Annotated in this window: 83 protein-coding genes, 2 tRNA genes and 1 pseudogene (1 of these 86 cut by a window edge); 37 read left to right on the top strand and 49 right to left on the bottom strand. The window is 72.1% G+C overall.

Annotation, left to right across the window (positions count from 1 at the left end; all coding sequences use genetic code 11):
• Window positions 1-325 precede the first annotated feature (325 nt).
• The 6 genes and pseudogenes from AC07DA_RS27305 to AC07DA_RS27280 all read right to left on the bottom strand — a co-directional run.
• Window positions 326-484 (bottom strand): annotated as a pseudogene (locus AC07DA_RS27305) (IS5/IS1182 family transposase); the annotation flags it as partial.
• On the bottom strand, window positions 427-678 hold the full coding sequence (locus tag AC07DA_RS27300; RefSeq protein ID WP_479130848.1) for a hypothetical protein: 252 nt from the start codon (window positions 676-678) through the stop codon (window positions 427-429). The pseudogene AC07DA_RS27305 and the gene AC07DA_RS27300, both read right to left, overlap by 58 nt.
• A 489-nt stretch (window positions 679-1,167) precedes the next feature.
• The gene (locus AC07DA_RS27295; protein ID WP_479130840.1) at window positions 1,168-2,109 is read right to left on the bottom strand and encodes a restriction endonuclease; all 942 of its coding nucleotides are present in this window, start codon (window positions 2,107-2,109) and stop codon (window positions 1,168-1,170) included.
• Between the two features lie 1,332 nt (window positions 2,110-3,441).
• A complete protein-coding gene (locus AC07DA_RS27290) occupies window positions 3,442-4,314 on the bottom strand; it encodes a hypothetical protein (RefSeq protein WP_479130839.1) in 873 nt (290 codons plus the stop codon).
• Window positions 4,315-4,806: 492 nt separating this feature from the next.
• Entirely contained in the window at window positions 4,807-5,103 is a 297-nt protein-coding gene (locus AC07DA_RS27285) for a hypothetical protein (protein ID WP_479130838.1), read from the bottom strand.
• A gap of 592 nt (window positions 5,104-5,695) precedes the next feature.
• On the bottom strand, window positions 5,696-5,974 hold the full coding sequence (locus AC07DA_RS27280; protein WP_359789972.1) for a hypothetical protein: 279 nt from the start codon (window positions 5,972-5,974) through the stop codon (window positions 5,696-5,698).
• A 78-nt stretch (window positions 5,975-6,052) separates the two neighbouring features.
• On the opposite strand from AC07DA_RS27280, the gene AC07DA_RS27275 reads away from it, so the two are divergent.
• The 4 genes from AC07DA_RS27275 (at window position 6,053) to AC07DA_RS27260 (ending at window position 9,885) form a co-directional block, all read left to right on the top strand.
• Window positions 6,053-6,808 carry a GntR family transcriptional regulator gene (locus AC07DA_RS27275; protein WP_479130837.1) on the top strand — a complete coding sequence of 252 codons (756 nt, stop codon included), beginning with the start codon at window positions 6,053-6,055 and terminating at the stop codon, window positions 6,806-6,808.
• 331 nt (window positions 6,809-7,139) lie between these two features.
• Window positions 7,140-8,804, top strand: coding sequence for an energy-dependent translational throttle protein EttA (gene ettA, locus AC07DA_RS27270; RefSeq protein ID WP_094055543.1), 1,665 nt, complete (start codon window positions 7,140-7,142; stop codon window positions 8,802-8,804).
• A 2-nt stretch (window positions 8,805-8,806) separates the two neighbouring features.
• Window positions 8,807-9,220 (top strand): acyl-CoA thioesterase, encoded by a 414-nt coding sequence (locus tag AC07DA_RS27265; protein WP_479130836.1) that lies wholly within the window; start codon window positions 8,807-8,809, stop codon window positions 9,218-9,220.
• Window positions 9,217-9,885 (top strand): DUF8185 domain-containing protein, encoded by a 669-nt coding sequence (locus AC07DA_RS27260; protein WP_479130835.1) that lies wholly within the window; start codon window positions 9,217-9,219, stop codon window positions 9,883-9,885. The genes AC07DA_RS27265 and AC07DA_RS27260 overlap by 4 nt, the downstream gene beginning before the upstream one ends.
• Before the next feature lie 24 nt (window positions 9,886-9,909).
• Here AC07DA_RS27260 and AC07DA_RS27255 read toward each other — a convergent pair whose 3' ends face one another.
• Window positions 9,910-10,323: a globin gene (locus AC07DA_RS27255; RefSeq protein ID WP_094055540.1), complete on the bottom strand. Its 414-nt coding sequence runs from the start codon at window positions 10,321-10,323 to the stop codon at window positions 9,910-9,912.
• A 71-nt stretch (window positions 10,324-10,394) separates the two neighbouring features.
• On the opposite strand from AC07DA_RS27255, the gene AC07DA_RS27250 reads away from it, so the two are divergent.
• Complete coding sequence (locus AC07DA_RS27250) at window positions 10,395-11,378, top strand: methyltransferase domain-containing protein (RefSeq protein WP_479130833.1); 984 nt, start codon at window positions 10,395-10,397, stop codon at window positions 11,376-11,378.
• A 30-nt stretch (window positions 11,379-11,408) separates the two neighbouring features.
• On the opposite strand, the gene AC07DA_RS27245 is transcribed toward AC07DA_RS27250, so the two are convergent.
• The 14 genes from AC07DA_RS27245 to AC07DA_RS27180 form a co-directional block, all read right to left on the bottom strand.
• A complete protein-coding gene (locus AC07DA_RS27245) occupies window positions 11,409-12,752 on the bottom strand; it encodes an FHA domain-containing protein (RefSeq protein ID WP_479130832.1) in 1,344 nt (447 codons plus the stop codon).
• 32 nt (window positions 12,753-12,784) lie between these two features.
• Entirely contained in the window at window positions 12,785-14,131 is a 1,347-nt protein-coding gene (locus AC07DA_RS27240; protein ID WP_479130831.1) for a vWA domain-containing protein, read from the bottom strand.
• Between the two features lie 99 nt (window positions 14,132-14,230).
• Window positions 14,231-15,637: a PP2C family protein-serine/threonine phosphatase gene (locus AC07DA_RS27235; protein ID WP_479130830.1), complete on the bottom strand. Its 1,407-nt coding sequence runs from the start codon at window positions 15,635-15,637 to the stop codon at window positions 14,231-14,233.
• A 3-nt stretch (window positions 15,638-15,640) separates the two neighbouring features.
• Window positions 15,641-18,295, bottom strand: coding sequence for a serine/threonine-protein kinase (locus AC07DA_RS27230; protein WP_479130829.1), 2,655 nt, complete (start codon window positions 18,293-18,295; stop codon window positions 15,641-15,643).
• Complete coding sequence (locus AC07DA_RS27225; protein WP_479130828.1) at window positions 18,292-19,626, bottom strand: coiled-coil domain-containing protein; 1,335 nt, start codon at window positions 19,624-19,626, stop codon at window positions 18,292-18,294. Before AC07DA_RS27225 ends, AC07DA_RS27230 begins: the two co-directional genes overlap by 4 nt.
• 70 nt (window positions 19,627-19,696) lie before the next feature.
• Window positions 19,697-20,734: a glutamate ABC transporter substrate-binding protein gene (locus tag AC07DA_RS27220; protein ID WP_479130827.1), complete on the bottom strand. Its 1,038-nt coding sequence runs from the start codon at window positions 20,732-20,734 to the stop codon at window positions 19,697-19,699.
• 29 nt (window positions 20,735-20,763) lie between these two features.
• Window positions 20,764-22,218, bottom strand: coding sequence for a hypothetical protein (locus AC07DA_RS27215; protein ID WP_479130826.1), 1,455 nt, complete (start codon window positions 22,216-22,218; stop codon window positions 20,764-20,766).
• A 177-nt stretch (window positions 22,219-22,395) separates the two neighbouring features.
• Window positions 22,396-23,367, bottom strand: coding sequence for an N-acetylglucosamine kinase (locus tag AC07DA_RS27210; protein WP_479130825.1), 972 nt, complete (start codon window positions 23,365-23,367; stop codon window positions 22,396-22,398).
• Window positions 23,358-24,629: a 6-phospho-beta-glucosidase gene (locus AC07DA_RS27205; RefSeq protein ID WP_479130824.1), complete on the bottom strand. Its 1,272-nt coding sequence runs from the start codon at window positions 24,627-24,629 to the stop codon at window positions 23,358-23,360. The genes AC07DA_RS27210 and AC07DA_RS27205 overlap by 10 nt, the downstream gene beginning before the upstream one ends.
• 6 nt (window positions 24,630-24,635) lie before the next feature.
• A complete protein-coding gene (locus AC07DA_RS27200; protein WP_479130823.1) occupies window positions 24,636-25,532 on the bottom strand; it encodes a carbohydrate ABC transporter permease in 897 nt (298 codons plus the stop codon).
• Window positions 25,529-26,473: a carbohydrate ABC transporter permease gene (locus tag AC07DA_RS27195; RefSeq protein ID WP_479130822.1), complete on the bottom strand. Its 945-nt coding sequence runs from the start codon at window positions 26,471-26,473 to the stop codon at window positions 25,529-25,531. Before AC07DA_RS27195 ends, AC07DA_RS27200 begins: the two co-directional genes overlap by 4 nt.
• Window positions 26,474-26,476: 3 nt before the next feature.
• Entirely contained in the window at window positions 26,477-27,814 is a 1,338-nt protein-coding gene (locus AC07DA_RS27190) for an ABC transporter substrate-binding protein (RefSeq protein ID WP_479130847.1), read from the bottom strand.
• 115 nt (window positions 27,815-27,929) lie between these two features.
• Window positions 27,930-29,141 carry an ROK family transcriptional regulator gene (locus AC07DA_RS27185; RefSeq protein ID WP_479130821.1) on the bottom strand — a complete coding sequence of 404 codons (1,212 nt, stop codon included), beginning with the start codon at window positions 29,139-29,141 and terminating at the stop codon, window positions 27,930-27,932.
• Window positions 29,142-29,372: 231 nt separating this feature from the next.
• On the bottom strand, window positions 29,373-30,470 hold the full coding sequence (locus tag AC07DA_RS27180) for a mechanosensitive ion channel family protein (protein ID WP_479130820.1): 1,098 nt from the start codon (window positions 30,468-30,470) through the stop codon (window positions 29,373-29,375).
• Window positions 30,471-30,783: 313 nt separating this feature from the next.
• On the opposite strand from AC07DA_RS27180, the gene AC07DA_RS27175 reads away from it, so the two are divergent.
• A complete protein-coding gene (locus tag AC07DA_RS27175; RefSeq protein ID WP_030237121.1) occupies window positions 30,784-31,320 on the top strand; it encodes an HNH endonuclease in 537 nt (178 codons plus the stop codon).
• 83 nt (window positions 31,321-31,403) lie between these two features.
• Here the strand turns inward: AC07DA_RS27175 and AC07DA_RS27170 are convergent, their stop codons facing one another.
• From AC07DA_RS27170 to AC07DA_RS27155, 4 genes are all read right to left on the bottom strand, one after another.
• The gene (locus AC07DA_RS27170) at window positions 31,404-32,744 is read right to left on the bottom strand and encodes an FtsX-like permease family protein (protein WP_479130819.1); all 1,341 of its coding nucleotides are present in this window, start codon (window positions 32,742-32,744) and stop codon (window positions 31,404-31,406) included.
• Window positions 32,741-33,427, bottom strand: a complete 687-nt coding sequence (locus AC07DA_RS27165) for an ABC transporter ATP-binding protein (protein WP_479130818.1) — start codon at window positions 33,425-33,427, stop codon at window positions 32,741-32,743. The genes AC07DA_RS27170 and AC07DA_RS27165 overlap by 4 nt, the downstream gene beginning before the upstream one ends.
• Entirely contained in the window at window positions 33,424-33,957 is a 534-nt protein-coding gene (locus AC07DA_RS27160; RefSeq protein WP_479130817.1) for a PadR family transcriptional regulator, read from the bottom strand. The genes AC07DA_RS27165 and AC07DA_RS27160 overlap by 4 nt, the downstream gene beginning before the upstream one ends.
• A 78-nt stretch (window positions 33,958-34,035) precedes the next feature.
• A complete protein-coding gene (locus AC07DA_RS27155) occupies window positions 34,036-36,900 on the bottom strand; it encodes a beta-N-acetylglucosaminidase domain-containing protein (RefSeq protein ID WP_479130816.1) in 2,865 nt (954 codons plus the stop codon).
• A gap of 222 nt (window positions 36,901-37,122) precedes the next feature.
• On the opposite strand from AC07DA_RS27155, the gene AC07DA_RS27150 reads away from it, so the two are divergent.
• From AC07DA_RS27150 to AC07DA_RS27140, 3 genes are all read left to right on the top strand, one after another.
• The gene (locus tag AC07DA_RS27150; protein ID WP_479130815.1) at window positions 37,123-37,383 is read left to right on the top strand and encodes a hypothetical protein; all 261 of its coding nucleotides are present in this window, start codon (window positions 37,123-37,125) and stop codon (window positions 37,381-37,383) included.
• Window positions 37,384-39,468 (top strand): 4-alpha-glucanotransferase, encoded by a 2,085-nt coding sequence (gene malQ, locus AC07DA_RS27145; protein ID WP_479130814.1) that lies wholly within the window; start codon window positions 37,384-37,386, stop codon window positions 39,466-39,468. It begins immediately after the preceding gene.
• A 62-nt stretch (window positions 39,469-39,530) separates the two neighbouring features.
• Complete coding sequence (locus AC07DA_RS27140) at window positions 39,531-39,818, top strand: hypothetical protein (RefSeq protein ID WP_479130812.1); 288 nt, start codon at window positions 39,531-39,533, stop codon at window positions 39,816-39,818.
• 58 nt (window positions 39,819-39,876) lie between these two features.
• Here the strand turns inward: AC07DA_RS27140 and AC07DA_RS27135 are convergent, their stop codons facing one another.
• The gene (locus AC07DA_RS27135) at window positions 39,877-40,389 is read right to left on the bottom strand and encodes a MarR family winged helix-turn-helix transcriptional regulator (protein WP_479130810.1); all 513 of its coding nucleotides are present in this window, start codon (window positions 40,387-40,389) and stop codon (window positions 39,877-39,879) included.
• A gap of 105 nt (window positions 40,390-40,494) precedes the next feature.
• Here AC07DA_RS27135 and AC07DA_RS27130 point away from each other — a divergent pair, with 105 nt between their 5' ends.
• Window positions 40,495-41,457, top strand: coding sequence for an EamA family transporter (locus tag AC07DA_RS27130; protein ID WP_479130809.1), 963 nt, complete (start codon window positions 40,495-40,497; stop codon window positions 41,455-41,457).
• Between the two features lie 94 nt (window positions 41,458-41,551).
• Here AC07DA_RS27130 and pepN (AC07DA_RS27125) read toward each other — a convergent pair whose 3' ends face one another.
• A complete protein-coding gene (gene pepN, locus AC07DA_RS27125) occupies window positions 41,552-44,131 on the bottom strand; it encodes an aminopeptidase N (protein ID WP_479130808.1) in 2,580 nt (859 codons plus the stop codon).
• Between the two features lie 181 nt (window positions 44,132-44,312).
• Here pepN (AC07DA_RS27125) and AC07DA_RS27120 point away from each other — a divergent pair, with 181 nt between their 5' ends.
• Window positions 44,313-44,798, top strand: coding sequence for a DUF1203 domain-containing protein (locus AC07DA_RS27120; RefSeq protein WP_479130807.1), 486 nt, complete (start codon window positions 44,313-44,315; stop codon window positions 44,796-44,798).
• On the opposite strand, the gene AC07DA_RS27115 is transcribed toward AC07DA_RS27120, so the two are convergent.
• Window positions 44,795-45,811, bottom strand: a complete 1,017-nt coding sequence (locus AC07DA_RS27115) for an aspartate-semialdehyde dehydrogenase (RefSeq protein WP_479130806.1) — start codon at window positions 45,809-45,811, stop codon at window positions 44,795-44,797. The two genes, AC07DA_RS27120 and AC07DA_RS27115, sit on opposite strands and share 4 nt — an antisense overlap.
• 348 nt (window positions 45,812-46,159) lie before the next feature.
• Between AC07DA_RS27115 and AC07DA_RS27110 the strand changes: the two genes are divergently transcribed.
• Both AC07DA_RS27110 and AC07DA_RS27105 read left to right on the top strand, forming a co-directional pair.
• A complete protein-coding gene (locus AC07DA_RS27110; protein ID WP_479130846.1) occupies window positions 46,160-46,690 on the top strand; it encodes an RNA polymerase sigma factor in 531 nt (176 codons plus the stop codon).
• A gap of 1 nt (window position 46,691) precedes the next feature.
• Entirely contained in the window at window positions 46,692-47,549 is an 858-nt protein-coding gene (locus tag AC07DA_RS27105; protein WP_479130805.1) for a hypothetical protein, read from the top strand.
• Window positions 47,550-47,613: 64 nt separating this feature from the next.
• Here AC07DA_RS27105 and AC07DA_RS27100 read toward each other — a convergent pair whose 3' ends face one another.
• On the bottom strand, window positions 47,614-50,904 hold the full coding sequence (locus AC07DA_RS27100) for a S8 family serine peptidase (protein WP_479130804.1): 3,291 nt from the start codon (window positions 50,902-50,904) through the stop codon (window positions 47,614-47,616).
• Between the two features lie 238 nt (window positions 50,905-51,142).
• Between AC07DA_RS27100 and AC07DA_RS27095 the strand changes: the two genes are divergently transcribed.
• Complete coding sequence (locus AC07DA_RS27095; protein ID WP_479130845.1) at window positions 51,143-51,583, top strand: NUDIX hydrolase; 441 nt, start codon at window positions 51,143-51,145, stop codon at window positions 51,581-51,583.
• Between the two features lie 231 nt (window positions 51,584-51,814).
• Window positions 51,815-53,572, top strand: a complete 1,758-nt coding sequence (locus AC07DA_RS27090; RefSeq protein ID WP_479130803.1) for a TIGR03767 family metallophosphoesterase — start codon at window positions 51,815-51,817, stop codon at window positions 53,570-53,572.
• A gap of 77 nt (window positions 53,573-53,649) precedes the next feature.
• On the opposite strand, the gene AC07DA_RS27085 is transcribed toward AC07DA_RS27090, so the two are convergent.
• Together AC07DA_RS27085 and pepN (AC07DA_RS27080) are read right to left on the bottom strand one after the other, a co-directional pair.
• Window positions 53,650-54,690 carry a hypothetical protein gene (locus AC07DA_RS27085; RefSeq protein ID WP_479130802.1) on the bottom strand — a complete coding sequence of 347 codons (1,041 nt, stop codon included), beginning with the start codon at window positions 54,688-54,690 and terminating at the stop codon, window positions 53,650-53,652.
• Between the two features lie 195 nt (window positions 54,691-54,885).
• Complete coding sequence (gene pepN / locus AC07DA_RS27080; RefSeq protein ID WP_479130801.1) at window positions 54,886-57,465, bottom strand: aminopeptidase N; 2,580 nt, start codon at window positions 57,463-57,465, stop codon at window positions 54,886-54,888.
• Between the two features lie 138 nt (window positions 57,466-57,603).
• Between pepN (AC07DA_RS27080) and AC07DA_RS27075 the strand changes: the two genes are divergently transcribed.
• A complete protein-coding gene (locus AC07DA_RS27075) occupies window positions 57,604-58,239 on the top strand; it encodes a mycothiol-dependent nitroreductase Rv2466c family protein (RefSeq protein WP_479130800.1) in 636 nt (211 codons plus the stop codon).
• Here the strand turns inward: AC07DA_RS27075 and AC07DA_RS27070 are convergent.
• Genes AC07DA_RS27070 through AC07DA_RS27025 form a run of 10 tightly spaced genes read right to left on the bottom strand, consistent with a single transcriptional unit; the run spans window position 58,236 to window position 68,098 of the window.
• Window positions 58,236-58,469: a hypothetical protein gene (locus AC07DA_RS27070; protein ID WP_479130799.1), complete on the bottom strand. Its 234-nt coding sequence runs from the start codon at window positions 58,467-58,469 to the stop codon at window positions 58,236-58,238. The two genes, AC07DA_RS27075 and AC07DA_RS27070, sit on opposite strands and share 4 nt — an antisense overlap.
• The gene (locus AC07DA_RS27065; RefSeq protein ID WP_479130797.1) at window positions 58,469-59,512 is read right to left on the bottom strand and encodes a glycerophosphodiester phosphodiesterase family protein; all 1,044 of its coding nucleotides are present in this window, start codon (window positions 59,510-59,512) and stop codon (window positions 58,469-58,471) included. Before AC07DA_RS27065 ends, AC07DA_RS27070 begins: the two co-directional genes overlap by 1 nt.
• A gap of 26 nt (window positions 59,513-59,538) precedes the next feature.
• The gene (locus AC07DA_RS27060) at window positions 59,539-60,963 is read right to left on the bottom strand and encodes an FGGY family carbohydrate kinase (protein WP_479130796.1); all 1,425 of its coding nucleotides are present in this window, start codon (window positions 60,961-60,963) and stop codon (window positions 59,539-59,541) included.
• Between the two features lie 20 nt (window positions 60,964-60,983).
• On the bottom strand, window positions 60,984-62,015 hold the full coding sequence (locus AC07DA_RS27055; protein WP_479130795.1) for a 2-hydroxyacid dehydrogenase: 1,032 nt from the start codon (window positions 62,013-62,015) through the stop codon (window positions 60,984-60,986).
• Window positions 62,012-63,091 (bottom strand): ABC transporter ATP-binding protein, encoded by a 1,080-nt coding sequence (locus AC07DA_RS27050; RefSeq protein ID WP_479130794.1) that lies wholly within the window; start codon window positions 63,089-63,091, stop codon window positions 62,012-62,014. The genes AC07DA_RS27055 and AC07DA_RS27050 overlap by 4 nt, the downstream gene beginning before the upstream one ends.
• Window positions 63,069-63,893: a DeoR/GlpR family DNA-binding transcription regulator gene (locus tag AC07DA_RS27045; protein WP_479130793.1), complete on the bottom strand. Its 825-nt coding sequence runs from the start codon at window positions 63,891-63,893 to the stop codon at window positions 63,069-63,071. Before AC07DA_RS27045 ends, AC07DA_RS27050 begins: the two co-directional genes overlap by 23 nt.
• Window positions 63,890-64,978, bottom strand: coding sequence for an ABC transporter ATP-binding protein (locus AC07DA_RS27040; protein ID WP_479130792.1), 1,089 nt, complete (start codon window positions 64,976-64,978; stop codon window positions 63,890-63,892). Before AC07DA_RS27040 ends, AC07DA_RS27045 begins: the two co-directional genes overlap by 4 nt.
• Window positions 64,975-65,799 carry a carbohydrate ABC transporter permease gene (locus AC07DA_RS27035; RefSeq protein WP_479130791.1) on the bottom strand — a complete coding sequence of 275 codons (825 nt, stop codon included), beginning with the start codon at window positions 65,797-65,799 and terminating at the stop codon, window positions 64,975-64,977. The genes AC07DA_RS27040 and AC07DA_RS27035 overlap by 4 nt, the downstream gene beginning before the upstream one ends.
• A complete protein-coding gene (locus AC07DA_RS27030; protein ID WP_479130790.1) occupies window positions 65,796-66,674 on the bottom strand; it encodes a carbohydrate ABC transporter permease in 879 nt (292 codons plus the stop codon). The genes AC07DA_RS27035 and AC07DA_RS27030 overlap by 4 nt, the downstream gene beginning before the upstream one ends.
• A gap of 2 nt (window positions 66,675-66,676) precedes the next feature.
• A complete protein-coding gene (locus AC07DA_RS27025) occupies window positions 66,677-68,098 on the bottom strand; it encodes an ABC transporter substrate-binding protein (RefSeq protein WP_479130789.1) in 1,422 nt (473 codons plus the stop codon).
• A gap of 156 nt (window positions 68,099-68,254) precedes the next feature.
• Here AC07DA_RS27025 and AC07DA_RS27020 point away from each other — a divergent pair, with 156 nt between their 5' ends.
• Window positions 68,255-69,724 carry an FGGY-family carbohydrate kinase gene (locus AC07DA_RS27020; protein WP_479130787.1) on the top strand — a complete coding sequence of 490 codons (1,470 nt, stop codon included), beginning with the start codon at window positions 68,255-68,257 and terminating at the stop codon, window positions 69,722-69,724.
• 91 nt (window positions 69,725-69,815) lie between these two features.
• A complete protein-coding gene (locus AC07DA_RS27015) occupies window positions 69,816-70,439 on the top strand; it encodes a histidine phosphatase family protein (RefSeq protein WP_479130786.1) in 624 nt (207 codons plus the stop codon).
• A 140-nt stretch (window positions 70,440-70,579) separates the two neighbouring features.
• Here AC07DA_RS27015 and AC07DA_RS27010 read toward each other — a convergent pair whose 3' ends face one another.
• Together AC07DA_RS27010 and AC07DA_RS27005 are read right to left on the bottom strand one after the other, a co-directional pair.
• Window positions 70,580-71,227, bottom strand: coding sequence for a superoxide dismutase (locus AC07DA_RS27010; protein WP_479130785.1), 648 nt, complete (start codon window positions 71,225-71,227; stop codon window positions 70,580-70,582).
• Window positions 71,228-71,365: 138 nt separating this feature from the next.
• The gene (locus tag AC07DA_RS27005; protein WP_479130784.1) at window positions 71,366-72,745 is read right to left on the bottom strand and encodes an amino acid permease; all 1,380 of its coding nucleotides are present in this window, start codon (window positions 72,743-72,745) and stop codon (window positions 71,366-71,368) included.
• Window positions 72,746-73,138: 393 nt separating this feature from the next.
• Here AC07DA_RS27005 and AC07DA_RS27000 point away from each other — a divergent pair, with 393 nt between their 5' ends.
• Window positions 73,139-73,720, top strand: coding sequence for a biotin transporter BioY (locus AC07DA_RS27000; RefSeq protein ID WP_479130783.1), 582 nt, complete (start codon window positions 73,139-73,141; stop codon window positions 73,718-73,720).
• An 81-nt stretch (window positions 73,721-73,801) separates the two neighbouring features.
• On the opposite strand, the gene AC07DA_RS26995 is transcribed toward AC07DA_RS27000, so the two are convergent.
• Complete coding sequence (locus AC07DA_RS26995; RefSeq protein ID WP_479130782.1) at window positions 73,802-74,527, bottom strand: hypothetical protein; 726 nt, start codon at window positions 74,525-74,527, stop codon at window positions 73,802-73,804.
• 215 nt (window positions 74,528-74,742) lie between these two features.
• Here AC07DA_RS26995 and AC07DA_RS26990 point away from each other — a divergent pair, with 215 nt between their 5' ends.
• On the top strand, window positions 74,743-77,388 hold the full coding sequence (locus AC07DA_RS26990) for a serine/threonine-protein kinase (RefSeq protein ID WP_479130781.1): 2,646 nt from the start codon (window positions 74,743-74,745) through the stop codon (window positions 77,386-77,388).
• A 106-nt stretch (window positions 77,389-77,494) separates the two neighbouring features.
• Here AC07DA_RS26990 and AC07DA_RS26985 read toward each other — a convergent pair whose 3' ends face one another.
• Window positions 77,495-78,988, bottom strand: coding sequence for an amino acid permease (locus AC07DA_RS26985; protein WP_479130780.1), 1,494 nt, complete (start codon window positions 78,986-78,988; stop codon window positions 77,495-77,497).
• A 279-nt stretch (window positions 78,989-79,267) separates the two neighbouring features.
• Between AC07DA_RS26985 and AC07DA_RS26980 the strand changes: the two genes are divergently transcribed.
• Window positions 79,268-79,753, top strand: coding sequence for a ribose-5-phosphate isomerase (locus AC07DA_RS26980; protein ID WP_479130779.1), 486 nt, complete (start codon window positions 79,268-79,270; stop codon window positions 79,751-79,753).
• A gap of 939 nt (window positions 79,754-80,692) precedes the next feature.
• The gene (locus AC07DA_RS26975; protein WP_479130778.1) at window positions 80,693-81,502 is read left to right on the top strand and encodes an Fpg/Nei family DNA glycosylase; all 810 of its coding nucleotides are present in this window, start codon (window positions 80,693-80,695) and stop codon (window positions 81,500-81,502) included.
• A 39-nt stretch (window positions 81,503-81,541) separates the two neighbouring features.
• Here the strand turns inward: AC07DA_RS26975 and AC07DA_RS26970 are convergent, their stop codons facing one another.
• A complete protein-coding gene (locus tag AC07DA_RS26970) occupies window positions 81,542-82,807 on the bottom strand; it encodes a GNAT family N-acetyltransferase (RefSeq protein ID WP_479130777.1) in 1,266 nt (421 codons plus the stop codon).
• Between the two features lie 162 nt (window positions 82,808-82,969).
• On the opposite strand from AC07DA_RS26970, the gene AC07DA_RS26965 reads away from it, so the two are divergent.
• The gene (locus AC07DA_RS26965) at window positions 82,970-84,148 is read left to right on the top strand and encodes a PP2C family protein-serine/threonine phosphatase (protein WP_479130776.1); all 1,179 of its coding nucleotides are present in this window, start codon (window positions 82,970-82,972) and stop codon (window positions 84,146-84,148) included.
• Window positions 84,149-84,180: 32 nt separating this feature from the next.
• Window positions 84,181-84,642, top strand: a complete 462-nt coding sequence (locus tag AC07DA_RS26960) for an HD domain-containing protein (RefSeq protein WP_479130775.1) — start codon at window positions 84,181-84,183, stop codon at window positions 84,640-84,642.
• Window positions 84,643-84,656: 14 nt separating this feature from the next.
• Here AC07DA_RS26960 and AC07DA_RS26955 read toward each other — a convergent pair whose 3' ends face one another.
• Window positions 84,657-85,841, bottom strand: coding sequence for an acyltransferase family protein (locus AC07DA_RS26955; RefSeq protein WP_479130774.1), 1,185 nt, complete (start codon window positions 85,839-85,841; stop codon window positions 84,657-84,659).
• A 620-nt stretch (window positions 85,842-86,461) separates the two neighbouring features.
• Here AC07DA_RS26955 and AC07DA_RS26950 point away from each other — a divergent pair.
• The 3 genes from AC07DA_RS26950 to AC07DA_RS26940 all read left to right on the top strand — a co-directional run bounded on the left by AC07DA_RS26950 (window position 86,462) and on the right by AC07DA_RS26940 (window position 89,394).
• Window positions 86,462-86,656 carry a hypothetical protein gene (locus AC07DA_RS26950; RefSeq protein ID WP_190048403.1) on the top strand — a complete coding sequence of 65 codons (195 nt, stop codon included), beginning with the start codon at window positions 86,462-86,464 and terminating at the stop codon, window positions 86,654-86,656.
• A 118-nt stretch (window positions 86,657-86,774) separates the two neighbouring features.
• Window positions 86,775-88,223 (top strand): serine/threonine-protein kinase, encoded by a 1,449-nt coding sequence (locus AC07DA_RS26945; protein ID WP_479130773.1) that lies wholly within the window; start codon window positions 86,775-86,777, stop codon window positions 88,221-88,223.
• On the top strand, window positions 88,186-89,394 hold the full coding sequence (locus AC07DA_RS26940; RefSeq protein WP_479130772.1) for an outer membrane protein assembly factor BamB family protein: 1,209 nt from the start codon (window positions 88,186-88,188) through the stop codon (window positions 89,392-89,394). Before AC07DA_RS26945 ends, AC07DA_RS26940 begins: the two co-directional genes overlap by 38 nt.
• Window positions 89,395-89,441: 47 nt before the next feature.
• Here the strand turns inward: AC07DA_RS26940 and AC07DA_RS26935 are convergent.
• Window positions 89,442-89,512: transfer RNA gene (locus tag AC07DA_RS26935), tRNA-Gly, on the bottom strand.
• A gap of 166 nt (window positions 89,513-89,678) precedes the next feature.
• Here AC07DA_RS26935 and AC07DA_RS26930 point away from each other — a divergent pair.
• The 5 genes from AC07DA_RS26930 to clpX all read left to right on the top strand — a co-directional run bounded on the left by AC07DA_RS26930 (window position 89,679) and on the right by clpX (window position 94,477).
• Window positions 89,679-89,755, top strand: a tRNA-Pro gene (locus tag AC07DA_RS26930).
• Between the two features lie 193 nt (window positions 89,756-89,948).
• Window positions 89,949-91,337, top strand: a complete 1,389-nt coding sequence (tig, locus tag AC07DA_RS26925) for a trigger factor (protein ID WP_479130771.1) — start codon at window positions 89,949-89,951, stop codon at window positions 91,335-91,337.
• Window positions 91,338-91,589: 252 nt separating this feature from the next.
• Window positions 91,590-92,195, top strand: a complete 606-nt coding sequence (locus AC07DA_RS26920) for an ATP-dependent Clp protease proteolytic subunit (protein ID WP_031114129.1) — start codon at window positions 91,590-91,592, stop codon at window positions 92,193-92,195.
• A 109-nt stretch (window positions 92,196-92,304) separates the two neighbouring features.
• The gene (locus AC07DA_RS26915) at window positions 92,305-93,009 is read left to right on the top strand and encodes an ATP-dependent Clp protease proteolytic subunit (protein ID WP_479130770.1); all 705 of its coding nucleotides are present in this window, start codon (window positions 92,305-92,307) and stop codon (window positions 93,007-93,009) included.
• Between the two features lie 181 nt (window positions 93,010-93,190).
• Window positions 93,191-94,477 carry an ATP-dependent Clp protease ATP-binding subunit ClpX gene (gene clpX / locus AC07DA_RS26910; protein WP_010041898.1) on the top strand — a complete coding sequence of 429 codons (1,287 nt, stop codon included), beginning with the start codon at window positions 93,191-93,193 and terminating at the stop codon, window positions 94,475-94,477.
• A 67-nt stretch (window positions 94,478-94,544) separates the two neighbouring features.
• On the opposite strand, the gene AC07DA_RS26905 is transcribed toward clpX, so the two are convergent.
• The gene (locus tag AC07DA_RS26905) at window positions 94,545-95,507 is read right to left on the bottom strand and encodes a hypothetical protein (protein WP_479130769.1); all 963 of its coding nucleotides are present in this window, start codon (window positions 95,505-95,507) and stop codon (window positions 94,545-94,547) included.
• A 138-nt stretch (window positions 95,508-95,645) separates the two neighbouring features.
• Between AC07DA_RS26905 and AC07DA_RS26900 the strand changes: the two genes are divergently transcribed.
• The 5 genes from AC07DA_RS26900 to AC07DA_RS26880 form a co-directional block, all read left to right on the top strand.
• Window positions 95,646-98,270 carry a valine--tRNA ligase gene (locus AC07DA_RS26900; protein WP_479130768.1) on the top strand — a complete coding sequence of 875 codons (2,625 nt, stop codon included), beginning with the start codon at window positions 95,646-95,648 and terminating at the stop codon, window positions 98,268-98,270.
• A 161-nt stretch (window positions 98,271-98,431) separates the two neighbouring features.
• Complete coding sequence (gene folC, locus AC07DA_RS26895) at window positions 98,432-99,955, top strand: bifunctional tetrahydrofolate synthase/dihydrofolate synthase (RefSeq protein WP_479130767.1); 1,524 nt, start codon at window positions 98,432-98,434, stop codon at window positions 99,953-99,955.
• 6 nt (window positions 99,956-99,961) lie between these two features.
• Entirely contained in the window at window positions 99,962-100,318 is a 357-nt protein-coding gene (locus AC07DA_RS26890; RefSeq protein ID WP_479130766.1) for a DUF4233 domain-containing protein, read from the top strand.
• Between the two features lie 100 nt (window positions 100,319-100,418).
• Window positions 100,419-100,832: a nucleoside-diphosphate kinase gene (ndk, locus tag AC07DA_RS26885; RefSeq protein WP_383322433.1), complete on the top strand. Its 414-nt coding sequence runs from the start codon at window positions 100,419-100,421 to the stop codon at window positions 100,830-100,832.
• Between the two features lie 275 nt (window positions 100,833-101,107).
• On the top strand, window positions 101,108-101,658 hold the 5' portion of the coding sequence (locus tag AC07DA_RS26880) for a rod shape-determining protein (RefSeq protein ID WP_006133575.1). The gene runs 469 nt beyond the window's last position; 551 of the gene's 1,020 nt are visible here — the first part of the coding sequence; its start codon is at window positions 101,108-101,110; the stop codon falls past the right edge of the window.

Genomic DNA, 101,658 nt, shown 5'->3' with positions numbered 1-101,658 from the left:
CCGCTACGAAAAGACCGCCGCCATCTACCTGGCCGGACTCCACATCGCGGGCATCTTCCTCTGGTCCGCCCGGTGATCCAAACGAAACTGCCTAGCCCCGGGACCGACCCTGCCGACGGGCCGCGCATGACTGTTCCCGCTGGATTGCTACGTGCTCGGGTCTCCTACGTCCCAGCCGGACCACCGTCGGCCGACACCAAGGGCGGTCCTGGTGACCACTTCCTGTATCAGGTGGATCTCTGGCCATCCGACCGGGCTCACGGACTCGTCATCGTCAAACAGGGGCCGGAAATCTGGGCAGGGTAGATACTCGTCTACTGCTCGTCTATCTGCCGATTGCGAGATTGTGTAGGCGGGCGATTCCGCTCATCGCTTGATGGACGCCGTCGCCCTTCAGGCGGCAGTCACGGAGGATCTTCCAAGCCTTCATGTGGGCGAAAGCGTGCGCGACACGGGCGCGGACCTGGCGGTGAGATGCGTTGTGTCTTGGGCGCTGGTTGCTCCCCAGAACCGGGCGGCTCCGCTCGGGTGGAACTCGTTGAGCTGCTTGCGCTGGTCGGGCGTGAGCAGGTCGGCCCGAGGATCTGTGGTGAAGTCGACCGGGATGTCGAGGGTGTCCTTCCAGTGGCGTCGAGCGGCAGGATTGCCGTACGCGGGCTGGATGACGACGAGTGGCATGAGGCCCCCTAGATGTGAACGCGAACCAAGCATGGCATCGAGAACTGGCAACTCGGTTCTCAGGTAGGGCAGGTGACCGACCGGCCCCCCTCCCCAAGCCACCTTCGGGTTGCAGGCCTCTGGCATCCAACGCGCCGCCGCCCGACAACTACCAAGATCCAAGCCGCAGTCACTGCACCACAACCGCACCAGATCGAGCGGAGAGCAGCGGGGAATCACGGCGAAAGCAAGCCCGTCCTGAAACGTCCGTGCTGGGAGTGTTCACCCAGGTCAGCGCCCGGCCAGGTTGCACATGCTCGCAGCTTCCCAGGCTGAGGGCTCAGGCACAGTCGTCGTGTGCCGGCCAGAGGGCCTCAGCCACGTTGCCAGTGTCGTCGACCGGGAGCACGCGCCACGAACCGCGCAATGAGGGCCTACATACAGCTCACAGGCTTCCTAGTGATGCAGGTCCAAGAGATCGAGGGCTTCAATGTGGTCTAAACCGGCCAGTCAGTCAGTACCCGAGAAGATGGCCGACACCGGCAGATAGCAGTGGCCGGTCTGGCTGGCGTGCTGGCGTTTGCGAGCGATCAGGTCGTCTAGGCGGATGCGCTGCTCCAGGACCGCCATGAAGTCACTGCCGTCCATCGTGATGAAGGGTGTGCTGTAGCTGTAGACGGCCAGTGCATCTGAGGTGAAGCCGCTCATGCTGACGTACAGGCCCAGCGTGTTCTTGCCCTTGCGCTCGATGTTGTTCTTGAACACGTCCAGCTCCCGGCGGCCAATGGCCTCCTTCCACCACTTGGCCTCAAGGACGTAGTGGTCAGTGGCATAGGTGAACGCGCCGTCGATCTGCTCATGGTCAAGGCTGTACGACGCCCGGGGCTCGAGGTCGTACAGCCCAAACAACTTGTTGATGAAGTCCTCAAAGTCGGTGCCGCGCCGGTGCGGGTCACTGGACGTGTGCAGCTCGAAGAAGCGTAGCTTCAGGGCCTCATGGTCGGCGTTGAACAGCCGGGCCTGCTCAGCTTGCCTGGCGCTGTCGGCAATGGTGGCTGCGTGGTCCTCGTGCTCCTGGATGACGGACCGCTGGTGCTCGGTCCACTCGCGCAGCTCGGCCACGGCGGCTTCGGCACGGGCCACCATCTCGTCCCGGTCTACTTGCTGCTCCAGGTTCGAAAACCGCTTCATCTCCGCGATGTCAAGCATGAGCTTGATGGTCAGGTCTCGGTACCGGGCTTCATTGGCCCGGAGGAGATCAACCAGGTGACCAGAGGTTTCGCGCTTGGTGGTGCTGAAGTCGAGCCGCGCCAAAAGCTCGCTGTGGTCTTGCAGCATCCCCCGGAGATACCGCTCAAAGGGTGGCTTGTTCCAGAAGATCACCGTGAGTGCGTCGGCCAGAGCGATGTAAGCACGCGGGTTGATCTTGTTGCTGCTGGCGCTCTGTGGCATAGCCCCCTCTTCCTCAAGCCCCATTCAGGCGTACCGCCATCTCAACACGGTAGCGTGGCAACGGCCGGTGATGCGCCCTTCACCTCGTCGGATGATGCGTCATGCGGCTTGCTCCTCGGTCGCGTAGAGCGACGTGGCTGCTACCGGTGGGGGTGCAGCGAGGCACACGCGCGCCTGGTCGGTCGGCGCGCCCGCTGTCGTAGCTGACTGTCGTCGGCTGAGGTTCGTGCCACAAGCGTGCCAGATGCAGGGGTCAGCCACGGTCAGCACCGGCGCCCCGCGGTCGGGCACCCGCTCGCTTCCTCGACTGGCCAAGCCGCAGCTCAGCCCCCAGATCACCCAGCCTCTCTCCTAAAGCGGGGCTTTCACAGTGGCGAGCTCGGATAGCAGTATCTGCCATCTCACGGCGACCCAGCAGTGGGGGGACGAGAGGAAAGACCTTCCGTATTACGCCGGTAACTTCCCCCGGCTATACCGAGATCGCGACGTATGGCTGCATGGAACTCGTCGCGCGATATCCGATACCTCTTGTATGCCTTTTCCCACTCCGTTGCGTCCACGTCAATCAATCCGCGGGCGTAGTCACTTAGTTCCCACAACGCAGAACGGAAGGCATGTGCAGCCCTACCTACTTGCTCATCTCCGAGCAGTTGTACCGTTTCGTATGCGAGCGCCAGACGCCTATCAGATTCGGCGATCTCTTTCATTCCGTCTTCAATGGAGGCAGGAGGGGGGCCTTCGAGAAGACCTCTTGTCGTAGCAAGCGAACGCGCAGCCCCAACCTGAACATGTGCTACATGGATTAGCTCTCGATACGCCTCGAATCTGCGCTGGCTCCACTCCCGTTGCACATCCCGCTTCCACCGGAATCGCTCAGAGAGTGCACTGCCAGCGAAGGAGACGACCCCGCCGATCACTACGCCTATCAGGGCTGGAAGTTGAACCGCCAAGCTCACGTGTCCCCCAAATCGACCGGTACCCTCGAACGAACTGCCCAATGGCTCCTCTGTCTGTGCCGCCAAGTAGTCTGCCCCGCAGCGTGCTTGCCTAGCCTTCCCCCGTGGTGCAGGGCCTACGGCACTCGCCAGGCCAGACGACGCGGGCAAGGTGCTCGCAGGGCAGCGCTCAGAAGCGTCTCACCGGTGATTCCTCCGCACGAGCACAGCATCGGGTGAGTGTCTGACTGCGTGATAAAGCCCACGAACAACGGCGAACAAACCGTGGACGTCAGCGAATTATCAGCCCAGGTGGCAGGCGCAGCGACTCAAGGACAGCGAGCATCCCAAGTTGCTTCGGGACGAAGAGATCATGGGTGCGATTCCGCCATAGCTATTACGGAGTCCGTATCACGGCGCCGGAGGTGAACCACTGCACGAGCGTCGCAGCGAGATGCACGGCACTTTGGGCCGCCTCGGGCGTCTCCGGCACCGTGCCAGTCTGCGCGCCATGCCTAGAGGTCTGGCCCTCCCACAGGGCGCGCATCATCGCCTCCACAGGCACGACGGGGTCTTTGCCAGCAGGGCTGAAGAGAGCAGTGGTGAACCGTGAGGGCGAGTTACGAATCACGCGGATCATCGTGCCCAACGTCGCCTTTGCGTTGTTCGGCTCAACGACGGCATGGGCAGCGGACTCAGCCGCTTTGATGGCCTCACTATAGGCCCGCACGGGATCGGGATGCAGCCCGTAGGCCGCCGCCCACGCTGCAGCCAGATGGTCGGCAGCAGAGCCGGCAGGAAGGGAGCTCGCAGCGTCAGAGACTGTCTGTTGCACGGCGCCCCGGACAGCCGTGGCTACGCGCATCTCTAGTCCACTCAAGTCATCAGCCACCCGATAGGCAGACCCTCCTTCGGTCAGCAGCACGCCAAGGACATGCGCGGCATTGCGTGAGTTCGCGCTCTGCCTCTGATCCGCCCGGTAGGCCAGCAACGCATCAATCACGTCTAGCAACTCCGCCCCCTCGGCCCCCAGCAGTCGGTCGAGAGAGCTGCTGTACGGAGAAGGGTCTATGCGGAGTCGAAGGCTAAGCACCATGGCCAGGCCGTGGTCCGGCTGCTCTCGGTACTCGCCACGACCGAGCTGAGCGTGCAACCAGGCCGTCAGTGGCTGACGAAGGTGCGACGGCACGCCCTCGTAAGGGGCACCATCGCTGAATGCGTCGGCGAGGCCAGCGCGGGTGGAGAAGCGCTGGCGTGGAGCAGTCGTCATGAGCGGGAGCGTAGCGCCAGCCGGTCAGACACATGGGCGGATTTTTCGGTTCCTGCGCCGTCACGGTACGGCCCTCAAGATGCGTTCAAGGACGCCGTTGATACCTGGCGAGCGTTAGTCGCCACGGTCCTTGCCTTGATGCGCTACAGATCAAGGACGGAACCAGCGTGCCAGCGAGCCCACGCGGTTACACCGTCCTGACATCCACGAGTGACATCAACGGCTCCGGAGGTCAGCACTCTCAAGCGGTCTGGCATGGCCAGCCTGGCCGGGTAGCGCCCCGGGGGTACCGAGGAGCGATCGAACTCCTAATGCGGTGCTCACGCGCGAGCGCCCTCCCGGGCCGTCCTCGGGCCGTGGAAGGGCACTCAATGGTGACCAACGTCGACAGGTGCCGACAGCTCGGCAGCAGGTCAGGAAGTCGACAGATAAGACGGCCGCAGGTCACGGCCGCCGATGATCAGTTGTGGCTGTGCAGCAACTAAGTGCCGCTCAGGGGCGCGCCCGCGCGACGGGTCCTCGTCCTCGGCTGGTCGCTACTCGCAGCACGTCCCGCAAAGCGCTGGTCAAATTGGCGGCGAGAAGATGGAGCTCCTCTAGGTCTTCGGTCTCGTCGTCGAGTACCTGGTTTGAGTGCTCCAGCAGTTGGGACGCCATCCCGAGTTGGAAGGCCTCGATGTGGTCCGCCAGGCGGGACACGTAGCCGCCTTGGTCATCGGTGCTCAGGTAGCACGGTTTGCCGTCCGGTCCCGCCCACGGGAGAAGTCTGAGTTCGTCCTGTGTTGTCATCCCTGCGTGCGCCTCTCGGTGATCTCGACGTTCGGAGCCGGCGTGCCAGTGGATGCGGAGTCGCTCACAGCCCTACTCCCGGGCCCGGACTGCCCCGGTGCCGAGTGGCACACGCATTCGCACGCCTCGTAGATCAAGGGCAGGTCGACCGGCGCTGATTCCGGAGACGACTCCGCGCAGGCGGAGTGCGTGCCGATCTGGCAAGCGGTCGAGCGGTACGAGGTGGCCGAGGCGTCCGGGCCAAGAGTCTGCCGCTGCGAGGGCATCAGTGGACCCCCAGGAGTGTCGTCCAGGCGTCGGTCGGCATCCGCGGAGCGATGACGACCGTCGGGTGCCGTCGTGCGCGTTCTTCGTGCGCCAGTACGTAGGGACGGACGAGTGCGGTGTCCTCGCCCCTGAGCGGCTGCCAGCAACTCGCCCTGTCGAGGTCCTGGCCCAGGACGGCCGTCGGCTCGTCAGCGAATGCAGAGGAAGCGGGGGCGGGTGTCGGCCGGGACGGCCGTAAGGGGCGGCGGTGCCTGCCCTTGGGGAAGTACCGCGCTCGGGTGAGCGAGGCGGCACGGCGGATACGGTTGAGCACGCTGGTCAGCTCCTATCGCTGATGGCTCGGTCCCCCGACATCGCCCGTCGTGGGGACCGCTTTGCGTACGACCGCCCAGAGGGTGCGGCCATTCAGGCTGGTGGCGAGAAGCCCGAATCGATCGGCCTCAGCCACCGCTTCAAGGACCTCCCGCCATAAGTCGGCAGTGAGTGATTCCGGTACCTCCGCCTCGACCGACGTGTGCCGGTCGTGCTCTTCCAAGCGCGCGGGAAGCCCGAGGTCGGACAGCCGGGCAGCGATGGCTGCCGCACGAACTCCCGAAGCGGGCACAGGGCAGCCTCCGTCACCGGCGATCACTTTGAGTGAAGCTAGTTAACTAGATTAGAGCTAGTGGACTAGATTTTCCATATGTCTGAGCAGCCGCCCTACCTCCGTATCGCCGACGAACTCCGGCGGCGGATCGCGGAGCACGTGTGGGAGCCGGGGGACCGGCTGCCCTCCCGTGCCCAGATCGGCCAGGAGTGCGGCGTGGGCGAGAACGTGGTTCGCCGGGCCCAGGAACTGCTGATCTCCCAGGGCGTGCTGGAAGGCCGCGCCGGATCAGGGACCTACGTCGCCGAGCCTCGACAACGGGTGCGGGTTGTCCGGTCGTCTGCGCGCGAGCAGCCCAGCGGATCTCCCTTCCGGGCGGACATGAAGGCCGTGGGCAGGCAAGGAGATTGGGAGAGCCGGACCGACGCCAAGGTCCCCGCCCCGGCCGACATCGCGGCGCGGTTGGGCATCAGCGAGGGCGACCTGTGCGTCAGGACGTCATACGAGTTCCTGGCTGACGGCAGGCCGGTGCAGCTGTCGACGAGTTGGGAGCCCTACGACCTCACCGCCGGCACCCTCGTCGTTCTCCCCGAGGGAGGCCCGCACGCTGGGGCCGGTGTCGTGAACCGCATGGCCGCGATCGGTGTCACCGTCAGCCACGCCGTGGAGCAGCCGGAACCGCGACAGGCGACCGCCGAGGAGGCCTCTCTTCTGGGCATCCAGAAGGCCGCACTCGTCACGCACATCCGGCGGACGTACTACAGCGACCAGGGGCGGCCCGTCGAGACAGCGGACATCGTCGTGCCTGCCGCTCACTGCGAGATCGTCTACGAGATCCCGATCAACCGGTAGGCACAGACTTTCGCGCGGGCGGACTGTGCCGGTGCTTCAGTGCGTCCACGTCTTGCAAGGGTGAGGGCGAGCCCTGCCGTTCACGCCGCGACGGTGACCCAACCCCGGACATTGCTGCCACCGAATGATCACCCCTGGGCCGTCTCTGGGCCGTGCGAGGGTGCCCGAGGCCGATCAACGGCGACCGACAGTGACAAACGAGTCTCGGCCGCCAACCACGAAGCCGCAGGTCACAGCCCCCCACTCATACGCGTTTCCACCCAGGGGTGGCGGTACGGCAAGATGGGGTGTATCTGCCCACTGCCAGTTTCAAGCTGCCGGACGGTTTCTCTTGGCTGAGTTCATTTACACCATGCGCAAGGCGCGCAAAGCGCACGGCGACAAGGTGATCCTCGACGACGTGACGACGAGCTTCCTGCCGGGGGCGAAGATCGGCGTCGTCGGCCCGAACGGCGCCGGCAAGTCGACGATCCTGAAGATCATGGCCGGGATCGAGCAGCCGTCCAACGGTGACGCCTTCCTCACGCCCGGCTACACGGTCGGCATCCTGCTCCAGGAGCCGCCGCTGAACGAGGAGAAGACCGTCCTGGAGAACGTCCAGGAGGGTGTCGCCGAGATCAAGGGCAAGCTCGACCGGTTCAACGAGATCGCCGAGCAGATGGCGACCGACTACTCCGACGAGCTCATGGACGAGATGGGCAAGCTCCAGGAGCAGCTCGACCACGCCAACGCCTGGGACCTCGACGCCCAGCTGGAGCAGGCCATGGACGCCCTGGGCTGCCCGCCCGGCGACTGGGCCGTCACCAACCTCTCCGGTGGTGAGCGCCGCCGCGTCGCGCTGTGCAAGCTGCTGCTGGAGCAGCCCGACCTGCTGCTGCTCGACGAGCCCACCAACCACCTCGACGCCGAGTCGGTGAACTGGCTGGAGCAGCACCTGGCCAAGTACCCGGGCACCGTCGTCGCGGTCACCCACGACCGGTACTTCCTCGACAACGTCGCCCAGTGGATCTGCGAGGTCGACCGCGGTCGCCTCTACCCCTACGAGGGCAACTACTCCAAGTACCTGGAGACCAAGGCCGCCCGCCTGAAGGTCGAGGGGCAGAAGGACGCCAAGCGGCAGAAGCGGCTGAAGGAGGAGCTCGAATGGGTTCGCTCCAACGCCAAGGGGCGGCAGGCCAAGTCCAAGGCGCGTCTGGCCCGCTACGAGGAGATGGCCGCCGAGGCCGACAAGATGCGGAAGCTGGACTTCGAGGAGATCCAGATCCCGCCGGGCCCCCGCCTGGGCAACGTCGTCGTCGAGGTCAACAACCTCACCAAGGGCTTCGGTGACAAGCTCCTCATCGACGACCTCTCCTTCACGCTGCCGCGCAACGGCATCGTGGGCATCATCGGCCCGAACGGCGCCGGCAAGACCACGCTGTTCAAGATGATCCAGGGCATCGAGGAGCCCGACTCCGGCTCCATCAAGGTCGGCGAGACCGTCAAGATCTCGTACGTGGACCAGAGCCGCGAGAACATCGACCCCAAGAAGACCCTGTGGGCCGTCGTCTCCGACGAGCTGGACTACATCAACGTGGGCCAGGTCGAGATGCCCAGCCGTGCCTACGTCTCCGCGTTCGGGTTCAAGGGGCCGGACCAGCAGAAGCCGGCCGGTGTGCTCTCCGGCGGTGAGCGCAACCGCCTGAACCTCGCGCTCACCCTCAAGCAGGGCGGCAACCTGCTGCTCCTCGACGAGCCGACCAACGACCTCGACGTCGAGACGCTCTCCAGCCTGGAGAACGCGCTGCTGGAGTTCCCCGGCTGCGCCGTGGTCGTCTCCCACGACCGGTGGTTCCTGGACCGCATCGCCACGCACATCCTCGCCTACGAGGGCGAGTCCAAGTGGTTCTGGTTCGAGGGCAACTTCGAGTCGTACGAGAAGAACAAGGTCGAGCGGCTCGGCCCGGACGCCTCCCGTCCGCACCGCGCCACCTACAAGAAGCTGACCCGGGGCTGATCTTGCGGCACATCTACCGCTGCCCGCTGCGCTGGGCGGACATGGACGCGTACGGCCACGTCAACAACGTGGTGTTCCTCCGCTACCTGGAGGAGGCCCGTATCGACTTCCTGTTCCGCCCGGAGAAGGACTTCCAGCAGGGGTCCGTGGTGGCTCGCCATGAGATCGACTACAAGCGGCAGCTCGTCCACCGGCACCACCCGGTGGACGTCGAGCTGTGGGTCACGGAGATCAGGGCCGCGTCCTTCACCCTCGCCTACGAGGTGAAGGACGGCGACCAGGTCTACGTGCGCGCCTCGACGGTCATCGTGCCGTTCGACTTCGAGGCGCAGCGCCCGCGCCGGATCACCGCGGAGGAGCGGGAGTTCCTCAGCGAGTACATGGACGACGACGAGGAGGAGGCCGTCGCCGCATGACGGTGCTCCACCTGGCCGACGGGGGGGAGGCGGCGGATCTCGCGGCCTTCCTCTCCCGGCTGCTCCACTACGACCGGGGGGCCGCGGTGCGCCTCCAGGGCGCGGGCACCGCGCTCGCCGTGTTCGGGCGGCCGCCGTCCTTCGAGGTGCTGGCGATCCGCGCGGTACGGCTGGCCAAGCCGTACGAGAACGGGCTCGACGTCACGCTCGACGTGACCGTGTCCGCCGGAGAGCTCCTGGAGTCGGTGGACGAGAAGGGCGCCACGGCCGTCGTGCCGGGCGCCGTGACCGGGCCGCCCTGGGCCGGTGTGCTGCCGCCGCGCGGCGGCTGGCGGCCCGAGCCGGGGCTGCCCGCGCCGGACGCGCTGCGGTCCGTGGTGGCCGCCGCGGTCGCCGAGTTCCGCGCGCGTACGCGGGAGTTGCCCGACGAGCGGCGCACCCGCGCCGAGCTGGACCGGATCGGGCGGGACATCTGGTCCCGGACCGTCGGCGAGACCCGGCTGCCCGTCCGGGCGGTGCACGCGGCGCAGTCGCTCGGCTTCCTGCGGCCCGGGGCGCCGCCCGCCCTGTTCTCGTCGGGGGCCTGGCTCCGGCTGCGCACGCCCTACGGGTCGGTCGCCGTACGGCGGGCCGGGCTCGGGGCGCTGGACGTCAGCGTCCGCTGACCGGCCCCCGCCGGCCCCGGCAGGTCAGCCCGGGGTGTTCACCATGGACGCCGCCGCGTACGTCAGGTAGTTCCACAGCGTGTGCTCGTGCTCCTCGGACAGGCCGAGCTCCTCCACGGCGACCCGCATGTGCTTCAGCCACGCGTCGTGCGCCGCGCGGTCGACCGTGAAGGGCGCGTGCCGCATGCGCAGGCGGGGGTGGCCGCGGTTCTCGCTGTACGTCGTGGGGCCGCCCCAGTACTGGATCAGGAAGAGCGTGAGGCGCTCCTCGGCCGGGCCCAGGTCCTCCTCGGGGTACATGGGCCGCAGCAGCGGGTCCTCGGCGACTCCCTCGTAGAAACGGTGGACGAGCCGGCGGAAGGTCTCCTCCCCGCCGACCTGCTCGTAGAAGGTCTGCTCCTGAAGCGTGCCGCGCCGAATCTCTTTCACGCCGTCCATGGTCTCAGACGCACCGGCATAGGACTCAAGACCTAGGACCCCGGCGAAGATCCTCGCCTTACTGTGGAGACATGGGCGGCCACGCACCCGGCAGGGAACTCGACACACTCGCCGCCTCCGCGCGGGCGGCGCTGGTCCGGCGGATCGAGGCGGGCGGTGCCTGGGCCGCCGACCCGGTCTGGCGGGAGGTGTTCGCGGCGGTGCCGCGGCACCTCTTCGTGCCGTACTACTACGTCGCCGTCGCCGGGGGCTTCGAACGCCGCTGGGGGGAGAGCCCGGAGCGCGCGGCGCGCGAGCGGTGGCTGCGCGGTGCCTACGAGGACACCCCGCTGGCCACCCGGCTGCGGGACGGTGAGCTGCTGTCGTCCAGCAGCCAGCCCTCCCTGATGGCGGACATGCTGGTCGCCCTGGACGTGCGGGACGGGCACCGCGTGCTGGAGATCGGCGCCGGGACCGGGTACAACGCCGCGCTGCTCGCCCACCGGCTCGGCGACGACCACGTCACCACCGTCGACCTGGACCCGGAGATCACCGAGTCGGCCCGCCGGCACCTGGCGGCGGCCGGGTACCACCCGGTCGTCGTCACCGGCGACGGCGCCCGGGGCGTGCCCGAGCGGGCGCCGTTCGACCGGATCATCGCCACCTGTGCCCTGAGCACCGTGCCCCGGGCCTGGCTCGCGCAGTGCCGGCCCGGCGGCCGGGTGCTCATGCCGCTCGCCACCGGCCTGATCGTGCTCACGGTCGGCGACGCCGGACACGCCGAGGGACGGTTCCTGCACACGCCCGCCTACTTCGTGCCGCTGCGTGGCGGGAGCCGGCCCGGGGCCGGACCGCTCCAGCTGGGCGGGGTGCCGCACCGGGCCAGGGAGGACGACCTGTTCCGCTTCCTGCTGGCCCTGACCCGCGGCACCCTCGCCCCGCAGGAGGCGCACGCGCTGTGGGAGCAGGAGGGCAGACCGCAGCGGGAGCGCTACGGCATCACCGTCAGCGGCGACCGGGAGTGGGCCTGGCTGGACGACCCGGAGGGGCCGTACGCCTGGCCCCTCCCGTCCTGACGAGCGTCCTGACGAGCCGGCCGGACGGGCTCAGCCGCGGCGGATCGTGATCGTCGTCCAGGCGCCGACGTGCACCCGGTCGCCGTCCTGCAGCGGTACCGGGACGAACGGCTGGATCGGCTCCTCGGAGCCGTTGACCGTCGTGCCGTTGGTCGAGTTCTGGTCGACGACCGCCCAGCTGCCGTCGGGCTGCTGCACCAGCACCGCGTGCTGGTGCGAGACGCCCGGGTCCTCCGGCGGTGTCGACAGGTCGATGTCGGGGGTGTCGCCGGTGGAGTGCCGGCGGCGGCCGATCGTGATCTGGTTTCCGGTGAGCGTGCGCTGCTGCTCGGGCGAGTACGCGGGCAGGTTCAGGCCCGCGGCCTCGGGGCCGGAGCGCTGCATCATCGCCATGAAGTACTCGCGGTCCGGGCCGATCGTCGCGGTCCAGGTCGCCGGGCCCTGGGGGGCCTGCGGCTGCTGCGGGAAGCCGCCCGGGCCGGGCGGGGCCTGGGTCGCGCCGGGCTGCGGGTAGCCGTAGCCACCACCCTGACCGGGGCCGCCCGGGCCGCCGTGCCCACCCGGGCCGGTGGTCGGCGGGGAGATCACCCAGTCGTCCTCACCGCCGCCGAAGGACGGCCCGCCCTGCTGCGGCGGCCGCCGGGTCTCCTGCGGGAATCCGGGCGGGGCCGGCGGGCCGGACTGGTGGTAGGCCTGCGGGGCGCCCGGGCCGCCGTGCCCGCCCGGGCCGGGCGGTGGCGGGACCGGACGGGACGGGTCGGGACCGAATCCGGGCGGGCCGGAGGGGCCACCGGGACCACCGGGGCCGGGGCGGCCGCCCGGACCGCCCTGGCCGGGGTGGCCGCCGGGTCCGGGAGGACCGCCGGGGCCGCCCTGGCCGGGCCGGCCGGAGGGGTCGCCGCCGAAGGGCGGGATCGGCTCGGCCGGGCGGTTCATCTGCGAGGGCCGCGAGCTCTGGTAGTCGAACCCGTCCCCGCCGCCGTACGACGGACCCGACGGGCCGGGCCGGCCGGGCTGCTGGAAGCGCACGCCCTGGCCGGGGGCCGGCGGGGGCGGGGCCGCGGGCGTGTACGAGGTCGCCGTGTTCGTCAGGAAGTTCCACCGGCACTCCTCGCAGAACGGCGCGCCGCCCTCACGGGGCGTACGGCACTGCGGGCAGAGCTCCGGCTCGGCGCTGGGCACGGCGGACAGGTGCGGCGGGCGGCCGCCGGGCTGGCCGCCCGGGCCGCCGGGACCGGCGGGGGGCGGGAAGCCGTAGCCGCCGCCGGGCGGGGGCGGCGGCGGAGGCGGAGGCACGGCACCCGCCATGCGGTGACCGCAGACCTCGCACCAGTCGTCGGAACCCGACTGGTGTCCGTTCGGGCAGGTCGGCATGTCGGCGCGTCCCTCCTTCGATCTCTTCTAGGTCACTTCTTCACGCGGACGGTCTTGGTGGACCGGGTCTCGAGCGTCATCTCGTCGGCCTCCTCGACCTTCGCCTTCAGTCGCACAGTACCGGTCGCGGCGTCGACCACGTCCACCACCTTCGCAAGCAGTTTCGCAGTATCGGCGTTCCCCGACGCACTCGCGAGCTGAACGGCCCGGCCCAGTTTGGCCGTTGCTCCGTCGATATCGCCCGACTTGCGCAGGTCCAGCCCCTGTTGGATGACTTGTGCCAGTTCGGCCTGCCCGGTGTAGTGGGCCACCTGCGGGTTGATCGACGTGGAGGCGGCCATGTCGTCCGTCCACACGGCCCGCACCAGGCCCTGCGCGCCGAGGTTCTGGACGCTGCCGTCGGGCTGCGGGACGACCAGCGAGATCCGGGCCGCGAGCATCTCCTGGCCGAGGTGCGCGGGCGGCACCTGCACGCAGAGGTGGTAGTCGCGGGACTCGTCCCCCCAGGAACCCAGGGGGTAGTCGCCCGCGCGCGGGCCCGCCTCGGTGCGCCGGCCGGTCAGTTCCTCGACCGTGGGGGCGACCTGCTTGACGAACTTCACAGTCGTGCCGACCGGGGTCCACAGCCGCAGGGAGACGTCCGCGACCTCCTTGCCCATCGCCGTCTCCATCATCCGCGTGAAGTCGGCGGCGAGCCCCGCCGGGTCGGCGACGATGTCGGCCGTGCCGAGCAGGGCGGAGGCGATCCCTGTGACTTCTTTCACTTCCCAGTCGGTGCCCACGCCGCGCGCGTCACACGTGAAGCGCCCGGCGCACGCCTCGAGCGCGGCCTTCAGGTCCTCGGGCGACTCGTGCTCGTTGCGGCCGTCGGTGAGCAGGATGCCGTGCCGGATGGCGACGTCCTCCGACGACAGCAGGCGGTCGGCCAGGCGCAGCCAGGTGCCGATCGCCGTCCCGCCGCCCGCGCTCAGCGAGCGCAGCGCCTGCTTGGCCTGGGCCCGGGTCGTGGCGTCGGCGACCGCGACCCGGCCGCCGCCGGGGTAGACCTCCTTGGCCACGTGCGTCCCGCCGATCACCGCGAAGCGCACGCCGTCGCGCAGGGTGTCGATCGCGGCGGCCGTGGCGTCCCGGGCGTTGCGCATCTTGGTCGGCGGGTAGTCCATCGACCCCGAGCAGTCGACCATGACCGCCACGGCGGCGGACGGGCCCTCGCCGGGCGCGTAGAGGTGGGGCGCCGCGACCGCGCTGCCGATCGTGCCGCCGCCGGTGGCCGTCACCGTGACGATGGCGTTGACCTCGCCGGAGCCCTCCGGCAGGTACTCGTTCTGGTAGACGTCCACCGAGAACCGGGGCACGCTCGACTTCGAGAAATTGGCCATGCCTGCTTCGATCCCCCTTCAAAGCCCCCGCCGCGGCAGGGTGATGACGGTAGGCGGACCAGTCCCCTCCGGTCCGCCGAGGCGTCCCCGTACGTGGCCTCAGGCCGATCCTGCCCCCTGGGGGACGGCGGGGAACGGCACCAGGGCCACTGTTACGTTGTCGTGGCCCCCGCCGTCCAGGGCGTGGCCGACGAGCACCCGGGCGCTGTGCAGCGGATGCGTGGCCGCGTCGAGCGGGACGACCCGGGCCATCTCCTCGGCCGCCTCCGCGTAGTTCCACAGGCCGTCCGTGCAGACCACGACCACGCCCGGGCGGTCCGGCTTGAACGCGGCGGTGTGCGGCTCCAGTTCGTAGGCGTCGGCGCCGAGCCAGCCGGTGATCGCGTGGGCGCGCTCGTCGGCGTAGGCCTCGGCCTCGTTCATCAGGCCCGCGGCGACCATCTGCGCCGCCCAGGAGTCGTCCTCGGTGAGCCGGGCCGGGGGAGCGCCGCGGTCGACCGGCACCCAGTAGGCGCGGCTGTCGCCGACCCAGCCCACGATCAGCAGGCCCGGCGTCACCACCGCGCCGACGATGGTGCACGCCGGGGCGTTCTGGTGCGGGGCGTGCTCGCGTGCCGTGGCGGGCTCCCCGGCCAGCGAGTTGACCGCGCGGGAGGCGGCGACGATCGCGTCGTGCATCGCCTGCTGCGGGTGCGTGCCCCGGGGCAGGGCGGCCAGCAGGGACTCGCTCGCCGCCCGCGACGCCGCCAGTGAGGCGTCGTCGGGGCGGGTCGCCGAGGAGACGCCGTCGCAGACGATCGCCACGGAGGCGGGCGAGCCGTCGGGCAGCGCGGTGCTGCCGATGGCGAACGCGTCCTCGTTGCGGTGGTGGCGCAGGCCGCGGTCGCTGACCGCGGCCACCGGGCCGGACTCCTGCTCCATGTGGTCCCGTTCGCGCGGCTGGGCGTGGCCGCAGTTCTCGCAGTAGCCGTCGTCGTCCACGCGGCCGGCTCGGCAGGCCACGCAGACCTTGCCGCCGGACCCCGCGGGCTCCGCGGGGTCGGCGGACACCCGTGGGTCCGGTGCCTGGAGGAGGTACTCGTCGGGCTGGGCCGGGCCGGCCCCGGCGGCGTGACCGCCCGGCTCCGCCGGCCGGTCGAAGCGGACGCCCGCGGCCGGGGCCGGCGGGGCGCTCGGGGGCGGGGGCGTGCCCGGCGGCAGGGCGGAGCCGCCCGGGCCGGTGCCCGCCAGGTCCGTCGGCAGGTGCACCCCTCCCGGGGCGCCCGGGCCGTCCGGCCCGGGGACGGGCCAGGCCACGCCGGCGGGTGGCGCCGACGGGGGCTCGGGATACGCGCCGGCCGGAGCGCCCTGCGCGGGCACCGAGCCGTTCATGGCAATGGTCGGGTTGTCCTCCGGCCGTGCCGGCACGGCGGACAGGTCGTATCCGCACGCGCCGCAGAAACGGTCACCCGATTCGAGGGGTTCCTCGCAACTCGGGCAGGCGGACAACTGGGGCATCTGCGACATCAACTACACCCACGTCCGGGGGCGGTAACGATTGGCACGTTCCACCAGGTCGATCCTCTCCTCGCCGCCCCGCGCCAGCCGGGCCAGCGTGCGGTACGAACGCTCCAGGCCGAAGCGCAGGCCCCGTTCGTCCAGGCCGCTGCCGAGCAGCGTCCGTCCTCCGGCGGCGGGAGGGGCGGAACCCTGGCCCCCGGAGAGTACCCAGTCCAGGGCGCAACCGAGGACTTCGGCGGACAGCCGCTCGCGGCGCGCCGGATCCAGACCGTACGCCTCCAGCGCCTCCACCTGCGCCGCGGCGGCCGTCAGGTCCTCCAGGAAGGCCGTGTCCGAGGCCGTCGCCGCGCGCTGCCGCAGCCGGGCCCGGACGGCCGCCACGCGTGCCGCCGTGTAGTGGATGGACGACTCCGGGACCGACTCCAGCGTCCGTACGGCCCCGCGCCGGTCCCCGGTGGCCAGCTGCACCCGGGCCAGCCCGAAGGCGGCGCTCACGTGGCTCGGGTCGGTGGACCACACCAGCCGGTAGTACTCGGCGGCGTTGTCGAGCTGGCCCAGCACCTCCGCGCACAGGCCCAGCGCCAGCTTGGGCGCGATCTCGCCCGGGAAGGCGTCGTAGACGGCGTCGAAGGCCAGCGCGGCGCCCTCGTCGTCGCCGGTGACCAGGGCGGCCAGGCCCCGGTACCAGACCACGCGCCAGTCGTCGGGCCGCTCTCCCTCCAGCTCGGCCAGCGTCCGCAGGGCGGCGCCCGGGTCCCCCGTCTCCAGCCGGGCCCGGGTCTGCCGCAGCCGGGTCTCGGTCGACGGGGCCGGGGCGGCGGCGAGGGCGCCGAGCAGCTCGGCCGGGGCCGAGGTCATCAGACCCGCGAGGAAACCGGCGTTGGGGTCCGTCGGGTCGACCCGGGGCACCGGCAGGGCGAGGGCGGCGGCGGACGTGTCGACGGGCTTGACGAGTCCGGGCGCGGTGGGGCCGGGCGTGAGCGCCGGAGCGTGCGCCCCACCGGCCTGCCCGACCGGCCCGGGCCCGGAGGGGAACGCGGCCGCGGGCGTCCCGGGTGCGGGAGGCGCCACGGCGGCGGGGCGGCGCCCGGTCCGTACCACCCGGGCGCCCAGCCGGGACACCTCGCCGTCCAGCTCCGGGAACAACTCCGTGTCCGTGACCCGCAGTTCCGGACCGAACAGGGTGGACAGCGCGGGACGGGCCCGGCCCGTCTGGAGGGAGACGACCTCGCGCAGCACACCCGTCAGCTGCTCGGTCATCTCCTGCGCGGAGGCGAAGCGCCGGGCCGGGTCGGGATCCGTCGCGCGCACCAGCAGGCGGTAGAACGACTCGTACTGCCGGAAGACCTCGATGTGGTCCGGGTCGGGCAGGGAGTCGGCGTACACGTTCGTGTAGCCCTGGAAGTCGAAGGTCAGCACGGCGAGGGTGCGCGCGACCGTGTACAGGTCGCTCGCCACCGACGGGCCGGCCTCCGCCACCTCCGGGGCCTGGTAGCCGACCGTGCCGTAGATGGCCGACTCCTCGTCGTCCATCCGGCGCACCGCGCCCATGTCGATCAGCTTCAGCTGGTCCTCGGTCTGGATCGCGTTGTCGACCTTGAAGTCGCAGTAGAGCAGGTTCCGGCCGTGCAGGTGGCCGAGCGCCTCCAGGGCCTCGATGCCGTACGCGCAGGCCTGCTCCACCGGCAGCGGGTCGCGCCTGCCCTCCGGCGTGCGGCGGGCGTTGGCGATCTCCTTGAGGGACTTGCCGCCGACGTACTCCATCACGATGTAGCCGTCGAGCGAGCCGGTGCGCTGGTCCAGGTGCTCCACGAAGTTGTAGATCCGCACGATGTTGGCGTGCTCGATCTCCGCGAGGAAGCGGCGCTCGGAGATCGCCGCCGCCATCGCGTCCTGGTCGCCCGTGTCCAGCAGGCCCTTGAGGACGACCCAGCGGTCCGAGACCGCCCGGTCGACGGCGAGGTAGATCCAGCCCAGGCCGCCGTGCGCGAGGCAGCCGACCACCTCGTACTGGCCGTGCACCACGTCCCCGGCCCTCAGCTTCGGCACGAAGGAGTACGGATGGCCGCACTTGGTGCAGAAGCCCTCCGTGCGCCCCGGCCGGTCGCCGCGGGCCCGGCCCACCGGCGCGCCGCAGTCCGAGCGCGAGCAGAACCGCTTGCGCTCGGGCACCTCGGGGTGGTCCAGGACCATCTCGCGCGGGTCGGGCCGCGGGATCGGCGGCACCTGCACCAGGCCGGCTCCCAGCCGCCCCCGGGACGACGAACCGGCGGCGGAACCGGAGCTGCGCACCGACACCGAGCGGCCCGCCGACCCGCCCGACAGGGAGCGCGACAGACGTCCCGACACCGACCGGCGCGACTTCGACGACTGCGACGACGTACCTGAACTGCGGCCGCTGGAGCGGGAACCGGCGCTTCCCGAGGACCCGCGGGAACCGCCCTTGCCGCCCGCCGTGACGCCGGTGGGAGGCGAACCGACCATGCCTCCCCCAGCGGGGGGATCCCCAGGCGCCACGACCGGGGCGAGGCCGCAGGTGTCGCAGTACAGCTCGCCGCCGCCCACGTCCTCGTACGCGCCCTCGCAGGTGGGGCGCTGGCAGCTGCGCGCGGGGCCGGGCGGCTCGTGCGGTGCCTGACTCATGGCCTCCCCCTCGTCGCTCATGCGCCGTGCCCCCTCCGGTCGTCCCCGGGCACGTCCTGGCCGGGCACGCGGGGGCCGCCGAGCAGTTCGGCGGCCGCCCGCTGGTAGCGCAGCACGGCCTGCTCGGCGGCGCGCAGGTCGCAGGGGGCGCTCCACAGCATGCGGCGCGCCTTCTCGTACCGCTCCACCAGCAGCGCGTCCTCCGCGAAGCCGTGCCGGGCCACCTTCGCCCTGTACGCGTCGAGCCGGCCGCGCAGTTCGGCGCGGACCGCCAGGGGCGCGGTGACGGCCGTCAACGACTCGCGGGCGCGCAGCAGTTCGTCCTCGGCCTTCTCCTCCAGCGACTCCAGGAGCGGGGACAGGCGGTGCCACTGCCCCTGCCTGCGGTACTCCGCGGCCGTGGCCAGCTGTTCCTGCAGCGCCGTCGGCGGGCCGCTGACGACCGGCACCTCCGTCGCGGCGATCTTCGCCAGGACCTCGCCGCGCGCGGTGCGCGCCTCGGCGAGCGTGCGGTCCGCGCGGCTGAGGACGTCCCGCAGCGCCACGATCCGCTTCTCCGCGTCCTGGCGCACCGTCAGCACCGCGTCGATCTCCCGCCGCACGTCCTCCAGGGCGCGCGCCTCACGGTCGTACACCGTCGTGTCCGGCCGGCCGCCGCCGGGTGCCGAACTGCCCTCGGCGGGCTGCCAGAACGCCAGCGGGTCCGAGACCACCTGCTCGCGCAGCTTCGTCAGCGTGCGTGTGATGCGCTCCAGGTCGTCGCCCGCCGGATGCTCGCCGGGGCGCACCCCGACCGAGTGCGCGAGGCGGCGGGTGCGCTGCAGTTCGGCCGCCAGCAGGTCGATCCGGGCGGGCAGCGCCGACCAGACCGCGTCCGCCGCGACCACCACGTTCAGGCTCGTCGCGTACAGCTCGTTCATCCGCTCGACGAGCGTGGCGAGCGAGTAGCGCTCGCTGAGCCTGCCCGAAGCACCGTGCAGCGTGGGGGCGTTGGCGATCGCGGCCGCGCTGCCCGCGACCGTGACCGACTCGCCGGACAACAGCTCCGTCAGCTCCGCCAGGTCCTCGCGGCTGGACCAGCGGCGGCGGGCCCGGATGTCCCGGGCGGAGCGCAGCGCGTCCGTGTACGCGTCGAAGTACGTCCACAGCAGCGTGATCGACGCCTCCGTGGCCGCCCAGCGCTCCCGGGTCACGCCGGTGAGCTCGGCGCCCTCCAGGAGCCTGCGGCCCGCGTGGTCCTGCAGGGCGAGGAGCGAGGTCTCGATCGCCTCGTGCTCCGCGCCGAGCCGCGCCAGCGCACGGTCCACCTCGTCCCGGTCCATCACCGGCCCGGTGGATCCCGTGACGCCCATCGATCACCTCTCGCTGCGGTTGTGCCGGTAGGGGGGTTGGGGCTCATGCACTGTTCGGTCCCGGCCGCCCTCAGCCGGTGCGGAGGTACCGCGGTGCCGGGGGCTCCGACTTCCCCGCGTCCTTGCCCAGTGTGGCCGACAGCCATTTCTCGTACGACGCCTGCCAGCCGTTCGCGGTGTCCTCGCGGTAGTCCACCAGGATCCGGTTGACCCGGCGTACCAGATCGTCGGCGTCCTTCTTCATCGCCACGCCGTAGTACTCGGCAGTGAAGGCGTCGCCCTTGAGCTGGACCGTCGGGTCCTGTGCCGCCTGGCTCGCCGCGAGGGCGCCGTCGGTGACGACCGCGTCGACCTCGCCGAGCTGCAGCCGTACCAGGCAGTCGAGTTGGTTCGGGACGGTGGTGGAGATGTCGGTGGTCGCCGGGAGGTCACCGCTCTTCCGGTCCGCCTCCAGCGTGGAGTACGCCGTCGAACCGGCCGCCGTGCAGATCCTCTTGCCGGCGAGGGAGCCGTCGTAGCCCGTGACGGGACTGGACTTGGGGGCGAGGACCTGCTGGCCCGTCTTGAAGTAGGGCGCGGAGAAGGCGACGTCCTTGATGCGGGCGCAGTTGATCGTCATCGTGCGGACGACCATGTCCACGCGGCCGTCCTGGATCGCCGGGATGCGCTGGTCGGTGGGGATCGCCTTGAACTGGACGGCCTCGGGGTCGCCGAGTATGTCCTCGGCGATGCGGTGGACCAGGTCGATGTCGAAGCCTTCGAGCTCCGCGGACTCGCCGCTGTTGGGGTCGCGGTAGCCCCAGCGGTAGCTGTTCTGGTCGACGCCGACGATCAGCTTGCGCTTCTCGCCCTCGCGGTTCTTGATCTGCTGGATCGTGGGGCCGTCGGCGGAGGAGGGGGAGAGGGTCTGCTTCTCGGGGGCCTCGCAGTCCTCGTCCGCCGCCTCGGTGATCGCGGTGGTGTCCGTGGTGCGGGTCGAGACGGGATCGGTCCCGGTGGTCCCCGGGGGCACGGCGGACTTCGGGAGGCAGAGCGCGAGGACCGCCACCAGGGCGCAGACGACCGCCATCGCGGTCACCCCGCCCCAGCCCTTGAGACTGCCGCGCATCCTGCCTCCTCCTTTCGTCCGTGGCCCGTTCACCGGTACTCCGAGAGTCTGCGGCCGATGCCGAGTACCGCGCCCGCGGCGCCCAGGACCGCCAGGACCGCGGCGCCCGCCGGGAGGCCCGTCAGCGCGTCCCTGCCGTCGCCCGCCGCGCGCTTGAACTCCCTCTCCTCGTGCGCCAGCGCCGCGCGCAGGTTCGCGTCGACGCTGTCGAAGCACTCGCCGGTCGCGCCCTCGGCGCCGATGACCAGGTCGAGGGCCTGCTGGTAGTTGCCCTTCTCGTCCTGTTCGCGGGCGGCCGAGTGGCGCTTCTGCCACTCCTTCATGTTGCCCACGGCGGTGGTGACGGGGCGTTCGCCCGAGGGGTCGTCGGCGAGCTTCCCGGCGGCGGCGAGGTGGGCGCCCAGGGCCTTGATGTCCGTGCCGAAGTCGTAGTCGTAGGCGTCGTAGGTCCGGTCGCCGACCTTCTTCGTCTCCGCGCCCCGGGCCACCAGCGTGAGGTTCTCGTTGCCCCGTGCCTTGAGGGAGGCGATGCGGGCGTCGTGCAGCACGTTCAGGGAGCGGACGCCGTGGTCGTGGGAGTCGTCGAGGGCGGCGCGGGCGACGCTGTGGCCGACGACCAGCCAGAGCAGGACGGCCGTGGCGGTGGCCGTGGCGGCGACCAGGCCGTGGTTGAGGACCCGGTTCGTACGGCGGTACGTGCGGTGCTGGGACCAGGCGAGGGCGGCGAGGGCGAGGACGCCGAGGGCGATGGCCGCCCAGGGGTAGGGGCGGGCGTCCGCGTAGTCCGCCTCCAGGCGCCGGTTCTCCTTCTCGTACAGGTCCTCCGCGGCCGGGAGCATCTGCTGCTGCATCTTCTCGTTGGCGTAGCGGAGGTAGGCGCCGCCGACGGGGAAGCCCTGGCGGTTGTAGGTGCGGGCGCGTTCGATCAGGCCCTTGTACTGCGGGAGGAGTCGGTTGAGTTCGGCGATCGTCGCGGTGGAGGGGGAGTCCGGGTCCGCGTTGGCGGCCGCGTTGACGAGCTTCTCGGCGGCTGTGCGGATGTCCTTCTCGTAGCGGTCGCGTGACGTGGCCGGTTCCTGGCCGCCGGCGAGGAAGCCGCTGGAGGCCGCGGTGTTGGCGTCCGCGAGGGAGCGGTAGATGTCGGCCGCGTCGGAGGTGAGGGGCTGGCTGCTGGTGAGGACGTCGTCGGCGGCGGCCGCGCGGTCGGTCGTCTGCCAGGCCGTCACCGAGCCGAAGGCGAGGACGAGCGCTGCCAGCAGGGCGCCGATGATGCGCAGCCGGCCGGGCTCGGTGGTGGCGGCGGTGCGCAGCCGGTCGAGGCCCTCGGCGAACGCGGTGCGCTGGGGGGAGCGGGGGGTGGGGGAGGGGGGCGGGGCCGGCGGGCCCTCCGGGGCCGGCGGGGCGGGCTGGGCCGGTACGGCCGGCAGGATGGGCAGGCCGGAGCTCGCTTCTGGTGGTGTGCTGCTCTTCGGCGTGTACGTCACCGTGACCTCCCCCGTGGTCATCCGTCGCCGCAAGTATCGCCGCCGGGACCGACTTGCGCACCGGGCTTGCCTCGATCTTGCTCGGATCGCGGCGTGGAGCACCACCCCTGTCCAGGTACACGTTCGGGGGGATTGTTCGGTTCCCGTGGTCGTGTGATGCCCGGAGGGCGTGCCGGCTCAGCCCTCGAAGTGTCCGCGCAACCGCTCCCGCGCCCCCTGTCCGCAGCCGAGGTGGTCCAGGCCCAGCAGTGCCGCCCCCAGCACCGGGCTCGCCGTCACCACCCGGGGCACCGCCTTGGGGGCGCGTTCCGCGAGCAGGTGCTCGATGCGGCCGTTGAGCCGGGCGTGGCGCGCGGCCAGGACACCGCCGCCCAGGAGGACCGGTGTCTCCTCGTCCAGGAGGTCGAGGCGGGTGAGGGCCACCACCGCCATGGCGACGACCTCCTCGGCCTGACGTGCCACGATCGCGCGGGCGGTGGCGTCCCCGTCGGCGGCCGTGGCGAAGAGGACCGGTGTCAGCTCGTGGCGCCGGTGCGCCGGGACGCGTTCCAGGTGCAGTGCCTCCACGAGGGCGTACATGGAGGGCAGGCCGAAGTGGGCGGGGAGGGTGCGGGACAGGGCCGTGGGGGTGCCGCGGCCGTCCTCCGCCCGGCAGGCGTGCCACAGGGCCTCCTCCGCCAGGCCCCAGCCGCCGCCCCAGTCGCCCGAGATCCGGCCGAGTGCGGGGAAGCGGGCCGTGCGGCCGTCGGGGCGCATGCCGACGCAGTTGATGCCGGCGCCGCAGACGACGGCCACGCCGCGCGGTTCGGTGACGCCGGCCCGCAGGATGGCGAAGGTGTCGTTGCGGACCGTCACCGTCGCGGCCCAGCCGCGGGCCCGCAGCGCGGCCGCCAGTTGTTCCTCCTCCACCGGGAAGTCGGCGTTGGCGAGGCAGGCCGAGACGTGGGTGACCGAGGTGAGCCCGGCGGTGGCGAGGGCCCGGGTGACGGGCGCGGCCAGCTCCCGCATCGCCGTGTCCAGGCCCACGGCCGGCGGGCGGAAGCCGCCCCCGCGTGCCGTGGCCAGGACCTGTCCGTCCGCCGTCACGATCGTCACGTCCGTCTTGCTGTTGCCCGCGTCGATCGCGAGGACACGTGCGGTCAGGCCCACGCCAGGTGCTCCCGGTTGTGTGCGATCAGTCGGTCGGTGAGCGTCTCGGCGTACTCGTACTGGGCGATGAGGGGGTGGGACAGCAGCGCGCGGAAGACACGGTCGCGGCCGCCGCGCAGGGCGGCTTCCAGGGCCAGGTGCTCGTAGGCCGTGACGCCGGCCATCAGGCCCGCGTAGAGGGGGTCGACGGTGGGCACGGGCAGCGGGGCCGCGCCCTTGGTGCCCACGGCCGCCGGGACCTCGATCACGGCGTCGTCGGGGAGGAAGGGGAGCGTGCCGTCGTTGTACGTGTTCACCACCTGGTACGGCGTGCCGCCGCCGCCCAGCAGGGCCGCCGCCAGGTCCACCGCCGCCTCCGAGTAGTAGGCGCCGCCGCGCTGGGCGAGCAGGTCCGGCTTCTCGTCCAGGGCCGGGTCGGCGTACATCGCCAGCAGACGCCGCTCCATGTCGGCCACTTCGGCCGCCCGCGAGGGCTTGGAGCGCAGCTCCCGTACGACCTCGTCGTGGGCGTAGAAGTAGCGCAGGTAGTAGGAGGGGACCACCCCCAGCGCGTCGAGCAGTGGGCGCGGCAGGCGCAGGTCGGCCGCGATCGTCGCGCCGTGGTCCGCCAGGAGCCGGGGGAGCACGTCCTCGCCCTCGGGGCCGCCCAGGCGCACACCCGTTTCCCAGGTGAGGTGGTTGAGGCCCACGTGGTCCAGGTGGAGTCCGGACGGCTCCAGGAAGAGCAGGGCCGCGAACTTGCGCTGCAGGCCGATCGCCACGTTGCACAGGCCGACCGCCCTGTGGCCCGCCCGGAGCAGGGCGCGGGTCACGATGCCGACCGGGTTGGTGAAGTCGATGATCCACGCGTGCGGGTTGGCGCGGCGTACCCGGTCCGCGATGTCCAGGACGACCGGGACGGTGCGCAGGGCCTTCGCCAGGCCGCCGGCGCCCGTGGTCTCCTGGCCCACGCAGCCGCACTCCAGGGGCCAGGTCTCGTCCTGCTGCCTGGCCGCCTGGCCGCCCACGCGCAGTTGCAGCAGGACCGCGTCCGCGCCGTCGACCGCCGCGTCGAGGTCGGTCGTGGTGGTGACGCGGCCGGGGTGGCCCTGGCGGGCGAAGATGCGGCGGGCGAGGCCGCCGACGAGGTCCAGGCGGTCCTGCGCCGGGTCCGTCAGGACCAGTTCGCCGATGGGCAGGGTGTCCCTCAGACGGGCGAAGCCGTCCACGAGTTCGGGGGTGTAGGTCGAACCTCCGCCGACCACGGTGAGTTTGTGCTGCATGCGCGTCTAACCCTTCACTCCGGTGAGCGTCACACCCTCGACGAACGCCTTCTGGGCGAAGAAGAACACGAGGATCACGGGGGCCATGACCAGAACGGTGGCGGCCATGGTGAGGTTCCAGTCGGTGTGGTGGGCGCCCTTGAACGACTCCAGGCCGTAGGAGAGCGTCCAGGCGCCCGGGTTCTCCGAGGCGTAGATCTGCGGGCCGAAGTAGTCGTTCCACGCGTAGAAGAACTGGAAGAGCGCCACCGCGGCTATGCCCGGTCTCGCCATCGGGAGAACGACCGCGAGCAGCGCGCGCAGTTCGCCGCATCCGTCCACCCGGGCCGCGTCCAGGTACTCGTCGGGGATCGTGGTGAGGAACTGGCGCAGGAGGAAGACCGAGAAGGCGTCGCCGAACGCCATGGGGATGATCAGCGGCCACAGGGTGCCGGACAGGTCCAGCTGCTTCGCCCAGAACAGGTACATCGGGATGACGACCACCTGGGGCGGCAGCATCATCATCGAGATCACCAGCATGAGGACCGCGTTGCGGCTGCGGAAGCGGAACTTGGCCAGGGCGTAGGCGACGGGCACGGAGGACACGACCGTGAGGACCGTGCCCAGGCCGGCGTAGAGGAGGGTGTTCCGCCACCACGTCAGGAAGCCGGGGGTGTCGAAGACCCTGGCGTAGTTGTGCCACTCCCAGGGGTGCGGGACCAGGTCGCGGCTGAGCGCCTGGCTGTCGCTCATCAGGGAGGTCAGGAACACGAAGACGAAGGGGAGCGTGAAGAACAGGGCGGCCGCGACGCCCAGGGAGTGGACCGCGATCCACTCCAGGACCGTCCTGCGGCGGGCCGCGCGTCCGGCGGGGGTGGGGGGCGTCCTGTTCAGGTCCCGGGGTTTGCCGAGTACGCCGGTCACCGGTCACCCGCCTGGATCAGGCCGCCCCTGCGGCGCATCAGAAGGGCCGTGAAGGCCGTGGAGAGGGCGAACAGGACCAGGGCGACCACACAGGCGGAGCCGTAGTCGAAGCGCTGGAAGCCCAGGTTGTAGACGAGTTGGGGCAGGGTCAGGGTGGACTTGTCCGGGTAGCCGGGCTCGAACTGGGTTCCGGCGCCCTGGATGACGCCCGAGGCGACCTTCCCGGCGATCAGCGGCTGGGTGTAGTACTGCATGGTCTGGATCACGCCCGTGACCACCGCGAACATCACGATCGGGGAGATGTTCGGCAGCGTGACGTAGCGGAAGCGCTGCCAGGGGGAGGTGCCGTCCAGTTCCGCCGCCTCGTACTGCTCCCTCGGCACGTCCAGCAGCGCCGCCATGAAGATGACCATGAGGTCGCCGATGCCCCACAGCGCCAGCAGGGTCAGGGCCGGTTTCGACCAGGTGGGGTCGTTGAACCAGCCCGGCGACGGCAGGCCCGCCCGGTCGAGGACCGAGTTGACGGGGCCCGTGCCGGGGTTGAGGAGGAAGGCGAAGGCCATCGTGGCCGCCACGGGCGGAGCGAGGTAGGGCAGGTAGAAGAGGGTGCGGAAGACGCCGGTGGCCGTCTTGAGCCTGGTGATCAGCAGGCCCACCCCCAGGCCGAAGGCGACCCGGAGCGTGACCATGACGACCACCAGCCAGAGGGTGTTGCGCAGGGCGGGCCAGAAGAGCGGGTAGTGCTCGAGGACGTACGCCCAGTTCTTCGTGCCCGCCCACACCGGCGGCTTGAAGCCGTCGTACCGCATGAAGGAGAAGTAGACGGTGGAGACCAGGGGGTAGGCGAAGAAGACCGAGAAGCCGATCAGCCAGGGGGACAGGAACGCCAGGGTGCGCAGGGTCGAGCGGCGGTGTTTCGCCCGCAACGTCAGGGTGCTCATGGGCTACTTCGCCTGCGCGATGTCCGTGTCGATCTGCTCGGCCACCCGCTTCAGCCCCGCCTTGAGGTCGGTCGCCTTGCCGCTCTCGTAGTCGTAGCCGAACTGCTGGATCGTGGTGAGGTAGACGCCGCCGTTGACGGAGGCGGGGGCCGTCGTGGAGTGCGGGTGGGCGGCGATCTCCAGGAACGTCTTGAAGCGCGGGTCGTACTTCAGTTCCGGGGACTTCAGGGCCGCCAGCGTCGAGGGCACGTTGTGGATGGCGTTGGAGAAGTTCACGACCGCGTCCGTGTCCGTGGTCATGTACTTCACCAGTTCCCAGGCCGCGTTCTGCTTCTTGCTGGTCGCGGCGATGCCGGCGATCGTGCCGGTGATGTAGCCCTTGCCGTACTGGTCTGCCTGGTCGTCGGGGACGGGCAGCGGCGCCACGCCGATCTCGAACTCCGGCTTGGTGTCCAGGGCCATGCCCAGGCGCCACTCGCCGTCCAGCTGCATGGCGACCTGGCCGGTGTGGAAGGGGTGCTTCGGGCCCCACTCGTCGCCGAGCCCGGAGCGGTAGGTCTCCAGCCTGCGGTAGCCGCCGAGGGTGTCGACCAGCTTCTTCTGCATCCGGAAGGCCTTCTCGAAGGCCGGGTCCTTGGCGACGTTCGACTTGCCGTCCCGGTCGAAGTAGGTGGGGGAGAACTGGCCCAGGTAGTGCTCGGTGGTGGTCTCCCAGCCGTGGTAGTTCGGCATGAAGCCGAGCTGCCGGAAGGTGCCGCCCCGGGGGATCGTCAGCTTCTTGGCGACCCGCTCGAACTCCGACCAGGTCTTCGGCGGGGCGGTGACGCCTGCCTTCTCGAACGCCGTCTTGTTGTAGTAGAGGCCGTACGCGTCGCCCAGGAGCGGCACGGCGCAGCGGTTGCCCTCGAACTGGGTGTACTCGTTCATCGCCTTCGGGAACGTCTTCGCCGGGTCGACGCCCGACTTCTCGAAGAACGGGTCGAGGTCCACCAGGGCGCCGGAGGAGCAGAACTTGCCGACGTTGTTCGTGGTGAACGACGAGATCACGTCCGGGGCCTTGTCGCCGCCGGCGCGCAGGGCCTGGTTGATCTTGTCGTCCGTCATGGTGCCGACGACGTCGACGTGGATGTGGGGGTGGGTCCTCTCGAAACCGGCGACCAGGTCCTCGACGGCCCTCACCTCCGAGGGGGCGCTCCAGGCGTGCCAGAACTTCAGGGTCGTCTCCTTCGAGGCGTCGTCGTTCGCGCCGGCGTCCGGCTGGCCGGTGCAGGCGGTGGCGAGGAGGGCGAGGGAGGCGGAGACGGCGAGTGCGAGGGCCGCTCCTCTGGGCTTTCCGGGCATTCCGGGCATGGCGAAGCTCCCTGGGCTGAGGGGAAGGAAGGGAAGGCGGGAAGGAAGGGGAGGCGGGGAAGGAAGGGGAGGCGGGGAAGGGGGAAGGCGGGGAAGGGGGGTGGAGTCAGCGGGAGGTGTCGAAGACCTCGTCGCGTGTCGTCGCGAGCGCGCTCTCCAGCGCGCCGCGCAGCACGGGGTGTTCACGGACCTCGCCCACGACCAGGCGCGGCCGGGAGGCGGCCAGTTCCTCCAGTTCGGCCTGGACGAGCGCGCGCAGCGGCTCGCCGCCCGAGGTGAGGGCCGCGCCGCCCAGGACGACGAGCTCGGGGTCGAGGACCGACACCAGGGAGGCCAGTCCGGTGGCGAGGCGCGTCGCGTAGGTCCGCAGGAAGCCGCGGTGGGTGTCGTCGTCGGCCTGCGCGGCCCGGGCGAGCAGCTGTGCGGCGGCCTCGGCGTACGGGCCCCGGGGGATGTCGTCGAGGCCGAGTTCCCGGGCCAGGCGCGGGACGGCCTGGGAGCCGGCCAGCTCCTGGTAGCCGCCGCTGTTGGCCTTGGTGACCTGACGGACCAGGGGCACGCCCGGCACCGGCAGGAAGCCGACCTCGCCGGCGCCGCCGGTCCAGCCGCGGTGCAGCCGGCCGCCGAGGACCAGGGCGGCGCCCAGGCCCTCCTCGTTCCACAGCAGCACGAAGTCCGCGTGGCCCCGGGCCGCGCCCAGACGCTGTTCGGCGAGCGCGGCCAGGTTGACGTCGTTCTCGTACTCGACCGGCATGGGCAGGGCGGCGGCGAGTTCGTCCAGGAGCGTGGGGGAGTGCCAGCCGGGCAGGTGGGAGGCGTAGCGCAGGCGGCCCGTGGTGGGGTCGAAGGCGCCGGGGGTGCCGATGACCACGCGGTGGATGTCGTCCCGGGCCAGGCCCGCCGCCTTCACCGCGCCGTCCAGGGCGTCGGTGACCTGCTGGACGACCGGGGTGCCGGTGCGCCTGCCGGGGGTGGGCAGTTCGAAGCGGCCGACCGTGCGGCCGGTGAGGTCGGCGACCGCGGCGAGGACGCGCTGGGGGGTGACGTCGAGTCCGGCGGCGTGCCCCGCCGCCGGGTTGACCTCGTAGAGCTGGGCGCTCGGGCCCGGGCGGCCCTCGGTGGTGCCGGTGGCCAGGACCAGACCCGCCGCCTCCAGGCGGGCCAGGAGCTGGGAGGCGGTCGGCTTGGACAGGCCGGTCAGCTTGCCGATCCGCGTGCGGGACAGCGGCCCGTGCTCCAGCAGCAGGTCCAGGGCGGCCCGGTCGTTCATGGCGCGCAGGACGCGCGGGGTGCCCGGCGTTCCGGCGGTTCCTGCCATGCGTGTCCACACCTGCCCTTCGGCTGCCAGCTTCCCAGTGACCGGGCGCGGAAGTCCACCGAGCACTGTTAGGAAACTTACCTGTCGGATGCGAGGACGGTAGGGCGCCGACGGGTCCGCGTCAAGGGGGCGGCAGAGGCGGTGCCGGGGGAGGCGGCCTCGGGGGAGGGAGGCGCCGGAACGACGGAGGGCTCCCGGCGTCGCCGGGAGCCCTCCGGGGCGTGCTGGTTCCTACTTGGTGACGCTCGGCGGCGTCAGGGGCGTCGCCGCCTGGGACTGCGGTGAGGTGGTGCTGGCGTACACCGACGGCGCGGCCATGCCCGCCGTCGGGTCCGCCGGCGTCTCCTCCACCGGAGCCGTGGCGCCGCCCACGATCCGGATGTCCGCCGCGTCGAAGGCCCGCTTCACGCGCCAGCGCAGCTCCCGCTCGACGGTCAGCGACTTGCCGGGCATCGTCCTGGCCGACAGCCGCACGACCATCGAGTCCAGCAGGACGCTGTCCAGGCCGAGGACCTCGATCGGGCCCCACAGCAGCTCGTTCCAGGGCTCCTCGGCGCCCATCTTCTCGGCGACCTCGTCGAGGGTGGCCTTGACCTTGTCGAGGTCCTCGGAGGCGGCGACCGTGACGTCGACGTTGGCCGTCGCCCAGCCCTGGGAGAGGTTGCCGATGCGCTTGACCTCGCCGTTGCGGACGTACCAGATCTCGCCGTCGTCGCCGCGCAGCTTGGTCACGCGCAGGCCCACCTCGATCACCTCGCCGGAGGCGACGCCCGCGTCGATCGTGTCGCCGACGCCGTACTGGTCCTCCAGGATCATGAAGACGCCCGAGAGGAAGTCGGTGACCAGGTTGCGGGCGCCGAAGCCGATCGCCACGCCCGCGACACCGGCCGAGGCCAGCAGCGGGGCCAGGTTGATGTTGAACGCGGACAGGATCATCAGGGCCGCGGTGCCCATGATCAGGAAGCTGGCCACCGAGCGCAGCACCGAGCCGATCGCCTGCGAGCGCTGACGGCGGCGCTCGACGTTGACCAGGAGGCCGCCCAGCGGGCTGCCGTCCGAGCTCTGCGCGGTGCGGCTCATCCGGTCTATGAGCTTGGTGATCGCCCGGCGCACCGCGACCCTCAGCACGGCCGCTATCACCAGGACCAGCAGGACCTGCAGGCCGATCGCCAGCCAGGTGGACCAGTTCTGCTCCACCCAGCCGGCGGCGTTCGTCGCGCTCTCCTGGGCGTCCTGGAGCGAGGGCACTCTCGGGGACTGCGTATCCGACGGGGTCGGCGACGGTGAGGGGCCGGCCAGCAGGACGGCGTCCGCAACGGACAAGGACACGGCAGGTACCTCCAGGTGCAGCGGTCTGCCCCGGTGCGGTGGTTCAGGGGGGTCAAGGTCACGGCTCGGTCACCGAAGGGGCAGAACCACCACACTAACGGGGCATTGTGTGTGGCCTTGACGGATCTGTGAAGGAGAGACCGGGCTCACCTGGGCTTGAACAGGCCATGATCGGGGGGATCCTTCAGATGTGGTCGAAAACACTCCCAGCCCGTTACGGGGACATGGTGGCGCTTCCACCAGGCATGAGGGGAGACTGGCTACGAATCGTCCCGGCGCGAGCCACGCGCCGCCGGCGTCCAAGGAGGCATCCGTGCCGCATGTCCTGGTCCTCAACGCGTCGTACGAGCCGCTAGGCGTCGTACCGCTCCGCCGCGCGCTCGTCCTCGTCCTCGAGAACAAGGCCGTCTGCCTCGAGGAGTCCGGCGCCTATCTGCACAGCGCGACCGTCACAGTCCCCGCACCCAGCGTGGTCCGGCTCAAGCGTTTCGTCCGGGTTCCCTACCGAGGGCCCGTCCCCCTGACCCGCCGGGCGCTGTTCGCCCGCGACGGGGGCCGGTGCATGTACTGCGGTGGCGTCGCAACCAGCGTCGACCACGTCATCCCGCGCAGCCGCGGGGGCAAGCACGTCTGGGACAACGTGGTGGCGTCCTGCCGCCGCTGCAACCACGTGAAGGCCGACCGGCACCTGGTCGAGATCGGCTGGCGGCTGCGCCACAAACCTGCCCCGCCCACCGGCCTGGCCTGGCGCATCATCGGGACCGGCCACAGGGATCCGCGCTGGTTGCCGTACTTGCAGCCGTACGGCGCGGACGACGCCTTGGCCCGGATCGACGGCATTTCCGCCTGACGACGATCCGGGCCTTCGTGTGGGCGCGACACCCCGCCGGGCCCGAAGGACCCCCGTCCCCCCGGGCCCGGCGGCGCCCTCGCTCACGCGTACCGCAGCTCCCCGGGGCGCACCGAGCGGCGCAGCAGCGGCAGTGACCCGGCGGCGGCCAGCAGGCAGGCGGCGTAGGCCGCGAGGGGCAGCAGGACGATCGCCCACGGGACCGGCCGGCCGGCGAGCAGGGCGTACCAGGCGCCGAGGGCCGTGCCGCCCAGGCCCGCGAGCAGCATCGCGGGAGCCAGCGGCAGCGCGGTCTCCAGCAGCAGCGCCCGCCCGAGCACCGCGCGCGGCACCCCGGCGGCCACCTGCGCGGCCAGGCCCCGGCGGCGGGTGGCCACGGACTCGGCGGTGCCGACGGCCAGGGCGGACAGGCTGAGGGCGGCGGCGACCGCGACGGCGGCGCCGGTGAGGTTCAGGCCGGTGAGGTAGTAGGACGCGTCCGGCCGGTCGCGCACCGCGTCGGCCAGCACCTGCCGGATGCCCAGGAAGCCGGTCCCGGCGGCCGTCACCAGCAGCACGGCCGCATGGGCGCGGGCGGCCGACCACGGGTCGTCGCGCAGCCGTTCCCCGGCGATCAGGGTGGCCGCGGAGCGGGCCCGGCCAGCCAGGATCCGCCCGGTCAGCCCGGCGGTGGCCCCGGACAGCCACACCGCGGCCGCGCCGACCGCGAGGACCGCGCCCGCCAGGGCCAGCGGCGGCCCGCCGGACGATCCGTGGGGAGCGTCCGAGGCGCCGGCCGCGGTCAGCAGCGCCGACACGGCGGCGAGCAGGAGACCGCACAGGAACACCAGCCCGGAGCGCCGGCCGTCGCGCGGCCGGGCCCGGCGCACGGAGCCGAGCGGCGAGGCCACGACCCGGCGCAGCGCCAGAGCGCCCGCCGTCGCGCCCAGCACCGGCACCGCGAGGGCGACCAGGGCGATCCCGGCCGCGGCCGGCGCGGTGGGGCTGTGCCCCAGGCGCGGCAGGACCAGCACCGACGGGACGGTGGCGACCACCGAGCCGAGCGCACAGGCGAGCCCGGTCTCCAGCGCCGCGATCCGCCGCACCTGCCAGGGCGTCGCCCCGGCCAGCCGCAGCCCGGCCAGCCGCCGGTCCCGGTGCACCGCCCCGATCCGGGCGCACTGGCCGAGGAACCCGAGCACCGGCACGAGCAGGAGCAGCAGGCCCGTGATCACGCCGGACCGCGTGCCGGGCTGGTCCAGCAGCCCCGCGGCCAGGGGGACGTCGTGGCTGCCGCGCAGCGTGGCCAGGACGGCGGCGGCCAGCGCGAACCCGGTCGCCAGGGCCGCCCCGGCCGCCGTCAGGGCGATCCGCCACCACTCGCCGCGGCCGGATCCACGGGTCAGCTCCCAGGCCAGGCGCAGATCGGAACGCAGGTGTCTCATGCCGTCACCCCCAGCGCCGCCACGGTCCCGTCCCGCAGCAGGACCTCCCGGTCCGCGTACGCCGCCACCTGGGCGTCGTGGGTGATGAGCAGGATTGCCGCGCCCGACGCGCGGGCCGTGTGGACCAGGGCCGTCATGACCTGCTCGCTCGCGAGGGAGTCCAGGGCCCCCGTCGGCTCGTCGGCGAAGACCACCCTCGGGCCCGTGACCAGGGCCCGGGCCAGCGCCACCCGCTGGGCCTGGCCGCCGCTCAGCTCGCCCGGGCGCAGCTCCCCCCGCTCGCGCACCCCGAACCGCTCCAGCCACTCGCCGGCCCGGGCCCGGGCGGCGGCCCGGCCGGTGCCGGCCAGCAGCAGGGGCAGGGCGACGTTGTCCAGGGCCGTCAGCTCGGGGACGAGCTGGCCGAACTGGAACACCACGCCGAACTCGGTGCGCCGCAGCGCGCTCAGCCGCTGTTCGGTCAGCTGCTCCAGCCGCCGGCCGTCGTAGGTCACCGAGCCCTCGTCCGGCCGGACGATCCCGGCCAGGCAGTGCAGCAGCGTCGACTTCCCGCTGCCGCTCGCGCCGGTCACGGCGAGGATCTCCCCGGCGTGCAGCTCGACCGACGCGCCGCGCAGGGCGGGTGTCCCGCCGTGCGCCTTGGTGAGGCCACGGGCCGTGAGGAGGGGCACGGGTCTGCTCATGTTGCGTCGACCTCCGCGGTCAGGGTGGTGAGCCGGGCCGCCGTGGTGTTCATCCAGCGGAGATCGGCGTCGAGGTGGTTGAGGGCGTAGTCCGCCGAGAGCACGGTCGCCAGGTCGGCGCCCGGGGTGGCCTTCAGGGCCGTCAGCTCCCGCATCCGCTGCATGTGGGCGGCGCGCTGGGCGCTCAGGTACCCGGCGGGGTCACCGCCGGAGAGGATCGCGACCACGACCTTGGCGAAGATCTCGTTCGCCACGAAGGGCGCGGGCGGCGCGATCTGCGCGGCCCAGCGGGACAGTTCGCGGGTCCCCTCCTCGGTCGAGCGGTACGTCGTCCGCTCCGGGCCGCCGTCCGAGTCGGTGCCGTCGACCTCGGCGAGACCGTCGCGGACGAGGCGCTGCAGGGTCGTGTAGACCTGCCCGTAGGCGAGCGGGCGGGCCTGCGGGAAGCGTTCGTCGTGGCGTCGCTTGAGGTCGTAGCCGTGGCTCGGACCCGCGGCGAGCAGCCCCAGCAGGATGTGGCGGGTGCTCATGCCGACCATTATGTACTCAGTACATGTACTGAGTGAATAGTGAGGCCCGGAGGAGATCCGCTCGGGATGTCCGCAGGGTCACTCCGTGACGGCGTACGCCTCCGCCGACCACAGCGAGTACCCGTACGGCGTGGCCCGCTTCTCGCCCTGGACGCGGACGAAGCGCACGTCCCGTTCGTCCATGCGGACGCTCTCGCGGCCGCCCCGGCTGTCGTGCACCGTGGCCGCCGTGCGCCAGCGGCGGCCGTCGGGCGAGACCTGGACGCGGTAGGCCGAGGGGTGGGCGTCCTGCCAGCGGAGCACGAGCCGCCCGAGCCGCGCCGGGCGGGGCAGCTCGACCTGCCACCAGGCGCCGTCCTCGGCCGGGGACGACCAGCGGGTGTCCGGGTCGCCGTCGTTCGCCGCCGACGCGGGGAAGTCGGGCGTCTCGTCGGCCGAGGAGCGGGCCGTTCCCGTGCGGGCCAGGTCGGGTCCGCCGGCGGGCGGGAACGCCCGGACGGTGAGGGTGCGGGCCGCTCCCGCGAACCGCAGCCGGACGTCGTGGGACCGGGCCGGGGCGCCGCGCTCCACGGTCACCTCGACCGGCACTTCGACGGTCGTGCCGCGCGGCACGACCGACTCGGCCCGCGGCACCCGCACCCGCACGCCCGGCGGTGCCTCGACGGTGAGCCGGCCGCGCGTGTCGGCGGGCCGCAGGGAGTCCAGCCGCGCCGTCAGCCGCTCGGTACGGCCGGTCTCCAGGTCCACGCGGTCCGGGTCCAGCCCCAGGGAGGCGGCGGGCGAGTCGGCGAACCAGGGGACGAGATGGCGCACCCCGGAGGGGGCGGGGCCGCCGACGCGCACGGCGTCCACCGGCTGCCCGTCCCGTGCCCCGCCGGGCAGCCGCACCTCGGTCGCCCCCGACGGGTCCAGCCGGCCCGCCTCCCGCCAGCCCCGCCCCGGGACCCGCACCTCGACACGGCCCTGCGTGCCCGGCTCGGCCAGGACCGTCACGGCGGTCAGCGCACGGGCGTGCGCGAAGCGCAGGGTGCGGCCGTCGCCGGGGTTGCGCGGCGGCTCGTGGTCGATGCCCGACCAGGCCGTGTACGACTTCTGCGCCCGCTGCAGGAAGGCGTCCAGGACGTCCGTGCCGACCTCGACGCGGGACGACTGGAGACGGTCCCGCAGGGCTCCGAGCCTCCGGTACGCCGTCCAGGCCGCCGCCGCGTCCCCCGCGCGCTGCGCGTCCAGCATGCCGAGCGCGGCCGTGCCCGCCTCGCCGTAGCGGGACAGCTGCTCCGACCAGGGGGCGACCTCCGCCGCCAGACCGGTGCCCGACAGCCGCCCGGGCAGCTCGCGCAGCACCGCGAAGGCCTGCCGCAGCCGCCGCTCGGCGTCGCCGCCCGCCCCGCCGGCCGCACGGGAGCGCCAGTACGCCTCGGTCAGCGGCCGCAGGTACGCCGACTCCCGGTCGTCCAGCACCGACGACGCGTCGTTCCCGGCGAGCGCCGCCAGGGCCTGCTCGCGGCGCTCGTCCCCGCCCGCGAGGTCGGCGATCGCGGCCCGCCAGGACTCCCCGGGGCGGTAGCCGCGCGGGTTCCAGGCGTAGTCGGCGGCGGTGAACAGCGGGACGCGGGAGGCCTCCGGCTGCTGCATGGCGTTGGCCAGCAGGGCGGCGGAGCCGGTCGCGACGGCCGGCTCACGGCCCTGGTACGGGCCGAGGAAGAGGCGGCCGGGGGCGTAGTCGTTGACCGGGTAGTTGTCCATGGTGACCAGCGGATGCCCGAACGCCGCGCGCGCCTCGGCCAGTTCGCGGCCCGTGATGGTGCGGGGCACCACGCCGACGCCCGTCCACGCCACCTGGACGCCCTCGGCCAGCTCGCGCGCCAGGGCCCGCCGGTAGTCGGTCGCGCCGTCCTCGTAGTACTCGGTCGGCATCAGGGACAGCCCGGCGGCGCCGGGATGCCGCAGCGCCAGGTGCCGGGCGACCGCGTTCGCCACCCGCGCCTGCGCCCGGGCGGCCGCCCCGGGCCCGGAACCGAACCGGTCGGCATCCGCCCCGCAGTGCCACTCGCTGTAGCTGACGTCCTGGAACTGGAGCTGGAACGCCCGGAACCCCAGCGCCCACATCGCGTCGAGCTTCCGCGTCAGCGCCCGCACGTCCTCGTCGGACGAGAAGCACATCGCCTGACCGGGGGCCACCGCCCAGCCGGGCGTGACGTGGTTGCGGCGCGCCCGCTCGGCCAGCTCCCGGAACGCGGCCTGCTGCGCCGCCGGGTACGGCTCTCGCCAGCGGGCCTGCCGGTAGGGGTCGTCGCCCGGGGCGTACAGGTAGCGGTTCTGCTTGGTGCGCCCCAGGAAGTCGAGCTGCGCCAGGCGCTGCCGGTGGGTCCACGCGGTCCCGTAGAAGCCCTCGGTGATCCCGCGCACGGCGGTGCCGGGCCAGTCCCGCACGACGGCCGCCGTGAACGAGCCGTCCGGGCGCAGGAGCTGCCGCAGCGTCTGCACGGCGTGGAACAGGCCGTCCGCGCCGGTGCCGGCGAGGCTGATGCCGCTCCCGCCCACGGACAGCTCGTAGCCCCCGGACGGCAGGGCGTGCCGGTCGCCCGGGCGGGCCGGTTCCGTCCGTGCGCGCACGACCAGGGCGCCCGGCCCGGCGGTGTCCGTGATCCGGCGTGCCCCGGCGTGCCGCAGGAGCGCGCGCAGCGCGTCCAGGGCGTACGGATCGGCGTGCGCATCGGAAACCAGCGCGACCCGGCCGGGCACGGCGACGGGGGCGCCGTTCCCGCGCAGGGACTGCGGGCGCGGCCACACGGACGGGCCCGCGTCGGTGATCCCGGGGGCCGGCGCCGCGGCCGGGCCGGGCGGGGAAGGAGCCGCCACCGCCGCGGGCACGGCCCCGAGGCTCCCGGCCACGACGGCGACCGCCAGGGCCGCCGCCCGCTTCCCGTGCCGCAGTCCCACAGGCCCCCTCCAGGTGTGTTCGACCGGCGGAACGAGCCCACCACCCGCCCGGCGGGAGTGTCAACGAGAGTGGCCGATGTGACTGCTTTTGCCGGAACATGGAACCAGTGGAGGGGAGTGGAATGTGAGCAGGAGCACGATGTCCGGCGAAGGGCGTCTGCCCGCGCGCCGACTGGGTAGGGCTGCGATAACCCGCAAGCCGTACCCGACGAGGAGGCCCCCGTGGCTGCGATGACGTTCCTTCCGCTCCCGGCCCCGTCCAAACCCGTGGCGGACGACCCGTCCGCCGACCTCGACGACCCCCGCCACCACGACCCGCGGTACTGCGTCTTCAGCTCCGAGAGCGCCTGCACCGAGCCGCCGCTGACCAGCGAGCCGCCGCTGCCCGACGCCGAGCCCCTCACCAGCGAACCGCCGCTCGCCGAAGCCGCCCCCCTGACCAGCGAGCCCTCCGCCTTCGTCCCGGACCACTCGAGGCTCTAGATGACCGCTCCCCGGCCGGCCGAACCGCTCCCCGAGGACCTGTCCCGCCTCGCCGCCCTGTACGGCGTGGCCCCTTCCTACAGTCCCTCCCCGGACCGCACGGTCGCGGCCTCGGCCACCGCGGTCACCCTCGCCCTGGCCGCTCTCGGCGTGGACGCGAGCACGCCCGGCGCCGTGCGCGCCGCGCTCGCCGCCCGGGAGCGCGACCTGGACGCGCGGCTGCTGCCGCCGACCGTCGTCGCCTGGGGCGCGCATCCCCCGGCCGCCCTGGCCGGCCTCCCGGAGGGGACCCGGCTGCGCGTCGAGACCGAGCAGGGCGAGACCCGTGGCTCGGCCGAGCAGCTCCCGCCCGGCGTCCACCGGCTGGCCGCCACGGCCCCCGACGGCCGCACCGCCGCCGCCCACCTGATCGTCGCGCCGGAGCGCCTGCCCGCCGCCTCCGGCCGCTCCTGCGGACTCCTCGTCCAGCTCTACTCCCTGCTGTCCCGACGGTCCTGGGGCATGGGCGACCTCGGCGACCTGGCCGAACTGGCCGGCTGGGCCGGGCGGTCGCTCGGCGCCGGCTTCGTCCAGGTCAACCCGTTGCACGCGGCCGTTCCGGGCGCCCCCACCGACCCCTCGCCCTACCGGCCCTCCTCACGCCGCTTCCCCGACCCCGTGCACCTGCGCATCGAGGACGTCCCCGAGGCCGCCCACGTCGAGGACCCCGACCGCCTGCGCGCCCTGCTGGAACGAGCGGCCCGGCTGCGCGAGGCGGTGCTGCACAAGGGCGCCCTGATCGACCGGGACGCCGTCTGGGAGCTCAAGCGCGAGGCGCTCGAACTGCTCTGCGAGGTCCCCCTCGGCCCCGGCAGACGCGCCGCCTACTGCGACTTCCTCGCCGAGCAGGGCCAGGCCCTGGAGGACCACGCCACCTGGTGCGCGCTCGCCGAGGTGCACGGCTCGGACTGGCACCGCTGGCCCACCGGCCTGCGCGACCCCCGCTCGGCCGAGACGACCCGCGCCCGCAACGGCCTGATGGACCGGGTCGACTTCTGGTCCCGGCTCGCCTGGCTCACCGACGCCCAGCTCACCGCCGCGCAGCGCGCCGGACGCGAGGCGGGCATGCCCGTCGGGATCGTCCACGACCTGGCGGTCGGCGTGCACCCCGCGGGGGCCGACGCCTGGGCGCAGCAGGAGTACTTCGCCGCCGGCATGTCGGTCGGCGCCCCGCCCGACGCCTTCAACGCCCGCGGCCAGGACTGGGGCCTGCCGCCCTGGCGGCCCGACCGCCTGGCCGACTCCGGCTACGCCCCCTTCCGCGCGCTGCTGCGCGCCCTGTTCCGCTACGCCGGGGCGCTGCGCATCGACCACGTCATGGGTCTGTTCCGGCTGTGGTGGGTCCCCCAGGGCCACCCGCCCACCGAGGGCACCTACGTCCGGTACGACGCCGAGGCCATGCTGGCCGTCCTGGTGCTGGAGGCCTCCCGGGCCGGGGCCCTGGTGATCGGCGAGGACCTCGGCACGGTCGAGCCCGGGGTGCGCGAGGCGCTGCGCGAGCGCGGGGTGCTCGGCACGTCCGTGCTGTGGTTCGAACGCGACTGGGAGGGCGACGGCCGCCCCCTGCCCCCCGAGAGCTGGCGCGCCGACTGCCTGGCCACCGCCACCACCCACGACCTGCCCTCCACCGCGGCCCGCCTGACCGGCGAGCACGTGGAGCTCCGCGACAGCCTCGGCCTGCTGACCCGCCCGCTGCACGAGGAGCGCGCCGAGGCCGCCGCCGACACGGCGGAGTGGCTGTCCCTGCTGACCGAGCTCGGCCTGCTGCACGGCGCCGGGGGCGGCACCGACACCTCCTCCGAGGAGGCCGAGATCCAGGCCGTGCACCGCTTCCTGGTGCGCACCCCGGCCCGGCTGGTCGGCGTCTGGCTCCCGGACGGGGTCGGCGACCGCCGCCCGCAGAACCTCCCGGGGACCTGGGACCAGTACCCGAACTGGCGCCTGCCCATCGCCGACGCCGAGGGGCGTCCGGTGACGCTGGAGGAGCTGGCGGCCTCACCGCGGCTGCACGCGCTGATGGAGGTGCTCAAGGAGGCCGGACCCTGACGCCGGGCCCCTTACGGCACCCCGGGCGCGCGGCGCCGGTCGGCGTTGGATACTTTGACACCGTGGACAAGAAGAACGCCCTGCGCGCCGGCGCCCTGGCAGCCGGAACGACGCTGATGATGCTGCTCATGTCGTCCCCCGCCTCCGCGCTCACCCGCGACGACGGTGACGACCCCGGCACGGGCCTGAGCGTCATCGAGACGCTGGGCCTCTTCGTCGTGGCCCCCATCGTGCTGTACCTGGTCATCGCCGGACTGGTGATGATCGGCGACAAGTCGCACAAGAAGAAGGACCCGACGAGCTCCAACATCACCACCAAGGCCGACGCGAAGACCGAAGTCAAGGCCTGATCAGGGGTTTCTCACCGAGGGCGCCGTCGCGGTCACCGCGACGGCGCCCTCGGCGGTGTCACGGGCGGTCCGCCCCCGTCAGCAGCTCCCGCAGCAGCCCGGCCAGGAGCCGGGCCCGGTCGGCGTCGAGCGCGGACAGCGCCTCCGTCTGCACCGCCAGTCCCGCCCCGACCGCCTCGTCGACCAGCGCCAGACCCTGCTCGGTGAGCGTCACGTGCAGCCCGCGCCGGTCGTGCGGGTCGGGGGAGCGGCGCAGCAGTCCGGCGCGCTCCAGCTTGTCGAGCCGGCCCGTCATGCCGCCGGTGGTGAGCATCAGCGTCGCCGACAGCTGCCGGGGCGAGAGCGTGTAGGGCTCGCCGGAGCGGCGCAGGGTCGCCAGGACGTCGAACTCCCCGCGGGAGATGCCGAACCCCGCGTAGACCTTCGTGGCCCGTTCGCCCATCGCGTGCGCGATCCGGTTGATCCGGCCGAAGACCTCCATCGCCGTGGTGTCGAGGTCGGGCCGGACCCGCGCCCACTGCTCGATGATCGCGTCGACGGGGTCCCTGCGCTGCTCCGGGCGTTCGCTCATGGCACGAGTATCGGCACCCTCCCGGTCACCCGCAAGAAAGTAGCTTGACGGAAAGTTGCTTAGCGCTAAGCTACTTTCTGCCGACTACGTCGAAGGGTGCCTCCCATGGCCGTCTCCCGCCCGGCTCTCATCGCCCTCACCGCCCTGGCCCCCGTCTCCTGGGGCACCACCTACGCGGTCACCACCGAGTTCCTCCCGGCCGACCGCCCCCTGTTCACCGGCCTGATGCGCGCCCTGCCCGCCGGTCTGCTGCTGCTCGCCCTCGCCCGGACGCTGCCGCGCGGTGCCTGGTGGGGGAAGGCGGCGGTGCTGGGCGCGCTGAACATCGGCGCCTTCTTCCCGCTGCTGTTCCTCTCCGCGTACCGGCTGCCCGGCGGCATGGCGGCGGTCGTCAGCTCTGCGGGACCCCTGTGCGTCGCCGGGCTCTCCACGCTGCTGCTCGGGCAGCGGCCGACCCGGCGCACGCTGGTCACCGGGGCCGTGGCCGTGTTCGGCGTCAGCCTCGTCGTGCTGCGCGCCGCCGGGGCGCTGGACGCGCTCGGCCTGCTGGCGGCCTTGGCCGCCACGGTCTCCATGTCCGCCGGAACGGTCCTCACCCAGCGGTGGGGGCGTCCCGCCGGGGTGGGGCCCCTGGCGCTCACCGGCTGGCAGCTGACCGCGGGCGGCCTGCTCATCGCGCCGCTCGCCCTCCTGGTGGAGGGCGCCCCTCCGGCACTGGACGGCCGGGCGGCCGGCGGCTACCTCTACCTCGCCCTCGCCAACACGGCGGTCGCGTACTGGCTGTGGTTCCGCGGCATCGGCCGCATGACCGCCACGCAGGTCACCTTCCTCGGGCCGCTCTCCCCGCTCACCGCGGCCGTCGTCGGCTGGGCGGCGCTCGGCCAGGCCCTGACGCCGGTGCAACTGGTGGGCATGGCGCTGGCCCTCGGGGCGACCGTGGCGGGGCAGTTCGCCGGGAGGAGCGGCCCGGGCACCCCGGGTCCCGCCGGTGGCGAGGCACGGGAGGCGGGCAGGCGGGTCGCACGCCCGGAGGCGGTCCACGCGGCCAGCGGCACCCCGCGGCGGTAGAGAAGCGGACGGGGAGGTGGCCGGTGCCGGCCCGGACGGCGGAAGGGGCGCCCGGCACACGCCGGACGCCCCTTCGGTACGCGGTACGGCCCGGTTACTGCCCGGCCGCCGCGTCCGCGCGCTGGGCGCGCAGGGCGCGCTCGACGCCCGCGCGGGACTCCGAGACCAGACGGCGCAGGGCCGCGTTCGGCTCGGCGGAGGCCAGCCAGGCGTCCGTCCTGTCCAGGGTCTCCTGGGAGACCTGCACGGTCGGGTAGAGCCCGATCGCGATCTGCTGGGCCATCTCGTGCGAACGGGACTCCCAGATGTCCTTGACCACCTCGAAGTACCGGTCCGCGTACGGGGCGAGCAGCTCGCGCTGGTCGGTCTGGACGAAGCCGCCGATGACTGCCTCCTGCACGGCGTTCGGCAGCTTGTCCGAGTCGACGACCGACGCCCAGGCCTCCGCCTTGGCCTCCGCCGTCGGCCGGGCCGCGCGAGCCGTGGCCGCGTGCCGCTCACCGGCCGCCGTGCGGTCGCGCTCGTACTCGGTCGCGATCTCCGCCTCGTCGAACCGGCCGACCGCCGCCAGCCGCTGCACGAACGCCCACCGCAGCTCCGTGTCGACGACCAGGCCCTCGATCGTCCGCGAGCCGTCCAGCAGCGCCTCCAGCAGGTCCAGCTGCTCCGGCGTGCGGGCCGTCGCCGCGAACGCGCGTGCCCACGCCAGCTGGTGGTCGCTGCCCGGCGCCGCCGAGCGCAGGTGGGCCAGCGTCGCGTCGGTCCAGCGGGCCAGCAGCGTCTCGCGGGCGGCCGGATCGGCGTACAGGTCGATGGCCAGCTTCACCTGCCGCTGGAGCGACTGCACGACACCGATGTCGGACTCCTTGCCGATGCCGGACAGCACCAGCGACAGGTAGTCGCGGGCCGCGAGCTGGGCGTCGCGGGTCATGTCCCAGGCCGACGCCCAGCACAGGGCGCGCGGCAGGGAGGACTCGAAGTCGCCCAGGTGCTCGGTGACCACGGCCAGGGACCGCTCGTCGAGGCGGACCTTCGCGTACGACAGGTCGTCGTCGTTGAGCAGCACCACGGCCGGGCGGCGGCGGCCCACCAGCTGCGGCACGGCGGTCAGTTCACCGTCGACGTCCAGCTCGACGCGCTCGTCGCGGACCAGCTTGCCGCTGTCGCCGTCCAGCTCGTACAGGCCCACGGCGATGCGGTGCGGGCGCAGCGTCGGCTCGCCCTTGGCGCCGGCCGGCAGGGCCGGGGCCTCCTGGCGGACGGCGAAGGAGGTGATCACGCCGTCGGCGTCCGTCTCGATCTCCGGGCGCAGGACGTTGATGCCGGCCGTCTCCAGCCACTTCTTCGACCACGTCTTCAGGTCGCGGCCGGAGGTCTCCTCCAGCGCCCCCAGCAGGTCCGACAGGCGCGTGTTGCCGAAGGCGTGCGCCTTGAAGTAGGCCTGCACGCCCCGGAAGAACTCGTCCTCGCCCACGTAGGCGACGAGCTGCTTCAGCACGGAGGCGCCCTTGGCGTACGTGATGCCGTCGAAGTTGACGAGCACGTCGTCCAGGTCGCGGATGTCCGCCATGATCGGGTGCGTGGAGGGCAGCTGGTCCTGCCGGTAGGCCCAGGTCTTCATGGAGTTCGCGAACGTCGTCCACGAGTGCGGCCAGCGCGAGCCGGGCGCGGCGGCCTGGCAGGCGATGGAGGTGTAGGTGGCGAACGACTCGTTCAGCCACAGGTCGTTCCACCACTCCATGGTCACGAGGTCGCCGAACCACATGTGGGCCAGCTCGTGCAGGATGGTCTCCGCGCGCGTCTCGTACGCCGCGTCCGTCACCTTCGAGCGGAACACGTACTGGTCGCGGATGGTCACCGCGCCCGCGTTCTCCATCGCGCCCGCGTTGAACTCCGGCACGAACAGCTGGTCGTACTTCTCGAACGGGTAGGCGTAGTCGAACTTCTCCTGGAACCACGCGAAGCCCTGCCGGGTCACCTCGAAGATGGCGTCCGAGTCGAGGTACTCGGCGAGCGAGGGACGGCAGTAGATGCCGAGCGGGACGGACTGGCCGTCCTTCTCGTACACGCTGTGCACCGAGTGGTAGGGACCGGCGATCAGCGCCGTGATGTACGTCGAGATGCGCGGCGTCGGCTCGAAGACCCAGACGTTGTCCTGCGGCTCGGGCGTCGGCGAGTTGGAGACGACGGTCCAGCCCTCGGGAGCCCTCACGGTGAACTGGAAGGTCGCCTTCAGGTCCGGCTGCTCGAAGCTCGCGAACACCCGGCGGGCGTCCGGCACCTCGAACTGGGTGTAGAGGTAGGCCTGGTCGTCGACCGGGTCGACGAAACGGTGCAGGCCCTCACCGGTGTTGGTGTAGGCGCAGTCGGCGACCACCCGGAGGATGTTGCGGCCCCGGAGCAGGCCGGGCAGGGCGATCCGGGAATCCGCGAAGACCTCGGCCGGGTCGAGGGAGTCCCCGTTCAGCGTCACCTCGCGCACGGTCGGTGCGACCAGGTCGATGAACGACTCCGCGCCGTTGTCGGCGTCGACGTCGAAGCGCACGGTGGTCACGGACCGGAAGGTGCCGCCCTCCTGCGCGCCGGAGAGGTCGAGTTCGATCTCGTACGAGTCAACGGCGAGCAGCTGCGCCCGCTGCTGCGCCTCCTCGCGGGTCAGGTTTGTGCCAGGCACGCGGTCATCTCCTCGTTATGGGTGGGTTGCGCCATCTTTCCACGGCGGTCGGGGCTCCGGCGACGACCTGGGACTTCCCTAGGGATACCCCTCGGGCGGCCTCCGGCGGCGGTACCGGGCGCGCGAACGCGCCGTCCGGATTCCGCCGGTTTCGCGCCCCCGCGCGCGCGACCCTGACCGTATGACGAACCGCACCGTGCTCCCCATCCCCCCGGGCGTGCTGGAGGAACTGCGCACGCAGGACGACGCCGGCCGCCCGGCGTCCCCGCTCACCGACCCCGAGGGCGGCGCGCCCCTGCGTTGCTGCCTGCGCCGCAGCGAACCCGGCGAACGCATCGCGCTGGTCTCCTACGCCCCCCTGCGCCGCTGGGCCACCGAAACCGGAGCGAACCCGGGTGCCTACGACGAACAGGGCCCGGTCTTCGTCCACGCCGAACCCTGCGACGGCCCGGCGGACCCGGCCGCGCCCCCACCCTTCACGAACAGCCACCGCACCCTGCGCCGCTACTCCGCCGAGGGGCACATCCTGGGCGGCCGGCTGGTCACCGGGGGACCGGACGCCTTCGAGCAGGCCCTCGCGGAAGCACTCGACGACCCGGCCGTGGCGCTCGTCCACGTCCGGGCCGTCGAGTACGGCTGCTTCCTCTACGAGGTGCGCAGGGACTAGCCCTTCAGTTCCCGGGCCACCAGCTCCGCGATCTGCACGGCGTTCAGAGCCGCGCCCTTGCGGAGGTTGTCGTTGGAGACGAAGAACGACAGGCCGTTGTCCACCGTCTCGTCGCGGCGGATGCGGCCGACGTACGACGGGTCCTTGCCGGCGGCCTGCAGCGGGGTCGGGATGTCGGAGAGCTCGACGCCCGGGGCGTCCTTCAGCAGCTGCGTCGCGCGCTCCGGGGTGATCGGGCGGGCGAAACGGGCGTTGACCTGGAGGGAGTGGCCGGAGAAGACCGGGACGCGCACGCAGGTGCCGGAGACCTTCAGCCCGGGGATCTCCAGGATCTTGCGGGACTCGTTGCGGAGCTTCTGCTCCTCGTCGGTCTCGTTCAGGCCGTCGTCGACGAGGTTGCCCGCGAAGGGCAGCACGTTGAACGCGATGGGGCGCTGGTAGACGCCGGGCTCCGGGAAGTCCACCGCCTCGCCGTCGTGGGTGAGCTTGTCGGCGTCGGCGACCACCTTCTGCACCTGGCCGTGCAGCTCGGCGACGCCGGCGAGGCCGGAACCGGAGACCGCCTGGTACGTGGCGACGACCAGGGCCTGGAGGCCCGCCTCGGCGTGCAGCGGACGCAGGACCGGCATCGCGGCCATCGTCGTGCAGTTCGGGTTGGCGATGATGCCCTTGGGGCGGTTCGCGATCGCGTGCGGGTTCACCTCGGAGACGACCAGCGGGACCTCGGGGTCCTTGCGCCACGCGGAGGAGTTGTCGATCACGACGGCGCCCTGGGAGGCGACCTTCTCGGCCAGCGCCCGGGACGTGGCACCGCCCGCGGAGAACAGCACGATGTCCAGGCCGGTGTAGTCGGCGGTCGCCGCGTCCTCCACCGTCACGCCGTCCAGCTCCGTGCCCGCCGAACGGGCCGAGGCGAACAGGCGCAGCTCGGTGACCGGGAAGTTCCGCTCCGTGAGGATCCTGCGCATGACCGTGCCGACCTGTCCGGTGGCTCCGACGATTCCGACCCTCACGGTGACTCCCTCTCCTGCGTGTCTTCACGTGCTCGTTGCTTGGCCGAGGCTTTTCCATCATGCGGCCGACCACGCCCCGTCTGTCCACTTCTTTGGCCGGTCTGCCCGGACAGTGGGACGGCGCGTCCCGCCCGATGGTTGCGGACCTGCGGTGTCGACCCCGCTGAGCTGGAGGAATTCGTCCGGCGGGGGTCGCGCGCCGCAAGCTCGCCTGCCCATGCCGGTTCCGGCCACACGGGAGTGTGACGTACGCCTCGGCCGTCCCGCGGGAAACTCCCGGGCGGACGGCCGAACGTTCCGGGCCGGGCCGGCGTCGTAGGACAAACACGGTGAGGGGGGTGGCTTGTGCTGCTGCGCGGAAGGGCCCGGCGCGGCCGGGAGGGGCACGCCGACGACGATCCGCTGGACGCGGCACAGGAACGCCGGGTGCGGGCGGTGCTCGCACTCGGCGGAGTGCCGCAGGCGGACCTGCCGGACGGGGTACAGCAGGTCCGCCTGCGGCTGCTGGAGCGGGCGGCGAGCGGCCGGGAGGCGCCGCGGGACGTCTCGGCGTGGGCGGCGGTCGTCGCCTCCAACCTGGCCATGGACTGGCACCGGGCCAAACGCCGCCAGGAGCGGCTCGGGGAGCGGCTGGCCGGGCTGCGCCGGCTGGAGCACCCCTCCGGGGAGGAGACCAGCGTGCTGTCCGTCGCGGTCGCCCAGGGCCTGGACGAGCTGCCGGCCGCCCAGCGGCAGGTCGTCGTCCTGCGCTTCTACGCCGACCTGCCGGTGAAGTCCATCGCCGAGCAGCTCGGGATCCCGGAGGGCACGGTCAAGAGCCGGCTGCACACGGCGGTACGGGCCCTGCGCGCCCGCCTGCACGAGGACGAGGTGGTGTGACGTGTCCGGGTACGACAGCGAGGCGGACGGCGCGGACAGGGACCCGCTGATGGCCGCCCTCACCGGCGAGCCGCTGCGGGAGGACGCCGATGCCGGTGCCCGGGCGGAGTACCGCGCGGCCCGGGCGGACGTGACCCTGCTGCGCGAGCAGCTGACCGGCATCGGGGACGCCCTGGCGGACGCGGGGGAGGCGACGCGTCCGGCCGGGGCACCGCGTACGGCGCGGCGGCGCCCGCGGCCCCGGCGGGGCGTCGCCGGGCGCGGCCCGGGGGGCGTCGGGCAGGGGCCGGGGCGCGAGGACTCTCCCGCGGGTCCACGATCCGCGGGGGAGGCGGGGAAGGCGGGGAAGGGGGGGAAGTGGACCTGGCACCCGGGGATCAAGGCCGCCGCCCTCGGCATGGCCGTCGCGGCCGCCATCGGCTCCGCGACGGTGGGCCTGGGCTGGCTCGCCTCGCACGAGGGGAGCTCGGCCGACACCTCCGCGGCGAGCGGCGAGAGCGGGAGCACGGCGGACAAGGCCGCCTCCCCACGTGGCCCGGCCTACCTGGCCTGCGCCCGGCTGGTCGCCGAGGGCACGGTCGTCTCCGTGGTTCCCCTGCCGGAGGGCGGACAGGACCGCGTCACGCTCGACGTGACGCGCTCCTACAAACCCGCCCGGGGCGAGGACGAGACCACCTTCGTCATGACGCGGGGCTCCTGGCCCCTGCCCGCCGCGGGCGACCGGCTGCTGGTCGGCATCCGGTCCGGCGCGGCGGCCCCGGACCTCTGGGCGCACGGGGAGAAGGAGATCGCACGCGAGCGGGCCTGGATCGTCCCGGCGCTGCCGTCGGCGGACCGGACCCCCTGCGGGGAGGGGTGAGCGGCGCACGGGAAAGGGGCGGGTGTCCGGCCGGACACCCGCCCCTCCTCCGTCGTCCCGAGGGTTACGGCACGACCTTCTCGATCTTCACGCTGCCCAGGCCCGCGGCCGTGCCGCGCGCGTTGACCAGCTGGACCTGGCCGAAGAACTCACGGCCCTCGGGGGCGGCCGCCGCGGCGGTGACGCTGCCCGAGACCGTCGCCGAGTCGCCCGTGCCGAGCTTCACCGGCGCACCGTCGACGCTCACGCTGCCGAGCGAGGCGGAGAAGAACACGTCCTGGTAGTCGTAGGCGGTGGTGCCGGCCGGCACGCCGTAGCCGACGACCTCGATGGTGTACCTCCCGGCGGCCGGGGAGGGCACGGAGACCGACTCCTCCGAGTCGCCGTCGGCGGAGCTGCCGACCTGCTTGCCGGCCGCGTCGTAGACCGCCAGGTCCAGGTCGGCGGCGGCGTCCGAGACGTTGCCGATGGCGACGTCCAGCGACTTGGCGCCCGCGGGCACCTCGACCGTGGTGGTCTGCTTCTCGCCCTGCTTGATGGACGGGCGGGCCGTCTTGGCCGAGCCCAGCGGGCCGCCGGTCAGCTTGCCGTCGAGCGGGGCGAGGCGGTTGGTCACCTTCCACGAGGCGGTGGCCGGGGTGCCGACCTTCGCCTCGGGCACGGTCACGGTCTCCGGCTCGAAGACCGCGCCGAGGACGGCGACGTCCAGCTTGTACGGGTTGTCGAGCAGCGGCGACGTGCGGCGCGACTCGACCTCGATCTCCCACACGCCGGGCTGCGGGTTCGCGTACGACCGCACGTCCGGGCGGCAGGTGTTCGCCGGGTTCGGGTAGTTCGGGTAGCAGTTGATCGTCGACGTCGGGTCGGCCGGGACGCCGTACGGGTGGATGGAGATGAACCGGGTCTGGCTCTTGTCCTTCAGCCCGCTCAGCGCCACCTCCAGGGACTTGGCGCCCTCGGGGACGGTGACGAAGTAGTGCTGCGAGCTGTTGCGCTGCACCGAACCCGCCGCGGAGAAGGTGTGCTGCAGCGGCTGCGAGACGACCACGGTGTGCAGGACCTGCCGGTCGATGCCCTCGGTGCGCGGGTCGTCGACCTCCAGGATCGCGCTCTTGACGCCCGCGGACTTCGGCGCGGCCTGGACCTTGACGGTCACCGGCTGGTTCAGCGGCAGCCGCACCTCGTCGGAGCCGACGATCCGGAACGTGCCGCCCGCGTTGTTCTCGAAGTGCAGCTCGTGGCGGATCGCCTTGTCGGCACCGGACGTACGGGTGATGGTGACCTCGTAGGTCTTCTTCTGGCCCGCCTTCAGGCCGCCCTCGCGGTCGTACAGGCCCGTGCCGAAGCCGGGGGTCTTCAGGAACTGGTCGATCGCGGTGTCGACCGGGGCCTTGACCGTGTACGCGTGGGAGGTGGCGCCGTCGCGGATGGCGTCCCAGGCGTCCTCGATGTTCATCAGGCCCGCGCCCTCCTCGTACGCCTGCACACCCTTGATGTGGTCGGCGGTGGAGGTGAGGGCCGTGCGCAGGGTCGCCGGGGTCAGGTCGATCTTCTTCTGCTTCGCGGCGGACAGCAGCAGCGCGGCGGCGCCGGCGGCCTGCGGGGACGCCATCGAGGTGCCCTGCAGCATGCCGTAGCCGGCCGGCAGGGAGTAGCCCGCCTCGGCGACCGGGGCGCCCGGCAGCCAGGTCTGGATGGTGTTGATGGCGGCACCCGGGGCGACCAGGGTCGGGGTGAAGCCGCCGTCCTCACGCGGGCCGCGCGAGGAGAACGGCATCATCGCGTACTTCTTCTCCACGACCGAGCCGTAGTTGGCGGCCCAGGTCTCCTTGGAGACGGACGCGCCCACCGAGATGACCTTGTCGGCCAGGGCCGGGTCGCCGATGGTGTTGGCGCCGGGGCCGGAGTTGCCGGCGGAGATCACCAGCTGCACGCCGTAGGTGTCGATGAGCCGGGTGTACAGCTCGGCGCGCGCGTTGTTGCCGTCGTTCAGCGCCGGCAGACCGCCGATCGACATGTTGACGATGTCGACACCGCGCTTGGTGACGAGGTCGATCATGCCCTCGGTCAGCGCCACGTTGGTGCAGCCGCCCGACCAGGTGCACGCGCGCGAGGAGACCAGCTTGGCGCCGGGGGCCGCGCCGTTCATCTTCCCGCCGAACAGGCCGTTGGCGGCGGTGATGCCGGCCACGTGTGAACCGTGCGAGCCCTGGATGACGCCGATGTTGACGAAGTCGGCCTTCGCGCCGGCGCCGTTGTAGACGACGTCCTTGCGGATCTCGACGACGAACGGCTGCCGCTCGGCGACGTCCGTCTTCGGGTCGTCGGTGCCGAAGTAGCCGATCTGGAAGCCGTCCTTGTACGGCTTCATCGCGGTGTCGTCGCGGAAGTCGTGGTTGTCGTTCAGGTCGACGCGGACCGTGCCGGCCGCCGGGTCGTACAGCACGCCCCAGTCGTCGGTCTTGTCGCCGTCGCGGTTGGCGTCGCCCGCCGCGTCACCGCCGGTGGTGAACGACTCCTTGAAGGTGCTGACGCGGTAGGAGCCCGCGGGCGCCGTCCAGGCCGTGCCGTCGTGCGTGAACGTGGGGCCCGCGACGGAGGTGTCCATCCGGCGCCAGGTGTTGTCGTTGTCGACGACCGGGTCGGTGGCCGTCACCCAGTCGACGATCTTCCGCTCGCCGGTGGTGGTCTTCTGCAGCGCCGGGTGGCCGAGGTCCACGCCGGAGTCCAGGATGCCGATGGTGATGCCGCGGCCGTCCGCCTTGGGGTGGTCCTCGACGAAGTCGACCGCGCCCGTCTCGAAGGAGGGGTTGTACGGGTTCTCGGCCGGGGTCTTCTTCCCCGGCGCCGGGTAGGTGCCCGTCGCCGCGGCGCCCTTGGCGGCGTCCGCGCTCGGCGTCGGGTCGTCCAGCGGGATCTCCTCGCGCAGGTCGATGCCGTGCACCGAGGAGAGCTTGGCGGCGGCCGCGATGGCCGCGTCGGCCCGGGAGGTCGGGACGGTGGCGCGGACGTAGCCCAGTTTGTCGTCGGACCGGCCCACCGTGCCGCCCTTGACCGCGTCGAGCTGCCCGGCGACCTGCTCGGTCCGCCCGGGCGCGGTGGCGATCATCATCGTGACGGTCTTGTCGCCGTCGGCCTTGGCCTCGGCGAGCAGGTCCGCGTCGTCCGAACCGAGCTTGTCGTGCGCGGACTTCACGTCCGCGTCGGCCGGGGCGGCGGCACCGGGGCCGTCCGCGGCGAACGCCAGGGGGACCGGACCGGCCGCGGAGAGCGCGGCGACGAGTCCGGCGGCCACGGCGATGCGCGCCACGCGTCTCCGGCCCGATATCGGGTCACGCTGGGGGGTGAGGGTCATCGGCATCCCTTGTAGGTAAAGGAACGAGCGGGGACGACCGGGGCCGATCGGACCCGGTCGCCGCGGTCCGGAACGGCGAGCCCGGACGATCGCACAGCTTTACGCAAGGGGAAGTTCTTTGGGGAGGGTTGACCGAAACGAAATGGATGTATGGGGAAAACCCCCGATGCGTTTTGCGGGTATCGGTCCCGAAGGAGGTGAAATCGGTTAACGTCCCGGAGTGCGACAGAAGTTGAGGGTGGCGGCCTACGCCATATGCGTCCGCGACGGACAGATCCTGCTCGCCCGCTCGCCCGCCCAGGACGGCACCCCCGAGTGGGTCGTACCCGGCGGCGGCATGGAGCACGGCGAGGATCCCCACGACACCGTGCGGCGCGAGGTCGAGGAGGAGACCGGCTACACGATCGAGGTGACCGGGCTGCTCGGCGTGGACTCCTCCCGCCGTGTCTTCCGCGACGGCTTCGGACGCGCCCTCGACCACCACGCCGTCCGGCTCGTCTACGAGGGCCGCGTCACCGGCGGCGAACTGCGCCACGAGATCAACGGCTCCACCGACCTCGCCGCCTGGCAGGACCTGGACGCGGTGCCCGGCCTGGTCCGGGTCCCGATGGTCGACACCGCCCTGCGCATGTGGCGCGAGCGGCCCGTGACCGGCAGGCTGGCCGGCGCCCCGGAGTAGGCCGGGTACCCGGGCAGGTGAACGCCGTGTGACCGGCTCCGGGCCGCTCCCGGAGCGGTCGACGACGCCCTGGGTAGCCCAAGATCCACGTACGGTGATCGGCGCTGCGCGTTGCCGCCTTGTTCACGCGCAGGTCATTCCCGGTGCCAACGATCCAGTACGAGCGGGGTGTTCACGTCACGGACGCCTCGCGACCACTGCCGACGCGTTCGCACTCGGGGAGAGAAGCGCATGTCGCGCACACGCTCAGTCGCCGGCTCCGGCCAGGGCATCCACCGCCGTTCCGTCCTCGCCGCCACCGGGGCGGTCGCCCTGTCCGCGGGCGTCGGTTACGCGCTGCGGCCCAGCGACAGCCAGGCCGCCACCGCCAAGGAGACCGCCGAGGCCGTCGCCGCCTCCTCGCGCCGGGCCCCGGCCGCACCGCTGGCCCCCTACACCCGGGGCACGACCGTGGCGTCCGTCGCCACCCCGCGCGCCGGCTCCGGGTACCGGCGCCTGGGCGAGGGACCGGGCTGGCAGCGGGTCGTGCGCTCCGAGCTGGCCGCCCCCAAGTCCGGACGCGCCGGGCGCCGTACGGCGCTCGCGGCGTTCGTGCAGCTCACCGACCTGCACATCATCGACGCCCAGCACCCGCTGCGCCTGGAGTACCTGCGCTCGGCGGACGTGCACGCCTGGCGGCCGCACGAGGCGCTGACCGTGCAGGGCGCCATCGCGCTGGTGGAGCGGATCAACGCGCTGCGCGGCGCCCCCGTCACCGGTGCCCCGTTGCACTTCGCCATGACCACCGGCGACAACACGGACAACAACGCCAAGTCCGAGCTGGAATGGTTCCTGAAGGTCATGAGCGGCGGTCGCATCACCCCCAACACCGGCGACCCGCGCCGCTACGAAGGGGTCCAGAACAGCGGCCTGAAGCTCTACTGGCAGCCGGACGCCGCCCTTCGCGACGCCGACAAGCAGGCCGGGTTCCCCCGCCTCGACGGCTTCCTGAAGGCCGCGATCCGCGAGGTGCAGAGCCCGGGCCTGAACCTGCCCTGGTACTCCACGGTCGGCAACCACGACTCCCTGCCGATGGGCTGCTACGCCTCGCACGGCGACTCCTACCTGACGGACCTGGCCGTCGGCGGCCGGAAGCTGATGGACGTGCCGGCCGCGCAGGCGAAGCGGCTCCAGACCCTCATCAAGAAGGCCCGGGACCCCGAGGGCGTGCGCTACCACGACTTCCTGAAGTCCCACGCCCGCGCCATGCGTGCGGTCACCCCCGACGAAAGCCGCGCCCCCTTCACCCCCGCCGAGTACGTGCGCGCACACCTGGACCCGGCGTTCCGTGGCGTGGGCCCGGTCGGCCACGGCTACTCCTCGGCCAACCTGGACGCGGGCACCCAGTACTACGCCTTCCGCATCTCCGACGAGGTCATCGGCATCAGCCTGGACACCACCGACGCGGGCGGCCACTACGCGGGCTCCATCGGCTCGGCCCAGCTGCGGTGGCTCGACCGGACCCTGCGGGAGAACAAGGACTCCTACGCGGTGGTCTTCAGCCACCACACCAGCAAGACGATGAACAACACCCGCCCCGACCCGGCCCGGCCCCACGAGCGGCGCCGCACCGGCCAGGAGGTCCTGGCCCTGCTCGGCAGCCACCGCAACGTGCTGGCCTGGGTCAACGGCCACATCCACAAGAACGTCATCACGCCGCACTCCGCGCCCGACGGCCGCTCGTTCTGGGAGATCTCCACCGCCTCCCACGTCGACTTCCCGCAGCTGGCCCGGGTCATCGAACTGGCCGACAACAAGGACGGCACGATCTCCCTGTTCACCACGCTGGTGGAGTCCTCGGCGCCGCACCGCACGGACTTCTCCGACCTCTCGCAGACCGGCCTCGCGGCGCTCTACCGGGAACTGTCCCTCAACGCCCCGGGCGCGAGCACGACCCTCGGCGGCAACCCCGAGGACCGCAACACCGAACTGGTCCTGAAGAAGGGCTGACGCCCGGCGCGAGGAGGGGCCGCCGGTGCGCCCCGGCGGCCCCTCCTCTCCCCTCCTGGTTCCGCTCCGGTCCGTCACTACCGGGGCAGGACCACGACGTACGCGGCCGGTTCGCGGTCGGCCGACGCCATCAGCGCCGTGCGGACCACCGTCGCCTGCTGTTCCAGGGAGTCGCGCAGCTTCCTGGGCGTGATGTGGACGACCGTGATCCCGAGCCGCTCCAGGTGCTCGCGCTTGCGGGCGTACTCGGACCACACCGCGTCGTCGTCCTGCCGGGGTGCCCGGGTGTCCAGTTCGAGGGCCACCGCCTGGTCCGGCCAGTACGCGTCCAGGCCGCCGAGATAGGGGCCGCCGGGCAGGCGCAGGTCCACGTTCCACACCGGGTCGGGCAGGCCGTACTCGCGGACCATCCGGTACAGGCGGTCCTCGGCGATGGCGCGGCCCTCGGCCAGCAGCGAGTCCACCGCGTCCACCACGTGGGGGCGGCTCAGCAGCCGCGCCTGGTTCAGCTCGCGCACCACGGAGGCCGGGTCGCAGTGGCCGCCGCGCACCGCCTCCGTCAGCAGCCTGCGCACGGTCACGGCGTCCGCCAGTCCGGCCACGGCGTCGGCCAGCGCCCGGGCCACCGGGGCCACCGGGACGCCCGTGACCTGCTCCGGGTCGGGCAGCGCGGGGGTGCGGACGATCCGCGCGCAGCCCGTGGAGCGCAGCCGCCGCATGCGCGGGACCAGGACGTCGAACGCGTCCAGGGACGGCAGCGGGGGAGTGGAGGAGAAGCCGTGCAGGGTGAGCGCGGCCAGCCCGGTGATCATCACGTCCGCGTAGGCGGGCGTGTGTGCCGTGCTCGCGCCGGGCTGGGCCGGAACACCGGTGCCGCGCTCCCGTGCCGCGTACATCAGCACCGCGTGCAGCCGCTCCTCGCTGGTCGGCGGGCCCGGGTGGAGCAGGACCACGCCCGGCAGGAGCTGCTGCCAGGGGCCGCCGGGACGGCACTGCTCGTTCGTCTCGGCCGTGGAGACCCCGTGCGCGCGGAGCCGGGCCGTCGTCGTGACGCGGGGCCGGGCACCGCCGGACAGGTCGTGCAGGGGGCGGGGGGAGAGCGGGGTGTTGTGGGTCATGACCCGCAATTTCCCGCGTCCGGGACGCCCTTGAACCGCTGTTACAACTCCGTCGACAAATGCGGACAACACAGCACTAAAGGACGAATGTTCGGATGCCGAAAGCCCCTGGTCCGTTCGGGTGCGGGCCAGGGGTTACGGCTCGTCGGGCACACATCTCGTAACAAGCCGGCACGCCCGAATCCAAGGCCAAAGCTACTGGTCAGCGGCCTCGTCGCACGCCTGTCCGCGCAGTGCCCGCGCCAGGTCGTCCCGGGCCTCCAGTACCAGCCGGCGCAGCGCCGGGGCCGCCTCCCGGTGGGCGTCCAGCCAGGCGTCCGTGGCGGCCAGCGTCCGCTGCGACTGCTGCAGCGACGGGAACAGTCCCTGCACCACGTGCATGCCGATCTGGATCGACCGCTCGGCCCAGACGCGCTCGATCGCCGCGAAGTACTTCTCCGCGTACGGCGCGAGCAGGTCCCGCTGGGAGTCCTGACAGAAGCCCGCGATGGTGGCCTCGACCATGGCGTTGGACAGCGCGTCGGACTCCACGACCTGCGCCCACGCCTGCGCCTTGACCGCCTCCGCCGGGCGCGCGGCCAGGCAGCGCACCTGGTGCCGCTTGCCGGAGGCCGTGTCGTCCCGGGCCAGCTCCTCCGCCAGCACCTTCTCGTCCACGTCCCCGTGCGCGGCCAGCGGCTCCAGGAACGCCCAGCGCAGCTCCTGGTCCAGCTCCAGTCCCTCGACCGTGGCCGCGCCCTCCAGCAGGTCCCGCAGCAGCGCGAAGTCGGCCTCGGCGGTGGCCGTCCGGGCGAAGAAGCGCGCCCACGCCAGCTGCTGCTCGCTGCCGGGCCCGGCCGCGTACAGCTCGCGCCGCGCGCCCTCGGCGAGCAGCCGGGCGGTCGTCTCCCGCCGGGCCGGTGCCGAGTAGTGCGTGACCGCCGACTCCGCCCACGCGTGCAGCATCTGCAGGACGCCGATCTCGGACTCGCGCCCCGCGAACCGCAGGACCAGCTCCACGAAGTCCCGCGCCGGGAGCAGCGCGTCCCGGGTCATGTTCCACAGCGCCGACCAGCACAGCGCGCGGGCCAGCGGGTCCATGACCGACCCCAGGTGCTCGCGCAGCGTGGCCAGCGACGTCTCGTCGAAGCGGATCTTGCAGTACGTCAGGTCGTCGTCGTTGACCAGGACCAGGTCCGGGGCGTCGGCACCGGCCGCCTCCGCGACGACGGTCCGCGCGCCGTCGACGTCGGTCTCCACGCGCGCGTACCGCTCCAGCGCCCCGCCGTCCGTCACCCGGTACAGGCCCACCGCCACCCGGTGCGGGCGCAGCTCCGGGTGCGACTCGGCGGCCTCCTGCACCACCGCGAGCTCCTCGACGCGGCCGTCGGCGCCCAGCAGCACCTGCGGCGTCAGCGCGTTCACCCCGGCCGTCTGCAGCCAGGACCGCGACCAGGCACTCATGTCCCGGCCGCTGGTCTCCTCCAGCACCGACAGCAGGTCACCCAGGCGCGTGTTGCCGTACGCGTGCCGCTTGAAGTAGCGCCGCGCGCCCTCCAGGAACGCCTCCTCCCCGACGTACGCCACGAGCTGCTTGAGCACCGACGCTCCCTTGGCGTACGTGATGCCGTCGAAGTTCAGCTTGGCGTCCTGCAGGTCGCGGATGTCCGCCGTGATCGGGTGCGTGGAGGGCAGCTGGTCGGCCCGGTACGCCCAGGCCTTGCGGCGGTTGGCGAAGGTGACCCAGCCGTTGGTGAAGCGGGTCGCGCCGACCAGTGAGAACTCTCCCATGAAGTCCGCGAACGACTCCTTCAGCCACAGGTCGTCCCACCACTCCATGGTGACCAGGTCGCCGAACCACATGTGCGCCATCTCGTGCAGCACGACGTTGGCCCGGCCCTCGTAGGACGCCTGCGTCACCTTGCCGCGGAAGATGAACTCCTCCCGGAACGTCACCAGGCCCGGGTTCTCCATCGCGCCCAGGTTGTACTCGGGCACGAACGCCTGGTCGTACTTCCCGAACGGGTACGGGTAGTCGAAGTGGTCGTGGAAGAAGTCCAGGCCCTGCTTGGTGACCAGGAAGACGTCGTCGGCGTCGAAGTGGGGCGCGAGCGCCTTGCGGCACAGGGCGCCGAGCGGGATCTCCAGCGTGGTGCCGTCCGGGAACGTGCGGGAGTACGCGTCCGTCACGTAGTGGTACGGGCCCGCAACCACACACGTGATGTACGTCGAGATCGGCCGGGTCTCCGCGAACCGCCACACCCCGTCGGACCGTTCACCGGCGCCGTTGCTCCACACCGTCCAGCCCTCCGGGGCCCGCACCTCGAAGCGGAACGGGGCCTTGAGGTCGGGCTGCTCGAAGTTGGCGAAGACGCGGCGGGAGTCGGCCGGCTCGTACTGCGTGTACAGGTACACCTCGCCGTCCTCCGGGTCGACGAAGCGGTGCAGGCCCTCGCCGGTGCGCGAGTAGGCGCACCGGGCGTCGACCACCAGCTCGTTGTCCGCGGCCAGGTCCTCCAGCGTGATCCGGCAGCCGTCGAAGACCTCACCGGGGTCCAGGTCACGGCCGTTGAGTGAGACGGACGTCACACTCGGCGCGATCAGGTCGGCGAAGCTGCTCGCGCCGGGCTCGTTGCAGCGGAAGCGGATCGTCGTGACCGAGCGGAACGTGCGGGGCCCGTCGCCGCTGTCCTCACCGACCGCGGACCGCAGGTCGAGGGACACCTCGTACCCGTCGACGCTCAGCAGTGCGGCCCGCTCGCGGGCCTCGTCGCGGGACAGATTCTCACCGGGCACGGGCGGAACTCCTCAAGCGTCGTGGAATGCGGCTGAACAGCACCGATCCTGCCACGAGCCCCTGACGCCGGTCAGCCGGGAATGGCCGGGGAACACGGAGGCGTTCCCCGGAGAAACGGTTACCTCACGAGGAGAGACATGTCGGACAAGACCCCCGTCGACTTCTGGTTCGACCCGCTGTGCCCCTGGGCGTGGATGACCTCCCGTTGGGTGCTGGAGGTGGAGAAGGTCCGGGACATCAAGGTCCGGTGGCACGTCATGAGCCTCTCCGTGCTCAACGAGAACAAGCTCGACGAGCTGCCCGAGAAGTACCGCGAGCTGCTGGAGACCGGCTGGGGCCCCGTCCGCGTCGCCATCGCCGCGCAGCAGGAGCACGGCGCCGAGGTGCTCGGCGACCTCTACACCGCGCTCGGCACCCGCATCCACAACCAGGGCGAGGGCCACGGCAGGGAGACCGTCGCCGCCGCCCTGAAGGACGTGGGCCTGCCCGGCTCCCTCATGGAGCACTGGGACTCCACCCCGTACGACGCCGAGCTGCGCGCCTCCCACAAGGAGGGCATCGACAAGGTGGGCCAGGACGTCGGCACGCCCGTCATCGCCGTGCCCGGCGCCGACGGCGAGCAGATCGCCTTCTTCGGCCCGGTCGTCACCCCGGCCCCCAAGGGCGAGGAGGCCGCCCGCCTGTGGGACGGCACCCTGGCCGTCGCCTCGGTCCCGGGCTTCTACGAGATCAAGCGCACGCGCACCAAGGGCCCGGACTTCTCCAACCTCTAGGGCTCACTCGGCGGGGGCGGCCCCTCCCCGAACCGCCCGGGGAGGAGGCCGCCGCCACCCGTGTGCAGATACGGCTGGTACCAGAGGCACCCCGGCACCGTGCAGCGCCAGAGGTCGTGCACGTAGTGGCGGGGGTCCTTCCGGTCCTCGCGGACCGCCGCCCGCTCCTCCTCGTTGAGCTTCCGGAAGTCCTGCATACTGCCGCAGGTCCGGCACGCCCTCCGGATCATCAGCCCCTCCTCGCGCTCACCGCCAGGTCCGGGAAGTCGGTTACGACCGCATCGACCCCCATGTCGTAGTACAGCGCGTATTCGGCGAACGCGTCCCCGAAATCGTTCGGTCCGCTCCCGCGCCGGAACCGGGCCGGCAGGAACTGGTTCTCCGCGCGGAAGGTGTAGGGCCCGATCCGCAGTCCCGCCGCGTGCGCGTCCGCGACCAGCGACGTGCCGGCGACCGACGACTTGTCGGGCCCGATCCAGTCCGCGTACGCCGCGATCCGGGCGAGCCCGGCCGGGCTCATCATGTCCCGGTACGTCGTCGGGTCACCGGACGACACCAGGTCGTACGGCCCGCCCGTCGTGCCGAGCGCCTGCCACAGCGGCACGCCCAGCCGTTCCGAGGCGATCCGTTGGAGACTCGTCGGCTCGAAGGACTGCACGACGCACTCGCGCCGCCCCAGCCGGTTGCGGCGGACGGCCGAGGCCAGCTTCGGCTCCAGCGGCAGTCCGATCGAGCGGAAGTACGCCGGGTGCTTGGTCTCGGGGAAGACGGCCACGGTCCGGCCGTGTGCCTTCGACAGCCGCCGCGCCAGGTCCACGACCTCCTGGAAGGTCAGGATCCGCTCCCGCCCGTCGAAGACCGTGTTGCGGTCGCGGACGGCCGGCAGCCGCTCCACCGCCCGCAGCGTCCTCAGCTCGGCCAGCGTGAAGTCCTCCGTGAACCACCCGGTGACCGGGCGCCCGTCGACCGTCTTCGTCGTGCGCCGGTCCGCGAACTCCGCCCGGCCCGCCACGTCGGTCGTCAGGGAGATCTCGTTCTCGTGCCGGACCACCAGCTCGTGGTCCTTCGTCGGCACCAGGTCCGGTTCGATCCAGTCGGCGCCCGTCTGCACCGCGTGGGTGTAGGAGGCCGCCGTGTGCTCCGGGCGCCAGCCGGCCGCGCCGCGGTGACCGATGACGACCGGGCCGCGCGGGCGGGGGCCGGCGGCCGCCACCGGGGCGGCGGCCGCCCCCGCGGCCGCCGCGAGCAGGAGGGATCTCCGTCCGAGCCGCATGCGACTCCCTTTCCTCGGTGGGATGTTCACGCACGTGCGCGGGCCCTGGCCCCGGCCAGCCGCTCCAGGTGCTCCGCATAGCCCTCCGCGTAGGCCGCGGCCCGGCCCGGGTCCGGCTCGACGACGGCCGTCGGCCTCGTCCACGCCCCGGCGTCCAGCCCGGCCCCGAACCGCTCGGCCGCCGCCAGCACCGCCCCCCGCGCGCCCACCTCGCCCTCGACGACCCGCAGGGGCCGCCCGAGCACGTCCGCCAGCAGCCGCGTCCAGGCCGGGCTGCGGGTGCCGCCGCCGCAGACGGCGAGGCTCCCCGTCAGGCCCGCCGCCTCCAGGCAGTGCCGGGCCGCGTACCCGATGCCCTCGCAGGTGGCACGCACCAGGTCGCCCCGGGTCGACTCCAGGGAGACGCCGGTGAGTTCGGCGCGCAGCCGCGGCTCGACGAAGGGGGCCCGTTCGCCGGAGGGCGCGAAGTAGGGCAGCACGCGCACGCCGTGCGCGCCGGGCGGAGTCTGCGCCAGCAGGCCGTCCACCTCGTCGTGCCGCACCCCGGTCGTGGACAGCACCCAGTCCAGTGCCGCCGTGCCGACCATGGCCGGCATGGCGCGCAGCCAGTGCCCGGGCCGGTCCGTGGAGATGTACAGCCCGGCCGGTTCACCGGACAGGTCGAGCCCGGTCGTGGCGACCAGGCTGGCCAGGCAGGTGCCGACGATGAGCAGCCCGTCGCCCGGGGACGTCACCCCGGCGCCCAGCGCGCAGGCCGGCAGGTCGTAGGGGCCGCCTGCGAGCGGGGTGCCGGGCGGCAGGCCCGCGCCCCGCGTCCGCGCCGTGGCGACCGGGTCGCTGACCGGGGCCAGCAGGCCCCGCCGGTGGCCCAGTCCGAGCAGTTCGACGACCCGGTCGTCGTACGTCCGGGTCCGCGGGTCGAGGAACGGCATCGACGCGTCCGACACGTCCGTCGTCGGACCGGTCCCCGTCAGCCGCTGGAACACCACGTCCTTGCAGTACAGGGCCGCCTTCGCGGCGTCCAGCGCCTTCGGCTCGTGGCGGTCGAGCCAGGCCAGCAGCGGCCCCGGGCAGCCGGGGAACATCGCGGAACCGGTCCGCCGGAACACCGTCTCGAACGTGCCGTCCGCCAGCCACCGGTCGACCAGTTCGTGGGCGCGCCCGTCCATCCAGGAGGCGGCGGGGCGCACCGGCCGGCCCTCGCCGTCCACCAGCCACACCCCGTCCCCCTGCCCGGTCAGCCCGGCGAACTCCACCGGCTCCGCCACCGCCGAGGTCAGCGCGCCGAGCACGCCGACGACCGCCCCGTACACCTCCTCCACGTCCTGCTCGACGACCCCGCCGTGCAGCGACAGGCCCACCGGCCGGGCCTCGACGGCCAGTTGGCGGCCCGCCGCGTCGAAGGCCGCCGCCTTGACCATGGACGTGCCCACATCGATACCGACGTACATGCGGCTCTCCTCCGGGTCCTTCAGGTCAGACAGTGCGCGAGCGGCTCCCCCCGCACCCAGCGGCCCACCTCTTCGGCGGCGATCCGCGCGGCCTTCTCCGCCACCGCGCGCGAGGCGCCGCCCAGATGGGGCGTGAGCACCACGCGTCCGGCGAATGCCCGCAGCCGGGACTCCACCGGCAGCGGCTCCCGCTCGTAGGTGTCGAGGGCGGCGGCCGACACCCGACCGCTCTCCAGTGCGTCGCACAGCGCGTCCTCGTCCAGCAGCGGGCCCCGGGCCACGTTCACCACCACCGCCCCGTGCGGCAGCAGGCCCAGCTCCCGGGCGCCGATCAGCCCCCGCGTCTCGGGGGTGAGCCGGGCGTGCAGGCTGACCACCCGGGAGCGGCGCAGGAGGTCGTCGAGCGAGGTGACGCGCAGGCCGTGGATCTCGCCGTGCACGTACGGGTCGTACACCATCACCCGCGCGCCGAAGGCGCACAGCACCCGCGCGACCCGGCTGCCGACGGCCCCGTACCCGACCAGCCCGACGGGCAGGTCCTCCAGCTCGTGGCCGCTCTCCTCGTACGTGTAGTACGTGACCCCCTCCCAGCTGCCCCGCCGGGCGAGCGGCTCGTGGGCCTGGGGGATGCGGCGCAGGGCGCACAGCATCAGGCCGAGGGTGAACTCGGCGGTGGCGGCGGCGTTGCGGCCGGGCGCGAAGCACACGCGCACGTCCCGCCGCTTGGCCGCGTCCAGGTTGACGTTGACCGGCCCGCCCCGGCAGACCACGACCAGCCGCAGCTCCGGGCAGGCGGCCAGGACCCTCTCGGTGACCGGCCCCATCTGTGTGACCAGCACCTGCGCCCCGGCCAGCGCCTCGATCATCTCGTCCTCGGCGTCACTGGCCTCGCGCACCTCGGCGACCGGCCCGAACGGCTCCAGCGGCCAGCCCAGCCGCAGCTCCCGCACCTCGGCCCGCTCCACTTCGCGCTCCACCGCCCGCGTGATCAGTGACGGCAGGACGAAGTGGTCACCGGCGGCCACGACACGCGTGCTGTTCCCGGCAGTCATCGCAGGGTTTCTCCCGTCTCGGCGTCGAAGACATGGGTGTGTCCGAGGTCCGCGGCGACGCGCACCCGGTCGTCGTGGGCGAGCCGGACCCCGGGGTCGGTGAGGACGACCAGGTGCCGCTCGACACCGTCGAGAGCGAGGGTCGCGATGCCCGACTCCAACAGCGGTTCATGGGCGACGACCCGTGCGGGCAGGCCGCCTTCGGCGGTGAGCCGGACGTCCTCCGGGCGGATCCCGACCACCACCTCCCGCCCCGCGTCCACCGGCACGGGCAGCGCGATCCGCACCGCGTCGGAGAGGCGGGCCTGGCCGTCGCCGTCGGCGATACCGGGCAGCAGGGTGATGGCGGGCTCGCCGACGAAGTCCGCGACGAACACGTTGGCCGGGCTGTCGTAGATCTCGTAGGGGGTGCCGAGCTGCTGGATGACGCCGTCCTTCATCACGGCGATCCGGTCGGCGAGGGAGAGGGCCTCCTCCTGGTCGTGGGTGACCAGGATGGTGGTGTGGCCCAGGTCCTTCTGGATGCGCTTGAGTTCGCGGCGGGTGGTGTCCCGCTGGGCCGCGTCCAGGTGGGAGAGGGGTTCGTCGAGGAGCAGTACGTCCGGTTCGCGGATCAGGGCCCGGGCCAGCGAGACGCGCTGCTTCTGGCCGCTGGACAGGCCGGCCGGGCGGGCGTCGAGGAGGTCGGTCAGACCGACCCGTTCGGCGATCTCCTTCACCTTGCGGTCGACGTCTCCCCGATCTCTACGGCCCCGGGCCTTCAGTCCGAACGCCAGGTTCTCCGCCACCGACAGCGGCGGATACAGCGCGTAGTTCTCGAACGCGACCCCGATGTTTCGCTGCCGCGCCGGCCGTTGGACCACCGACGCGCCGCCGACCAGGATGTCCCCGCCGGTCACCGGCTCAAGACCGGCGATCATGCGGAGGGTCGTCGACTTGCCGCAGCCCGACGGGCCGAGCAGCCCGAGCAGCTCCCCGGAACGCAGCGCGAGGTCGAGGCCGCGCACCGCGTCCACGCCCGGACGGCCCCGGGCCCGGTAGGTCTTGCGCAGATCACGTAGCTCCAGCTCGGTCATCGCTGCCCTTCGTCGCGCAGACCTCGTAACGGACCTTGTGCTCGTCCAGGTCCCGCAGTGCCTCCGCCGACGCCCCGTCGTCCACGAGGACCGTGTCGAAGCGGGACAGCGGGACGACCCGGTGCAGGGCGACCCGGCCGAGCTTGGTGTGGTCGATCAGCAGCACGTTGCGGGCGGCCGCGTCGAGCATCGCCCGCTTCACCGACACGATGTGCTGTTCCTGGTGGTAGGCGTAACCCCCGTGCACGGCCGACGTCGACGCGAAGCACACGTCCACCCGCAGCTGCTCGACCGCCTCCACGCACGACACCCCGAGGAACGAGGAGTGCAGCGGGTCGTAGTCGCCGCCGAGGGCCATCAGATGGATGCCCCGCTGGCCGGCCAGGAGGTTGATCGCCTCCAGGAAGTTGGTGACGACCGTCAGGGGCGTGACCTCGCCCGTGCACAGCCGTCTGGCTATCTCCAGGGTGGACGTGGAGTCGTCCAGCAGGATCGCCATGCCGGGCTCCACCATCCGCAGGGCGTGCTCGGCGACGGCGGCCTTCTCGGCGCGCATGGTCTTCAGCCGGTACTGCACGTTCGACTCGAAGACCCCCGACGGCTGCGCGGTCACCCCGCCGCGGAACTTGCGGACGACGCCCTGCCGTTCGAGCTCGTCCAGGTCCCGGTGGATGGTCATCAGGCTCACCCCGAACCGCTCGGCCAGCTCCGCCGCCGTCGCCGAACCGTCGGCCAGCACCTGCTCGGCCATGGCCGCCTGCCGCGCCGCGGGCCCCTGCTGTCCACCACTGCTGTTGCTCATGGCTGTGTCTCTATCCGTCGTCCCGGTCGTTCCGGCCGGTCGGCCTCGAACAGCAGCAGGTTCTCAGGCCGGACCACGAGCCGTACCGGATCGTCCGGGCGCAGGCGCGCCGCGTCCGCCCGGGCGGCCACGAGCGACACCCGCTGCTCCCCGGTGCCGAGGCGGACCGTGACCTCGACGGACCGGCCGAGCACCTCGGTGACGTACACGGTCCCGGTCAGTGCGTGGCCCTCGCCGCGCAGGGCGATGTCCCGGGGACGGATCCCGACCAGGACGTCCGTGCCCACCGCGGCCCGCGCGCGCACCGGCACCTCGACCCCGCCGTCCGACCGCACGCCGCGCTCCGTCACCACCCCCGGCAGCAGATTGATCCGGGGCCGGCCGAAGGCCCGTGCGACCTCCGTGTCGTGGGGCCGGTACCAGATCTCCTCCCGCGTGCCCGTCTGCGCGATCCGCCCCTGCCGGACGACCCCGATCCGGTCGCCGAGCGCCAGCGCCTCGACCGAGTCGTGGGTGACGTAGAGGGTGGTGGTGCGCTGCACGGCCCCGATGGCCTTCAGTTCGGCGCGCATCTGCTGGCGCAGCTTGGCGTCGAGGTGGGACAGCGGCTCGTCGAGCAGGAAGGCCCGGGCGGGGCGGACCAGCACCCGGCCGAGGGCGACGCGCTGCCGCTGCCCGTTGGACAGTTGCCCGACGGACCGGTCCAGCAGCCCGGAGATGCCGAGCAGTTCGGCGATCGCGCCGATGCGCTGCCGGGCCTCGGCGGCGGGCAGCCGGTACCGGGGAGAGCGCAGGGGCGAGGCGAGGTTGTCGTAGACCGAGCGGTGCGGGTAGAGGGCGTAGCTCTCGAAGCACATCGCCACGCCCCGGTCGTAGGGCTCGACGCCGCGCATGTCCTCGCCGCCGAGCACGACCGTGCCGGAGTCGGGCTGTTCGAGCCCGGCGACGGTCTTGAGCGTGGTGGTCTTGCCCGCCCCCGACGGGCCGAGCAGGCAGAAGAACTCGCCCTCCCGCACCTCCAGGTCCAGCCCGTCCAGCGCGACGGTCCTCCCGTACGTCTTGCGTATCCCGCTGAGCCGGATCACGACTTCACCGCCCCGAAGGAGAGCCCCCGCACCAGATAGCGCTGGATGGTCAGCGCCAGCAGCAGCGGCGGGACGACGGAGACGAGCGCTGCGGCGGCCGTGAGGTTGTACTTGGGCCGGTCACCGCCGAGGAAGGACAGGGCGCCCACGGTCACCGTCTGGGCCTCGTTGGAGGTGAGGATCAGCGGGAAGACGAAGTTGTTCCAGGCGAAGATGAACGCCAGCAGCGACACGGCCGCGATGCCCGGCTTGACCAGCGGCAGGGCCACCTTGAAGAAGGCCTGCTTGCGGGTGTAGCCGTCCAGCAGGGCCGCCTGCTCCAGCTCCGGGGTGAGGTCGGCGAAGTACGACCGCATGATCCACACGATGAGCGGCAGCGTCACCAGTTGCAGCACCCACACCATGCCGACGTACGTGTCGAACAGGCCGAGCTTCTGGTAGAGCACGAACAGCGGGATGATGACGGTCAGTTCCGGCGCGAAGCGGAACGACAGCAGCGTGAACATCAGGTTCTCCGAGCCCTTGAACCGCCACCGGGCGGAGGCGTACGCCGCCGGGAGCCCGACGGCCAGGGACAGGGCCACCGCCCCCACCGACACCACCAGGCTGTTGACGAAGAACCGCACGAACGGGATGCCCTCGCTGTCGCCGAGGACGGTCCGGTAGCCGTCGAGGGTGGGGGAGAAGGAGAAGTAGGTGGAGAACAGCTGGTCCGCCGGCTTCAGCGACAGGATCACCATCCAGGCGATCGGGAACAGCGCGAAGACGAAGTAGAGGACCAGGGCGGCGTCCGCGAGCCATCCCAGCGCGCGCTTGCTCACGTGGACACCTCCGCGGCTCGGCGCTGGATCTTCCCCAGGTGCTTCACCAGCACCATCGCGGCCAGGTACACCACGGCCCACAGCACGATCGTGTAGGAGATCCCGAAGGAGTAGCGCTGGAAGCGGATCGCCTCCAGGTAGGCCCGGATCTGCAGCACGACGGTCGAGTCGCCCGGCCCGCCCTCGGTGAGGGCGTAGATGATGTCGAACACCTTCAGCGAGTCCATGAACCGGAAGATCACGGCGACCAGGACGTACGGCCACAGCATCGGCAGGGTCAGCCGGCGGAAGGTGTACCACCACCCCGCGCCGTCCACGGCCGCCGCCTCGAACGGGGAGGCGGGCAGCGACCGCAGACCGGCCAGGGCGAGGATCGCCACGAACGGGGTGTAGACCCACACGTCCACGGCGATCGACGACAGCAGGGCGCCCGCCGGGGTGTCGGTCCACTGCACGCCGCCCAGACCGAACGGCCTGAGCAGGTGGTTCACGACCCCCACCGACGGCTGCAGCATCAGCTTCCAGATGATCGCGGCGATCACCGGGGCGATCATCAGCGGCAGGATCAGGATCTTCTCCAGGACTCGTCCGGCCACCGTCGAGCGGTGCAGCAGCAGGGCGACGGCCACTCCCAGCACGGTCTCCGCCAGGGCCGCCCCGACCGCGTACAGCACGGTCACCCACGCCGAGTTCCAGAACGCCTCCTGGGTGAAGACGGTGGTGTAGTTCTCGAACCGCACCATGTCCGGCTGCGGTTTGCTCGCGGAGAAGTCGAACAGCGTGTAGTACAGCCCGAGCCCGAAGGGGTACAGGATCCCGCAGGTCAGCAGCAGGGCCGGGACGATGAGGAGGTACGGGCGCAGCGCGAGCCGCATGGCTAGCCCACCTTGCCGGCGAGGTCGTCCGCCAGCCCGTCCAGGACCGGCTTCGCGCCCTTGCCGCCGTAGATCTCCTGGAGGGCCGCGGCCCAGCTCGTCGTCGCGTCGAAGAACTGCGCCTGCGGGGTGAACTGGATCCTCGTCTGGTCGACGACCGTCTCGAAGGTTTCCAGGAACCCGGGCAGGTGCCGCATCTTGTCCTTGTACGCGGCGTCCTCGGCGACCGACCTGCGCACCGGGTCGATGTGGTTGTGGGTGATCGCGCCCCTGCGCAGGTGCTCCTTGCCGGTGGCCCACTGCAGGAACAGCCAACCGGCGCTCTTCTTCTTGCTCTTGGCGTTCATGCCGAGCGACCAGATCCACATGTTGGTGGCCAGCGACCCGTCCGGGCCCTTCGGCCCGGGGTGGAAGGCGATCTTCCCGGAGGCGGGGCTGGCGCCCTTCACGGCCTGGAAGTAGGCGGCCGTGTCGGCGTCGAACAGCATCCCGGCCTTCTTCGCGCCCAGGTCGCTGGAGCACTGGTACCAGGTGTAGGAGGTCCAGGACGGCGGGCCGCCCCGCTTCACCATCCGCGCCCAGTCCTCGGTGAAGGCGACGGCCTCGGGGCTGTTCATCGCGGGGGTGAGCCTGCCCCCGTCGACGGTGAAGTCCTTCAGGCCGTTGCGCGCGTACATCGTCATGAAGCCCGGGTGGATGGTGGCCCAGCTGCGGGAGCCGCGTACGGCGATCCCGTACATGCCGTCGAAGCCCGCGCCCGGCGCCTTCCGCTTGATCGTCGCGGCCAGTTCGGCCAACTCGTCGAAGGACTCCGCCGGTTCCAGGCCGAGCTTGCCGAACACCTCGGTGTTGTAGGCGACGACGTTGGTCTCCCAGCCCCACGGCAGCGCGTACTGCCCGCCCCGCCCCAGCGGCGCGCCCGCCTTCAGCGACCACTGGTCGGCCTGGAGGAGGTTCGGGAAGAAGTCCGCCTGGTCCCACTCGGCGCCCGTGGCGGCGGAGTTGCGCATCCAGGGCCCGAGGTCCTCCAGCCAGCCCGGCGGCCCGTACTGCCACACCATGTACGCGCCGAGCATGAAGACGTCGTAGGAGGCACGGCCGCTGGACAGGTCGACGGTGAGCTTGTCGAAGTAGTTGTCCTCGGGGAAGACGTCGTACTCGACCTCGATGCCGGTCTTCGCGGTGAAGGACTTCAGGTCGGCGATCAGCGCGTCGGTGTACGGGTGCTTGTTGAGCAGCGCCTTGACGGTCGTGCCCTTCTCGCGCCGCCAGTCGAAGGAGCCGGTGACGTCGTCGGCGGCGGAGCCGTCGCCCTCGCTGTCGTTCCCGCCGAAGCCGGCACCGCAGGCCGTGAGCAGCGGGGCGGCGGCGGCCCCGGCGGCGAGGGCGAGGAAGCGCCGGCGGTCGTGCACGTGCGTGTCCATCCGTACCTCCGCGTGGAGCCTGGGTAACACGTCGAGTCGACTCGTTAACAGAGGGTGGAACGGCCGAAGTTGGGCGTCAATCCCTCGCGCACGGGAAAATATCGGGGCACAGTGAGAAGTTCACAGGTCCGGATGCGACGGCGTGGGAGGTTCCGGATGGCGGACGAGGGTGCGGCCTGGCTGGGCGTCGACCTGGGCACGCAGGGCGTCCGCGTGCTGCTCGTCACCGCCGACGGCACGGTCCTCGGCAGCGGCTCGGCCCCGCTGACCGGACGCCGCGACGGGGTGCGGCACGAACAGGACCCGGTGCGCTGGTGGGCCGCGCTGTGTACGGCGTCCCGGGCGGCCCTCGCCGCCGCGCCCCCCGGCACCCCGGTCGGCGGCCTCGCGGTGTGCGGAACGTCCGGCACGGTGCTGCTCACGGACGGCTCGGGCCGGCCCGTCGGCCCGGCGCTGATGTACGACGACGCACGCGCCGCACGGGAGGCGGCCCGGGCCCGGCAGGCCGGACTCGCGGTCCAGGACACCTGGGCGCTGCCGAAGGCGCTGTGGCTGCTCGGGGAGTACGGCCCGGGCCTGCGGCTCGCCCACCAGCCCGACCTGGTCGTCACCCGCCTCACCGGCACACCGCCCCCGGCCGACTCCAGCCACGCCCTCAAGACGGGCTACGACGTGGAACACGAGTCCTGGCCGGAGGCCGGCCTGGCGCGACTCGGCGTCCCCGAGGGGCTGTTGCCCGGCGTGGTCCGCCCGGGCACCCTCCTCGGCGAGGTCTGCCCGGCCGCCGCCGACGCCACCGGCATCCCCGCCGGCACACCGGTGCTCGCCGGGATGACCGACGGCTGCGCGGCCCAGATCGCCTCGGGCGCGCTGCGGCCCGGCTGCTGGAACTCGGTGCTGGGCACGACCCTGGTGCTCAAGGGCGCGGCCCGCGACCCGGTCCGGGACCCCACGGGCGTGGTCTACAACCACCGCGCCCCGGACGGCACCTGGCTGCCGGGCGGGGCCTCCAGCGTGGGGGCGGGAGCACTCGCGGCGCACTTCCCGGACGCCGACCCCGCCGTGATGGACGAGCGGGCCGGGGCGTTCGAACCGTCGAGCGCGGTCGCCTACCCCCTCGTCTCACCGGGGGAGCGGTTCCCGTTCCGGGCGCCGGACGCCACCCCCCTCCTGCTCGGCGACCCCGCGGACGACGCCGACCGGTGGGCGGCGCTGCTCCAGGGCGTGGGCCTCGTGGAACGGCTCTGCCTGGACTACCTGCACCACCTCGGCGCCCCGCTCGACGGCCCGCTCACCTTCACCGGCGGCGGCGCGCGCAGCCCCTACTGGAACCAGCTGCGCGCCGACATCCTCGGCCGCCCGGCGCGGGTGCCCGAGCGGACGGAACCGGCGCTGGGGATGGCGGCGCTGGCCGCGTACGGGGTGTCGGGGGCCGGGTCGCTCGCCGGTGTCGCCGGCCGCATGGTCCGCGTCCGGACCGTCGTCGAGCCCCGCCCCGGCCGCACGGCGCTCTTCGCCGAGCCGTACGCGCGCCTCGTCGACGCCCTCCGGGGCCGCGGCTGGCTGCCCGGCCCGGTCGCGGAACACGCCCGGGCCCGGCTGGACCTGGACACGGGGCGATCGTGACCTGGACCCTGGTGCGGCCCCGCACCGGTCGGGCGGCCCTCCCGGCGCCGTCCCGCACCGACCGCCCGACCGCACGCGAACGGACCGGCCCATGACCACGACCCTCCTGCTGGCCCGCCACGGACAGACCGTCTGGCACGCCGAGAACCGCTACGCCGGTGTCAGCGACATCGCCCTCACCGACACCGGCCGTGCCCAGGCCGAGGCCCTCGGACGCTGGGCCGCCGCCCACCCGGTCGACGCGATCCACACGTCCCCGCTGTCCCGGGCGGTCGCCACCGCCGACCCCGCCTGCCGCGCCCTCGGCCTCACCCCGCGGCTCGAACCGGACCTGCGCGAATGCGACTTCGGCGTGGTCGAGGGCCGCACGCTGGCCGAGTTCGAGGCGGAGGACCCCGAGTGGGCCGCGGCCTACCGGGCCGACCCGGTCGCGCACTCCTTCCCCGGCGCCGAGGACCCGACGGCGGCGGCGGCCCGGGGAGTGCGCGCCCTGCGGGAGACCGCCGCCGCCCACCGCGGCGGACGCGTCCTGGTCGTCGCCCACAACACCCTGCTCCGCCTGGTGCTGTGCAGCCTGCTGTCGATCCCGGCGAGGGAGTACCGCAGGGTGTTCCCGCGGCTGCGGAACGCGGCGATCAGCGAACTGCGCATGAGTCCCGACGGTTCGGCCGCGCTCCTGTCCCTCAACGTGCCGTGCGCACCGGACCTGCCGTAGCGCGGGGAGCGCCCGCGACCGCGGCCCACGCACGGAAGACCCCCGCGAGTCCTGTCCTCGCGGGGGCCTTCTTCTCTCCGCCTGCCGTACGTGAAGGGTGAGAAGACGATCACGAGGCAGGACGCTTCACGCGGGCGGTCTCAGGGGGCCAGCAGCAGCACGTCCGCCCGGGACTTCGCGGCCGCGTAACGCCGGGCCACGTCCTGCCAGTTCACGACCTGCCACATCGCCTCGATGAAGTCCACCTTCTGGTTGCGGTACTGCAGGTAGAAGGCGTGCTCCCAGGCGTCGAAGACGAGGATCGGGGTCGCGCCCTGGCCCACGTTGCCCTGGTGGTCGTAGACCTGCTCCACGATCAGCCGGCCGCTCAGCGGCTCGTGGGCGAGCACGCCCCAGCCGGAGCCCTGCGTGGTCGCGGCGGCCTTGGACAGCTGGGCCTTGAAGCGGGCGAAGGAGCCGAAGGACTCGGTGATCGCGTCCGCGAGTTCGCCCACGCCGTCCTGCGCGAGCGGCTCGCCGCCGCCGTCCTTCGGGCCGGTCATGTTCTGCCAGTAGATGCTGTGCAGGATGTGCCCCGAGAGGTGGAAGGCCAGGTTCTTCTCCAGCCCGTTGATCGACCCCCAGGCCTCCTTGTCCCGCGCCTCGGCGAGCTGCTCCAGGGTGTCGTTGGCACCCTTCACATAGGCCGCGTGGTGCTTGTCGTGGTGCAGCTCGATGATCTCGGGGCTGATCACGGGGGCGAGTGCCGCGTAGTCGTACGGCAGGTCGGGCAGCGTGTAGACGGGCATGGGCGGGTTCCCCTCCGAACCTCTTATTGCAAGTCTCTTGCAACTGCACGTTAGCAGCAAGAGGGTGGTGACGGGTGCCCCGGGCACGCGAAAAGGCCCCCGCGTGTCTCACGGGGGCCTTCTTCCGTCACCGGGTTCCTACTGCCGGGCGCGCGCCCTCTGCCAGGCGTACCCGACGGCCGCCAGGGCCAGGGTCATCCCGCCCGTCGAGTACAGCTGCACCCGCGTGTCCGGCTCCCGGGCCATCAGGACGAACACGGCGGCCATGCCGGCCAGTGCCAGCCACGTCAGCCACGGGAACGCCCACATCCGCACGACCAGCTTCTCGGGAGCCTCGCGCTCCATGCGGCGGCGCAGCCGCAGCTGCGAGACGGCGATGAAGATCCACACGACGAGGATCACCGCGCCGATCATGTTCAGCAACCAGGCGAAGACGTCGTTCGGCCGCCAGTAGCTCAGCAGCACGCACAGGAACCCGAACACCGAGGAGGCCAGGACCGCGATCCGCGGCACCCCGCCCGAGACCCGGCCCAGACCCTTCGGGCCCTGGCCGCGCTCCACCAGCGAGTAGGCGATGCGGGAGGCCCCGTAGATGTTGGCGTTCATCGCGGACAGCAGCGCCACCAGCACGACCACGTTCATCAGCTGCCCGGCGCCCGGGATGCCCAGCTCGTCGAGGGCGGCGACGTACGGGCCCTTCTCGACGACCTCCTTCGAGTCCCAGGGCACGAGTGTGACGATGACCGCCATCGAGCCGATGTAGAACAGCGCGATGCGCCACATCGCGGTGCGCACCGCGCCCGCCACGCCCCGGACGGGGTTCTCCGACTCGGCCGCCGCGATGGTCACCGTCTCCAGGCCGCCGTAGGCGAAGACCGAGGCGAGCAGGCCGATGACCAGCCCTTCGCCGCCGTTGGGCAGGAAGTCGGTGAGGTTGTCCGCGCCGGGCGAGTCGGTGCCGGGCAGGACGCCGAGGACGGCGAGGACGCCGAGCACGAGGAACAGGGAGATCGCGGCGACCTTCAGCGCCGCGAACCAGAACTCGAACTCGCCGAAGTTCTTCACGGCCGCGAGGTTCGTGCCGCAGAAGACGAGCATGAACAGCGCGACCCACGCCCACTCCGGGGTGCCCGGCAGCCAGCCGCTGACGATCTTCGCGGCGCCGATGCCCTCCAGGCCGACCGCCGTGCACAGCAGCACCCAGAAGGCCCAGCCGGCCGTGAACCCGGCCCAGGGGCCGATCGCCCGCTCGGCGTGCGCGGAGAACGAGCCCGAGGAGGGATACGCGGCCGACATCTCGCCGAGCATCCGCATCACCAGCATCACGAGGAGGCCGGAGAGGGCGTAGGCGACGACGATCGACGGACCGGCGGCGGCGATGCCGGCCCCGGAGCCGACGAACAGACCGGCGCCGATCACCCCGCCGAGGGCGATCATCGACAGGTGGCGCTGCTTCAGGCCGTGGGAGAGGGAGGCGCCGTCCGTGCCGGTCGGCGTCTCCTGGGTGGTGCTGGGCATGGGCGCGGCTCGTCCTATGCGTGAGGGGCGTACGAGGGCAAAAACGCCGCCAGTCTCGGATGCCTCCCCGCCGGGACGGAGAGGCATCCCACGATGTGGACGTCCCTGTCGCTCTGCGTGCCCGGGTGACAACAGGAGGGTGGCCGTGGTCCGGGGCAGGGGAGCCTCGGCCTCTTTGGGGGAAACCTACAGACGGCTCCCGCGCCCCTCCCGTGGCGCACGGCACCCGAGCACCGTGACCGGCGTCACGCCGTACTCGGTGTAACCCGCACCCTTTGTGCGAAGCCGACCAAGCGCCGGTTCGCGCCTTTGTCGACCGCTGACGGTGATCGGGCCGAGGGCGCTGGGATAGCGTCACGGTGTCCCACCGGCCCTCACCCTCGCGGAGTCCCCATGAGCACCGCTGCCGCCACACCCGCCCGCACCGGACAGGTCCTCGCCGACCTGCTCCCCGCCTCCCGTGTCCGGGACGCGGCCCTCGTGCTCGGCGGCGCCGCGCTCACCGGCCTCGCCGCCCAGCTCTCCGTGCCCGTGCCGGGCTCCCCGGTGCCGGTGACCGGCCAGACCTTCGCCGCGCTGCTGGTCGGCACGTCCCTCGGCGCAGGCCGCGGCTTCCTGGCCCTGGCGCTGTACGCGGTGGCGGGCATCGCCGGCGTGCCGTGGTTCGCGGGTGCCTCCTCCGGCGTCGCGCCCTCCTTCGGTTACATCCTCGGCATGATCCTCGCCGCGACCGTCGTGGGCGCCCTGGCCCGCCGCGGCGCGGACCGCTCGGTGTGGCGCACGGCCGGCGCCATGCTCGTGGGCGAGGCGATCATCTACGCCGTCGGCGTGCCCTACCTGGCCCTCGCCACGGGCATGTCCGCCACCGCCGCGATCGCGGCCGGGCTCACGCCGTTCCTCATCGGCGACGCGCTGAAGGCGGCCCTGGCGATGGGCGCGCTGCCGACGGCGTGGAAGTTCGCGAACAAGCGCTGAACCCGCGGGAGCCGCCAGAGGCCCGCCGGGGACGCACCGTCCCCGGCGGGCCTCTTCGTGCGCACACCCGAGGTGACCGGATCAGCCCTCCCGCACCGCGGGCGACCGCCGCCGCGACCACCACAGACCGGCCAGGCCCGCGCCCAGCAGCGACGCACCGGCCGCGCCCAGCGGCAGCAGATCACGCGCCGGACCCGTCCTGGGCAGTTCCCTGCCGCCCGGGCCCGCCGGCTCGTTGTCCGTGCCGAGCAGCAGGGGAGTGGCCGGCGCGTCCGGCGAGGGGTTGGTGGTGCCGAACGGCACCGGACCCTGCTGCCAGTACGTCTTCCTCCCGTCGCTCGACTGGACCGGCAGACAGATCTTCCCGGTCCCGCCGAGGTCGTACGTCGCGTCCACGGCGTACGACTTCGACTTACCCGCCGCGAGATTGTCCAGCGGGCAGGCGAATCCGCTGTTCGAACCCTCCGGAAGGTCCTTCTCGGCTATCGCGGAACACCCTTCGACGTTCTTGACGACAAGCCCGTCGAAACCGACGACCAACAGCCTGATCCGCCCGCTGTCCCGGGTCCCCTCGTTCTTCACCGTGGCGGTAATCGCCGTCTTTTCCGAACCGTTGTCCACGGAGATCTTCCCGGGGAGCAGCGTGGTGAGTTCCACACCGGCCGGCGCCGCGTCGACGGCCTTTCCCCCCTTGCTGCTCGCGGGCCCTTCGTCCTCCGCGCCGGCGGTGCCGGAAAGGATCAGCACCGCTGAGAATGATGCCGCGACCAGCGGCCCGGCGACCACGGCCGTACGACGAGAACTCATGTTCGTCCCCCCTTGCGTCCCCCTGTGCTGCGCCCGAATTCGCAGCACTGAAAGAGGTACCACAAGATTTCATCGCACTATCCTGGTGCGGCACGAAGTGTGACCGTTGTGTTTCACTGGAGTCGGTCGCGGCGTCGTGGAGGGGGTGCAGCGGATTGCCGGGAAATGCGAACAGCGGCGGTGTTCCGGGGATATTGGTGACGGGACGTTATCGGTTGGTCGAGAGTATCGGCCAGGGGGGAATGGGGCGGGTGTGGCGGGCCGCCGACGAAATACTCGACCGGCAGGTCGCCGTCAAGGAAATGCGGATCGACGGACTCGACGCGGAGGACAGCAGGACGCGCCGCGAACGGACCCTGCGCGAGGCCAGGGCCACGGCCCGCATCGACCACCCCAACGTCGTCCGCGTCTACGACGTCGTCGACGAGGGCGAACGGCTCTGGATCGTCATGGAGTTGGTGGCGGGCCGCTCCCTGGAACGCGTCCTCGCGGAGGAGGGCCCCCTCGGCCCCTGCGAGACCGCCAGGATCGGGCTCGGCCTGGTCGCCGCACTCCGGCAGGTGCATGAACGGGGCGTGCTGCACCGGGACATCAAGCCCGGGAACGTCCTGGTGGAGAACGCGGGCGCGGTGGCCGGATCCGTCCGGGCGGGACGCAACGTCCCGGCCACGCCCTCCCGTTCGCCGGCCCGGCGCGTGGTCCTCACCGACTTCGGCATCGCGGCGATCCAGGACGCCAAGGCGCTCACCATGGTCGGCATGCTGGTCGGCTCGCCCGACTACATGGCCCCCGAGCGCGTCTCCGGCCGCCCCCAGGGCCCGCCGTCCGACATCTGGTCCCTCGGCGCGACGCTCTGCGCGGCCCTGGGCGGCCGCTCCCCCTTCTCCCGCGGGACGACGTTGGCGACCCTGCACGCGGTCCTCTACGAGGAACCCGAACTGCCCGCGGCGGCGGGCCCCTTGCGCGAGGTCCTCACGTCCCTCCTGGAGAAGGACCCCTCGGCCCGCCCGACCCTGGAGGAACTGGAAACGGCCCTGGAACCGGTGGCGTTCCCCCTGCCGACCCCCACGGTGGCGGTGGGGGCGCCGGGGACGGGAGCCGCCGCCGAAGCGGGGGCGGCCGAAGCCGGGCCTGCCGACGGGGGAGCTGCCGACGGGGGAGCTGCCGACGTCGAGGCGGACGCCCGGAGGCCGGGCCTCGGGGCAGGAGCGTACGCGGAAACGGAACCGGGCCCGATCCCGGAACCAGCCGGGAAGCCAACGGCTGCCCGGGGGGAGAGGCAGGAGCAGGGGCAGGAGCAGGAACTGCGGCCTTCTGAAGCGGGGCAGGATCTGGGGCAGGAACTGCGGCCCTCTGAACCGCGGCAGGAGCCGCCGGTGCCGCAGCCTGCCCCGCAGGGAACAGGCCCGGGTCCGGAGCATCGGCCTCCACCGGGCCGGAGTCCGGATTCGAGCCGGGGTCCGAGTCCGGATCCGGGCCAGAGTCCGAGTCTGAGTCCGGATCCGAGCCACAGCCCGAGCCCGGCCCAGAGTCCGAATCCGAGCCAGAGTCCGGATCCGAGCCACAGCCCGAGCCCGGCCCAGAGTCCGAATCCGAGCCAGAGTCCGGAATCCAGCCGGGGTCCGAGCCCGGCCCAGAGCCAGAGTCCGAGTCCGAGCAAGAGCTCGACCCCGACTCCGCAGGACTCCCGGCCCTTCACTCCACCGGACCCCCGCCGCCCCGCGCCGATCGCGCAGTCGATGCCCCACCGAAGCCCGGACAGCCCCGCCCCCGCTCCCGTCCCCCCACACGCGAAAGCCGCCCGGAACCCCCAGCCCGCACCGCCCTCGGCCCCGACCCCGACCCCGGCACCAGCCACATCACCGTCACCGACCCCGGCCCAAGCCTCAACCCCGGCCCGCGATCCGGCCCCAGCCCAGCATCCGGCCCCAGCCCAGCATCCGGCCCCAGCCCAGGATCCAGCCCCAGCTCAGGATCCAGCCCCAGCCCAGGATCCAGCCCAGGGTCCGTCCGCAGCAGGTCGCACCCCCGCCACCCGGCCCGCCGCGTCGCCCCCCGTCTCCCTCACCCGCGCACAGGCGGAGACCGAGCACCGCTCCCACCCCACACCGCAGCCGGCCCCGGCACCCGCGCCGGCCGGGGGACTCTCCGCTCCCGGCACACCGCCTCCGCGCCCGGGCACACGTCACCGCCGCACGGCGTTCGCGGTCGCGGCGGCCGCCGTCGCCACCGCCGGCACGGTCGTGGGGATCGTGCTGGCCACGTCCTCCGCCCCACCGGACGGCGATCCCGACCGCGCGGGCCACACGGCGTCCGCGCCCCCCACCACGTCCGGCACCCCATCCGACACCGCGTCACCCACCACCTCGCCCACCAACTCACCCCCCGCCTCGCCCCCCGCCTCACCCACCGTGGAGGGCACCGCCAGGCCGCGGAGCCTGCCGCCCGGCACGCACCGGGAGGCGGGCGGTTTCGCCTGGGCGACGCCCGACGGCTGGCGGCGGGACGTGAAGACGGGCGCGGAGGTGCACTACACCTCCCCGGACGGCGCACAGGAACTGGTCGGCAAGTCGTCCCTGGCCCGCGGCGACCTCCTGGAGACCTGGCAGACGTCGGAGCGCAACGCCCAGCAGGGGCAGGACTACCGCAAGATCCGCCTGGAGGAGACGACGTTCCGCGGCCACCCCGCGGTCGTCTGGGAGTACACGTTCACCCTGAGAGGCGTCCACTGGCACGCCCGCCTGCTCGGGTTCAACGTGAAGGGCAAGTCGTACCAGGTCAACACCTGGTACGACGCGGCCGTCGAGCCGGAGGCCCTGCGCACCTACGAGAACGTCAAGGACAGCTTCACGGTGCTGTAGGGCAGCGACGGCGAGAAAAAAGGGCCTGCGGCGCGTGCCGAAAGGCAGCACGCGCCGCAGGCCCGGCCGTTCACCGGACGCGCGGGAACGGCGAGAGCGTCAGGGCTCAGCCGGTCGAGACCTCGTTGCGCTCCTCCTCGCGCACCGCGGCCGCCGCGTCGGCGGTCCGCCGCCCGGCCCGCAGCTTCTCCTTCACGAAGGCGATGACGAGCACCACCGCGGCCACGAGCAGCGACAGCGAGATGGTGGTGCGCCCGTCGTGCTCGGTGTCGGTGAGCATGTAGCCGAGGATGAACACGATCAGCGCGGCCGTGGCCCAGGTCAGGTACGGGTACAGCCACATCTTCACGACGAGCTTCTCCGGCGCCTCGGCCTTGATGATCTTCCGCATGCGCAGCTGCGAGAAGCAGATCACCAGCCACACGAAGAGGGCGACCGCACCGCTGGAGTTCACCAGGAACAGGAAGACGGAGTCCGGGAACTTGTAGTTGAAGAACACGGCGACGAAGCCGAACGCGACGGACGCGAGGATCGCCGTGCGCGGCACGCCGTTGGCGGTCGTGCGGGCGAAGGACTTCGGCGCGTCGCCGCGCTGGCCGAGCGAGAAGGCCATGCGGGAGGCGGTGTAGAGGCCGGAGTTGAGGCAGGACAGCACCGAGGTCAGCACGATGAAGTTCATGATCTGACCGGCGTGCGGGATGCCGAGGGAGTTCAGCGCCGCGACGTAGGAGCCGTCCTCGGTGATGGACTTGCTGTCCCACGGCAGCAGGGCGACGACGACGAAGATCGAGCCCAGGTAGAAGACGGCCACACGCCAGATGATGCTGTTGGTGGCCTTGGTGACGGCCTGCTGCGGGTTCTCCGACTCACCGGCCGCGAGGGTGGCGATCTCACTGCCCATGAAGGAGAAGACGACGAGCAGCACACCGGTGAGGATGGCCCCGGCCCCGTTGGGCAGGAAACCGCCGTGCTCGGTGAGGTTGCCCAGCCCCGCCTGCTCGCTGTCGACACCCGGCAGCAGGCCGAACACGGCCAGCCCGCCGATGACGATGAACGCGGCGATGGCGACGACCTTGATGCCCGCGAACCAGAACTCGAACTCGCCGTAGGAGCCGACGGAGACGAGGTTGGTGGCGGTCAGCACGACCATCACGATCAGGGCCCAGGCCCACTGCGGTACGGCCGGTATCCAGCCCTCCAGGATCACGGCACCGGCGGTCGCCTCGACCGCGAGCACCACGACCCAGAAGAACCAGTACAGCCAGCCGATGGAGAACCCGGCCCAGGAGCCCAGCGCCCGGTCAGCGTGGGCGGAGAACGAACCCGAGGTCGGATTGGCGGCCGACATCTCGCCCAGCATCCGCATCACCAGCACCACGAGCGTGCCGACGAGGGCGTAGGAGAGCAGGATGCCGGGGCCGGCGGTGGCGATGCCGGAGCTGGACCCGACGAAGAGGCCGGCGCCGATCACACCGCCGATGGCGATCATCGACAGGTGCCGGTTCTTGAGCCCGGCCTGCAGCCCGGAGCCGTGCGCCCCGGGTTCGCCGGGGCCTTGGGGTTCGTTTCCGGTTGTCTTCGTCGTCGGCTGCGAGGTCATGGAACGGATTTCCTTTGCGCCGGGGAGTGGTACTTCCGTACGGGACCGCACGCGCCGTACGAACGGGGTGTGTCGCGGCGTGAGGGCGTACGGGGGGCTCGTACGAGCGGTGTACGAGCCGGTCCAGTGAATCGGAGGCGAACGTACAGGAGAACCTTTGAATCCAGATTGTTACTTGAGGTTTTCCTGAGCTTCCGTAATGCGGCTCACATTCGCCTCACGTTTTCATGAGCGCCACCCCGCGCGCTTTCCCTGAAACACCCGTGTCACACTCTCCCCATGCGCGTGTACCTCGGCTCGGACCATGCCGGCTACGAACTGAAGAACCACCTCGTCGAGTGGCTGAAGGAGGCGGGTCACGACCCCGTCGACTGCGGCCCGCACATCTACGACGCCCAGGACGACTACCCGCCGTTCTGCCTGCGCGCCGCGGAGCGCACGGCCGCGGACCCCGGCTCGCTCGGCATCGTCATCGGCGGTTCCGGCAACGGCGAGCAGATCGCCGCGAACAAGGTCAAGGGCGTCCGCGCGGCCCTCGCCTGGAGCGAGGAGACGGCGTCCCTCGGCCGCCAGCACAACAACGCCAACGTCGTGGCCGTCGGCGCCCGCATGCACTCCCAGGACGAGGCGACCAAGTTCGTCGAGGTGTTCCTGAACACCCCGTTCTCCGGTGACGAACGTCACATCCGCCGGATCGACATGCTGACGGCGTACGAAACGACCTCGGACCTCCCCCCGATCCCCCCGCACCACCCGCAGCAGTAGCCCGGCCCGGGCCACGCGCCCCGCAGCCGCTCGGGCCGTGGGAACAAGGTTCGCTCGCCGGGGGTCTCCCCCGGGGGTGAGCCGCCCTCCGCGGCCCGGTCCCTCCCGTGAGGGCTGCAAGGGACGCACTCACCGCCGAGGCCCGGAACTCGCGCCCCGTGAGGGAGGGGCACACCACCCAGTCCCTCCCGAAGCCCGGCGCCGACCCAGGGTGGGGTGCGAGTCACGTTCCCTGCCGAGGCCCGGCGTGGGCTCCCGCGTGAGGATACGAATCACGCAGTCCTGCCGAAGCCTGGCGTCGGCGTCGGTGCAGGGCGTGAGTTCGTGGTCCGTGCGGGAGCGTGGGTTCGGTGTTGGTGCAGGGTGTGAACCACCCAGTCCCTGCCCAAGCCTGGCGCCCGCCACCGTGCAGGGCACGAGTCGGCAGTCCCTGCGGGAGCCTGGGGTCGGCGCCGTGCAGGGTGTGAACCACCCAGTCCCTGCCCGAAGCCTGGCACCGGCCCCGTGCAGGGCACGAGTAGGCAGCCCCTGCGGGAGCCCGGCGCCGGCCCCCGTCCAGGGCGCACCCACCCAGGCCTTGCTCGGAGCCCGGCCCCGACCCCCCGTGCAGGGTGCAATCCACCCAGTCCCTGCCGGAGGCGGCCTGGCGCCCGCGCCCGCGCAGGGTCGAGTCAGGCAGCCGCTGCCGGAGCCCGGCGCCGGCCCCGTGTGGGGTGCGCATCACGCACTTCCTGCCGAGGTCCGGCGTCGGCGCCCCTGCGGGGTGCAGGGGACGCAGTCCCCGCCGGGGTCCGGGGCGGAGCCCCGGGCATGCGACCCTGGCCTGCCCATCGACCGTGTCGGGCGGGTGGGCGGGCGAGGATCCCGGTCCGGCCCGCGAACAGGCCGTGTCGGGCGGGCGGGTGGGCAAGAGACCACGACGACCACAGGGAGCACCCCGTGCCGGAAGGCCACACCATCCACCGTCTCGCCCAGGACTACGCCACAGCCTTCCGCGGCACCACCCCGCACGTCACCAGCCCCCAGGGCAAGTTCACCCCCGCCGCCACCCTCCTCACCGGCACGGAGCTCACCGCCACGGACGCCCACGGCAAACACCTCTTCCTCGGCTTCCGTGAAACCCACTGGGTGCACATCCACCTCGGCCTCTTCGGCAAGGTCACCGCGGGCCCGGCCCCCGCACCACCACCCACCGACACCGTCCGTCTGCGCCTCGCCAACGACACGGCCTACGTCGACCTCCGAGGTCCCACCACCTGCGCCCTGATCACGCCCCCGGAGAAGCAGGCGATACACGACCGCCTCGGCCCCGACCCGCTCCGCGCCGACGCCGACCCGGACACCGCGTACCGCCGCATCTGCCGCAGCCGTACGACGATCGCCGCCCTCCTCATGGACCAGAAGGTCATCGCCGGCGTCGGAAACGTCTACCGCGCCGAGGTGCTGTTCCGGCACAACATCGACCCGTACCGCCCCGGCAGGGACATCACGCCCACCGAGTGGCACGCGATCTGGACGGACCTCGTCGCCCTCATGCGCGAGGGCGTCCGCAACAACCGCATCGACACGGTCCGCCCGGAGCACACCCCGGAGGCGATGGGCCGCCCGCCCCGCGTGGACGACCACGGCGGCGAGGTGTACGTCTACCGCAGGGCCGACCTGCCCTGCCACATCTGCGGCGGCGAGATCCGCACCGCCGACCTCGCCGCCCGCAACCTCTTCTGGTGCCCCACCTGCCAGCGGTCCTGACCGGGCGGCGGCTTCAACGCCCTCGTCAGAGCCACCGCGTCAGAACCCGTGCGGCAACCACGGCGCCAGACCGTCACCTCCGCCCCCGCCCCCGAACGCCAGCGAGGCCTCGGCCAGCGCCCCCCGCCGTACCTCCCGCACCCGCCCCGCCGCCGCCAGCGACGCCAGCGACACGCCTCCGAGGTACGCCGCCCCCAACTCCCGTACCGACAGCACGACATCCGCCGCGTCCGCCGTACGCTCGCACGACGCCCCCTTCGGGTCGCCGCTCAGCCGCCAGCGCCCGGCGTTCCAGGGGCAGAACACGTCCTCCACCTCGAACACCACGTCCACCGGCGTCTGGTACGTCCGCGCCTCCAGCGCGGCCCCCACCTCCACCGGCCGGACGTACAGCGAGTCCCGCAGCCGCGGCAGACACCGCCGTATGTCGGACACCAGGTACTGCCACGCGTCGTCGACCGGCCGCCCCCGCGCCACCACCTTCGACGTCAGGTCGACATCGAACAGGAACCGCCACAGCGCCGCGTCCGCGGCGGGGTCCAGCGCGGCCAGGTTCTCCACGATCACCGCGCCGTTGGGCCCGGCGGTCTCCCACTCCGGCTTGATCCGGTACCGGGCGTACCCGACCGTCTCACCGTCCCGCTCCGCGACGACACACTGCAGCGGCGACGCGCCGCCCCGCTCGCTCTCCGGGTCGAGCACCCCGAGCCGCTCCCAGCCGGGCCGCCGCGCGAGCATCCCGGGCCGCGACGGCACCAGCCGGGCGTACACCGCCTCGCACGCGTCGAGCACCTCGGCCGGCGCCGCGTAGCGCAGCCGTACGTCGTCCGTGCCGGGCGGCACCGACAGCCGCGCCCGGCTGGTGTCGATCTCGGCGCTCAAGTGGTAGGCGGCGTTGCCGTATCCGAACCGTCCGTAGATCGCCGGCTCGCTGGCCGTGAGCACCGCCAGCGGCTCACCCCAGGCACGCACGTCGTCCAGCTGCCGGCGCATCATCGAGGTCAGCACGCCGCGCCGGCGATGGGTGGCGGCGACGCTCACCATCGTGACGCCCGCGGCCGGCACCGACGCCCCGCCCGGCACGGTCAGCCGGAACGTGAACGCCCCGGCCGTCCCCACGCACTCGTCCCCGGCCCACGCGCCGAGTGAACGGTCGAACTCGGTCAGTGAGTTCCACAACTCCCGTTCCTCGGCGGACTCCGGCACCCCGCCGAAGCCCCGGATCAGGGTGTTGTACCACTTGTCCCATTCGTCCTGCCGGAGTACCCGCAGGTCGGCCGAAGAGCCGGTCGCGTCAGTCGCCATGTGCCATGCCTACCAGGGCAATGCGGGACGAGCGAGGGAATTTCTCCCGGGCGACGGCGGTGCGGCGCGCGGTGAAGTTCACTGTGAAGTGCGCCCTCGGACGGGGGACAAGTGGGACCTCCCGTGCCAAGGGGCTGGTCCGATGGATAGGGTCCCGAACTAATGGCATCAGGACGAGAGCGGCGCGCGGAAGCCGACACGTTCACGGCCCGGTTGAAGAAGCAGTGGCACCGGGCCCGCGTCGGCGTGCGCCGGTCAGCCGTGGACTACTTCCGCGGCGACGGCTCGGACTGGATCGCCCTGGCCGGTCTGCTCCTGACGGTCCCGGTGATCGCGGCGGCGACGCTGGCCAACTCGGTGTGGTTCTCCCCGTCCGCCCTGGTCCTGCCGGTCGTCGTGGGCGGCCTGGTGCTGCGCCCGGCGAGCCTGCTCGGCCTGTACGCGGCGGCCGCCACGGCGCTGATCGTGGAGTCGGTGCGGCTCGGCCCCTACACGGAGGGCCCGTCCCGGGTCACTCCGGGCGTGGTGCTGGTGGTCGCGGCGTGCGGGTTCTTCGGACTGCTGCTCGCGCAGTTCCGCAGCCGGGTCGGCGTGCCCTGGCGGCGTGGCGGCACCATGCTGTTCGACCTGCGCGAGCGCATCCGGGTGCAGAGCAAGCTGCCCGGCCTGCCGGACGGCTGGCACCGCGAGATGGCCCTGCGCCCGGCGGGCGGCCAGTCCTTCTCCGGCGACTTCGTGGTGGCGGCCCGTACCAACGGCGGCCGCACCCTGGAGGTCGTCCTCACCGACGTCTCGGGCAAGGGCATGGACGCGGGCTCCCGCGCGCTGCTGCTGTCCGGCGCGTTCGGTGGCCTGCTCGGCTCCCTCCCGCCGCACGACTTCCTGCCGGCCGCCAACGGCTATCTGCTCCGCCAGGACTGGGACGAGGGCTTCGCCACCTCCATCCACCTGGTCCTGGACCTGGACTCCGGCGACTACGAGCTCTACTCCGCCGGTCACCCGCCGGGCCTGCAGCTCAGCGCCGGCACGGGCCGCTGGGAGGAGAAGGCGGCCGAGGGCCCGCTCCTCGGTGTCTACGACGGCGCCCAGTTCGACCCGGTGAAGGGCTCGTTGCGCCCCGGCGACGTGCTGATGCTGTTCACGGACGGCCTGGTGGAGACGTCCGACCGCGACATCGTCGAGGGCATCGACCGGCTGACCGGCGAGGCCGACCGCTATGTGGCCGGCGGGTTCCACGGCGCGGCCTGGCACCTCATCGAGGCGGTCGCCAAGGACGTCAACGACGACCGGGCGCTGCTGCTGATCTGCCGCGAGGGTCCCACGGCCGCCTCCGCCCGCTGAGGCGCCGCCGCGGGCGCAGGCACACTGGAGCCGTGACCGAGACATCCCGCACCCCGCTGACCCTGGCCCAGGTCGAGGCCACCGCCCGTGCCGCGCACGCCGGCCAGACGGACAAGGCCGGACGGCCCTACGAGGAACACCTGCGGGCCGTCGCGGAGGGCGTCCGGGCACGCGGCGGCGACGAGGAACAGGTCGCGGCGGCCTGGCTGCACGACGCCGTGGAGGACGACGCCCTCCCGGACCAGTGGCTGCGCGAGGCGGCGCTGAGCAGCCGGACGAAGGACATCGTGCGGGCGGTCACCAAGCGGCCGGGCGAGCCGCCCGAGGCGTACGCGGCCCGCATCCTCGCCACGCCCGGCGCGCTGCTGGTGAAGGAGGCGGACCTGGCGCACAACGCGGACCCGGCACGTCTCGCGGTCCTCGACGAGGCGACCCGTAAAAGACTGACCGAGAAGTACGCGCGGATGCGCGCACTTCTCGGTCTCGTCGGCTGAGGCCCGCGGGTGGGTCAGGCGTCGACCTTCTCGCGCTCACGCTCGCGCCGCTCGGCGCTCTGGCGCTCGCGGGCGAGCTCGGCCGCGTCCCGCTTGAAGGCCCACTCCATCTTCGGTTCCATCGCGAACCGGAACACGCGCCGCACCGGCTTGGTGCACAGCACCGTGACGACGGCGGCCGCGAGGACGGTCACCAGGATCTCACCGGCCGGGTGGTGGAGCCACGAGGCCTCGAACCAGCCCTGGTAGTCGCCGGCCTTCACCAGGAAGCCGTGCAGCAGGTAGCCGTAGAGCGTGCCGGCGCCGAGGGCGGTGAACCACATGTGGCGGCGCGGCACCCAGGCGAAGAAGCACGCGGTCAGCACCAGGGAGCAGCCGAACAGGGCGAGCACCATCACGGGGCCGGTCCACCACGGGGCGCCCAGCTCCTGCGCGGAGTCGCGGTGGTAGAACCACGCGGTGTTCATGCGCGGCACCGCCCACCAGCTGACGGCCAGGGCCGCCGCGAACACCGGCACCGACGCGATCCGCACCGAACGGCGGCGCACCATGTGGAAGTGCTCGGGCCGCATCGACAGGCCCAGCACGAAGAACGGCAGGAACTGCAGCACGCGCTGGAGGTCGAGGTCGTCGCCGATCGACGGGCTGACGGTCGCCAGCATGGCCAGACCGAGCGCGAGCGGCAGCGGCCAGCGGGCCAGCTTCCAGATGGGGGTGGTCAGCCGCCAGACGAACAGCGCGACCAGGAACCAGGTCAGGTACCAGGGGTCCAGGAGGCTGATCTCCTGGCCCGGGTCGTCGTCGATCCAGCGCTTGAAGAGCGGGTAGGCCGTCTCGAAGACGATGTAGGGCACGGCGACGCCGGTGATCAGGCGCTTCAGCCGGTCGGGCCGCATGTCGAAACTGCGGGAGAAGTAGCCGGAGATGATGATGAACGCCGGCATGTGGAACGCGTAGACGACCTGGTACGCGGCCTCGAGTATGCGGCTGTCGCCCTTGAGCGGTTCCCAGGCGTGGCCCATGGCCACCAGCACGATCGCGAGGTACTTGGCGTTGTCGAAGAACGCGTCGCGCTGCTTGCCGTTCTGCTTCTTCTGCGGGCTGTGCGGCGAGCGCGGGCCCGGCACTCCGTCGGCCGGTGACGCGGCCGGGGGAAGTGGCGCCTTGCGGTCGCCGTTCGGTCGCAGCGAGTTCGTCACAGACCCTCCCACCAGGAGCTCGGGGAGACGATCCGGGACCTCGCTGCGCTGACGGGGGACGAGGCAGCGTGGAACATCTGAGGCACCCTAGCGTTCCCTGCGGCTATTCGTAAAACGCCGGATGTGAATCCTGGCTATTCGTTCCGGGTACCCCGGATTACGGGTGGCTGACATGCCGTGCGCGTGATGGTCAACACACCGCCCGATGGCGGACCGTGAGCCGGACCTGGCCCTGCTTGTCTGGATACTTCCGGACTAAGTGGTGCATAAGTCCAGCAGGCGACTCCGGTGGAATGTCCGCTTCCGTGTTCTTCGGGCCCGCCTCGCAGGGGCGTTGATGAGGCCCTGGCAACAATTCGAATTCATGGCGAACGCGTTGTGTGGAGACGGAAACGATCCGGTTGAATTCTCCCTGCGGGTGGCGTCTCGAAATGCCGTACGAGCGCCCGTCGTTGAGCCGCCGGCCCCGGGCGGCGGGCACCCGCCCGGACAACACGGAGGTGGTCGATGCGTCAGCCGCCGCATAGCCCGGCCGGGTTGGTGGCACGATGGTTCTGGCGGGGTGCGCGGGGTCGCGTCCCCGGGCCGGGAGAGCGGACCGACCGAGGGTGTGATCAGTTGTGGCCATTTCACTGTCTGTGGTGCTGCTGTTGGCGATCATCCTTGTGGTGTTGCTGAGAGGCGGCTCCCTCAAGGCAGGTCCCGCGATCGTGGCGGTCCTCTTCGGCTTCTTCCTCGCCTCGACCGGCATGGCCGACGACATCCAGCGGTTCCTCAACTCGATAGCGGAGACCATCAACTCCATCAGCTTCTGACGGCCGGGACGGGCCCGCGCCACCCGAGCCCCGGGCCCGCCGCACGGACGGACACGCTCGCGGACGGTTACGCTCGCCCCACCACAGGACGGTCCGTGACGGGGGGGAACGTACAGGGGTGGCGCTGCGCGGCTCCGACCCGCCCGAGCTGGGCGGCTACCGCATCGAGGACCGTCTCGGCTCCGGCGGCATGGACGTCGTCTACCTCGCCCGCTCGGCCTCCGGCCGCCGCCTGGCGCTGAAAGTGGTGCACGGGCAGTACGCCGACGACGAGGAGTTCCGCACCCGCTTCCGCCGTGAGGTGGCCGCCGCCCGCCGGGTCAGCGGCGCCTTCACGGCCCCCGTCGTCGAAGCGGACGCCGACGCGCCGCGCCCCTGGATGGCCACCCTCTACATACCGGGCGCCGACCTCGGCACCCACGTCCGCCGGCACGGCCCGCTCCCGCCGCCCCGCCTGCGCGAACTCGCCGCCGGACTCGCCGAGGCACTGCGCGACATCCACCGCGCCGGAGTCGTCCACCGCGACCTGAAACCGGCCAACGTGATGCTCGCCGAGGACGGTCCCCGCGTCATCGGCTTCGGCATCTCCCGCGCCGCCGACTTCGCGCCCTCCGACGCCCTCACCCAGACCGGCCGCGTCATGGGCACGCCGCCCTTCATGTCCCCGGAGCAGTTCGCCTCACCCCAGGACGTCGGCCCGGCCGCCGACGTCTTCTCCCTCGGCTCGGTCCTCACCTACGCGGCCACCCGCCGCGGCCCCTTCGACAGCCCCAGCCCCTACGAGACGGCCCTCCGCGTCGTCGAGGGCGAGCCGGACCTGTCCGGCGTCCCGGCCGAGCTGCTCCCCGTCATCCGTGCCTGCCTGGACAAGCACCGGACGTCCCGCCCCACGGCGGACGACCTGCTCACCCGCCTCCGCGAGGGCACACCCCCGGCCCCCGCCCGGCCCCGCCCCGGCCGCCCGGACGCCGGAGCCCACACCGACACCCTGGCCGGACGCGCCCGCGACGGACCGGGACGCGCCCCCGCTGCGGCCGCCGACCGAGCCGGAGGCGCCCGCGCCCGACCGGGAGGCGTCCCCGCTGCGGCCGCTAACCGAGCCGGGGGCGCCCGCGACGGACCGGGAGGCGTTCCCGTTGCGGCCGCTGACCGAGCCGGAGGCGCCCGCGACGGACCGGGAGGCGTCCCCGCTGCGGCCGCTAACCGAGCCGGAGGCGTCCGCGCCCGACCGGAACGCGTCCCCGCTGCGGCCGCCGACCGAGCCGGAGGCGCCCGCGACGGACCGGGACGCGTCCCCGCTGCGGCCGCCGACCGAGCCGGAGGCGCCCGCGCGCGAGCGGCGCCCGCGTCACCGGCCCGCCGCGACACCGACGGCACGGAGCGGACCGGCGGGCGTCCCGCCCGGGACGCCACCACCCGGACCCGGACCCGGACCCGAGCGCCCTCGCCACCGCGTCCCGCGCCGTCTGCTGCTCCTGCCGGCGGCGGTGCTCGCCGTCCTCACCGCGGTCATCTCCAGCACCCTCGCCATGACGCGCGACGGGGACCCCGGCCCCTCCGCCGGTGACCTCCCCGGTGGCTGGAGGCCCTGGGCGAACGCGGCGAAGGCCCCGCCGGGCAGCGAGCGCGCCCTGGGCGGACCCGACAGCACCCTCACCGGCTGCGCCGCGGTCGACAGGTCCCTGGTGTGCGCCGGTGCCGAGCTCATGGCGACCCGTTTCGCCCTCGCCGACGGCCGCAACACCTGGTCCCGGCCCGTCGACCCCACGCCGGAGGGCGGCTCCGGCGACGAGGGCGCGCTCATCGGGACCGGCGACGGCCGCGTCTACGCCTGCGAAGCCGACGACCGCGACTCCGCGAACGCCGTCCGGACCACCTACACGGTGCACGCCCTGGCCGCCGACACCGGCGAGGTGCTCTGGCGGACACCCACCGGCACCGGCGAGAACGCGTCCGTGCCCGACAGCACGCACAGTGCGGCGGTGGCCGTACCCGAGGGCGTCGTCACCGCCTACGGGGACCGGGGTGACCAGTACGCCCTGCTCGACGCCGACACCGGCGAGGTCCGCTGGAAGCGGCCGAAGCCGGACCTCATGGACTGCCTGCTGCACTCGGTCGCCGGCCGCGCCTACCTCGCCTGCGTGGCCATCACGGACGAGGGGGAGACCGGCCGCACCACCGTCTCCCGGCTCGACCCCGCCACCGGAAAGGCCCGCTGGACCGTCGAGGTGAAGGGCACCGCGTACCTGCTCGGCCAGCACGACGGACGCCTGGTCCTCGCGGACACCGTCGGCACCGACCGCCCGCTGACCCTGATCGACGTCTCCTCGCACGTGCTCACCGTGCGCCGGCTCGCACAGCCCCGGCCCGCGGACGCCGACGCGCACCTGGTCCGCGGCACCCTCTGCTGCACGAGTGCGGGCGGCGGCGTCCGCGCGGTGTCACCGCGCACCGGCCGGACCCTGTGGGAAGCGAACTCCTCCGTGGAGCAGCCGGGCCCCCCGGCCGCCTCCGCCACCCACGCGTACGTGGCGTCCCCCAGCGGCCGCCTCGCCGCCCTGAACGCGCGCACCGGCAAGCCGGAGGGCACCCGCCCCGGCCGCGACGACGGCGGCCGCGCCGACAGCCTGTTCGCCACCGGGGGCGCCCGGCCCATCCTCGTCGGCGACGCCCTCTACGTCCCCTACGGCGTCCGCTCCGTCTACACGGTGGACGCGCGCGAGCTGGTGGACCGCTGAGAAAACACCTCGGGCCCGGTTCCGAGGAACCGGGCCCGAGGTCCACGAGCGGGCGACGGGAATCGAACCCGCGTAGCTAGTTTGGAAGACTAGGGCTCTACCATTGAGCTACGCCCGCACAGCGTGCGCCGCAGGTCGGAGCGACCGCGGCACTGAAGGCATGGTAGCGGGTCGGGCCCGCCCCACGCACACCGCGTTTCCGGCCCCGGCCGACGCGGCACCGGCCCGGTGGAAATGCGGCGGCCGCACCGCCTGTCGGCATGTACCCTACGTGTCGCACCAGACGGGGTGTGGCGCAGCTTGGTAGCGCGTCCGCTTTGGGAGCGGAAGGCCGTGGGTTCAAATCCCGCCACCCCGACCAGCCACCCGACCACCTCGGGTGATCGTCTCCTGATCACTCGCGTGATCGCCTTTTGGGCGGTGTAGTCGCTGCCGTTACTATGCAAGCTGCACGCCCGTGTGTCTCATCGTCTGAAGTCCTCCGGGCGGCGAAATCCGCCGGGCCGTTCTGGCCCCGGCAGAAACCAAGAAGTCAGCCACAAGGAGACCGAACCGTGAAGAGCGCCGTGGAGACCCTGAACCCGACTCGGGTTCGGCTCACTGTCGAGGTGCCCTTCGAGGAGCTCAAGGACAGCCTCGACGCGGCGTACAAGAAGATCAACCAGCAGGTCACGGTGAAGGGCTTCCGCAAGGGCAAGGTCCCGGCCCGGGTCATCGACCAGCGGTTCGGCCGCGGTGCCGTGCTGGAGGAGGCCGTCAACGACGCGCTCCCGAAGTTCTACACCGACGCGGTCAACGAGGCCGAGCTCAGCCCGCTGGGCCAGCCCGAGGTCGACATCACGGAGCTGAAGGACGGCGAGACGCTGAACTTCACCGCCGAGGTCGACGTCCGCCCGGCCATCGAGATCCCGGACTACTCCGGCATCGAGGTCGAGGTCGACGCGGTCGAGGTCACCGACGAGGACGTCGACAAGGCCGTCGAGGAGCTGCGCGAGCGCTTCGCCTCCACCACCCCGGTCGAGCGCGCCGCCGAGGACGGCGACGTCGTGACGATCGACCTGGAGGCCAAGGTCGACGGCGAGGTCCTGGAGGACGGCGTCGCCAACGGCGTCTCCTACACCATCGGCTCCGGTGAGCTGCTGGACGGCATCGACGACGCCGTGAAGGGCCTGGAGGCCGGTGGCGAGGCCACCTTCACCTCCGAGCTCAAGGGCGGCTCAGCGGCCGGCAAGGAGGCCGAGGTCACCGTCAGGGTCACCCAGGTCGCCAAGCGCGAACTGCCCGAGCTGGACGACGAGTTCGCGCAGCTCGCCTCCGAGTTCGACACTCTTGAGGAGCTGCGCGCGGACAGCCGCAAGCGCCTGGAGAACATGAAGCAGTACGACCAGGCCACGCAGGCCCAGGAGCGCGTCCTGGAGAAGCTGCTGGAGCTCGTCGAGGTGCCCGTCCCCGAGAAGCTGCTCGAGGACGAGATCAACACCCGCAAGCACAACCTGGAGCACCACCAGCTCGGCCAGATGGGCCTCGACCTCGCGAAGTACCTGGAGATCCAGGGCAAGAGCGAGGAGGAGTTCGAGACCGAGACCCGTGAGGCCGCGGTCAAGGGCATCAAGACCCAGTTCGTCCTCGACGAGCTGGTCAAGCAGGAGAAGCTGAACGTGAACCAGGAGGAGCTCACCGAGCACCTCATGCGCCGCGCGGCCTCCTCCGGCATGTCCCCCGACCAGTTCGCCCAGGCGGTCGTCGAGGGCGGCCAGGTTCCGCTCCTGGTCGGCGAGGTCGCCCGCGGCAAGGCCCTGGCCGTCGTGGTCGAGAAGGCCACGGTCAAGGACACCAACGGCGAGGTCGTCGACCTCGACGACGAAGAGGACGAGACCGCCGGGTCCGAGTCCGCCGAGGCCGGGGCCTCGGAGGCCTCCGCCGAGGAGAAGACCGAGGGCTGAGCCCCGGTTCGACGAGTTCCTGAGAAGGCCCTGGGGCGCGCCCCAGGGCCTTCTTGCCACCGGCGGGGGCGGCGCACCTCGCTACGCCCCCGGCGAACACTCCCATCTCCGGGATTCCCCGAAGGGACCCGCGCGTTAGGGTCCATGAATACCAGGGCAGTGGAGTCTCCGATACGGCTCCCGCCCCGCAGGGAACACGTGAGACGGCCCGGCGCCGTCGTAAGACGAGCAGGTGGATACGTGACGAATCTGATGCCTTCAGCCGCCGGCGAGCCTTCCATCGGTGGTGGCCTCGGCGACCAGGTCTACAACCGGCTGCTCAACGAGCGGATCATCTTCCTCGGCCAGCCGGTCGACGACGACATCGCCAACAAGATCACCGCACAGCTGCTGCTCCTTGCCTCGGACCCCGACAAGGACATCTACCTCTACATCAACAGCCCCGGCGGTTCGATCACGGCCGGCATGGCGATCTACGACACCATGCAGTACATCAAGAACGACGTGGTGACGATCGCCATGGGTCTGGCGGCGTCCATGGGCCAGTTCCTGCTCAGCGCGGGCACCCCCGGCAAGCGCTTCGCGCTGCCGAACGCCGAGATCCTGATCCACCAGCCCTCCGCCGGTCTCGCCGGCTCCGCCTCGGACATCAAGATCCACGCGGAGCGGCTGCTGCACACCAAGAAGCGCATGGCCGAGCTCACCGCCCAGCACACGGGCCAGACGGTCGAGCAGATCACCCGCGACTCGGACCGCGACCGCTGGTTCGACGCCTTCGAGGCCAAGGAGTACGGCCTCATCGACGACGTGATCGCCACGGCCGCCGGCATGCCGGGCGGCGGCGGCACCGGGGCCTGAGCGGCCCCACGAGGCTCCACGAGCCCCGTAGGACCCCGCCCGGGCCCGTGAGGGCCCGGGGCGCCCCAGCAGCCCCAGCCGACCGCCTCAGCCCCTTTCAGGAGACACCGTGAACGCATTCCCCGGCAGTGGGATCTACGACCGTACGCAGGCCACCCAGGACAGCGCCTCGCAGGGCCGTTACACCGGTCCGCGGGCCGAGTCCCGCTACGTCATCCCGCGCTTCGTCGAGCGCACCTCCCAGGGCATCCGCGAGTACGACCCGTACGCGAAGCTCTTCGAGGAGCGCGTGATCTTCCTCGGCGTCCAGATCGACGACGCCTCCGCCAACGACGTCATGGCGCAGCTGCTGTGCCTGGAGTCGATGGACCCCGACCGTGACATCTCGGTCTACATCAACAGCCCCGGTGGCTCCTTCACGGCGCTCACGGCGATCTACGACACGATGCAGTACGTGAAGCCGGACATCCAGACGGTCTGCATGGGGCAGGCCGCCTCCGCCGCCGCCGTCCTGCTGGCCGCCGGCACGCCCGGCAAGCGCATGGCCCTGCCGAACGCGCGCGTGCTGATCCACCAGCCGTACAGCGAGACGGGCCGCGGCCAGGTGTCCGACCTGGAGATCGCCGCCAACGAGATCCTCCGGATGCGGACGCAGCTGGAGGAGATGCTGGCCAAGCACTCCACCCAGGCGATCGACAAGATCCGCGAGGACATCGAGCGCGACAAGATCCTCACGGCCGAGGACGCGCTGAACTACGGGCTGATCGACCAGATCATCACCACCCGGAAGATGGACAACTCGAGCCTGCGCTGAGGCGCGAGGCTGTATCGTCTGCCGCCCCTTGGCACGGTTTGGCTCGGTTCACGTCAAAGCGAACCGCGCCAAGGGGGGCCCGGACGGGGGGCCCGGCAAGGTACCGTCGGACATAAGGCAGCACCAGGAGTCCGCTGGACGTCAACGTCCAGGCGTCTCCCAGGCGAAGGGGAAGCACACCGTGGCACGCATCGGTGACGGCGGCGATCTGCTCAAGTGCTCGTTCTGCGGCAAGAGCCAGAAGCAGGTCAAGAAGCTCATCGCAGGGCCCGGTGTCTACATCTGCGACGAGTGCATCGATCTCTGCAACGAGATCATCGAGGAAGAGCTGGCGGAGACCAGCGAGGTCCGCTGGGAGGAACTCCCGAAGCCGCGCGAGATCTACGAGTTCCTCGAGGGCTACGTGGTGGGCCAGGAGGCCGCCAAGAAGGCCCTGTCCGTGGCGGTGTACAACCACTACAAGCGCGTCCAGGCCGGTGAGAACGGCGGGGCGAACGGCCGCGACGACGCCATCGAGTTGGCGAAGTCCAACATCCTCCTGCTCGGCCCCACGGGCTCCGGCAAGACCCTCCTCGCGCAGACCCTGGCGCGGATGCTGAACGTCCCCTTCGCGATCGCCGACGCCACGGCCCTGACGGAGGCCGGCTACGTCGGCGAGGACGTCGAGAACATCCTGCTGAAGCTGATCCAGGCCGCCGACTACGACGTCAAGAAGGCCGAGACCGGGATCATCTACATCGACGAGATCGACAAGGTCGCGAGGAAGAGTGAAAACCCCTCGATCACGCGCGACGTCTCGGGCGAGGGCGTGCAGCAGGCGCTGCTGAAGATCCTGGAGGGCACCACGGCGTCGGTCCCGCCGCAGGGCGGCCGCAAACACCCGCACCAGGAGTTCATCCAGATCGACACGACGAACGTGCTGTTCATCGTGGGCGGTGCCTTCGCCGGCCTGGAGAAGATCATCGAGTCGCGGGCCGGCGCCAAGGGCATCGGCTTCGGCGCGCAGATCCGCTCCAAGCGCGAGATGGAGTCCAAGGACCAGTTCCAGGAGGTCATGCCGGAGGACCTGGTGAAGTTCGGGATGATCCCCGAGTTCATCGGCCGCCTCCCCGTCATCACCTCGGTCCACAACCTCGACCGCGAGGCCCTGCTCCAGATCCTCGTCGAGCCGCGCAACGCGCTCGTCAAGCAGTACCAGCGCCTGTTCGAACTCGACGGTGTGGAGCTGGACTTCGAGCGCGAGGCGCTGGAGGCCATCGCCGACCAGGCCATCCTCCGCCAGACCGGCGCGCGCGGCCTGCGCGCCATCATGGAGGAGGTCCTCCAGGGCGTCATGTACGAGGTCCCGTCCCGCAAGGACGTCGCCCGGGTCGTCATCACGGCGGACGTCGTCCAGTCGAACGTCAACCCGACCCTGATCCCGCGCGACGCGCGCGGCCGGGGGCCGGGCGAGCAGAAGACGGCGTGACACGGCAGACGTGACGGAAGGGCCCCGGTCGCCGACCGGGGCCCTTCCGTTTGTCCGACGAGCGTCGTCAGGCCTTGACGCGGATCTCCGGGCGGAGCTTGGTGGTGATGTCGATCGCGGTGTCCTTGGCGACGTTCCCGCCGGCCTGTCCGGGCGACACCAGCACGATGGTGCTGTGGTCGGCCCAGGCGCAGAACCAGTCGGTCTTCTCCTTCTTCGTCGCCAGGTCCTGCCCCTTGGCGGCCTGGCACTTCATGACCGCGCCGTCGAGGTCGGCCTCCTCGGGCTCGCCGATCAGCTCGGTCTTGCCGCCGCCGCTGCCGGAAGAGCCCTCCTCCGCCGACTTCCTGAAGTTGGAGAAGAAGGTGTCCAGCGCCGCCTCGGGGTCGGAGACCTCGCCGTACAGGCCGACGAACGTGACGGTCTTGGCCGTTGCCATCTGGGCGGCCGAGGACGGGTCGGTGGGGTCGTAGTTGGTCAAGTCCACGGTGGAGTAGGAGCCCACGGCCGACTTGGCGTTCTTGACGCCGCTCTTCTCCAGCTCCTTGGTCGACTCGTCGCCGGCCGTCTGCCCGTCCTTGGTGAAGCGCTTGTACTCGCTCAGCACCTTCGCCGGGGTCGCCAGCTTGTGCGGCCCGTCGTCCTCGACGGCCCCCGCACCGCCGCTGCCGCCGAGCACGAAGTACGCGCCCACGCCGATCGCCGCGACGACGGCGACCGCGCCGATGATGATGCCCGTCTTCTTCTTGCCGCCGCCCGGGGCCGGGGGCTGGGGCACGCCGTACGGGGCCTGGCCGTAGGGCGGCTGCTGGCCGTACGGGGGCTGCTGGCCGTAAGGAGCCTGCTGGGGCGGCACGCCCTGCGGGGGCTGCTGCGGGTAGCCGTAGCCCGGCTGGGGCGGAGGGGCCTGCTGGGGGTAGCCGTAGCCGGGCTGGGGCGCCTGCGGCGGCTGGCCGTACGGACCCGGCTGGCCGTACGGTCCGGGCTGCTGGGGCTGCCCGCCGTACGGGCCCGGCTGGTTGTAGCTCATGTTCTGGGTTCCCCTCCAGATGCTTATGTGTTTCCGACATCCTGGCGCAGACCCGCCGTGTGCATGGCATCGGGGCCCGCACCGTTACAAGACAAACGCGTTTCGGGACGGGGTCGTGACACCTCTAAACTGACCCCCGTGACCGAGAACGCTCAGCAGCAGCCACCAGCGCCCAGCACCGACCTGCCGACCCAGTACGCGCCGGCCGACGTGGAGGGGCCGCTGTACGAGCGCTGGGTAGAGCGCGGTTACTTCGAGGCGGACGCCAAGAGCGACAAGCCTCCGTACACCATCGTCATCCCGCCGCCGAACGTCACGGGCAGCCTGCACCTCGGGCACGCCTTCGAGCACACCCTCATCGACGCCCTCACCCGCCGCAAGCGGATGCAGGGCTACGAGACGCTGTGGCAGCCGGGCATGGACCACGCCGGCATCGCCACGCAGAACGTCGTCGAGCGCGAGCTCGGCAAGGAGGGCAAGTCCCGGCACGACCTGGGCCGCGAGGCCTTCGTCGAGCGGGTCTGGCAGTGGAAGGGCGAGTCCGGCGGCCAGATCAGCGGCCAGATGCGGCGGTTGGGCGACGGCGTCGCCTGGTCGCGCGAGCGCTTCACGATGGACGAGGGCCTCTCCCAGGCCGTCCAGACCATCTTCAAGCGCCTCTACGACGACGAGCTGATCTACCGCGCCGAGCGCATCATCAACTGGTGCCCGCGCTGTCTGACCGCCATCTCGGACATCGAGGTCGAGTACCAGGACGACGACGGCGAGCTCGTCTCCATGAAGTACGGCGACGGGGACGACACCATCGTCGTCGCCACCACCCGCGCCGAGACGATGCTCGGTGACACGGCCGTCGCCGTCCACCCCGAGGACGAGCGCTACAAGCACCTGATCGGCAAGCAGGTCAAGCTGCCGTTGACCGACCGCTCCATCCCGGTCGTCGCGGACGAGCACGTCGACCCCGAGTTCGGCACGGGTGCCGTCAAGGTCACCCCGGCGCACGACCCGAACGACTTCGAGATCGGCCAGCGCCACGACCTGCCGGCCATCACGATCATGGACGAGCACGCGGTCATCACCGCCCACGGCCCCTTCCAGGGCCTGGACCGGCTGGAGGCCCGCTCGGCGATCGTCGCCGCGCTGCGCGCCGAGGGCCGGATCGTCGCCGAGAAGCGGCCCTACGTCCACTCCGTCGGCCACTGCTCGCGCTGCAAGACCACCATCGAGCCGCGCCTGTCGATGCAGTGGTGGGTCAAGGTCGGCCCGCTGGCCAAGGCGGCCGGTGACGCCGTCCGCGACGGCCGGGTCAGGATCCACCCGCAGGAGATGGAGAAGCGCTACTTCGACTGGGTCGACAACCTCCACGACTGGTGCATCTCGCGCCAGCTGTGGTGGGGCCACCGCATCCCGGTCTGGTACGGCCCCGAAGGCGAGGTCGTCTGCGTCGGCCCCGACGAGGAGCCGCCGAGCGGCGAGGGCTGGCACCAGGACACCGACGTCCTCGACACCTGGTTCTCCTCGGGCCTGTGGCCGTTCTCCACGCTCGGCTGGCCCGAGCAGACCGAGTCGCTCGCGAAGTTCTACCCGAACTCCGTCCTGGTCACCGGCTACGACATCCTCTTCTTCTGGGTCGCCCGGATGATGATGTTCGGGCTGTACGCGATGGACGGCACCCCGCCGTTCCACACCATCGCCCTGCACGGCATGGTCCGCGACCAGTTCGGCAAGAAGATGTCGAAGTCCTTCGGCAACGCGGTCAACCCGCTGGACTGGATGGACAAGTACGGCTCCGACGCCCTGCGCTTCACCCTCGCCCGCGGCGCCAACCCGGGCGTCGACGTGCCGATCGGCGAGGACTGGGTCCAGGGCTCGCGCAACTTCGCCAACAAGATCTGGAACGCCACGCGCTTCGCGCTGATGAACGGCGCGACGGTCGAGGGCCCGCTGCCGGAGCCGTCGGAGATGTCCTCGACGGACCGCTGGATCCTGTCCCGGCTGAACTCGGTCGTCGCCGAGGTCGACGCCTACTACGACGACTACCAGTTCGCCAAGCTGTCCGACTCCCTGTTCCACTTCGCGTGGGACGAGGTCTTCGACTGGTACGTCGAGCTGTCCAAGACGACGTTCCAGGCGGGCGGCGAGCCGGCCGAGGTCAGCAAGCGTGTCCTCGGCGAGGTCCTCGACGTCACGCTGAAGCTGCTGCACCCGGTGGTCCCGTTCGTCACCGAGACGCTGTGGACGACGCTGACCGGCGGCGAGTCGGTCGTCATCGCCGAGTGGCCGAAGGACAGCGGCTTCCGGGACGCCGACGCCGAGCGCGAGATCGCCTCGCTCCAGTCGGTCATCACCGAGGTCCGCCGCTTCCGCGCCGACCAGGGCCTCCAGCCCGGCCAGCGGGTCCCGGCCCGCCTGACGCTGGACGGCACGCCCTTCGCGCCCCACGAGGCCGCCATCCGCCAGCTCCTCCGCCTCCAGCCGGAGGGCGACGGCTTCACGGCCACGGCGACCCTCCCGGTCGCCGGTGCCGAGGTCGCGCTCGACCTCTCCGGCACGATCGACGTGGCGGCCGAGCGCAAGCGCCTGGCGAAGGACCTCGCCGCGGCCGAGAAGGAGAAGGCCCAGGCGAACGCCAAGCTCGGCAACGAGGCGTTCCTGGCGAAGGCCCCCGACCACGTCGTGGACAAGATCCGCACCCGCCTCGCCAAGGCGGAGGAGGACATCGCCCGCATCCAGGCCCAGCTGGAACGCCTGCCGCAGGCGTAGTCGTCCGTACGGTCGTGAAGGCCCCCGTGCTCGTCGGCGCGGGGGCCTTCGCGCAGTCCGGGGGCGCGGGGAACTGCGCGACGAGCCATGGACGACCCGCACCCGGACGACGACACAAACCACCCCCCACCCATGTCACCCCCGCTCCGTAGACTGGCCCCGTGAGCGAGCTCCCCCCGGACCACAGCGCCGACGACCAGCCCGACCCCCTCAACGCCTTCGACGAGATCGTCGCGGAGGAGACCACCCGCGACCCCGACCTCGCGGTCATCGAGGCCGGCAGCCGTACCCTGCGCACCCAGGGCGGCCCGCCCGAGGCCGACGTCCCCGCCCGGCCCGCCGACCCCGAGGTCGACAAGGCCCTGCGCGAGGTCGAGGCGGAGCTCGCCACCCGCTGGGGCGAGACCAAGCTGGAGCCCTCGGTCAGCCGGATCGCCGCGCTGATGGACGTCCTGGGGGAGCCGCAGCGGTCGTACCCCTCCATCCACATCACGGGCACCAACGGCAAGACCTCCACGGCCCGCATGATCGAGGCCCTGCTCGGCGCCTTCGAGCTGCGCACCGGCCGCTACACCTCGCCCCACGTGCAGTCGATCACCGAGCGCATCAGTCTGGACGGCGCTCCCATCACCGCCGAGCGGTTCATCGAGACGTACCAGGACATCAAGCCGTACGTGGAGATGGTCGACGCGTCGCAGGACTACCGGCTGTCGTTCTTCGAGGTGCTCACCGGCATGGCGTACGCGGCGTTCGCGGACGCCCCGGTGGACGTCGCCGTGGTCGAGGTCGGCATGGGCGGCTCCTGGGACGCCACGAACGTGATCGACGGCGACGTCGCCGTCGTCACCCCCATCGACCTCGACCACACCGACCGGCTCGGCACGACGCACGCCGAGATCGCCACGGAGAAGTCCGGCATCGTCAAGCAGGACGCCACCGTCATCCTGGCGCAGCAGCCGGTCGAGGCGGCGCAGGTGCTGCTGAAGAAGGCCGTCGAGGTGGACGCGACGGTGGCCCGGGAAGGGCTGGAGTTCGGTGTCGTGGACCGGCAGGTGGCCGTCGGCGGTCAGCTGCTGACGCTGCGCGGGCTGGGCGGCGAGTACCGCGAGGTGTACCTGCCGCTGCACGGCGCGCACCAGGCGCACAACGCCGCCGTGGCGCTCGCCGCCGTCGAGGCGTTCTTCGGCGTCGGCGCGCAGCGGCCCGACCCGCTGGACCTGGACACGGTCCGCAAGGCCTTCGCCGCCGTGGCCTCACCGGGCCGGCTGGAGGTCGTGCGGCGCTCCCCGACGGTCGTGCTGGACGCCGCCCACAACCCGGCGGGCGCCCGCGCCGCGGCCGAGGCGATCGGGGAGGCCTTCCAGTTCAGCCGCCTCATCGGCGTGGTCGGCGCGAGCGGCGACAAGAACGTACGGGGGCTGCTGGAGGCCTTCGAACCGGTGTTCGCCGAGGTCGTCGTCACGCAGAACTCCAGCCACCGCGCCATGGACGCCGACGAACTGGCCGGCCTCGCCGTCGAGGTGTTCGGCGAGGAGCGCGTGCAGGTCGAGCCGCGGCTGCCCGACGCGCTGGAGGCCGCCATCACGCTGGCCGAGGAGGAGGGCGAGTTCGCGGGCGGCGGTGTGCTCGTCACGGGTTCGGTCATCACCGTCGGCGAGGCCCGACTGCTCCTGGGGAGGGGCTGAGATCCCATGCGTACGCTCTGTTCTTCCACCCTGATCGGCGAGTTCTTCGTCATCGGCTTCGCCGGGCTGGTCGCCATGAAGGACCCCGACCTGTCCATGACCACCGTGTGGACGGTCAGCGGCATCGCGATGTTCCTGTGCCTGCTGCTGTGCGGCCTGGTGACGCGGCCCGGCGGGGTCGCGCTCGGCTGGGCGCTGCAGATCGCGCTGATCGCGTCCGGCTTCATCGTGCCGACCATGTTCTTCCTGGGCGCGATCTTCGCGGCCCTGTGGTGGGCGTCCGTGCACTACGGGCGGAAGGTGGACGAGGCGAAGGCGCGGTTCGCCGCCCAGACCGGATCCTCCACACCTGACGCTGCGTAACAGGTGCCCCGACACGCCCGGTAATCTCGTCCCACCGCATCACCGCATCACCGCATCACCGCATCACCGCACAGCCCTGACGCCTTTAAGGAGCCCCGTCGTGACCCAGCGCACCCTCGTCCTCCTCAAGCCCGACGCCGTCCGTCGTGGCCTGACCGGCGAGATCATCAGCCGCATCGAGCGCAAGGCGGGCTGGACGATCACCGCGCTGGAGCTGCGCACGCTGGACCAGGACACGCTGGAGCAGCACTACGGCGAGCACAAGGGCAAGCCGTTCTACGAGCCGCTGGTCGCGTTCATGGCCTCCGGCCCGGTCGTGGCGATGATCGTCGAGGGTGAGCGGGTCATCGAGGGCGTGCGCCAGCTGGCCGGCCCCACCGACCCGATCGCTGCGGCGCCCGGCTCCATCCGCGGCGACTTCGGTGTCATCGTCCGGGAGAACCTGATCCACGCCTCCGACTCCGAGGAGTCCGCCGAGCGCGAGGTGAAGATCTTCTTCCCCGGCCGGGCGTAGCGTCCCCACCCGACCAGCACAAACGGCGGGTCCGGGGGCGTCTGCCCCCGGACTTTGCGGCATATGCGTGGCGTACGAGGGAACGATCGCCCCCGAACGCCCGTCTCCACAAGCGAACCCGCACAGCATCTGCTGACAATGGCGGAGACCCTCCCGCAGTGTTCGCGAAGGCGCGTTTACCATGGAAGCCTTCACGTCACAGCACCCACCTTTGCCGACCTGAAAAGCCCTCAAAAGCTCACAGGAAGGCCAGACGAATCCTGATGGGGAACTCAATGTCGTTCATCGGCCGTGACATGGCTGTCGACCTCGGGACCGCCAACACGCTGGTGTACGTCAGGGGTCGCGGGATCGTACTCAACGAGCCGTCCGTTGTCGCGATCAACACCAACACCGGTGGCATCCTCGCGGTCGGCGCCGAAGCGAAGAAGATGATCGGGCGCACGCCCGGCAACATCGTTGCCGTACGTCCGCTGAAGGACGGCGTGATCGCCGACTTCGAGATCACCGAGCGGATGCTCCGCTACTTCATCCTGAAGATCCACAAGCGGCGGTATCTGGCTCGTCCGCGGGTCGTCGTCTGTGTGCCCTCGGGCATCACGGGCGTCGAGCGCCGTGCCGTCATCGAGGCGTCGTCCCAGGCCGGCGCCCGCCAGGTGCACATCATCGAGGAGCCCATGGCCGCGGCCATCGGCTCCGGCCTGCCGGTCCACGAGGCCACGGGCAACATGGTGGTCGACATCGGCGGCGGCACGACGGAGGTCGCGGTCATCTCCCTCGGCGGCATCGTCACCGCCCAGTCCATCCGTGTCGCCGGTGACGAACT

The organism is Streptomyces sp. NPDC044921 (assembly GCF_056432865.1).
This window is presented reverse-complemented; position numbering and strand designations above follow the sequence as displayed.

What these genes read in the sequence shown, in the direction of transcription:
- AC07DA_RS27300 (WP_479130848.1), bottom strand. Translation starts at nt 678, where the DNA reads ATGCCACTCGTCGTCATCCAGCCCGCGTACGGCAATCCTGCCGCTCGA.
- AC07DA_RS27295 (WP_479130840.1), bottom strand. Translation starts at nt 2,109, where the DNA reads ATGCCACAGAGCGCCAGCAGCAACAAGATCAACCCGCGTGCTTACATC.
- AC07DA_RS27290 (WP_479130839.1), bottom strand. Translation starts at nt 4,314, where the DNA reads ATGACGACTGCTCCACGCCAGCGCTTCTCCACCCGCGCTGGCCTCGCC.
- AC07DA_RS27285 (WP_479130838.1), bottom strand. Translation starts at nt 5,103, where the DNA reads ATGACAACACAGGACGAACTCAGACTTCTCCCGTGGGCGGGACCGGAC.
- AC07DA_RS27275 (WP_479130837.1), top strand. Translation starts at nt 6,053, where the DNA reads ATGTCTGAGCAGCCGCCCTACCTCCGTATCGCCGACGAACTCCGGCGG.
- AC07DA_RS27260 (WP_479130835.1), top strand. Translation starts at nt 9,217, where the DNA reads ATGACGGTGCTCCACCTGGCCGACGGGGGGGAGGCGGCGGATCTCGCG.
- AC07DA_RS27255 (WP_094055540.1), bottom strand. Translation starts at nt 10,323, where the DNA reads ATGGACGGCGTGAAAGAGATTCGGCGCGGCACGCTTCAGGAGCAGACC.
- AC07DA_RS27250 (WP_479130833.1), top strand. Translation starts at nt 10,395, where the DNA reads ATGGGCGGCCACGCACCCGGCAGGGAACTCGACACACTCGCCGCCTCC.
- AC07DA_RS27245 (WP_479130832.1), bottom strand. Translation starts at nt 12,752, where the DNA reads ATGCCGACCTGCCCGAACGGACACCAGTCGGGTTCCGACGACTGGTGC.
- AC07DA_RS27240 (WP_479130831.1), bottom strand. Translation starts at nt 14,131, where the DNA reads ATGGCCAATTTCTCGAAGTCGAGCGTGCCCCGGTTCTCGGTGGACGTC.
- AC07DA_RS27235 (WP_479130830.1), bottom strand. Translation starts at nt 15,637, where the DNA reads ATGTCGCAGATGCCCCAGTTGTCCGCCTGCCCGAGTTGCGAGGAACCC.
- AC07DA_RS27230 (WP_479130829.1), bottom strand. Translation starts at nt 18,295, where the DNA reads ATGAGCGACGAGGGGGAGGCCATGAGTCAGGCACCGCACGAGCCGCCC.
- AC07DA_RS27225 (WP_479130828.1), bottom strand. Translation starts at nt 19,626, where the DNA reads ATGGGCGTCACGGGATCCACCGGGCCGGTGATGGACCGGGACGAGGTG.
- AC07DA_RS27220 (WP_479130827.1), bottom strand. Translation starts at nt 20,734, where the DNA reads ATGCGCGGCAGTCTCAAGGGCTGGGGCGGGGTGACCGCGATGGCGGTC.
- AC07DA_RS27205 (WP_479130824.1), bottom strand. Translation starts at nt 24,629, where the DNA reads ATGCAGCACAAACTCACCGTGGTCGGCGGAGGTTCGACCTACACCCCC.
- AC07DA_RS27195 (WP_479130822.1), bottom strand. Translation starts at nt 26,473, where the DNA reads ATGAGCACCCTGACGTTGCGGGCGAAACACCGCCGCTCGACCCTGCGC.
- AC07DA_RS27190 (WP_479130847.1), bottom strand. Translation starts at nt 27,814, where the DNA reads ATGCCCGGAAAGCCCAGAGGAGCGGCCCTCGCACTCGCCGTCTCCGCC.
- AC07DA_RS27185 (WP_479130821.1), bottom strand. Translation starts at nt 29,141, where the DNA reads ATGGCAGGAACCGCCGGAACGCCGGGCACCCCGCGCGTCCTGCGCGCC.
- AC07DA_RS27170 (WP_479130819.1), bottom strand. Translation starts at nt 32,744, where the DNA reads ATGAGACACCTGCGTTCCGATCTGCGCCTGGCCTGGGAGCTGACCCGT.
- AC07DA_RS27165 (WP_479130818.1), bottom strand. Translation starts at nt 33,427, where the DNA reads ATGAGCAGACCCGTGCCCCTCCTCACGGCCCGTGGCCTCACCAAGGCG.
- AC07DA_RS27160 (WP_479130817.1), bottom strand. Translation starts at nt 33,957, where the DNA reads ATGAGCACCCGCCACATCCTGCTGGGGCTGCTCGCCGCGGGTCCGAGC.
- malQ (WP_479130814.1), top strand. Translation starts at nt 37,384, where the DNA reads ATGACCGCTCCCCGGCCGGCCGAACCGCTCCCCGAGGACCTGTCCCGC.
- AC07DA_RS27135 (WP_479130810.1), bottom strand. Translation starts at nt 40,389, where the DNA reads ATGAGCGAACGCCCGGAGCAGCGCAGGGACCCCGTCGACGCGATCATC.
- AC07DA_RS27130 (WP_479130809.1), top strand. Translation starts at nt 40,495, where the DNA reads ATGGCCGTCTCCCGCCCGGCTCTCATCGCCCTCACCGCCCTGGCCCCC.
- AC07DA_RS27120 (WP_479130807.1), top strand. Translation starts at nt 44,313, where the DNA reads ATGACGAACCGCACCGTGCTCCCCATCCCCCCGGGCGTGCTGGAGGAA.
- AC07DA_RS27100 (WP_479130804.1), bottom strand. Translation starts at nt 50,904, where the DNA reads ATGACCCTCACCCCCCAGCGTGACCCGATATCGGGCCGGAGACGCGTG.
- AC07DA_RS27090 (WP_479130803.1), top strand. Translation starts at nt 51,815, where the DNA reads ATGTCGCGCACACGCTCAGTCGCCGGCTCCGGCCAGGGCATCCACCGC.
- AC07DA_RS27085 (WP_479130802.1), bottom strand. Translation starts at nt 54,690, where the DNA reads ATGACCCACAACACCCCGCTCTCCCCCCGCCCCCTGCACGACCTGTCC.
- AC07DA_RS27075 (WP_479130800.1), top strand. Translation starts at nt 57,604, where the DNA reads ATGTCGGACAAGACCCCCGTCGACTTCTGGTTCGACCCGCTGTGCCCC.
- AC07DA_RS27070 (WP_479130799.1), bottom strand. Translation starts at nt 58,469, where the DNA reads ATGATCCGGAGGGCGTGCCGGACCTGCGGCAGTATGCAGGACTTCCGG.
- AC07DA_RS27065 (WP_479130797.1), bottom strand. Translation starts at nt 59,512, where the DNA reads ATGCGGCTCGGACGGAGATCCCTCCTGCTCGCGGCGGCCGCGGGGGCG.
- AC07DA_RS27060 (WP_479130796.1), bottom strand. Translation starts at nt 60,963, where the DNA reads ATGTACGTCGGTATCGATGTGGGCACGTCCATGGTCAAGGCGGCGGCC.
- AC07DA_RS27055 (WP_479130795.1), bottom strand. Translation starts at nt 62,015, where the DNA reads ATGACTGCCGGGAACAGCACGCGTGTCGTGGCCGCCGGTGACCACTTC.
- AC07DA_RS27050 (WP_479130794.1), bottom strand. Translation starts at nt 63,091, where the DNA reads ATGACCGAGCTGGAGCTACGTGATCTGCGCAAGACCTACCGGGCCCGG.
- AC07DA_RS27045 (WP_479130793.1), bottom strand. Translation starts at nt 63,893, where the DNA reads ATGAGCAACAGCAGTGGTGGACAGCAGGGGCCCGCGGCGCGGCAGGCG.
- AC07DA_RS27030 (WP_479130790.1), bottom strand. Translation starts at nt 66,674, where the DNA reads ATGCGGCTCGCGCTGCGCCCGTACCTCCTCATCGTCCCGGCCCTGCTG.
- AC07DA_RS27025 (WP_479130789.1), bottom strand. Translation starts at nt 68,098, where the DNA reads ATGGACACGCACGTGCACGACCGCCGGCGCTTCCTCGCCCTCGCCGCC.
- AC07DA_RS27020 (WP_479130787.1), top strand. Translation starts at nt 68,255, where the DNA reads ATGGCGGACGAGGGTGCGGCCTGGCTGGGCGTCGACCTGGGCACGCAG.
- AC07DA_RS27015 (WP_479130786.1), top strand. Translation starts at nt 69,816, where the DNA reads ATGACCACGACCCTCCTGCTGGCCCGCCACGGACAGACCGTCTGGCAC.
- AC07DA_RS27010 (WP_479130785.1), bottom strand. Translation starts at nt 71,227, where the DNA reads ATGCCCGTCTACACGCTGCCCGACCTGCCGTACGACTACGCGGCACTC.
- AC07DA_RS27005 (WP_479130784.1), bottom strand. Translation starts at nt 72,745, where the DNA reads ATGCCCAGCACCACCCAGGAGACGCCGACCGGCACGGACGGCGCCTCC.
- AC07DA_RS27000 (WP_479130783.1), top strand. Translation starts at nt 73,139, where the DNA reads ATGAGCACCGCTGCCGCCACACCCGCCCGCACCGGACAGGTCCTCGCC.
- AC07DA_RS26995 (WP_479130782.1), bottom strand. Translation starts at nt 74,527, where the DNA reads ATGAGTTCTCGTCGTACGGCCGTGGTCGCCGGGCCGCTGGTCGCGGCA.
- AC07DA_RS26985 (WP_479130780.1), bottom strand. Translation starts at nt 78,988, where the DNA reads ATGACCTCGCAGCCGACGACGAAGACAACCGGAAACGAACCCCAAGGC.
- AC07DA_RS26980 (WP_479130779.1), top strand. Translation starts at nt 79,268, where the DNA reads ATGCGCGTGTACCTCGGCTCGGACCATGCCGGCTACGAACTGAAGAAC.
- AC07DA_RS26970 (WP_479130777.1), bottom strand. Translation starts at nt 82,807, where the DNA reads ATGGCGACTGACGCGACCGGCTCTTCGGCCGACCTGCGGGTACTCCGG.
- AC07DA_RS26965 (WP_479130776.1), top strand. Translation starts at nt 82,970, where the DNA reads ATGGCATCAGGACGAGAGCGGCGCGCGGAAGCCGACACGTTCACGGCC.
- AC07DA_RS26940 (WP_479130772.1), top strand. Translation starts at nt 88,186, where the DNA reads ATGACGCGCGACGGGGACCCCGGCCCCTCCGCCGGTGACCTCCCCGGT.
- AC07DA_RS26920 (WP_031114129.1), top strand. Translation starts at nt 91,590, where the DNA reads ATGCCTTCAGCCGCCGGCGAGCCTTCCATCGGTGGTGGCCTCGGCGAC.
- AC07DA_RS26905 (WP_479130769.1), bottom strand. Translation starts at nt 95,507, where the DNA reads ATGAGCTACAACCAGCCGGGCCCGTACGGCGGGCAGCCCCAGCAGCCC.
- AC07DA_RS26890 (WP_479130766.1), top strand. Translation starts at nt 99,962, where the DNA reads ATGCGTACGCTCTGTTCTTCCACCCTGATCGGCGAGTTCTTCGTCATC.